Here is a 111,561-nt window from a genome sequence, read left to right as displayed (position 1 = left end):
GAACCCGTGCAGGATCTCCACCGGCAAAGAGGCGCCGCCCGAGACGCACATACGCAGGCTGGAGACGTCGGCCTCGGCGGCGCCCGGGTGCTGGAGCAGCGCCGCGTACATGGTCGGGACGCCCTCGAAGACGGTCGCCCGGTCACGGGCGATGGCGTCGAGCACGGTCTGCGGCTCGAAGCGGGGGACGAGGGTGAGGGACGCACCGCTGCGGACGGCGACGTTCATGGTGCAGGTCTGCCCGAAGATGTGGAACAGCGGCAGACAGCCGACGATCACGTCGTCGGAGGTCAGCCGCTGCACCTCGGTGACGTTGACCTCGGTGTTGTGGCGCAGCCCGGCGTGGGTGAGCGCGGCGCCCTTGGGGCGGCCGGTGGTGCCCGAGGTGTAGAGCAGCACGGCGATGTCGTCGCCGGCGGCGGCCGTCACCTCGTACTCCGGCTCCAGGCGCGCCAGTTCGGCGGCGAAGGCGGCCGGTTCGACCGTCAGGTGCCGTACGCCGGCGGCGGCCGCGCCCGCGGCGCCCTCGCCGGGCGCCTGGTGCCACTCGAAGAGCAGCACGGCGCCGGAGTCCCGCAGGTGGTATTCGGTCTCGCGCTCCTTGAGCAGTGGGTTCATCGGCACCACGATGCCGCCGGCGCGCAGCACGGCGTAGTACAGGACGACGAACTCGGGCACGTTGGGCAGCATCAGCGCGACCCGGTCGCCGGTGCGCAGGCCCTCGGTGCGCAGCAGCGCGGCGGCCCGGGCGCTCAGCCGGTCGAGCTCGGCGTAGGTGGTGGTCGCCGTTCCGAGCCGCAGCGCCGGACGCTCCGGCAGCCGCCGTGCCGTCCGAACCAGGAATTCCGCCAGATTGGCCATGATGCCTCCTCGCACGCATGCTCCCGCCGCGCCCACGGGTCCCGCCGCCGGCGCTCCCGGCATGGTCGCGTGCACGGTCGGGGCCGTCCATGGTGACGCCCACAGTTCACCTGCGCCGAGGTTGTTCCCAGGGCCAAAACAACCGCCGTACGCTGCGGGTATGGGTCTGTCGAATGTGGGTGCGGCGCTGCGTGGGCGCCTTCCGGAGCTGGGCGAGCGGATGGCCGAGCGCATCCGTGGGGAGGTCGAGTCGTACGCGGACGACGCGCTGATCCCCTTCACGTCGCTCAGGGAGTCCTGCGAGGGCAACGCCGATCAACTCCTCGGACGCTTCGCCTACGGCGCCCGACCGGACGTCGGAGCCGCTCAGCAGACCGGGCGGATCCGCGCCGAGCAGGGCGTGCCGCTCGCGGACACGCTGCACGCGTATCGGGTCGGTTTCGAGCTGCTGTGGTCGGAGATGGTCGACGAGGCGCGCCGGCATCCGGAGGTCACGGACGCGGAGCTGGTGGCCGGCTCCTCGGAGATCTGGGCGCTGTTCGGCCGGTACGCGGAGGCCGTGGCGGCCGCCTACCGCGAGGCGAGCGCGGAGCTGGCGCTGCAGCGCGAGGCGCGCCGATCGGCCCTGGCCGAGGCCTTGTTCACGGGCGCCCTCGCGGACCGTACGACGCCCTGGGAGGCGGCCGGGCAGCTCGGTCTGCCGGAGCGCGGACCGTACGCGGTGGTGGCCGCGTCGGTGCCGGATCCCGGCCAGGAGCCACTGCCCGGGATCGAGGCGGCACTGCGCCGCTCCGGCGTGCCGTCGGTGTGGCGGCTGCTGCCGGATCAGCAGATCGGGCTGGTCTCGCTCGGACACCGGGACGCGGAGACGGTGAGCCTGCGGGCGCTGCGCCGCCGGCGCGCCCGGGTCGGCGTCAGCCCCCGGTTCGACTCGCTGCGGGACACCCCGCAGGCGCTGCGGTTCGCCCGGCTCGCCCTCGCCGGACTGCCCGGCGAGGGCCCGGGGGTCACCCGGTTCGACGACAGCCCGCTGGCGATGCTGGTGGCCGCCGCCCCGGAGGAGGCGAGCCGGCTGGTCGAGGTCGCCCTGGGACCGCTCCTCGAACTGCCGGAGGCGGAGCGGGCGCGGCTGCTGCAGACCCTCGGTCACTGGTTCGGCTCGGGCGGGGCGGCCGCCGGGGCCGCGGAACGGCTCTTCGTCCACCCCAACACCGTGCGCTACCGGCTGCGCCGCATCGAGGAGCTGACCGGGCGCCCCCTCACCGACCCGCTGGCCCTCGCCGACCTGGGCGCCGCGTTGTACGCCTTGCGGTTGCTGCCTTCCTGACGGGGATCCGAGCGCCGGGCGGAGTCATCGGCACCAGCACGTCGGACGTCACGCGGTGGCACACCGATTCATCGGTGCCCGGAACCTGCTTCCGCACGAGGAAGGAGACCTCCGGGCCGGCGACGGGCTGCGGGGCGAGAAGAAATCGCCCCCTGCCGCACCGTCCGGTGCCGCACACACCACGTTTCCTCGCCGGCTCTTCGTTTCCCCGCTAGCCCTTCGCAGGAAGCCGGTACACCGAGACATGGGAACGCGACTCGGCGGTGAACTCGGTGCCGGTCCAGTCGGCGTGCCGGGACTCCGGCTCGAAGCCGGCCAGTTGGGCCATGAGGTCGAGTTCGGCCGGCCAGATGTAGCGGTGCGGGCTGCGGTACAGCCGCGCCTCCTCGGTCTCGTCGAAGCGGAAGTGGTGCGATACGACACGCTGGTTGAGGACGTCGTAGGTGTCCAGCCCGACGTAACCGGCGTCCGCACGCCACACGGTGGCCTCCTTGCCCGGGGGCAGCGTGCGCAGCTCCGGCACCCACAACTCGATCACGAACCGGCCGCCGGGCGTGAGATGGCGGGCGGCGTTGCGGAAGCACTCGACCTGCTCGGCCTGGGTGAGCAGGTTGGAGATCGTGTTGTAGACGAGGTAGACGAGGCCGTACGTCCCCGGGGCGCGGGTCGTCGCCATGTCACCCATGACCACGGGGATCGTGGTCTCGTCGGCCTTGGCCCGCAGTTGCTCCACCATCGGCCCGGACAGTTCGATGCCGGTGACGGGAACTCCTCGCGCCGCCAGCGGGACGGCGACCCGACCGGTCCCGATCGCGAACTCCAGTGCCGCTCCGCCGTCCGCCAGCTCGGCGAGGCGTTCCACCGTGGGGGTCAGAACCTCGGGCGCGAACATGCCGGTACCAGGCGTGTCGTAGCGCTGGGCGACGTCCGCGCTCCAGATCTTCTCCTGCTCCATTGCATCAACGCTGACCCCCGGCATAGGAGTTGTCCAGCGAATTACCGCCGCGCGCTCCGGCCTCCCCCGTGGCCTCCGGCAGCGTGGCCTCCGTACCCCGGCCACGGCCGGGGGCGGCCCCGTTGATCCATGCCGTCGGCTGGTCGCAGATCTCCGTCCCTCCGACCGTCCGGTCCAGCAGGTTCTTGAACGAGCCCGGCAGCGTACCCGCGTACTCGGGGGTGCAGATCAGGATCGCGTCCGCCGGTCCAGGGCCGCCCGCGGAGCGGCGACCGGGACCGGCAACGGGTCGGTGTCGTCATCGGTGCCGAGAAACCGACCCAGCGGTTTGGTATGGGTTGCCATCGACTGGCACCGCCAGGGGCCGGCACAGGACGAGATCAGCTGTTGGCGCCGGCCAGAGTCGCCGCCGGCTTCTGCCGGACCTCCGCGATCACCCTGGCACCGCGGTCGGGTGCGGTGTCGAGGCGGACCAGGACGGCCGGAGCGGCGATCGCGGGGAGCAGGTGGTTGAACAGGGCCGACATACGATGGTCGAGGTCGGACCAGTCCGCCACGGCCTGGGAGACGAACTGCACGCCGATCCACCCGCCGAGGAAGACCTGGGCGGTCTCCTCGGGCACCACGTGCGGGAGCACCTCACCGCGTTCCTTGGCCTCCGCCAGGAGGGAGCCGGTCAGCTCGGCGCAGGCCGGCCAGGCGCTGCCGAACACGTCGCGGCCCTGCAGGTCGGCCGAGAGCCGGACCCCCGCGAGCAGCATCGGCTCCCTGGGCAGCCGTTCGGCCAGGGTCATGCCCGCGTCCACCCACTCCTGCAACCTCAGTTCCCGGGGCACGTGGTACTCGGTGGTCATCTGCTCCTGCAGCACACCCCGGGCGAGCGCCGCCTTGGAGTCGAAGTGGAAGTACAGGGCACCCTTGGTCACGCCGGCCCTGTCGAGGATCTCGGCGATGGTGGCCGCCGCGTAGCCGCGTTCGGCGAACACCGTGGCGGCGGCTTCCAGAACAGCACGTCGGGTCCGGACAGCTCGCTCCTGCTGAGGCATGGACCCTCCTCAAGCTGAAAATTAAACCAAACCGCTCGTACCTTACCGCAGCACATGTCAACGGAAAGGCGCTCTGCGGTGGTTGCCGGGCGCCCGGATCCGCGTTCGGCCCCTGTTTTGAACGCGTTCAAATGTGCCGCTACGCTGTCAGCGACGAACCGAGGGGGCTCGATGAAGGTTGTTCTGCCTGGGGGCACCGGACAGATCGGCACGATTCTCGATCGTGCGCTGACGGCAGCCGGTCATGAGGTCACGGTGGTGACCCGGCGTCCGGCGCACGAACGGCAGGTCGGCTGGGACGGGGCCACGCTCGGTCGCTGGGCCGAGGCGGTCGACGGCAGCGATGTCGTCGTCAACCTGGCCGGACGCAGCGTCTCCTGTCGCTACACCGCGGAGAACCTGCGGGCCATGATGGATTCACGGGTGGACTCGGCGCGCGTGGTGGGGCAGGCGATCGCCGCCGCCGCGCAACCGCCGCGCGTGTGGCTGCAGATGAGTACGGCGACGATCTACGCCCATCGCTTCGACGCGCCGAACGGCGAGGCGACCGGCGTGATCGGCGGCTCGGAGAAGGGAGTTCCGGACTACTGGGCCTACAGCGTCGACATCGCCGAGAACTGGGAGCGCGCCCAGAGCGAGGCACCGACACCGGCGACGCGGAAGGTGGCGCTGCGCTCGGCGATGGTGATGAGCCCGGACCGGGGCGGGGTCTTCGACGTCCTGCTGGGACTGGTCCGGCTGGGGCTGGGCGGGCCGGTCGCCGGTGGTGCGCAGTACGTCTCCTGGATCCACGACGAGGACTTCGTGCGCGCGGTGGAGTTCCTGATCGACCGGGACGACATCGACGGCCCGGTCAACCTCGCCTCCCCCGGCCCGCTTCCGCACCGCGACTTCATGCGGATACTGCGCGCGGCCCGGGGCGTTCCCGTGGGGCTGCCGGCGACCCGGTGGATGGCGGAACTGGGGGCCTTCGCGCTGCGCTCGGACACGGAGTTGCTGCTCAAGAGCCGCCGGGTGGTCCCGGGCCGGCTGTCGGCGGCCGGGTTCGACTTCGCGTACCCCGAGTGGCAGCAGGCCGCCGAGGATCTTGTGCGCCGGGCCAGGTCGGCACGGTCCGGGGCAGGCCGGCTTCGTCGGTTTACTTGAAACTACAAGCAGCCGTGTATCGTGCGCCATGCCTGCATGGTTCAAAATTGAAGCACGATCTTCTCGGGAGGACGCCATGCGCGTCGTGATCACCGGATCCACCGGACTCATCGGCTCGGCCCTCACCCGCTCCCTCCTCGCGGACGGACACCAGGTGGTCCGCCTGGTCCGCGAGCGGTCCGCCACCGCCCCGCACGACGGCAGCGAGTCCGCGCACTGGGATCCGGTCGCGGGCCGGGTCGAGCCCGGTGCGCTGGACGGCGCCGACGCCGTCGTCCACCTGGCCGGCGCGGGAGTCGGCGACAAGCGGTGGACCGCCGCGTACAAGCGGGAGATCCGCGACAGCCGGGTGCGCGGCACCGACACCGTCGCCCGCGCCTGCGCCGCGTCCGCCGAGCCGCCGCGCGTCCTGGTGTCCGCGTCCGCGACCGGCTACTACGGCGACACCGGCGAACGGACCGTCGACGAGAGCGAGTCGGCCGGGAACGACTTCCTGGCCTCCGTCTGCGTCGACTGGGAGGCGGCCGCCGATCCGGCCCGGCAGGCCGGCGTCCGCGTGGTGCACCCGCGCACCGGCCTGGTCGTCTCCGCCGAGGGCGGCGCGTTCGGCCGGCTCTTCCCGCTCTTCCGCTTCGGCCTGGGCGGCCGGCTCGGCTCCGGCGACCAGTACTGGCCGTTCATCTCCCTGACGGACCACATCGCGGCGCTCCGCTTCGCCCTCGGCACCGAGGCACTCTCCGGCCCCGTCAACTTCACGGCTCCCGAACCGCTCACCAACCGCGAGGTGACCCGGGCACTGGGCCGCGCCCTGCACCGTCCGGCGCTCGCCGCCGTCCCGGCCTTCGCCCTGCGCGCGGCGCTCGGCGAGTTCACCGCGAGCATCACGTGCAGCGCTCGCGCCGTGCCGGCCGCCCTGGTCAAGGCGGGTTTCGCCTTCGCCCGTCCGACGATCGACGGGGCGCTCGACTCGGCCCTGCGCGCGGCCGCTTGACAAAGACGTCGACGGGACCGAGGCATGCCGAGGGTGGGCCGGATCCCGTCCGCGGCGAGCGTGCGCGAACGTGCGGCGCGCGGGACCATGGTCGTCCGGGCGGGGCGCCGGACGACGGGGCTCGGCGGAAGACGGGTTTCGAGGAGGGTGTCGTGTGCCGACTGTTCGGGCTGGTGAGCTCCCCGCTGCGCACGCACGCCACGTTCTGGCTGCTGGACGCCCCCGACAGTCTCAGTGTGCAGAGCCGCCGCGAGCCCGACGGCACCGGGCTCGGGTACTTCGACGCGGACGGCACGCCGGAGGTCCACAAGGCGGCGATCGCCGCGTACGAGGACCGCGCCTTCGCCCGGGAGGCCCGGGAGGTCGAGTCGGCCACCTTCCTCGCGCACATCCGCTACGCCTCGACCGGAGGGCTGGACGTCCGCAACACCCATCCCTTCGAGCAGGCCGGGCGGCTGTTCGCGCACAACGGTGTGATCGAGGACCTGGACCGGCTCGACCGCCATCTCGGCGAGGACCGTTCGCTGGTACACGGTGACACCGACTCCGAGCGTTTCTTCGCCCTGGTCACGCGGGAGACCGCGGCGCACGGCGGGGACGTGTCCGCGGGCATCGTGTCCGCTGCCCGATGGGTCGCCGGTAACCTGCCGCTGTACGCCCTCAACATCATCCTCGTCACCGCCCGCGAGCTCTGGGCCCTGCGCTATCCCGCCACCCACGAGTTGTACGTCCTGCGGCGCCCGGCAGGCGGTCACCACGGATCCCGGCATCTCGACCACGCGGGCAGCCACGGTCATCTGCGGGTGCGTTCCGCGCATCTGGGTGAGCGCTCGTCCGTCGTCGTGGCCAGCGAGCCCATGGACGAGAGCCCGCACTGGCAGCTCATGGCGCCCGGCGAGTTGCTCCACGTGGGCCCCGATCTTCGGGTGACCTCCCACATCGCCGTGTCCGATCCACCGGCCCACCCGCTGACCCTGTCCGACCTGCGCCCCGAAGCCGCCGCCTCCCAACGGCCCGCGTAGACCGCGGAAGCGGGGCGACCACGTCCGTGACCCGGCTCACGGGCTCGAAACTTGCGCAACCCTTAAACTTTCCGGCGTGGAGACTACCGAAGTGACGGGTTGGGAGACCGCCGTGCTCGAGGGCGGGCCGGCGGACGGGCTGCGGATGAAGGTCTCCGACCGGCCGCGCGTGATCCAGGTGACATACCCCTGCCAGGTCGAGGCCGCACCCCCCGGCGGCGTGCGCGCCGAGGCGGTGTATCTGTACCGCCGCGACTACACCGTCACGACCGAGCCCCTGCGGTACGGCTTCGACATCGCCAGCCCCTGACCCGCGCGGTGACGCGGGTCAGTCGGCCGGCCCGCTCTCGACCGTGGGAGCGGTGGACGGCCGGGCGGCGTCGTCCTCCTTCATGGCCTTGGCCTCGCTCTTGAGGATGCGCATGGACTTGCCCAGTCCACGGGCGGCCTCGGGCAGCTTCTTCGAGCCGAACAGCATGATCACGACGATCGCCACGACCAGCAGGTGCCAGGGTTCCAGTCCGTTGCGGAGCATCGCGCCCACCCCTCTCTGACGTGCAGTATTGCGCAACTGTACAACCGGGCCGCCGGCTCGGTCGCCGCCGGTCAGGCGTCGGAGTCGGGCTTGCCGCGGGCCGCCGCGTACGCCTGGGCCGGTGTCATGGGGACGCCGTTCAGGCTGACCGTCTTGTAGGGGCTGACCTTGGCGCAGGTCTTGGCCTGGTCGGCGGTGGAGGCGTGGGCGCCCCCGACGGCGGCCTTGGTGTCGGCCGGCGCGGGCAAGGAGCTGCCGCCCGGGTAGCTGGTGCCGCTGGGCCAGTCGCTGCCGATGACCAGGGTCAGGCCGCTGCCGGTGCCCTGCTTCAGATGCGAGGAGGACAGACCGAGCGACTTGGCGACCGTCTGTGCCTCCGCCTTCTGATCGCTGCCGTAGGTCAGCGTGGTGGTGGTCGCCGGACTCGGCGCGTTGGCCGTGGTCGTGGCGGGGCTGAAGCCCTGGTCGGTCAGGGTGGTCGCGATGTCCGAGGCGCGGCCGGTGACCGTGGTGCCGTTCTCGACGGTGACGGCGATCTGCGACGCGGGCACGGCGGGAGCGGTGGCCTTCGCGGTCGCCGAGGCCGCCGCGGACTTCTTGCCGGAGCCGGTGGTCAGCGACTGGTCGTTGGCGATGGTGGCGAACAGGGCCTTGGCGCCCGAGCCCACGACCACCCGGTCCTTGTTGTTCGGGTCGGCGCCCGTCTGCATCGTCGTGAACGTCATCCGCTTCGTCGGCACCTTGTTCACGTCCGACGCGAGCGAGATCAGCTTCTTCACACTGTTCAGCCCGTCGTCCACGGTCAGCGCCTTGGTCGCGGCGTCGGCCAGGCCGTAGACCGCGGTGGGGTCGGTGAGCGTGCCCGCACTCTTGAACTTGCGGATCATCGAGCTGAGGAAGATGTGCTGGGTCGTCGTACGGCCGAGGTCGCTGCCGTCGCCGAAGCCGTGCCGCGAGCGGACGAACTCCAGGGCCGCGTCACCCTTGAGGGTGTGGGTGCCCTTGGACAGCTTCAGGTGGGAGTAGGTGTCGTACACGTTGTCGTTGACACAGACGGACACACCGCCGATGGCGTCGGACATCTTCACGACGCCGGAGAAGTCGAGCTTGACGAAGTGGTCGATCGGGATGCCGGTGAGCTGGTGGACGGTGGCCACCTGGCAGGCGGGGCCGTACTGCAGGGCGCTGTTGATCTGGCCGTAGTACCCGGACGTGGACTGGCCCGTCTCACTGTCCTTGCAGGCCGGGACCCGGGTCATGGTGTCGCGCGGGATGCTCATCACGGTCGCGTTGGAGCGGTCGGCGGATATGTGCACCACCATCTGCACGTCCGCGTTGCTGCCGCTCTGCACCCCGGTCTTCGAGCAGCCGCCGCCGAGCTTGCAGTCGGCCTGGCTGGTCCGGCCGTCCGAGCCCATGACCAGGATGTTGATCGGGGTGCGGCCGAACGCGTCGGCCTTCTCGGACCCGCCCTTGCCGTCGAGCGCCACGCTGTGGATGTTGCCGTTCAGGTGCTGGTAGAACCACCAGCCCGCACCGGCCGTGACCACGATGACCACCGACAGGCCTACCCCGAGGATCTTCAGCACCCTCCTGCCGCGGCCCACCTGACGCGCCCTGCGCCCCCGCCTGCCGTGGCCGCGGGCAGCCGCACGGGCCGCGGCCCGTCCGCCCGGCCGGGGCGACCCGTCGGGTTCGGCCGTTCGCTGTCCGGGCACCCGCGCGCTACGGCTGCGCGTGGCCTGCCCGGTGGGCCCGTCCCACGGGTCGCTCATCTCCCACTCCCATGAACGGTCGGGCCCTCAGGACGGGCCGTGGGGTGTACGGCCCGGCCCGCGGCGATGTACGGGCGGGCGGAGCGCGTCGCTCCGCCCTTGCTTGCGTGGTTGCGCAATCTAACAAACCCGTGGCCCGAACTGCACAGATACACACATGATTCACAGGTGAGGCATCTCATGGACCGCCGTACGGGCCCGGGACGGCACGGGAGCGGGAGTCTACGCGCCTTATATAAGAGCGACATATAGACCTGGGGCAAGAGCCTGTTTCTCCTGGGACAAGAGCCTGCTCTCAGCCGCCGATCCTGCGCAGCCCCTGGACGGCAGCGGCGGTGTGCGTCGAGCGCGCGGTCAGTTGCCCCACCATCACCCGGACCAGGGTCACGACGTCGGGGTCGTCGATGTAGTAGACCTGCCGTCGGCCCTCACGGCGCGCGCGGACGAGTCCGGCGAGCTTGAGCTTCGCCAGGTGCTGGCTGACCGCGGGGAGTGCTCCGCCCACCCGGTCGGCGAGATGCGTGACGTCGCTCTCCCCCTGCGACAGGGCCCACATCAGATGCAGCCGGGCGGCGGAGGCGAGCAGGCCGAACGCCGCGGCGGCCTCGGCCAGCACCTCGGCGGGCGGGTCCTCGAAGCCGGCGGCGCTCTCCGTCACAGTCCTCTCCCGTCCCCACCCTCGTCACAGCCGACGCACATGTGCCCACCCAGTGTAGGCGTCCGGCTCCGGCGGTCGGACGCCGTCGGGACGGCCCGGGGGCCGGCATCTCCGGGGCCGGGCGCGGGTTCGCGGGGCGGCAGGGTAGGTCCGGCCCGTTCCGGAGGACCCAGTCCTCGTGGATGTTGTTGACGACGACGCAGTCCGAGGCCTGCCCGCTCAGCGACACACTGCTCTGAGTTCCTCTATTGCGCAATGTCTTCATCATGTAGCGGAACCTCGACGGGTCATCACCAGAGGCCCGCCGGCGGCCAACAGCCCTTGTCCGGCCCCCTCGACCGGCCCCTAGGCTTGCGCGAGCAGGCAGACCACGGTCGGTCTCCGGCGCACAGGGCGCGGATCCCGACCCGACGGGAGGAACAACACCATGGGCATCATCGGCTGGATCATCCTCGGGCTGTTCGCCGGGGCGATCGCCAAGATCCTGCTGCCCGGCCGCGACCCGGGCGGCCTGATCGGCACCACCCTCATCGGCGTCGCGGGCGCCTTCGTCGGCGGCTGGCTCTCCGCCCACTTCCTGGACCGGCCGGTGGAGAAGCACTTCTTCGACCTCTACACCTGGGGCGCGGCGATCGCCGGCTCCCTGGTCCTGCTCATCGGTTACCGCATCCTGTTCGGCAACTCCCGCGACTGACCCGGCCCCTGGCACCACGACCGGTGCGGATCCGTGTCCGTCCCCGGCGCGATCCCCCGCCGGACGGCAACTCACACCCTGCGCCGATCCGTTCCTCCGGCCGCTGCGGACAGCGGACTGCGGGTGCGCGGGGGCTGCGGGAAGACAGGGGCGGGTGCCGGAGCGCGCCGTCGGCCGCGGGTTCCTCCGCCACACCGCCGGCGCCGTCGTTCGACTGGTCTCCGCGGCCGCCCCTGTACCGTCAACGGTCCGCCGGGTGCGGGCCGTTCGTCCTCAGGGCAGTGTCACGAACGGTGCCAGGAAGGCCCGGGCCCCGGGCGTGTCGAGGCGGTAGGTGACATTGGTGGCGTAGCAGGGGGTGTCGCCGGTGATGGTCGTGGCGGCGAGGACGTTCCTGCCGCCGATGACCGCGAAGTCGGGTCCGCCCGAGTCGCCGTAGCAGGCACCGCCGTTGCCCTGCGGGGCCGTCATGGCGAGACGGACCCAGGCCTTGTTGAGCGCGTCGAAGGTCACGGGTGCCTTCATGCGGACGCCTCCGCCGGGATGCGTCTGGCCGCCCGGACCGTTGGCGGCCTCCTGGGTGCCGTATCCGGCCACGAACCAGTCGGTGGAGTTCAGGCCTTGAGGGGCGAGCGCGCCGAGTTGGTTCTCGGTCGGCAGCGTGGCCGGGGTGAAGGACCAGCGGGAGGCGACCTCGGCGGCGGGCAGTACGATCACCGCGATGTCGTGCGGGTCGGAGGCGGGGCCCGGATAGTCGGGGTGGGTGTGTGCGACGCCCTCGACGGCGACGGCGTTCGCCTGGGCGGCCGGGTCGCCCGGGTACTTCCGCGCGGCGGCGTCGAGTCCCGACTGGACGTCCTGGTCGAGCGAGACGTGGAACCGGACGCCGGCCGGCCAGTCGCTGGTGCAGTGCGCAGCGGTCAGGAAGGTGTCGGCGTCGATCATCGTGCCGGAGCACACCCAGTCGACGCGGTCCGGGGTCGCCGGGTCGTTGTCGTCGTCCCAGGTCGCCACGAGCGCCCCGACCTCGGTGCGTTCGGGCGCGGGCGTGGCGTTGTACGAGTTGATCGCGCAGGAGGGCAGCGCGACGGCGAGCACGGTGGCGCAGGCCGCCGCGGTGACGGCGGTGACGCGTAGGGCGGTCAAGAAGAACCCCTTCACTGGGTGTGTGGGACAGGTGTTCTCCTGTGGGAGGTAGGTGCATTGAAGTGGGTGGGGCGGTCCGGGACAAGACCACAAAGGGCTGGTGCGCTCGTGGAGGTCCCGGTGTCGTCATCCGCCGTAGGTCGCCGTACGAGGAGCCGAGGAGCGCAGGCGCAGCGGGACCGCGCAGCCGAGGCCGTTGGCGGACGGCTCCGACGCCGCGCACGACACGGGGGCCTGAACGGCACGCTCGTGCACCCTTCGGACGGCCCGTGGGGACAGCCGGGCCACTTTTCATCCCAACGGGTGAATCGACGGACGGATGTCCGGACTCCTCCAGCTCTGTGCGGTGTGCTGGGCCGCGCAGCCCTGGCGCCGTCACAGGGCCCGGCCGTAGACAGGACAGGGGGAGCGGGACCTATGGGAGTCTTGGTTCTGTGCGCGTGGCTGCTGACCGCCGGGCTCGGCGGATATCTCGCCACGGTGTGGGTCCGGCACGGTGGACTGCGGCAGCGTACGCCCAGCGTGACGCGACTGCCGCTGTGGCTCGTGCTCGGACATGTCGCCCTCGCCGTGACCGGACTCGTCGCCTGGACCGCCTAAGTGGTGGGAGGCGTGCGGAGTTCGGCCTGGGCCGCGTGCGCCGTCGTGCTGATCGTGGCCGCGTTCGGCTTCATGATGCTGCTGCGCTGGCTGCCCAGTTCCGGACGCCACTCCCACGGGGACGCCACGGCGGAGCGGCACTTCCCGCTCACGGCCGTGGTCGCCCACGGCACGACCGCCGGCGCCACCGTGCTGCTGGTGCTCCTCGTCGTCCTGCACAAGGCCTGAACGGCCGTACGGCACGGCAGCGGGCGGGCGCCCGGCTCACTGCGCCCGTCGTGCCGGAATCGCCGGTGACGGGTCCAGCCGGGAGAACGACGGCGCAGGGCCCCTGGGCCTGGTGGGACGGCGGTTTCCGTGGTGTTCTGGTAGTGGCGGGAAGGACCGAGAACAGACGCGGGGAAGCGGCCCCGAGCCGTGCACCGCGCAATCCGGATCCGCGAGAAGCGGATGGCCCTTCCCGCCCTGTCGTGTCGTCCCCCGACCCCTGAAGTGCCCTCCCCGCCCGGTCGTGTCGTCCCCTCCGCACCCCGCCATTCCGCCCCGTCGCCTCATCCCCTCTCACCGGCACCACCGACCGCATCTCACCGGCCGCACCGCGCATCCACCACCCCGGCGCACATGCGTCCTGGCGTTCGGTCAGGATCCGGCGCCCTCCGTCCTCCGGAGGCGCGCGGGAACCCCGGAGCGCGGCCGGCGGCGCACGCGGACCGGTGTCGCGTGTTCAGCCTCGGCCGCCGCTCAGGTTCCCCCACCGGGGGCCGATCTGCTTCCACTCCTCGTCCCACTCGGCCATGCGCCGCTTGATCAGCCGGCTGCGCACCACCCAGCCCGCGCACCAGACCGCCGCGCCGGCCGACGGGGCGACGAGGGCACCCGTGAGAGCCGCCTGCAGATCGGCTGCGGCACCGGTGACGGGCGCGGAGACCACGTGGCCCGCGCGGTTGGTCCACACGGTCACCTGGGATCCGGTGGGCGCGCCCGGGACCACCTTCGTCCGGTCGGTGTGCACGGTGCCGTGGGCGTCCGTCCAGCGCACGGTGGCCCACACCCGCCCGTCGTCGTAGCCGGTCCCGGAGGCCGGGGTCCGCGCCGTGCCGTCGGTGACCACGGCGGACACTGCGTGCACCTGGGCCTGGCGGGCGGAGAACGCCGCGCCGGCGGTCTGGGCCGCCACGAGACCTGCGACAGCTCCGCCGAGGACGGCGAGCACCCAGGTCAGGAGGACGATCCAGGCCTCGACGACATCGCTGTGCCGCCTGAGCGGATTGCGCCGCCAGCGCCACAGGCGTGCGTGGGTGACCGTCGTGGGAGGTGTTCGGTTCATCGTCACCGCCTCCTCTCGCACACCGGCGGCTTCTCCGCACCCACTCCACGTACCCCTCGCCGGGCGGGATCGCGCCGGGCGGGCGGCGAGCGGGCTCGGGTCGGTCTCCCGGACCCGGCCGTCGAGTGTCACCCCACCATCGTGCACCTCAATCCGGATGTGGGGCGGGCCGAGCGCGGAAGAGGCCGGCGACGACGTCCGGCCGACCCCTTGCGACCGGCGGAATCGGGACGTCCGGCCCAGCCGCCGTGGGCCGAAGGACACTGGGCGGACGGCGTGGCACAGGGCGACAGTGGGGCTCAGGAGCGGCACCGATTCCCCCGCGGTGTCGCTCCGCCTCCGGGATCGCCGCCGCGCGCGCCGGGGGCCGGCGACAGTCGGGGAGAGCCACACACCCGCGAAGAAGCCACCCATGATCCGTAACCGCCGGCCGGCGCACCGGCGCATCGACCTCGACCCCGTGGAGGCGCTGCGGCTTCTGGACAGTGTGTCCCTGGGGCGGATCGTCTTCACCCGGCAGGCACTGCCCACCGTGCGCCCGGTCAATCACGTCCTCGACGGTGGCGACATCGTGATCCGCACCCACGACGGCGCGGCACTGACCGCGCACACGGAGCAGGGCGGAGGCGAGGGCGTGGTGGTCGCCTATGAGGCCGACGCGATCGACCCGGACACCCATCTCGGCTGGAGCGTGGTGGTCACGGGCTACGCCCGGCTCGTCACGGACCCCGCGGACCTGGCCCGGCTCCGGACGCTGCTCACCCCCTGGGCGCCGGAGGAGGGCATGGACCACGCCGTGCGCATCCGGCCCTCCCTGGTCACGGGCGTGCTGCTCACCGACACGCCGGGCCGGGTCCGCGAAGGGCCCGGCCGGGCCGGTGCCTCGGACACCGGGTCGTTCCGGTGCGACGGCTGAGAGGCATGCCTAGGACGGCGTGAGCGGCAGGTCGTCGGTGAAGGCGTTCACCGGCTGGGCGATGGGCCGGGTGTCCTTGACGTCGAGGGCCGCCCGCGCGGTCCTGGTGCCGAGAGTGCCCTGGGGGTGCCAGGTGCCGGTCACCGCGAGCCAGGTGTTCGCGGGTGGGGCCTCGGTGCCGTACACGCGGATCTTGACGGTCTGCGAGTCCGCCGCGCAGCACGTGAAGATGATGCGGGTCAGGTACCAGCCGTCGCCGTCCTCGGCCGGGGTGACGAAGCCAGTGAGCCGGACGAGCCGGGTCCTGATCGAGCGGCTGGGGTCCTGTTGGACCCGCTTGGTGAAGTCGGTGAGGGTCAGCGGCAGCGGTGAGGTCGCGGGCAGCGGAGCGAATCCTTTCTGCACGGCGACGGGCCTGGCGTTGGAGCGTGCCGCGGTGTAGGCGCCGAGGGCGGGCGGCGCGTAGCAGAACAGGCTGATCGCCGGGAGGAACAGCAGCCAGGCGACGCGCGGGGCGCCGGAGTGGTCGTGGCCGAGCCCGTGGTCGTCGTGGCCGGCGTGCTCCTGTCCGCCCCGTGCGGCCGCCGCGGCGAGGCCGAGCAGCAGCAGGACCACGCCGGAGGTGATCAGCAACGGCCGCAGACCGGGCTTGACGTAGCGCAGATACGTGTCGGTGAAGAGGGCCGTGTGCAGCAGGCCGATGCCGGTCAGGGCCAGGAGCAGGGTCTGGACCGGGCGTCTCACAGCAGCACGCCTCCGATCAGGACGCTCGCGGCTACCGCCACGAGGGTGGTGGCCGTGGAGAACCGCCAGGCGAAGGCCCGCCCGAAGGTGCCCGCCTGAAGGGCGATCAGCTTCAGGTCGACCATGGGGCCGACCACCATGAACGCGAGCCGGGCGACCGGGGAGAACCCGGTGAGCGAGGCGGCGACGAAGGCGTCGGCCTCCGAGCAGACCGCCAGCAGTACGGCGAGACCGGCCAGGAAGAGCACCGAGAGCCAGGGCGAGCCGGAGAAGGCGTCGAGGACGGAGCGCGGCACCGCGACGTTGAAGGTGGCGGCGGCCATGGCGCCGAGGACGAGGAAGCCACCGGCGTGCAGGAAGTCGTGCTGGAAGCCGAGCCGGAACTCGTGCAGGCGGCTGCGGCCGTGCCGGTGCCCGGTGTGCCGCTGCCGCTGGAACGGCCGCAGCCACTTCTCCCTGCCCAGCCAGAGCCAGAGCCAGCCCATCACGGCCGCCGTGGCCAGGGAGGCGAGCAGCCGCGCGGCGACCATCGCGGGGTTGCCCGGGAAGGCGACGGCGGTGGCGGTCAGCACGACGGGGTTGATGGCGGGCGCGGAGAGCAGGAAGGCGAAGGCGGCGGCCGGGGTGACACCGCGCCGGATCAGGCTGTGGGCGACCGGGACGGAGGCGCACTCGCATCCGGGCAGCACCGCGCCCGCGGCACCGGCGACGGGCACGGCGAGGGCGGGACGCTTCGGCAGCACCCTGGTGAACAGGTCGGCCGGCACGAAGGCGTTGATCGCACCGGACAGGGCGGTGCCGAGGAGCAGGAAGGGGAGTGCCTGGACGGTGATGGCGAGGCACACGGTGCGCCAGGCCTGGACGGCGGGCTGCTGCACCCATCGGGTGCCGGTGAGGAGGAGCACGGTTGCGGTACCGAGCGCGATCACGACGGCGGCACCGAGCGGCCACGGCCGGACGCGGCGTACGGACGGCGCACCGACGGGGACGACCGTCACACTCTCGGCCACGCCAACCAGTTCATCCGCTTTTTCCATGATCACTCCGGATGTCGGTGTCTGGCCGACGATAGGCGAGGCATGCGCTCCGGACACGGGTACACGCCGCCGCACGACCGAGCCGGATGTCGCGATGCGCCCCATTGGCGGCGTTGGTGGCTCTTCTCACACTTCGCCGCGAACAGGCCCGAAGGTGACCGCTGCCACGTCGCACGGCGCACGTTTTGCCTACGTTCGACGCCATGCCGTCTCACCACTCCCCCACCACCGCACGCACCCGGACCGGCGCCCTTCTGGCCTCGGTCGCGGCGCTCGTCTCCGTCGGCGCACTGCACCCGGCACCGGCCGCGGCAGCCTCCGCTCCGGTCTCCCCGCACGCCACGGCCGCCGTGCTCGACCTGGACGGGGCCGGCCGCACCCCGGTGGTGCGCGGGCAGGACAGCGCGTACGACACCGCCAGCATCGTCAAGGTCGACATCCTCGCGGCGCTGCTGCTCCAGGCACAGGACGCGGGACGCGGGCTCACCGCCGCGGAGCGCGGCCACGCCGAGCCGATGATCGAGCGCAGCGACAACACGGCGGCCGACGCGCTCTGGCGCACGATCGGCCACGCCTCCGGGCTGACGGCGGCCAACAAGCGACTGGGACTGACCTCGACCACGGCCGGGCCGGGCGCGAAGTGGGGCCTGACCCGGACCACCGCGAGCGACCAGATAGGGCTGCTGCGAGCGGTGTTCGACGGCGACGGCGCGGGGAAGCCCGGCTCCACCGCGAAGTCCGCCCTGAACGCGGAGTCCCGGACCTACATCCGCACCCTCATGGGCAAGGTCGTCCCCGAGCAGGCCTGGGGCGTCTCGGCCGTCGGAGGTTCCGGCACCCCGCGGGCGCTGAAGAACGGCTGGCTGCAGCGCAACACCTCCGGCCTCTGGGACGTCAACAGCGTCGGCCAGGTCACCGTGAAGGGACACCGGTACCTCGTGGCGGTGCTGTCGAACGGCAGCGCCTCCATGAGCGAGGGCGTCTCCCTGGTGGAGCGGACGGCGCGCGAGGCCGTCGCGTAGGACCTCAGCGGTCCGCCGGGCGCCGGGGCCGGACGACGGCGGTGACCGTCAGCGCTGCGAGCGTGGCCAGGCAGAGCCAGGCGAACGTGTCCCCGATGCGGTCGTAGACCGTCGTGACGCCGTGCACGGGGACGTAGGCCACCATGGTCTGCCGGCCGGTGGTGAAGTAGTCCGAGGTGGCGAGGACATGCCCCTCGGCGTCGTAGGCGGCCGAGACCCCTTCGGCGTCCTGGCGGATCAGGGCGTAGCCGTTCTCGACGGCGCGCAGGCCCGCCTTGTCGGTGTGCGCGGCGCCGTACTCCTTCCAGTCGTGCGAGGGGACGAGCATGATGTCGGCCCGGCTGCGCATCAGGGCCGGGAAGTCGGCGTCGTAGCAGACGACGTTGGCGAGACGGCCGTAGGGGGTGCGGACGACGGGGACATGGCCGTCGCCGGGCGTGAAGCGCTCGGAACCGGGAATGGGACGGGCCTTCTGGTAGGTCCAGAGCACCGTGCCGCGGGGGTCGATGAGCAGCGCCTCGTCCCGTCCGTAGGCGGGCGGGGTGGTGCTGTAGACGCGGACTCCGATCTCCAGGTAGACGCCCGAGCTGCGGGCCTGCCGCCGTGCGGCGGCGATGGCGGCGGCCTCGTCCGGCTCCCGGGTCCGGACGGCCTCCTCGGGCCAGACCACGATCTTCGCGCCGGCGGCGGCCTCGCGGCGGGTGGCCGCGAGCAGGTCGTTCTCGACCGCGGTCATCGCGGGCCGCACCGCGGCGGCGGGGGCGGCGGCGACGCCTCCCGGCCCGTCGTCGAACCGGGCGAGCGTGGCCCTGAGCGAACCCGTGACGCCGCGGGCGGGGCTGACGCCCGCGATCCGTACGGTCGTGCCCTGCGGTGGGAAGAAGGCCGTCCGGGCGCCGCCGGCGAGCAGCACACCGAGCAGGACGGCCGTGCAGAGGAGACCGCTGCGCCAACGAGCGCCCGCCCAGAGGCGGTTGACGGTGCTCGCGACGTAGGCGATCAGGAAGCCGATGCCCCACGGGCCGGTCACCGAGACGACCTGGAGGAGCGGGAGGTCTCCGTGCTGGGTGACGGCGAGGGAGCCGTACGCCGTGCCGAACGGGGACACCAGGGTGATCAGGAACTCGATGCCGGCGACACCGGCGGGGAAGACCAGGGAGGCGGCCATCGGGTGCAGACGGGCCACCAGCAGCCGGTCGGCGACGAACGGCAGTGTCTGCAGGGCGGCCAGGGCGAGGGCCCCGGCGAGCACCACGGGGTCGAAGCCGATCGCCGACTCCTGGACCCAGAAGACGGCCGCCGCGAGGTGCGCGGCCCAGGTCCACAGGGCTCCCGGCCAGACGCGGCTCAGGCGGGTGAACCGCAGCAGCAGGACGGGGAAGAGCCAGGCTGCGGCCGGGACGTCCCAGCGGCCGCCGACCGCGAAGAGCAGCGCGGCGGTGCCGAGCAGGAGCAGGGGCCAGGCGGGCGTACGGGAAGGTGTCCGCCGCCGGGGCCGGTCCGTCGTCGGCTGGGGCGGGGGCTGTACGGCTGTGTTCGACATGTCCGCGACGCTAGGGCGGGCCGGTCCGGCGGCGCCTCGGGCCCGATGCCGATCCTGGGGGGTGCCGGCGCACCTTTCGATGCGCGCCCTGCGGAGGATCCGGCGCGCTCGCGTGTCGTCTAGCCTGACGGACCGAGATGAGCGCCCAGCTGAACGCCCTGCCCCGAGCCGCGCAACGCCGGCTCGCCGACCGACCGCTGCTGACCGAGGCCGTGTGGGTCGGCGCGCTCACGCTGCTCGACATGGCCACGGTGCTGCACCGCACGCCCGAGCCGCCCGCCTGGGGCGTGGCGCTGTGGGGCGCGCAGACCGTGCCGCTGCTGTGGCGGCGGACGGCACCGCGTGCCGTGCTCCTCGCGATGACCGCGCTGTACGTCCTGTTCCAGGCCCTCGGCCCGGTCCCGGCGAAGGTGCCCGGACCGTTCCTGCTGATGCTCGGCGTCTACGCCGTGGCCCGGTACACGCCCGCCGCGGCGAGTGTGCCGCTCACCCTGTTCAGCCTCGCCTCGGCCGCCGTCACGGATGCGCTGACCGGGCACTGGGAGCCGCCGCGGCTCGGTTCGCTGGAGCCCATCAGCCTCACGACGTTCGGGTTCTTCTTCGTCCTGGCCTGGCTGCTGGGGTACGGGCGGCGCCGGATCGACGCCGACGCGGCCCGGCTGCGCGAGCTGAACCGGCGGCTCGCGGCCGAGCGGGAACTCAACGCGCACCAGGCCGTGTTGACCGAGCGCGCCCGCATCGCCCGCGACCTGCACGACGTGGTCGCCCATCACGTCAGCGCCATCGCCCTGCAGGCACGGGCCGCCGAGGACGTGCTGACCTCCGGTCCGCTCCAGCCGGAGGAGGCGGCGCAGGGGGTCGGGGTCATCGCGCGGACCGCGGACACGGCGCTCGCCGAGATGCGGCGGCTGCTCGGGCTGCTGTCCTTCGACGAACGGGATCTCGCCCCCGAGCCGTCCCTCGGCCGTCTCGACCAACTCGTGCGGGTCGCGACCTCCGCGGGATGCCGGGTCGGGTGTGCCGTCGAGGTGGACGGGCGGACCGCGCCGCCCGCCGGGATGCAGGTCTCGGCCTACCGGATCGTCCAGGAGGCGCTGACGAACGTGGTCAAGCACGCCGGTCCGGTCGCCGTACGGATCACCGTGCGCGGTGACGACGCACGACTGACGGTCGAGGTCGAGAACGACCCGCCGGACCCGGGCCACCGGGCGGTGCCGGGCACGGGGCGGGGGCTCCTCGGGATGCGGGAGCGCGTGGCGGCCTTCGACGGTGAGCTGGACGCCGGTCCGCGCCCGGACGGCGGCTGGCGGCTGCGCGCCGTGCTGTCCGCGCGGGCGGCCGACGCGGCACAGCCCCATGCGGAACAGGGCGACCGATGACCGTACGCGTGCTGGTGGTCGACGACCAGGAGATCGTGCGGACCGCGCTGCGGCTCGTCATCGACCGGCGCGAGGGTCTGTCGGTCGTCGGTGAGGCGGGCGACGGTGCGGACGGGGTCGCCCTGGCCGTGGCGCTCCGCCCGGACGTGGTGCTGATGGACGTACGCATGCCGGGCATGACCGGTGTGGAGGCGACCCGGCGGATCGTGCGGGAGTGGCCGGGCCCGGCGCCGGTGCCGCGCGTGCTGGTGCTGACCACGTTCGACGTGGACGAGTACGTGCACGCGGCCCTGCGTGCCGGGGCCGCCGGCTTCCTGCTGAAGAACAGCCGGCCCGAGCAACTCGCCGAGGCCCTCCACGCTGCGGCCGACGGCGAGCCCGTCCTCGCCCCGACCGTCACCCGGCGCCTCATCGACACCGTCACCGCGCTGCCACCCGCCCTGCTGTCGACTGCTCCCGTGCCCGCGTCGGCGGACGTCGCGCTGACCGACCGCGAGATCCAGGTCCTGGTGCTGGTCGCGCGTGGCCTGTCCAACGCCAGGATCGCCGCGGAGCTGGGCCTGAGCGAGGCGACCGTGAAGAGCCGGGTCAACCGCATCCTGACCCGGCTGGGCCTGGAGAACCGGGTCCAGGCCGCCTTGTACGCCCACCAGGCCGGTCTCGCGTGAGGGGCTCGCCCCCTTTCGGCGCCCCTGTGACACGCCTGTGACGGTCGGCGGACACCGTCATGACGTCCCGCGAGCAATCTGGAGCAACAAGGACAAAACACGCCAACCGGACAGACCTCTTGCCGGAGGACAGCACTATGAGCGCCACTCTCGCCACTCCGCACACCGAAGCCCCCGCCCCCACACTGGCTCCGCGCGAGCGCGAGACCCTCCGGCACATCGCCGCCGGCCGCACCTATCTCCAGACCGCCCGCCACATGGGACTGTCCACCCACACCGTGGACGCCTACCTGCGCCGTATCCGGGCCAAGCTCAACATCACCAACACCGCAGAGCTGACCCGGACGGCCATCGCCCTGGGCCTGTGATCCGCGGGAGCCACGCAGGCGGAAGGAGCAGCAGCCCACGGTGAGATCCGTGGGCTGCTCCGCCGGGCGACGAGGACGCGCGCGTGTGGGCCTGGACGCGCGGGCGCGTCCCCGTCGTGGCCGGTCAGCCGACGGTCACGGAGAACGGTCCGGCCAGGACCGAGTAGCCGTCGTCGGCGAGGTAGTACACGTCGTACGTGCCCGCTCCGTTCAGCTTGCCGGTCGAGAAGGTCAGGGCGCCGCTGGCGTTCGGGGCGTAGGACCAGGTGAGCGAGGACTGCTTGCCCGGGGTGACGCCCGCCGGATAGACGCCGATCCAGTTCTTGGCGTTCACCTGGGCCGCCGACGGCACCGAGTAGCGGAAGGTGACGTTGCCGCCGTCGGAGACCGCGTTCAGGTCGCCGGTGAGCGTCGGCGTGCTCGCGGTGGACGGGGCGAACGCGGCGTTGAGCGGCGTCGCGTAGGTGTCGTTGGCCGTGAGGCCGGGCAGGCCGAGGGCGGCTTCGACGGTGCGGCCGATGCCGTAGTGGTCGTAGTGCAGTGGGCTGCTGGTGCCGGCGGGGACGGTGCCCTGGGAGCCGACGACCGTGGTGACCACGTGGTTGTAGGCCTCGCTCTCGCTCTCGTCCCAGGTGAGGATCAGCAGCGAGCGCTGCTGGGTCCAGGCGGGAGAGGCCAGGACCGGGGCAAGGGTCTGCTTCAGCCAGCCGTCCTGGGTCTTCAGGCTGGTGGTGTTGCCGTTGCCGGAGGCCTCGCCGTCGTAGTAGTCGTCGGCGGCGATCCAGGAGAAGTTCGGTGTGGTGGCCGCGGACTTCAGGTCGGTGGTGAGCTGCGTGGTGTCGACCAGGTGGGCCGCGCAGCGCTGGGCGTCACCGCTGATGTCGGTGTAGTTGATGAAGGGCGCGTCGTCGGGCTCGTAGTAACTGTCGTTGTTGTTCTTGGTGTTGCAGGGGGTGCCCATGCCCTGCTCGTAGGCTTTCCAGGTCTTGCCGGCCGCCTCCAGGGTGTCACCGAGGTTGCGTTCGGGGGAGTTGATGTTCGGGAAGTAGGTGGCGCCCTTGGCGTAGGTGTCGCCGCCGGCTATGGCGAGGTAGTTCTCGTCGCTCGGGTGGTAGACGCCGTGGTGGTCGGTGAGTGTGGCGCCCTGGGTCATGAGGCTGTGCATGTACGGCGTGTCCGCCGGGTCGTTCATGACCTCGGAGTAGTCCGTGTTCTCCATCATGACCATGAAGACATGGTCGTAGCCGGGGACCTTGGAGACGGGCGGGGCGAGCGGGGCGGGCGCGGTGACCGGGGTGTCCAGGGTCAGGGAGAGGTTGTCGAGGTAGCCGGTCTCGTTGCTCGTCGACAGGAACTGCACCTCGACCTGGATGGAGCGGGTGCCGGCCGGGACCGCTCCCGTGGTGCTGCGCGAGAGGAACTTGGTGGCCAGGCCCCGGTCGCTCGCGGACACCGTGGGCAGCTTGGCGGCGGCGCCGACGGGGCGGCCGCTGCCGTCGTGGAAGTGCAGGCTGACCGCGACGTGGCCGCTGTAGGTGGTCCAGCCGCCGAGCCAGCCGGACAGGTCGTAGTGGACTCCCCCGCCGTCGATGGCCGAGGCGGCCGAGGAGACGTCGACGGTCTGCGTCATCGCTCCGTCGCCGAAGTTGCCGGGCCCGAAGAACGCCTTGCCCGGTGTCCGGCCGTCGCCGGGCAGCCCGAAGGAGGCGACGCTGTGGCACATGACGTCCGGGCCGCCGGCCTCGGTGGTCCAGCCGGGGACGGTGGTGGCGGCCGCCCAGTCGGAGGTGCAGGAGCCGCCGCTCTCCGCGTCGCCGTTGACGATGAGGTTGCCGCTGCTCCCTGCGGCCCCGGCGGGGGCGGGAGCGGCGACGATCAGTGCGCCCTGGAGGGCGAGAAGCCCGCCGAGGGATCTCCAGCGCAGTCGCATACGTGGTACCTCGTCCCGGTGGTGAGGATGCCGTGAAGGTTGGCGCCCGCACGGCCTGACTGTGCACAACGAACGGGATATGAGTAGTGGTCGTCGCTGTCCAACGGAAGAACCGCGACCAAACTTGACCAGACAAGTTCGCGGCAGATGCGGCCGGGGATCGCCGCGTGGGCCGTGGCGGGCTCCCCGGGAGCCGCCGATCGGGCTTTTCGGTCGCCGCCGATGGGGCACGCGGTCGGGGTACGACTTCCCAGCGGAGGGCGGTGCCACCATGACCGAGTACGAATGGTCCCGCACGATGCCCGCACAGCCCGAGCAGGTCTTCGACCAGGCGGCCAATATCGGCCGGCTCGACGCATGGCTCCCGGTCGCCCTGCACGTGGAGCCCGAGGACCCGCCCGCCGTCACGGTGCACGAGGACCGCTCCGGCCACGACATGGCCGCCCTGCTGCGGGCCCGGCCCGAGCAGATGCGCCTGGAATGGGGCACGCGGGAGCAGGACAGCTACACGGGCTGGCTGCAGGTGTCCGGCATCGGCAGCGGGGCCAGCGAGGTGACCGTGCACCTGTCGTTCTTCGACCCCGGTCACGACCCCGGCGAGGAAGCGGTGTTCGACGCGCTGGACGGCAGTCTGCGGCGCCTGGAGAAGCAGGTGCGCATGCGCGTCGACCACCCGGGCGGCTGAGGTGCCGGACCCGGTGCCGGAGCCCTGATCGCCTTCGCGTGCACGCCCAGGCGTACGCGCGGGGCCTCCCCGGACACACCGGGGAGGCCCCGTGCCGTACGGGCGCCCGTGGTGCAGCACCGCGGGCCGGTGACAGGCGGGAAGTGTCCGGGGCCTTCACGAGCCTCGCGACCTCGGGTGCGCGGAACCGGCGGCGACCGGAGATCGTGCTGGGCCTCGGCTTCGGGCTGGCGTGCAGCCTGCTGCTGTTCCCCGCCGTGCGCGTGCGGTCCGCCGAGCTGGCGCTGGAGGAGCTGCGCCTGCGGGTCGCCCGGCACCTCGACGGACTGGCCGACGCGGTCGTACGGCAGGAGTGGCCACGAACCGTGCTCGGCCCGGCCTGGGAGGACGACCTCGGCACGGCGCTTTCCCGCGCCCGCGCCGCCGTGGCCGAAGCGCACGAGAGCCTGCGCTGGAACGTCCGGCCGACGGCCCGGCGCCGCCCCTGGCACCTGGACGACCGGGTACTGCGCACGCTCACGGACGTGGCCGGGCACGTGACCGCGACGGGCCGGCTCCTCGACGCCCGCCCCGACGCGGCCGAGGGCTCCCGCGCCGGCTCCGCTTTCGCGCAGCCGTACGCCCGCCTGCTGCGCACGACCGCCCTGTGCGCCTACGACTGCCGGGGCGGCCGGCCGCACCCCGCCCTGCCCGCCGCACGACAGGCCCTCGCCCGGCTCGGCGCCCCCGGCTGCGATCCCCCCGACCGGGCGGGTACGGACCAGCACCTCCTGCGTCCCCTGGAGTCGGCCCTGACGTGCCTGTCGGCCCCCACACCCGCCCCGTCCGCCCGATCCCCCCGGCTCCTCGAACCGCTACGGCCCTCACCTGGACGATGACCTCTCACACCACCGACGTTCAGAACACCACCACCGGCCACACCGCGGGAACCGCGGGCCCGCAGCCCACGCCACGGCTGCCGGCGCTCCTCGGCCCCAGCACCGGCTCCCGCGCTCTCCTGGCCGCGACCCCCGTGCTGCTCATGGTGGTCGTCGCCCTCACCGATCTGCTCACCCCGGACTGGCTGCACGTCTCACCGGTGAGGGCCGCCGTCCCGGTGCTGGCCGCCGTGCTGCTCCCATACCGGGCGACGGCGGCGCTCGGCGGTGCCGCGCTCGTGATCACGGCGCTGCTCCAGTGGGACGCCGGCAGCTGTGGACACCCGGACGCGGACGTCACGCTCGGCAGCCTGTTCGTGGTCGGACTGACCTCGCTGGCCGCGTGCTCCCTGCGGCAGCGCCGGGAACGGCAGCTCCGCCAGGTCCGCTCCGTCGCCGAGACCGCGCAGCGCGCCCTGATGCACCCCCTCCCGCCGCGCATCGGCTCGCTCGCCCTGAGCGGTGTGTATCGCCGGAGTCGGAGGCGCGCATCGGCGGCGACTTCTACGAGGCGCTGCCCACGCCGTACGGCACCCGGATCGTGATCGGCGACGTACGGGGCAAGGGCCTGGAAGCCGTCGGCGCCTCAGCCACCCTGCTCGGCGCCTTCCGTGAACTGGCCTGCAAAGAGCCGTCGTCGACGAAGGTGGCGGAGCAGCTGGACGAACGGGCGCGCCGGCACATCGCCGCGCTGGACGGCACACCGGAGGGCGGTGAGCCCGGCGGCACCGGTACGTGCGCCCTGTTCACGGAGCGGTTCGCGACGGCGCTCCTGGTGGAGTTCCCGCCCGGCGAGGCGGTGGCCCGCATCGTGCACTGCGGCCACCCCGAGCCGTACGTCGTCCACGCCGGCGAGGTACGGCCGTACGAGCCCGACCGGCCCGGCGCACCGCTCGGCCTCGGCGATCTGCTGGCCGTGCCGCCCGTGGCCCAGACCGTGCCGTTCGTACCGGGCGACCGTCTCGTGCTGTACACCGACGGGTTCATCGAGGCCCGCGACCGCCGTGGCCGCTTCCACGACCTGGCCGCCCCTGTGCAGTCGCATGCCGGCCGGTCGCTGGAGGCGATGGTGGCGGCCCTGCGCCGCGACCTCCTGCACCACGGCCACGGCGACCTCGGGGACGACGCGGCCCTGGTCGTCCTGGAGCGGCTGCCGTGAGGTCACCGGACGGCCGCCAGGGACAGCGCGCCCGCCGCCAGGGCGAGGAACAGGCTCGGGAAGGCGATGTTGTGGAGCACCCGCGCCCGCACATGGGCGATCACGGCCCCGACGTAGAACAGCACCAGTCCGGTGCCGGCCGCGAGGCCCAGGGGGCGTGCGCCGAGCAGTCCGAGGAGCAGCCCGGCCGCGCCCGCCGCCTTGAGCACGGCGAGGGTGGGGATCCAGGCGGAGGGCACGCCGACCTCGGCCGAGTTGGCGAGCACGAATCGCGCCTTCGCGAGGTCGGCCGCCGCGATGCCCGCGTTGGCCAGGACGGCCGCACAGGTGACGGTCACATAGGCGATGTCCATGGCACTTTCCATGGCTCCACCCTCCCCGGCAGGCCACCGTGACGTCCAATACCAGCATCTATAACGTGGAGGAATGGATGTCGACACGCGTCTGCTGCGCTCCTTCCTCGCGGTCGCCGAGGACGGCAGCCTCACCCGGGCCGCCGAGCGCGTGTTCGTGTCCCAGCCGGCCCTGACCAAGCAGATCCGGCAGTTGGAGACCCAGCTCGGCGTACGGCTCTTCGACCGCTCCCGTGCCGGCATGGCACTGACCGACGCGGGCCGTGAACTCGCGCGCAGGGCGCCGGAGGTGCTGGCCTCCTGGGACGACGCGCTGCGCGCCACGAAGGCCGCGGACCGGCAGGCCGCGCGGGTCCTGCGCGTGGGGTTCATGGCGAGCGGGGCCAACGAGGCGACACAGGAGATCGTCGCCGAGTTCGCCCGGCGCCGGCCCGGTTGGCGCGTCGAACTCCGGCAGGCCGCCTGGTCGAACCCGAGTGCCGGGCTGGTCGACGGCGAGGTGGACGCGGCGCTGCTGCGGCTGCCCTTCCCGGGCCAGGCCGACGTTCGGGTGGAGGTGCTGTTCAGCGAGGCGCGCTGGGTGGCGCTGCCGAGCGGGCATCCGCTCGCCGGGCGCGCCGGACTCGCCTTCCGGGAGCTGTGGGACGAGCCGTTCGTCGCCGCGCCGGAGGAGACCGGCGCCTGGCGTGACCACTGGCTGGCCGCCGACGAGCGCGAGGGCCGGCCGGTCCGCGTCGGCGCGGTCACCGAACAGCCCGACGACTGGCTGAGCGCCATCGCCAACGGGTACGGCATCGCCCTCGCCCCCGAGTCCGCCGCGCGGTTCTACTCCCGCCCCGGCGTGGTGTACCGGCCGGTCACGGGAGTGAGCCCGACGCGGGTGGGCGTGGCCTGGGCGCGGGCCGACGACCGCAATCCGGTCGTCCAGGACTTCGTCCACTGCTGCCTGGACCTCGCGCGACAGGCGTGAGGGGACGCGGCGGCGACGCGGTGCGCTCCAGCTGCCAGTACCACGTCACCACCTGGGCCGGCGCAGAACAGGTGCGCGACCCCGCCGGGTATCGCTCGGCGCCCCTGTCCCCTGGGCGGCGCAATGGCGGTGCGTCGGACGAGCGAGGAGCCGTGACCGGTGTGACGGTAGTGAAAGGAATGGTCGAGTGCACCGGTGACGAGGAGGCGGCATGTCGGACCGGGCCGGCGTGGACGGCGGGGGGCACGCTGCCGTGCTGGACGAGGGCGTCGGCACGTCCTGCGGTGTCTTCGAGCGGGTCGGTGCGGTCGCGGACGCCGTGCTCTACGAGGGGTACCTGCTCTACCCGTACCGCCGGTCCTCGCCGAAGAACCGGGTGCGCTGGCAGTTCGGCGTGCTGCTGCCCCGCGACTGGGTCGAGCGGGACGGGCCGGTCACGCCGGGGATCTCCGGGTCCGCGGACTCCTGGTACCAGCAGACCGAGTGCCTGCTGCGCGTACCGCGCGCCGACACGGTCGTACGGGTGCGGGTGCGCTGGCTCCAGATGCAGCACAAGCAGGTCGAGACGGCCGGCCCGGACGGACGGTACCGCCCGGTCGAGTGGTTGCGGGCGGCCGACGGTGCCACACATCTGTCGTTCGAGGAGGCGGTGCCGCGCGAGACCGAACTGGTGCTGCCGCTGCGGGAGTTGCTGCTCGGCGGTCGCACCGCCGTGGTGGGTGCGGCCGCCGGCACGGATGCCGAGGCACTGCCGGACGGGGCCGGTCGGACGGTACGGCGGCGCCGGGAGGTGCGGGCCGTCACGACGGTCGAGGCCGAACCGCTCGCGCCGGAGCTGTACCGGTTGCGGGTGCGCACCGAGAACACCGGCGAGGTGACGGACCCGCGGGCCCCGCGCACCGAGGCACTGCGGCAGGCGCTGCTCGCCACGCACACCCTCGTCGGCGGGGACGGCCTGGAGTTCGCCTCCCTGATCGATCCGCCGCGCGATCTGGCGCAGCACGCGCGGGGCTGCCGGAACGCGTTCACGTTCCCCGTGCTCGCCGGCCCGCCGCAGCAGGGTACGACGGGCGCCGTCATGCTCTCCGCCCCCATCATCCTCCCGGACTGGCCCCAGGTGGCGCCGGAGAGTCCGGGCGATCTGCACGACGCGGCGGAGATCGACGAGATCCTCACCCTGCGCACGATGCTGCTGACCGACGAGGAGAAGGCCGAGGCCCGGGCCACCGATCCACGGGCGGCGGAGATCCTCGACCGGGTCGACAGCATGACCCGGGAGGTCTTCTCCCGGCTGCACGGCACCATCCGGTCCCTGGCTCCGGCGCAGACCCGGTCCGCCGCCGAGCGGCCCGCCTGGTGGCAGGAGCCTGGCGACGACGGCCCGTCCCCGGCGACCGACACGGTGCTCGTGGACGGCGTGCCCCTCGGCGGTGGCAGCCGGGTGCTGCTGCGTCCGCGCGTCCGGGGCGCCGACGCCCAGGACATGTTCCTGGACGGACGCACGGCCCGGGTCTCCGCCGTCCTGCACGACGTGGACGGCAGCGTGCACCTGGCCGTCACCGTGGAGGACGATCCCGCGGCCGAACTGCACGGCTGGTACGGCCGTTTCCACTACTTCCGGCCCGACGAGGTCCAGCCGCTCGGTGACTCCGACGCGCCGGGTCCGGTCACCGCACCCCGGCCGCAGTCCCCGCGGCCCCCCGAGCGTCCGGCCGACCGGCCGGAGGAGGGACGGTTCGATGGTTGCCCCTGAGGCGCCGCGGCAGGACCGCCCGACGGCCGGGCGGTTCCTTTGCGACCGCGCCGCCGCCCTCGGCCGCCCCACGGCCCGGACCCTCGTGGCCCCGGCCGCCCCCTACGACCGACTCCGAGACCGGCAGCGACGGAGGCCGCAGCGATGACCACACAGAGCGGTACCACCGATGTCCACGGCGAGCCCAGCGCGGCCGAGGCGCGGAAGGGATTCGACGAGATCACCATCCTCTGGATCTCGGAGGGCATGAGCTGCGACGGCGACACCGTGTCGCTGACCGCCGCCGGCCAGCCCTCCATCGAGGACGTCGTGCTGGGCCTCATCCCGGGCCTGCCGAAGGTGAACCTCGTCAACAAGGTGCTCTCGCCGAGCCTGGGCGGCGAGGACTTCCTCGCCCCGTACCGGGCCGCGGCACGGGGCGAGCTGGAGCCGTTCATCCTCGTCATCGAGGGTTCGGTCCCGAACCAGAACATCATCCGGGGCGACGGCTACTGGACGTCCTTCGGCAACGACCCCGACACCGGTGAGCCGCAGACGCTGAACTGGTGGATCGACCAGCTCGCGCCGAAGGCCTGGGCGGTGGTGGCCGCGGGGACGTGTGCCACGTTCGGCGGTATCCACGCCATGGCCGGCAACCCGACCGGCTGCATGGGTCTCGCGGACTACCTGGGCTGGGACTTCAAGGCGCGGTCGGGGCTTCCGGTGGTCAACGTGCCCGGCTGTCCCATCCAGCCGGAGAACTTCATGGAGACCCTGGTCTGGGTGCTCCAGCACGCGGCCGGCGCCGCTCCCCCGCCGCCGCTGGACCACATGCTGCGCCCGCAGTGGCTGTTCGGGAAGACCGTGCACGAGGGCTGCGACCGGGCCGCGTACTACGAGCAGGCCGACTTCGCGAGGGACTACAACTCCCCCAAGTGCCAGGTGAAGGTCGGCTGCTGGGGCCCGGTGGTCAACTGCAACGTGCCCAAGCGCGGCTGGATGGCCGGCATCGGCGGCTGCCCGAACGTCGGCGGCATCTGCATCGGCTGCACGATGCCCAGCTTCCCGGACGCCTTCATGCCGTTCATGGACGAGCCCCCGGGCGGCACGCTGTCGACCATGCTCGTCAAGCCGTACGGAGCCGTCGTCCGCCGGCTGCGCGGGCTGACCAACGACGTGGTGAACCACGAGCCCAAGTGGCGCCACAACAAGCGCAAGCTGACCAGCGGCTACGACCCGCACTGGCGTGCCTGACGCCGTCCGTCCCCGTCCCGCCACAAGTCCGCCCGACCCGAACAGCGAGGGGCAGTACCGCAGATGACCACCACCGAGTCCCGGCCCACGGAACGTAAACCCGCCCAGATCGTCGACATGTCCTGGGATCCGATCACCCGGATCATCGGCAACCTGGGCATCTACACGAAGATCGACTTCGCCAACCAGGAAGTCGTCGAGTGCCACAGCACCTCGTCGCTCTTCCGTGGCTACTCGGTCTTCATGAAGGGCAAGGACCCGCGTGACGCCGGGTTCATCACCTCGCGGATCTGCGGCATCTGCGGCGACAACCACACCACCTGCTCCAACTACGCCCAGCAGATGGCCTACGGCGTCAAGCCGCCCAAGCTGGCCGAGCACATCACCAACCTCGGCGAGGCGGCGGAGTACATCTTCGACCACACGATCTTCCAGGACAACCTGGTCTTCGTGGACTTCTGCGAGGCGATGGTCAAGGCCACCAACCCCGGTGTCCTGGCCCGCGCCGAGCGCACGGACGCGCCCCGCGGGGACGTCCACGGCTACCGCACGATCGCCGACATCATGAAGGCCTTCAACCCCTTCGAGGGCGAGGTCTACAAGGAGGCGCTGAAGGTCAGCCGGATCACCCGGGAGATGTTCTGCCTGATGGAGGGCCGGCATGTGCACCCCTCCACGATGTACCCGGGCGGTGTCGGCACGATGCCGCAGCCGAACACCTTCACCGACTACCTCAGCCGCCTGATGCGCGTCATCGACTTCGTCAAGAAGGCGGTGGCGATGAACGACGACGTCTTCGACTTCTTCTACGAGGCCCTGCCCGGCTACGAGGAGGTCGGCAAGCGCCGCATCCTGCTGGGCTGCTGGGGTGCCTTCCAGAACCCGGACGTCGTCGACTACCGCTACGCGACGATGAACGAGTGGGGCCGGGCGATGTACGTCACCCCCGGCGTCGTCGTGGACGGCAAGCTGGTCACCAACAACCTGATCGACATCAACCTCGGGCTGCGCATCATGCTGGGCAGCTCCTTCTACGAGGACTGGGTGAACGAGGACCCGTTCGTCACCCACGACCCGCTCGGCAACCCCGTCGACATGCGCCACCCGTGGAACCAGACGACCGTCCCGGTGCCGCAGAAGCGGGACTTCGACGGCAACTACAGCTGGGTGATGAGCCCACGCTGGTACCACCCCGAGACCGGTGAGCATCTCGCGCTCGACACCGGAGGCGGTCCGCTGGCCCGGCTGTGGTCCACCGCGCTCAGCGGACTGGTCGACACGCCGTACGTCAAGGCGACCGGTGGCGGCATCCGCATCACCCTGCCCAAGGGCGAGAAGCTGCCGGAGACGACTCTGGAGTGGAAGATCCCGAAGTGGAGCAACACCCTCGAACGGGACCGCGCCCGGCCGTACTTCATCGCCTACGCCGCCGCCATGGCCCTGCAGTTCCTGGAGGAGGCCATGGGGATGCTCAGGAGCGGCGACACGAAGGTGTTCGAGAACTTCGAGGTGCCGGACGAGTCGATCGGCTGCGGCTTCCACGAGGCGGTGCGCGGGGTCCTCTCCCACCACCTGGTGATCCGGGACCGGAAGATCGCCAACTACCATCCGTACCCGCCGACCCCGTGGAACGCCAGTCCGCGTGACAGCTACGGGACCCCCGGCCCGTACGAGGACGCCGTCCAGGGTCAGCCGATCTTCGAGGAGAACGGGCCCGACGACTTCAAGGGCGTCGACATCATGCGCACCGTGCGCAGCTTCGACCCGTGTCTGCCGTGCGGCGTGCACATGTACATGGGCAAGGGGAAGACCCTGACCACCGTGCACTCGCCCACGTACGGGGCCAACCATGGCTGACACCGCCGTACGGCTGCCGGACCCGGCGGTGGAGGCGCGGCTCGCCCGGCTCGACGAGCTGCTGGCCGGGCTGGAGTCCGCTCCGGGCCCGGCCCTGGAGGCGGTGCGGCTGCTGACGGAGGTCTACGGCGAGGCCCTCGCCCGGGTGCTGGACCACGCGGACGAGCGGCTGCGGGAACGGCTCGCCGACGACGAGCTGCTCGGCCATCTCCTGGTCCTGCACGCCGTCCACCCGGAGCCGGCGGAGCTCAGGGCCGCCCGCGCGGTGGAGAAGCTGCGGCCGGCGGTGCGCGAGCGCGGCGGCGACCTGGAGTGGGCCGGGGTCGACGGTCAGGTGGCCCGGGTGCGGCTGTCCTCGGGCGGCGGGTGCGGTTCCGGGTGCGGCGGCGGCTCGTCGGACGTCGTCGAGGCGGTCCGGGCGGCGGTGCTGGCCGTCGCTCCCGAGCTGACCTCCGTGGAGACGGTGCCGGGGGGCGCCGAGCGGAAGCCGGCGCCCGCGTTCGTACCGCTGAGCACGATCAGGCGCCGGGCCGTGCCCGAGGAGGCGGGGTGAGGATGGACGGAGCGCTCGCCCGGGTCATCCGCTCCGCCGCGGACCGCGCGGCGACGGCCGAGGCCGAGGTCTGCGAGATGTGCGCCGCCCGCCTGGCCGTGGAACACCCCCACCTGTACGACACGGGTGACGCCGAGGTGCGGTGCGTGTGCGGCCCCTGCTCGGTGCTGTTCGCCGACAACGGGGCGGGCGAGGGCCGCTACCGGCTCGTGCCCCGGCGCCGGCTGCGGCTGCCGCCGGTCGACACGGGGGTGCTGGGCGTCCCGGTGGGTCTGGTGTTCTTCGTGCCGCGCTCCGACGGCACGGTCACCGCGCAGGGGCCGAGCCCGGCCGGGGCCATGCGCTGGGAGGTGGACGCACAGGCGTGGCAGCGGCTGGCCGCCGCGGTTCCCGAGCTCGCCGCCGTGGCACCCGACGTGGAGGCGCTGCTGGTGAACACCGTGCGCGGCCTCGACGAGCACTGGATCGTGCCGGTCGACGACTGCTACCGGATGATCGCCCTGGTCCGCCGCGAGTGGCGGGGCCTCTCCGGTGGCGGGCGGGTCTGGCCGGCCGTAGAACAGTTCTTCAGGGAGCTGACCGAACGGTCGTGAGGACCTGGAAGGAGAACCGACATGGGCAGCATCCGAGTGGGCCGCCCCCAGGCGAAGCCCGACACCCCGAGCCACGTGCCCGGACTGCACCAGGGCAACAAGGGCCCGTACCAGCACCAGCCCGGACACCACAAGGACGGCAGCTCCGACGCGCGCCGCTCCACCGGTATCCACTCGAAACGGCATGACGCCCTGGTGCAGGACATGCCGAACATCTCGCCGGGATGAGACAGCAGGAACGGACCGCCATGGAGGTCGGCATGAAACGAAGGACCGCACGGACCGGGATGTCCGGGCGACAGCTGCTCGTCGTACAGGCGGCCATGATCGGCGGCCTGGCCATGACCCTGTTCGTCCGCGAACTCCCGGGGATCGTCCGCGAGTTGCGCATCTACCGGATGACCGGTGGGCTGCGGGCCAACCGCCGGTATCCCTGAGCCTGCCGTGCACGAGCTGTCGATCGCGACCGCGATCGTGGAACAGGCCGGCGAACTCGCCCGCGCGGACGGCGCGGACGCCGTCTCGGCGGTGACCGTCCGCGTGGGCGAGCTGGCCGGCGTCGTGCCCGACGCGCTGCACTTCGCCTTCGAGGTGGCCCGTGAGGGCAGTACGGCGCTGGCGGCGGCCGAGCTGGTCGTCGAGCAGGTCACGGCGCACGCCTACTGCGCGCCGTGCGCGGAGGAGTTCGCGGTGGGCGTGCCGCCGTTCTTCTGGTGCCCGCGCTGCGACCGGCCCTCGCAGGAGCTGCGCAGCGGGCGGGAGCTGGAGATCACGGGAGTCGAACCGGTCCCGGCCCCGCGCTGACGGCGGGGCCGGGGGTCCGCTCAGCAGATGCGGGGCAGCTGCTCGCCCAGCGGCAGGTCCACCACCCGGGTGCCGCCCAGAGCGGTGGCGACGACGACCATGCCCGGGTGCTCCGCCACGCACTCACCGATGCGGGCGGCGCCGGCGCCCTGCGGGTGCGCCCGCATCGCCGCCAGGACGGCCTCCGCGTGTTCCGGGGGCACGAAGGCGACCAGCCGGCCCTCGTTGGCGACGTACAGCGGGTCCAGGCCCAGGAAGCCACAGGCGTTCGCGACCTCGTCCGGGATCGGGACGGCCCGGTCCTGCAGCCGCACTCCGGTGCCGGAGGCGCGGGCGATCTCGTTCAGGGACGCGCCGAGGCCGCCCCGGGTCGGGTCGCGCAGGACGTGGATGTCCCGCGTGACCGCCAGCATGGCCGCCACGAGGTCCGCCAGGGGCGCGGTGTCGGAGGCGATCTCGACGCCGAACTCCAGCCCCTCCCGCACGCTCATGATCGCCACGCCGTGCAGGCCGATCGGGCCGCTGACGATCACGGCGTCGCCGGGCCGGGCGCGCTGCGGGCGGATGTCGACGCCGTCGGGGACGAGGCCGACGCCGGCGGTGGTGACGTAGACGCCGTCGCCGTGTCCGGACTCCACGACCTTGGTGTCGCCGGTGGCGACGGTGACGCCCGCCGCCTCGGCCGCCGCTCCGATGGCCCGCGCGACCCGGCCGACGACGTCCAGCTCCACGCCCTCCTCCAGCACGAAGGCCGTGGACAGGTAGGCGGGCCGGGCGCCGCTCATCGCCAGGTCGTTGACCGTGCCGTTGACGGCGAGGTCGCCGAGGCTGCCGCCGGGGAAGAACAGCGGCCGTACGACGTAGGAGTCGGTGGAGAAGGCCAGCCGGACGCCGCCCAGGTCGAGGACGGCCGAGTCGGTGAGGGCGGCCAGGGTGGGGTTGCCGTAGGCGGGGGCGAAGACCTGCTCGATCAGCTCGGCGGACAGGGCGCCGCCTCCACCGTGCCCCATGACGACGACCGGCTGGTCGCGCAGGGGGGCGGGGCAGGTCCAGTCGGCGGGGTCGACGACCGCCGTTTCGGGGGTGGCGAGGTCAGCCAACGGGGTTCATCTCCTCCTGCGAGCCCTGCGGGATGCGGGATCCCTGTGCTGCCGGGGTGTTCATCCGGCGGTACAGGTAGTAGGCCGCGCAGGCGCCCTCGGTGGAGACCATGGTGGCGCCGAGCGGGGTGCGCGGGGTGCAGGCCTTGCCGAACGCCTCGCACTCGGTGGGCTTGATCAGCCCCTGCAGCACCTCGCCGGCGCGGCACACGGCGGGCTCCTCGGTGCGGATGCCGGTGACGTCGAAGCGGTGTTCGGCGTCGAAGTCGCGGTATGCGTCGGACAGCCGCCAGCCGCTGTCGGGGATGCGGCCGATACCGCGCCAGTTGCGGTCGGTGATCTCGAAGACCTCCTCCAGCATGCGCAGGGCGGCCGGGTTGCCCTGCTCGCGCACGGCACGCTGGTAGGCGTTCTCCACCCGGTGCTCGCCGCGCTCCAGTTGGTGGACGGCGCGGCGGATGCCCTCGAGGATGTCCAGCGGCTCGAAGCCGGTCACGACGATCGGCACCCGGTGCTTCTCGGCCAGTTCGGGGTACTCGGCGGTGCCCATGACGCTGCACACGTGCCCGGCGGCGAGGAAGCCCCGCACCCGGCATTCCGGTGCCGTCATGATGGCCCCGATGGCGGGTGGGACCCGGACGTGGGAGACCAGCAGGCTGAAGTTGTCGATGCCCAGGCGGCGGGCCTGGTGGACGGCCATGGCGTTGGCCGGGGCGGTCGTCTCGAAGCCGATGGCGAAGAACACGACCTGGCGGCCCGGGTTCCTGCGGGCGAGGTCGAGCGCGTCCAGCGGTGAGTACACCACGCGGACGTCACCTCCCTCGCCCTTGACCCGGAACAGGTCCCGGTCGGTGCCGGGCACGCGCAGCATGTCCCCGAAGGAACAGAAGATCACCTCGGGCCGGGCGGCGATCTCCAGGGCCTTGTCGATGACGTCGAGCGGCGTGACGCACACCGGACAGCCGGGACCGTGGATCAACTCGACGTTCTCCGGCAGGAGTTGGTCGATGCCATGGCGGATGATGGAGTGGGTCTGCCCACCGCAGACCTCCATCAGCGCCCAGGGCCGGGTGACCGTGGTGCGGATCTCGTCCAGCAGCCGGCGCGCCAGCTCGGGGTCGTTGAACTCGTCGATGTACTTCACCGGACCTCACTCCCGCTCTCCTGCCGGGCCGCCTGCTCCCAGGCGTCCCCGAACTCCTCTTCCAGCAGCCCCAGTTGATGGAACAGCTCCAGGGACGCCCGGGCCGACTCCTCGTCCAGGCGCTGCAGGGCGAAGCCGACGTGGACGATGACGTACTCCCCCACCCGGACATCGGGCAGGTACTCCAGACACGCCTGTTTGCGCACTCCGCCGAAGTCGACCAGCCCGGTCAGGGGGTCGGCGCTCCGGTCGATGGACACGACCTTGCCGGGCACTGCCAGACACATGGGTCACTCCGTCTCGTGGTTGGTTGCTGTCCCCGCGACCATGAGCTGACCGAGCGCCAGCCCTCCGTCGTTCGGGGGTACTTCGCCGTGCCGGAGCACCGTGAAGCCGTCCCTGCCCAGCAGCGCGGCGCACTCCTCCTCCAGCAGGCCGTTGGCGAAGACGCCTCCGGTGAGGGCGACCGTGGTCAGGCCGGATGCGGCGCGGGCGCGGTGGCAGATCTCGGCGACGGCGAGCGCGACCCCCCGGTGGAAGCGGCCCGCCAGGACCGGTGCGGGGGTGCCGCGCCGCTGGTCCGCGAGCAGGGTCCTGAGCATCGGCGCGGGGTCGCAGGCGAGGACGCCCGCGCCGGTGATGTCGAAGGGGTACGCCACCGCGTCCGCGTCCCCGGCCTCCAGCGCCGCCGCCTCCAGCTCCATCGCGGCCTGCGCCTCGTATCCCGCGCGATGGCAGACACCGACCAGCGATGACACCGCGTCGAAGAGCCGCCCCATGCTGGACGTCGGCACGCAGGCCACCTGGCGGTCCAACTGCCGTCTCAGTGTGGCGAGTTCCAGGTCCGGGCAGGCGGTGACGCTCGGCAGGTCCGGTGCCCAGGGCAGTCCGGCCGCCCACAGCCGGGCCAGCGCCAGCCGGCAGGGGTTGGCCACCCCGGCGTCTCCGCCGGGCAGCGGGGCGGGGGTGAGGTGGGCGAAGCGCCGGTAGCCGGTGTAGTCGGCGAGCAGGATCTCGCCGCCCCACACGGTGCCGTCGTCGCCGTATCCGGTGCCGTCGAAGGCGACTCCGATCACCGGCGTGGTGCCGTCCAGGCCGTGTTCGGCCATCGCCGAGGCGATGTGGGCGTGGTGGTGCTGGACCAGCCGCAGGGAGCCGTCTCCCGTCCGGGAGGCGCGGTGGCGGGCCCGGCGCGTCGAGTGGTAGCCGGGGTGCCGGTCGGCCGCGACCAGGGCCGGGGTGACGCCGGTCAGCCGGGTCAGGTGCCGCTCGGCGCGCTCGGCGGCCTCCTGCGTGGCCAGCACGCCCATGTCGCCGATGTGCGGCCCGAACCACGCGTGCTCGCCCTCGGCCAGGCACAGGACGTTCTTCAGGTCGCCGCCGACCGCGAGCACGGGCGGTACGGGCACCGGGAGCCGCAGCGCGCGGGGGACATGGCCGCGGGAGCGTCTGAGGACCTGTTCGGTGCCGTCCGGGCGGACCCGCAGCAGGGAGTCGTCGCACGGCGAGGCGATGGGCCGGTCGTGGGCGAGCCAGGCGTCGGCGAGACCGGCGAGCCGGGTCAGGGCGTCTGCGTCGTCGGTGACGATGGGTTCGCCGGAGCGGTTGCCGCTGGTCATCACCAGCATCCGGGGGCCGGGCGGATCGCCGGGCAGGCCGAACAGCAGGGTGTGCACGGGGGTGTAGGGCAGCATCACGCCCACGTGCGGGCTGCCCGGGCAGACCTGGCCGGCGAGGCGGAGGCCGTCCGGTTCGGTGCGCCTCGGCAGCAGGACGATGGGGCGCCGGGGGCTGGTCAGCGCGGCCCGTTCGGCTGCGGAGAGGACCGCGATCCGCTCGGCGGTGGCGAGGTCGGCACACATCACCGCGAAGGCCTTGCCGCCGCGTTCCTTGCGGTCGCGCAGGGCGGCCACGGCTCGCTCGTCGGTGGCATCGCAGGCCAGGTGGTAGCCGCCGACGCCCTTGACGGCGACGATCCGCCCGGCGGCCAGCAGCGCCCGTGCCGTGGCGAGGGCGTTCGCGTCCCGGGCCGGGCGGAGGCCGCCGAGGGCCGGGATCAGGGTGAGCCGCGGCCCGCAGTCGGCGCAGGCGACCGGCTGGGCGTGGAAGCGCCGGTCGGCGGGGTCGCCGTACTCGTGGGCGCAGGACGGGCACATCGGGAAGGCGGCCATGGTCGTGGCCGCACGGTCGTAGGGCATCCCGGTGGCGATGGTGAAGCGCGGGCCGCAGTGGGTGCACGTGACGAACGGATGCCGGTACCGGCGGTCGGCCGTATCGGCCAGTTCGCGCAGGCAGTCGGCGCAGGTCGCGGTGTCGGGCGGCAGCTGGGTGCGGCCGCCGGCCCGCTCGGTGGAGCGGATGGTGAAGGGGCTCGTGTCGCCGGTGGCGGGCAGGTCCTCGCCGGCGATGCCGCTCACGGTGGCCAGGGGCGGCGGCTGCTGGGCCAGCAGGGCGCAGAAGCGGTCGACCTGGTCCGCCGGGCCCTCGATCTCGACGATCACGCCGTCGCCGGTGTTGCCGACGAATCCGGCGAGGCCCAGGCCGTCGGCCAGCCGGTGCACGTACGGCCGGAAGCCGACCCCCTGCACGGTGCCGCGCACCGTGAGCCGGCGGCGGACCAGGCCGGTCGCGGGGGCCGTCATACGGCGGGGGCGGGCGCGGTGTGGTGGTGGCCGTGCGGATGCGGCGCGAGGGGTGGGCGGTGGAGCGCGCCGTCCCGGGCGGCGAGGGCGCGGTCCAGGAGGGCGCCGACACCGACGCCGGTGCGGGCGCAGGACCGTACGATCTCCACGCCCGGATTGACCCGGTGCACGTTCGCCCGGAAGCCGCTCTCGTCGAAGCCGGCCGGCTCGGCGAGGTCCGTCTTGGTGATCACGACGAGATGGGCGGAGCCGAACGCGGTCGGGTACTTCAGCGGCTTGTCCTCGCCCTCGGTGACCGCCATCAGCACCACCCGCAGGGTCTCGCCGAGGTCGTACGCGGCCGGGCAGACGAGGTTGCCGACGTTCTCCACGAAGAGCACGGAGGTGTCCGCGGGCAGCCAGCCCGCCAGCCGGGCCCGCACCTGACGGGCCTCCAGGTGGCACAGCCCGTCGGTGAGCACCTGCTGCACGGGCGCACCGGACCGGGCGAGCCGTACCGCGTCGTTCTCGGTGGCCAGGTCCGCGGTCAGCGCGGCCACCGGCACGCCCCGCTGCACCGCGCGGGCCAGGACCCGGGCGAGGAGTTCGGTCTTGCCGCTGCCGGGGCTGGAGAGCAGATTGACGACGGTCACACCCTGCCGGGCGAGGTCGCCGCGCAGCTCCGCGGCCAGGTCGTCGTTCTTCGCCAGGACGGCTTGCTTGACGTCGGACCGGCACATGGGCGCTGCTCCTCGGATACGGCGATGGGGCTCGGCCGCGTCCCTGCGGCGCGGGCTCCACCGATCTTCCGCTCAGCCTCCCGCCGTGCCGGGCAGCGCAGCCGGGCGGCCGGGCCCGGATTCCACCGGGCGGCCCAACGGCGGCGCGGGCGCGCCGGGGTCGGCGAGCAGGGCCGGGATCAGCGTGTGGAGCGCGTCCACGGCCCGGTCGACGGCTTCCCGGACCGGCGTGGTGAGCCCCGGCAGGAGGTCCTCGTCGCCGGTCGGCAGCAGCGCGGGCTCGCAGGCCAGGACGAGCACCCGGGGCAGGGGCTCGTCGCCGAGGTGCGTGGCGAGGGCGAGCACCTTCGCGGGGTCCATGCCGTGCGCCTCGGGCACGACGCCGCCGTCGGGCGGTTCGGCCTCGATCAGGGAGAGGGTGCCCGGGTGGTGGCCGCGCCGCGCGGTGTCCACCAGGACGGCGGTGTCGTACCCGTCGAGCAGGTCGTAGGCGAGGTCCATGCCGCGGATGCCGTAGTCGTGGACCCGCACCTCGGGCGGCAGTGGACGCGGTTCGAGGGCGCGGATCACCTCGGGGCCGAAGGCGTCGTCGGCGAGGAAGATGTTGCCGACGCCGGCCACCAGCAGTCTCGGCGTCACCGGAGGACTCCGGCGGGCGCGGTCAGGGGCCGGGGTGAGCCGGACGGTGTCTTGCGGACGAAGGCGGAGCGCAGGGCGTGGTAGGGGGCCTCGGGGTCGTGGAAGATGGTGTGCATGCGGGCCAGTTCCTCCTCGCGGTAGGCGGCCGGCGGGCGTTCGTGTTCCTTCGCGGCGCGGGCGGACTTGGCGGCGATTCGCGCGTCCAGGAAGGGTGAGGAGGCGAGTTCGGCCGCCAACTGCCGGACCGCCGCGGGGAAGTCGCCGGGCGCGGCCGGTACGAGTCGGTCCACGAGCCGCAGCCGCTCGGCGGACGCGGCGCTGACGGGCAGGGCCTCGGTGGTCAGCCGGTGGGCGACCTCCGCGCCGACGCGGCGCGGCAGGGTGTACGTCCAGAACTCCGAGCCGTACAGACCCATGCGCCGGTAGTGCGGGTTGAGGACGACGCCGGTACGGCACCACACCTCGTCGGCGGCGAGGGCGAGCATGGCGCCGCCGGCCGCCGCGTTGCCGGCGAGGGCGGCCACGACCAGCCGGTCCGTGGTGCGCAGCACGGCCTCGACCAGGTCGTCCATGGCGTTGAGGTTGATCCAGGACTCCTGGGCCGGGTCGGGGGCCGCCTCGATGACGTTCAGATGGATCCCGTTGGAGAAGAAGTCGCGGTCCCCGCCGAGCACGAGGACGCGGGTGGGCCGGGAGAGCGCGTGCTCGTAGGCGGCGAGCAGCCGGCGGCACTGGTCGGTGCTCATCGCGCCGCCCGGGAAGGAGAAGCCGAGGAAGCCGATGTCGCCGAGCTGCCGGTAACGGATGTCGGTCCAGGTCCGCCGGTCGTGCGGCAGCTCCAACGGGACGGGGGATTCCGGGAGTTCGAGGGCGGGTTCCCAGGCGGCGAGCACGGAGGCGGCGGGGCGCCGGAAGGGCGCCGGGTCGCCGGAGTTCCTGCGGGGGCGGAGTTCCGGGATCCAGACCGCGCCGTCGCGGGTGGCCCGGCAGACGCCGCCCGCGCGCTGCGCGAGGAGTTCGCCGGGGCGGCCGCGCAGCCGGTCCTCGGGGTGCCCGCCGTGCAGGAACACCTCCCGGCCGAGGAGTTCGTCCAGGACGCCCGGCTGCGAGTCGGCGCCGCGGAGTTTACACAGAATCGTTTCGGTGTCGTCCCGCTCCCAGTCGATGCGCCGGCGCCCCCGGCGGAAGGCGTCGCGCCAGACCACCCTGACCGAGTCGTCGGTCTGCGGACGCGGTTTGTAGGCGCCTTCGGCGTAGCGCCGTACGGCGGTGAGGACAGCGGTGACGGCGGCGTCGGAGGCCTCGTTGCGGTACAGATCGCTCTTGCCGACGGGCGGTACCGGGAACGGCTCCGCCGCCCAGATCGGGCCCGCGTCCATCGCCGCCTCGGCCTGCAGGACCGTCACGCCCCACTCCGGCGCCCGCTCCGCGATGGCCCAGTCCAGCGAGGACGGGCCACGGTCACCGGGCGGACCCGGATGCACGATCAGACAGGTGTGTGCGCGCCACACGTCCTCGGGCAGCGCCGTCCTGAGCATGGGCGCGATGACCAGTTCCGGCCGCAGTTCCCGTACGGCGTCCCGCACGGGGTCGGTGCCCTGTGCGGCGAGGACGACATCCACGCGGTGCCCGTGGTCCGTCAGTTCCGCGTACATGCGCTGGGTGAGGCTGTTGAACGCGCTGGCGACGAGCAAAATGTCCATGACACGGAATGGTCGTCCCTCGCGGGGGTGGCGTGAAGTACCGCCGCGCCGTTTTGTCCGCCTCCGTCAGGTCTCTTCCTCCATCCGGATCTCTCGGCGTTCTTCAGCACAGCGAGGAGCAGCAGGGTGCCCGCGGTCATGGACTCGCCCGCCGGCAGGAGCAGTTCGGGCCTCAGGTGCGCGACGCGCGCGGCGACGAAGAAGCCGATGAGGAGCAGGGAGAAGAGGAAGAACACCGGCGAGCTGGTGAAGTGGGGGCGTACTCCGCGAACTGCTCGAACCCGGCCGCGGCCTTTCCCGCCGCGATGCACGGGGTTCTTGAAGGCCATGGCCGGGCCTCACCTCGCGGCGGTCGGGACCGGCCCGCGGGGCGCCGGGCCGCCCTCCGGCGACCTCGGCCACGGCCCGGATCCGGCACGGACCGCCATGCCGTCCCCTCGCACGCGCATCGCCCTCTCCTGCCTGCCGTCGCCCGGAGCCGGCGGACCGCCGGCAGACCCCGGATCAGCTCCGCAGCACCCCCGCGAGGGAACACGGCACCGGGCCGGTCCGGCGGATCGCGGGCTCAGGCGGCGAGGGTGCGGCCCGGTCCGAGGCGGTCCAGGAGCTGGTCGAGGTGGAGCTCGGACACGGGGGCGAGGAGGTCGGGGTGCCGCAGCAGGGCGGCGGCGCGCCGGTCGCCGTCGTCCGGAGCGAGCAGGCGCCGGAACTCGGCCGGGGAGCCGGGGCCGTGCTCGCCCTCGGCGAGCGCGGCGACGGCCAGGCCGGCCAGCTCGGGATCGGTGAGCAGACCGGCCGCCCAGCTGGCCACGACCTCGTCCACCCAGGTCCGCCAGGCCCAGTCGCCGTCCGCGCCCTCCTCGACGGTGCGCTCGGCGCCCGTGATCCAGTCCAGACGGGCGGTGCCGCCGGGGCCGGCCATCGTGACCAGCGCCGCGTCGATATCGGTCGGATAGCGCAGCCGTGCGGCGACGGTCGCCGCCTGCCGGGCCTGCGCCTCGCACAGCGCGGAGGCCAGGGCTCCGCCGCTCGGCGGATAGGCGACCGTCAGCCAGCGCGCCGTCGCTGCGATGAGGGGGGACAGATCAGTGAGCACAGCCGGGCCGTCCGGGATGCGAGGGGGAACAGGGGTTCGACGCCACGGTAGCCCGGCACCGGGCAGGACCGGGAGAGCGTGCGAACCAGGTCATATGTGGCATCGCCCACGCCGGCCCGGCGCCGGGGTGTCCGCCTGCCTCGGGAGGTTCCGCCGTGGAAGCCTGCTGTCCTGTCCGTTCTGCACCTCCGCCCGGACCGCCCGCACCCTGGTGTGCTCCTACGCGGCCGCACCCGGCTCACCCGTCGGGTACCGGCGGCGACGACCGGGGTACTCGGCCGGGGCCGCGGGAGGCCCGGCCGGCACCGGTGACGGCGCCGCCGGCCGGCGGGACTGCCGCCCGGCCCGCGGCGAGGAAGGCATCGCACCGTCAGGACTTCGTGAGGAAGGAACCGTCCTCATGCACCACGACGAGATGATCGGAAAGGTGCAGGCGCTGGCCCAGCTGCCGGACCGGGGTTCGGCCGAGCGGGCCGCGCACGCCGTCGTGAGCACGCTGTCGGAGCGGCTGCCGTCCGGGCTGGCCCGGCATGTGGCCGCACAGCTGCCACCGGACATGGCGGCGGCCATGCGGGAGGCGGCCGACGCCTCGGCCGGGGCCGACTCCGGCGTGTCGGGCGAGCGGTTCGGGCTGACCGTCTTCGCCGGACGCATCGCCGACCGGGCGGGCACCGACGAGGACACGGCCCTGCGGGAGGCCGCCGCCGTGATGGAAGTGCTCGACGCCGCGCTGGCCCCGGAGCTGACCGAGCGGATGGCCGGCGCCCTGCCCGCGGACATCCGTGACCTGCTGCCGGTGGGCCGGGCGGCCGAGACCGGCCGCATCGGGCGGGAGGCGTGAGAACGCGCCGTCCGTACCGCGCCGGCGCACCCGAGCGGTCCCGAAGTGGCGGGGCCGACGCACGGATGTTCCCGCCCAGCGGCACGGCCCGTGCGGCAGGGCGGTGCCGCGCGCTGCTGGTTCAATTGGTGTGCAAGCGCCCATCGAGGGCAGGCGTGGCAGTGACGCCTCCCACCCGGCAAAGGTGCTCCATGACCTTCTTCGCCCTCTCCCGGCAGCATCCGCTGGTCCTGCTCTCCTCGACCGAACTCGCCGCGGAGTACGACCGGCTGGTGACCGAGAACGAGCAGTTGCGGCAGGCCGTGTCCTCGCACGCGGTGATCGACCAGGCCATCGGAGCCGTACTCGTCCTCGGGCGGATCGCCCCGGAAGAGGCCTGGCGGGCTCTGCGGGACGTCTCCCAGCGCACCAACACCAAACTGCGGACGGTCGCCGAGCACATCCTGGACTACGCCCAGGGCGGCACCCTCCCCGAACCGGAGCGGATCGAGCTCGGCAAGGCGATCCTCCGCTACCGTCGGTGCGCTGGCCTGGACGAGCACACGACAAGGGGCCAGTGAGCGCCTGCCCGCAAGGGATCACCTGCCCGCAAGGATCGCCTCCCGCAGGGATCGTCCGCCCGCCACGGATCAGTGGCGGCCCACCCTCAGCCGGCGGTGCCGGTGCGGCCTGGTGTGCCGGGCCGTCGGGGGGTGCAGGATCCATCGGTCCTCCACCTGGTCCAGGCCGAAGAGCAGGACGGTGAGGACGGGGAGCACCAGCAGGGCGATGGTGATCACTGGAGACTCCCTCTGCCGACGACGACTCTCCGGGTGCCCCGCACCGCCCTGAATACCCGCAGCGGCTGTGAAGGTCCCGTGAGCACTTTCTGCCGGCGCCGGCCGCCGACGAGGATCTGATGCGCAGGCGCGCAGGTGGGGCCGCCGAGTCCAGCGGGCGTCCGGAGGGGGGACATGTGGAGGCCGGGGTCGGCCGGGAGGTGGCGGGCGGGCGTGGCGCACCGCCGGCCGGAGTCCTGTCGTACCGGCTCGTGACCCGTACCTTCGCCGACGGCCCTTCGCCCCCTTCCGGTCACATCCGCCGGCCGGCCTGCGTCAATGCTGTCGACGGCGGAGTCGGCCCGGAGGGCATGCAAGGTGGACGTGTACGAGGCGGTGGCGAGCCGGCGCGCGGTGCGGGCCTTCAGGGACGAGCCGGTCCCGCGTGCGGCGCTGGAGCGGGTCCTGACCGCAGCCGCACGCGCACCCTCGGGCGGCAATCTCCAGCCGTGGCGCATCTACGTGCTCACCGGTGCCCCGCTGGCCGAGCTGAAGAAGCGCACCGGAGAACGTGCGGCGGCCGGTGACCCCGGGGACGAGCGGCAGTACCGGATGTATCCGCCGGAGCCAAAGTCCCCGTACCGGGAGCGGCGGTCCGCGGCGGCCGCCCAGCGTTTCGGGGCACTGGGGATCCGGCGCGGGGACGCGGAGGCCCGCCGGACGGCCGTCGCGGCGAACTGGCGCTGTTTCGGAGCCCCGTGTCTTCTGCTGTGCTACATCGACCGGGACATGGGCGCGGCGCAGTGGGCCGACCTCGGGATGTATCTGCAGACGGTGATGGTGCTGCTGCGCGCCGAGGGGCTGCACAGCTGTGCGCAGATGGCGTGGTCGGTGTATCACCGGACGGTCGCTGAGGTGGTGTCGCCTCCGGAGGAGCTGATCCTGTTCGCGGGTGTGTCGATCGGCTTCGAGGATCCGTCGGCGCCGTTCGCCCGCATCGACCGGGTGCCGCTCGGGGATACCGTCACGTTCCTCGGCGACGCGTAGGGCGAGGACGATCCGGCCGTGAAACGCCCCCGTCCGGGGGAAGCCGCGCGCGGGTGCGTTGCGCGCGCCCCTCTCGCGACGTGCGCTTACGGTTCTGTACATATGACCCGACCGTCATCAGAGGTGACGGAGAGGAGCCGGAGCGGTGGTGGGCGATGCGCGTCGGCGAGCGGCCGGGCCGGACGGCCGGCGCCGCAGCGGACGGGTGCTGGGCAGCCGGCCGGCGTACACCGTTCGGCTCCCGGCGGTCCCGCGCAGCGAGCCGGTGCCGGCCGCCGAGCGGACGGTGCCGTGGCTGCGGGTCGGGGCGGCCTACGCCTGGCGGCTCATCCTCGTCGGGGTCGTCGTCTACGGCGTCTTCAGCATCCTCGGCAGCTTCCAGCTCGTCGCCGTGGCCCTCTTCCTCGCGCTCGTCGTCACCTCCGTGCTGCGCCCGCTGACGGACCTGCTCAACCGGTTCCTGCCCCGGCCCCTGTGCGTCGCCGTGGCGCTGCTCGGCAGCATCCTGCTCCTGATGGCCCTGCTCGCCCTGGTGGGCAACGCCGTGGCGGGCGAGTCGGGCCGGCTGGCGGGTGAGTTCCGGGGCGGGGTGCACCGCATCGAACAGTGGTTGCAGCGGCCGCCGTTCCGGCTGAGTCCCGGCCGGCTGTCCGAGCTGGAGAACCAGGTGACGCACTATGTGACCGCGCACCGGTCCAGCCTGCTCAGCCGTGCCGTCAGCGGGCTGAGCCGGGTGGTCGAGCTGGTCACCGGGGGCGCGCTCGCGCTGTTCGCCTCGGTGTTCTTCATCCACTCCGGCGAACGCCTGTGGCGCTGGATGCGCGACCAGCTGCTGCCGATCGGCGCTCGTCCGGCGTGGGACCGTGCGGGGTGGGCCGCCTGGCGGGCCTTCGCCGGATACACGCGCGGCATCATCATCGTGGCCGCGACCAACGCCGTGCTCGTCGGTATCGCGCTGCTCGTGCTGCGGGTGCCGCTCGCGCTGCCGCTGACGCTGCTGGAGTTCTTCGCCGCGTTCGTGCCGCTGGTGGGCTCCCCGGTCGCGCTCGGTGTCGCCACGATCGTCGCGCTGGCCGGGCGGGGCCCGCTGACGGCGGTGGCGGTGCTGGCGCTGATCGTCGTGATCGGCCAGCTGGAGGGGCATGTGCTGCATCCGCTGGTGATGAGCTGGGCCGTACGACTGCATCCGCTCGTCGTCGCGATCTCGGTGATCGCCGGCAGCATCATCGCCGGGGTGATCGGCGCCGTGGTGGCCGTGCCGCTGGTATCGGTGGTGTGGGCGGTGCTGCGCGCCCTGCGTGCGGTGCCGCCGTGACCCGGGCCCACATCGACTGCCGTGCTCCTCATCGGACATGACACCGATCCGCACAGGGTCGTGCCGCCGGCGCCGCCGTCGTCGTACCGCCCAGCGCAGGGCTGCCGCCGGGAGTCCGCGGATCGCGTCCTCCGACACGCTCCCGCCGTTCACCAGTTCTCGCGCGGCACCAGGATCTCGCGCAGTTCGGGATGGCGCGCGCTCTCGACGGCGCACGCGTAGCCCGCCGGGGAGCGCCGGCGCCCGTCCCCGGCGAGCCTCGCCGCGTGGACCCGGCGAGTCCGGCCACCACTTCGCCGGTGGGGAGGGCTGGCAGGGCGATCACACCGTCTTGACCAGGCCGCCGTCGATGGTGAACTCGGCTCCCGTGATGTTCCCCGCCAGTGGGGAGGCAAGGAAGAGAGCGAGATCGGCGACTTCGTGCGCTTCGGTGATCCGCCCGGTGGAGATGCCCATGCTCTGCGGCACGACGACGTCGATCGCTTCCTGCGCGGTGGTGCCCGCCTGGGCCGCCGTGGCGTCGGCGAAGCCACCGGGCGCGGTCCAGAACGGAGTGCGGACCGGTCCCGGGGCGATCGCGTTGACCCGGACGCCCCGCGATGCGAACTCCTCGGACAGGGACTTGCTCAGGCTGGTCAGCCCGGCCTTCGCCGCGGAGTAGTCCACGACCGCGGGGAAGGGCAGGCGCGCGTTGACGGAGCTGATGTTGATGATGGAACCCCCGCCCGCAGCCAGCAGGTGAGGGAGCACCGCGCGGCTGGTCCGGACGGCACTGAACAGGGTCAGGTCGAAGATGCGCAGCCATTCGGCGTCGTCGACGTCCAGGAAGCTCTGCCGGGGCGTCGCGGCACCCAGGTTGTTGACCAGGATGTCGACCCTGCCGTACTGCTCGACCGCGAGCCGGACGAGTGTGCGTGGTCCGTCCGCGGTGGCGAGGTCGACCGGGACCGCGGTGACGCCGTACTTCTCACGCAGCCCTTCGAGTTCCGGGGTGACGCTTCGACTGCCGGCGACGACGTGTACGCCCTCACGCGCGAAGGCGTCGGCGATGGCGAGACCGATGCCCTTGCTCGCTCCCGTGACGACGGCGACCTTGTCCTTGAGCTGGAGGTCCATGGCGGTCCTTGTCCGGTTCGGCCCCCTGTTCTCACGGTAGGCGGATCCGGCATCGCCGGCTCGGCAGGCCACAGGCGCCAGGCACGCCCTCCCGACGGACGACGCGGGTCGAGGACAGGACCTACGCCGGGCCCGGTTCCCGCACCCCGAACAGGGCCGGGCCAACGGTGAGGGTGCCGTCGGTCAGCGGCCTGCAGCGCACTCCCCCGCCGCCGCGCAGCGCGCGCTGCGCACCGGGGCCGAGGGTGGTGTCCATCCAGGCACAGGGCCGGGCCGCGCTGCGCACCGCGAGCTCGACGGGGCCGGTGCCGCAGTCGAGGAAGACGGTCGCGCCGATGTAGGCGTCGATGTCGACGCCGCGCAGCAGGACGTTGCGCCGGGCGCCCAGCAGGTCCGCCGGGCGCGTGCCCGGCTGCGGCAGGCGTTCGACGGCCATGAGGGTGAGCGAGGCGTTGCGGTGGGCGGGCCGGTTGAAGTACCGGTCACCGACGAGCCCCAGCCCGGCGCGCACCTCTGCGGTGGTCACGAGCTCACCGGGCGGCAGCTCGGGCGGGCCGTCTCCCGGCCGGCCCGCGAGCCGGTGCACCGGGGAGACCAGCAGCTGAAGGATGTCGACCTGGGGCACGTGGTGAGCCTACGACGGCGACGACGCGCACCCGCGTTCAGCCGGCGCTCCGCATCGCCTCACCCGGCCCGGCGTCACCACCGGCACCGTTCGCCCCTCGTTCCCCTGAGCAGCAGCGTTCCTCCTGAGCAGCAGCCGTCCGCTCGCCCTGATCGCCATGGTGGCCGGGCTGCCGGCGGCCCAGAAGCCCAGTCGTACGAGCAGTCCGGCGCCGATGCCCAGCCAGGAGGAGCCGAGCACGGCGAGCGGTGGCTTGGCCCAGCCCGGCCGGGGCGCGGTGCGCGGGGCGGGCGGGCCGGACCGGGTGAAGGCCTGACGTGCCGAAGCGCCCCGGCCGACCGGCTCCCACGCCGCAAAGGGGACGGACGTCAGCAGGGAGCGGATCTCCCCTGGCAGCACCGACCATGGTGAAATGCCCAGGCTCGGCGGCTACACCCCGCTGTTCCTGTTCGCGGCGCGCTGTCGCTGCTCGGCGCGCTCGCCATCCTGCCCATTCGCGGCGTGCGCTGAGCCACCGCGTGAGGGCGGACGGCACGGGCACCGCGCGGTACCTGCAAGGTCACCGTCGGCGTGGCAGACGCTCCCCGCCGCCCGGGCGGCGACGTCACCTCGACGCCGGCCGCATCGCGGTCTGCCCTGAACCTCCGTTTGGCCCACCGGCGTTGGACGCCATCGACAGCCCTCGGCAGTGCAACCGCGCCGACACCGATGCCGGAGCCGGAGCCGGGTGCGGTCCGGTGCTCCTCGAACCGACAGCACTGGTGGTCGCCTTCGGGCTCTGGTTCGTCTCCGGCTGATCGCCGCCACAGGGGTCGCCGCCTTCGCGTTCGTGGCGTGGTCTCGGCCGGCCCCCTGCCCCAGGCCCAAGCTCACGACGACAGGCCGACCGAGAGCAGCACACCCTGCGACACCGCGTCGGCCACCGCGAGCTGCGCCTGAAGCGAGCGGTTGCGGCCGGCCCCTCGGGTCGTCACGTGCGGATGGCGCCGCCGAAAAGAAGTTGTCCGGGCAGCCGCACTGCCGTCACGATCAGGCCATGACCTCGCTGACCGCCTTCCTGCCGACGACCACCGCCGACCGATCGGTGCGTGGCCGACAGCAGTGCGGCCCACGGCGGAGGCCTACACCCGTACACGCATGACCGCGGCGCTGGTCGCGGGGCTTCTCGCGGGCTACGGCATCGCCGTGCCCGTGGGGGCCGTCGGGACGTATCTGGTGGCCCTGACCGCTCGGACCTCGTTGCGGATCGGCGCGTGCGCCGCGCTGGGGGTGGCGACGGCGGACGGCCTCTACGCGCTGATCGCCGTGCTCGGAGGCTCCGCGCTGACGCACGCCGTGGAGCCGATCGTGCACCCCCTGCGCTGGGTCGCCGGCGCGGTACTCGTCGTCCTGGCGGTCCGCGGCGCGGCCACGGCGATCACCCACTACCGCACGCCCCGGGCGACCTCCCGGACCGACGAGACGCCCCTGCGCCCTGCCCGGGCCTTCCTGGGTCTGTGGGGCGTCACGATGATGAACCCCCTCACCGTGATCTACTTCGCGGCCCTGGTGCTGGGCAGCCAGACCTCGGCCGTGCCGGACCACCTCGAACGGGCCGTGTTCGTCCTGGCCGCCTTCACGGCATCGGCCAGTTGGCAACTCCTCCTGGCCGGCGGCGGCGCCTTGCTCGGCCGACTCCTGACCGGCAGCCGGGGGCGCCTCCTCACGGCCCTCGCGTCCAGCACCGTGATGACGGCACTGGCCCTCCGCATGCTCTTCGCGCCCGGCCACTAGAGCGAAGCGCGCCGTCGGGTCCGGGCCGAAGGGGATTGCCACAGCGGCCGTTTACCCATCCCGGTGCGACGCGTGTGCAGGGGTGGGCATCACATCGGTGGCGTCTGCCGGAACGCGAGGTGACGTCCCAGCACTTGCGGGAACGGATCCGCACGGCCTCCGGACTGCAGTTGCCGGCGCGGATGCTGGGACGGGCCACCGGGATCGTCTCGCGCCGGGCGGTGCCGGAGGGCGAGTACGCCTCGACGCTCGCGGTGCGGGCGGCCCGGACCACTCCGGCCCGGGCCGGGCCCGAACGACGTGGACCTGCTGGTGTTCGCCTCCGCCACGCGGGACATGGCCGACTCCGAGCACCGGCCCGTCGGCGAGGTGTCCGAGAAGGTCGGCACGTCGGTGCTGGACCGGGGTCACCGGTGTGCCACGGGACCGGCTCGTCGTGGCGGTTCCCGAGCTCGGCAACATGGCCGGCGCCACGCTCGGCGTACAGCTCGACCGTGTCCACGAGCGGCTGCTCCCCGGCGACCGGGCGCTGTTCGTGGGCCTGGGCGGTGGCGTGAGCATCATGACGACGGTGTGGGAGATGGCAGGAGTGCCCTGTGGGTGGTGGTGCCCGCACACCAGGAGGCCGGCCCGCTCCTGCTGCCCGGACCGAGTGTCCGGCTCAGCCTGCCGGACGTGGAGAACCTCACCGAGGCGTGCCTCGCCGCCGACTGGCCGGCCGGCGCCTACAACATCGCCGACCCGGCGCCCTACGACCGGGACCGGGCGATACGGGCCGTCCTCCGGGGCCATGGCGTACGGGCGCGGATCCGTTGCCTTCCTGCGGCGGTCGCCCCCACCACGTCGAGCACCGCCCAGCTGCCGGCCCGGCTGCGCCCGGCCACCGAGCCGGACCACACCCCTACGCGGTCGACCAGCCGGCCGGCTCGGTCGTCCTGGACGTTTCCAGGGCCCGGTCCCAGGGGTGGACAGCACGTCGCACCCTCACCGACTACGCGGAGGGCCTGCCGGCGAGGTGAACGGCCGTGGCACGGCGGCGGGCCCGCCCGGGCGGCAGGGACCGGACGCGTGCCGGCGCGGCGGCCCGGCGCGTGGTCAGCCGGTCGCGAAGACCTTCAGCCGGTCCAGGGCGCCGTTGAAGCGGTCGTGGTCCCCGACGGTCTTGCCGGAGGAGGTGTACTGCCACATCGTGTGGTACGACCAGCCGCCCGGGAGCGTCCCCGGGTCCGAGGCATAGCGGGCGATCCACAGCGGGTTGCTCGCCGCGAAGCCGGCGTAGTTGCCGGTGCACTGGGTCCACCAGCTGGTCGCCGTGTAGATGACGGCGTCCCTGCCGGTGCGCGACCTGTAGCGGTTCAGGAAGTCGCGGATCCAGCCCACCATGTCGCTCTTGGACTTGCCGTAGCAGGCGTCGCCGTACGGGTTCCACTCGATGTCGAGCGCACCGGGCAGGGTCTTGCCGTCCTTGGACCAGCCGCCGCCGTGCGACAGGAAGTAGTTGGCCTGAGTGGCGCCACCCGCCGTGTCCGGGGTGGCGAAGTGGTACGCGCCGCGGATCATGCCCGCGTTGTACGCGCCGTTGTACTGCTGGGTGAAGTAGGGGTTGGTGTAGTACGTCCCCTCGGTGGCCTTCGTGTACGCCCAGTGTGTGCCGGCCTTCCACAGGGTCGGCCAGTCGACGCCGAGCTGGTGGCTTGCGACGTCGACGCCCTCGGGCTGCGAGGCGCGGCCCGTGGGCGGCCGGGCGCCGGTGTCTCCGTCGTGGGCGAGGACGCCGATGCCCATGTAGGCACCGCCGCGCACGGGTGCGTCCCTGGCGGGTTCGGCCGTGGCCGGGGTGCTGGGCAGGAACAGGACAAGGGCGGTCAGGGCGCCGGTGAGGCACCGGTGGGACCGGCCGCGGAAAGGGACTGTATGACTTGGCACGGAATCCATCTGACCGGTGGTCGGGTCGTATCGCACTCCGGACTCCGCCTCAGGAAGCCATCCGCGGCCGGATATTCAGCCGTGTGGGTGTGTTCCGGTCAGCCGTCGATGCGGTGTTGGGTCCAGAAGGAGGTGAGGTCGGTGCTCGTGGCGGCCTGGGCGGCGGCCTTGAACTCGGCCGTCGTCGACACGCCGTACCAGTGGGCGGTCGCGTAGTCCTTCAGCAGCTCGGTCATGGCGGTGTCACCGAGGACACGGCGCAGGTCGTGCAGGGCGCATTTGCCGTAGCCGTAGACGACGGCGGAGTAGCGGGAGGAGTGCGCGTCCCAGTAGGCCATGGAGTTGGTGATCTTCTCGGTACTGGAGGCCCAGGAGACGCTGTTCCAGCAGCCTGTGCCGGTCCTGCCGAGGGCGAGGTCGGTGGCGTAGTCGGTGAACGCCTCGTCCAGCCAGGGGTTGTTGTACTCGTCGTCGCCGACGATGCCGTACCACCACTGGTGGCCGATCTCATGGGTGAGGGCGGTGGAGCTGACCACGTCCAGGACGAACCCCGGGTACTCCATGCCGCCGAACCAGTAGTTGTCGTCGAGCACGGTGTCCAGCTCGCCGTAGGGATAGGCGCCGAAGCGGGCCGCGTGGGCGTCCACGGCGCTCTTGGCGGTGCTGAGCATGGACTGGGCGCTGGAGGAGCTGATGCCGGAGACGGAGTAGACGTTCACCGCGACGCCGGCCGGCGAGGTGCCGGAGATCCTGGTGAAGGGCCCGGCGGCCCAGGCGAAGTCACGGACCTTCGACGCCGTCGCGGTCGTCACCGTACGGCCGCTGGAGCCGGGCGTGTCGGTGGAGGTGCCGGTGGCCGGGACCAGCAGGCTGCTGGGGTGGTCGAGGGTCACCTTGAAGTCGGCGGCCAGGGAGTAGAACGACTCGCCGTTGTCGGTGTACGGGTCGAGGTGCCAGCCGGCGCCGTCGCGGACCGCGAGGACGGGCAGGGCGTTGCCGATGAAGCTGTAGGCGCCGTCGTGGCCGAACCGGTCGGCGCCGCTGGGCACGGTGATGCCCAGGTCGAAGCCGATGGTGGCGCTGTGGCCCTGGGCGAGCGGGGCCGGCAGATCGATCTTGAGCGCGGTGCAGGCCACGGTGGGCGTCTCGGCCGTACCACCGGTGACGCCGGTGACCCGGATCGGCATCGCGTCGCAGGTGCCGTGGTAGTTGTCCCACAGCCGCAGGTAGACCTCGTTCAGGGCGGTGGCGGAGGCGTTGGTGAAGGTCACGCTCTCGTGCCCGGTCCAGACGGTGCCGCTCGTGTCGCTGCCGAGGTTCACGGTGTACGTGGGCGAGGCCGGGGTGCGCGTGGAGTCGCCCGGCGGTGGCGCGGTGCCGCCGGAGGTGTCGAGCGCGATGTCGTCGAGGACGAAGCTGGTCCGGAGGCTGGAGTCCTCCGTCCCGGTGAAGGAGAGAGTGACGGTCTGCCCGGCGTACGCCGACACGTCGATCGACTTCTGGACGTACCCGGTGTGCGCGTCGAGGTTCGAGTAGGTGGCCAGCGTCGTGCTGCCGATCCTGGCCGTGAGCTTGTCGTACGCGACGGAGGAGGTCGTCTCGTCGGTGTCCGTGTGCAGCCAGAAGGTGAGGGTGGCCGCGTCGCAGCCTGCCGGGACGGAGACGCTCTGGCTGAGGGTGTCGGTATGGGTGCTGCCGACTCCGTCCAGCCAGGCGTAGGAGCTTCCGCCGTGGGCGGTCTCACCCGGGCGGCTGGTGATGACGGTGGAGGAGGACGCCGACCAGGGCGATGTCCCGCTCTCGAAGCCGCCGTTGGCGACGGCCTGTGCCGGAGTACAGGCGGCGGGTGCTGCGGCCGGCCGGGCCGCGGCGGGCGTACCGGGGAGCACCAGGGCGGCCACCACGGCGACGGTGAGCGCACCGGCGCCGAGGACCATGTGGGGGGTCGGTCTCACACGCTACTCCTTTTGCGGCGGCCGGGATTCCCGGCCTGCTCGATGGCCACCGGCACGGCTGGGGTACGCCGGGGCGGCCGCTGACGGGGCTTGCGCGATCGCTGCACCCAGAGGTGCGCCGCGCCCTCATGGGGTCGGAGCGCTGGATGCCGGACTTTCGAGAGAGTGCCAGATTTGACCGGGCCATGCCAGAAGCCGGCCGCTGCTTCGACGCGACGCCTTGTGCGCCAGGCGCCGGTCAGTCGGTGCGTACCGTCACGAAGACCGCCGCCCGCGCGGTGCCCTGTGGGTCCCGCCAGCCGCGCGCCACATGGCCGACCGCCCCCTCGGGGCACGGCGGGTTCGCCGGGACGGGGTCCAGGACCCGGTGGACATGGAGGATCGTGCCGTGCGGCACGGGGATACGGGTCCCCTCCCGGTGGTCGGCCGGCTCGGGGGCGAAGCCGTCCAGGGTGAAGGGGGCGGCGGTGCAGGAGCGGATCACCTCGGGGTCGGGGGCGCCGTCGATGCTCTGGGCCTGTGCCTGGGCCCGCCCCTCGATCAGCGACAGCAACTCGGTGACCAGCACCGGGTCGTGGCAGCCGTCGTACACCCAGCGCTTGCCCAGCACTCCGTGCTCCAACGTGCCCACCAGCCCGCACTCCGCCCCCTCCAGCGGCGCGCCGCGATAGGTCAACGGGACGAGATAGGCGGTCGGATCGGGGGTGGAGGTGTCGGTGGCCACCATGAACTCGATGCCGACCTCGCCCTCCGGGTCGTCCAGCCGGAAGCCGCCGGACTTGGTCAGCACCGGGGCGTCCGGGCCACCGCGGTACCAGGGGCGCGAGGGCAGCCAGTCGGTGAGCAGCTCGATCTTCGTGGGCTTGAGCGTGGTGTGGTGGATGATGGCCATGCCGCGGTGCTCCTCCGTTGCGCGGATGTGCTGACCATCGCAGCCTCTCACACCGTTCACGCAGGTCATCGACCCTCCCCGGCCGACCCTGGGAGCCAACCACCGCCAAGTACCGGACGGTTGGGCGGTCATCCTTCCGCGCAGCGGTACCGGGCCCGCTCGCCGGGGGCGCCGGGGGTTGAGGCCGGCGCGCGTGGCCGCAGGTGGCCCCCGCGATCAGCCGATGTCAGGCGCCGGGGTTCTCGATGGGCTGCGCCTCCCGCAACTGCTACGACGACCGCGCGGAGTGTGCGACGCCTCGTACGCCGACGAGGTCGTGGGTGCCCATGACTTCCTGAACGGCTCGGCGGCATGGGGCACTTGGAGGAACTCGGGGTGTGATCACTGAGGGCTCTGCCCCTGTGGACACGCGACCGCGGCGACGAAGCTCCGCCACGCGCACCGCTGGGCCGCCCACTGCGGGCGGCCCAGCGGTCCCATGCGAGTTGTCCCGATTTCCCTCAGCTGACCTTCGTCACCTGCTCAATCCTCGTGCGAGTCGGGCTCGTGGTCCGACCCCTTGTGCGCGTGATGCGGCTCCGCCGGCTTCGACGGGTGCTCCGGGTAGGTCGGCTTCGCCGGGTGCTCCGGGAAGGCGGGCCTCACCGGGTGCTCCGGGTAGGTCGGCTTCACCGGGTGCTCCGGGAAGGCGGGCCTCACCGGGTGCTCCGGGTAGGTCGGCTTCACCGGGTGCTCCGGGAAGGCGGGCCTCACCGGGTGCACGGGGTAGCCGGGTTTCACCGGGTGCTCCGGGTAGGCGGGCCTCGCCGGCTTCACCGGGTACTCCGGCTTCACCGGGTGCACGGGCTTCTCGGGATACACAGGCTTCACCGGCCGCTGCGGATACTCAGGCCGCACCGGCTTCACCGGATAGACCGGCTTCTCCGGATACACCGGCTTGACCGGCTTCACCGGGTACGCAGGCTTCACCGGATACACAGGCTTCTCCGGATACACCGGCTTCACCGGCCGCTGCGGATACTCAGGCCGCACCGGCTTCACCGGATACACAGGCTTCTCCGGATACACCGGCTTGACCGGCTTTACCGGGTACGCAGGCTTCACCGGCTTCTCCGGATACACCGGCTTCACCGGCCGCTGCGGATACTCAGGCCGCACCGGCTTCACCGGATAGACCGGCTTCTCCGGATACACCGGTCGCACAGGCTTCTCGGGATAGACCGGCTTCACCGGGTACACCGGTCGCACAGGCTTCTCGGGATAGACCGGCTTCACCGGGTGGGCCGGCTGCACGGGCTTCTCCGGATAGACCGGCTTCACCGGCCGCACAGGCCTCTCCGGATACACCGGCTTCACCGGCCGTTCCGGATACTCAGGCCGCACCGGCTTCACCGGATAGACCGGCTTCTCCGGATAGACCGGCTTCTCCGGATACACAGGCTTCACCGGCCGCACAGGCCTCTCCGGATACACCGGCTTCACCGGCCGTTCCGGATACTCAGGCCGCACCGGCTTCACTGGATAGACCGGCTTCTCCGGGTGGGCCGGCCGCACGGGCTTCTCCGGAAAAGCGGGCGTCACCGGATGCGCCGGCTTCTCGGGATGCATCGGGTAGGCCGACTTCACCGGAGACGCCGGTCTCTCGGGATGAAGCGGGTAGGCGGGTCCCTTCGGGTACGGCGGTTGCGGGGTGCTGTGCTCCTGCGCATAGGCGGCGCCCGGGATCGCCAGCGCACCCGCGGTGAGCGCGGCGATGGTGGCAGCTGACGCAAGAACGGATCGCCGTAGCGGCGATGTCGTCATTCTCTCCACTCTCCTCGACTTGGGTCAGAGTTTGATGACGTCGGGTCAGTTCTGATGGCTCGTTAGTGGAATGATCAGGAAATCCCGGCCGCGAATTACGGTGACGCGGCCCAGAAGTCACCGGATGGTGTAGCGCCCGGCACTCGGCAGTCGGCACCCTTGGGCCTCCCGGCGAACGCGCAGGTTGCGCACGCACCCACCCGGCCGCCCCGGCGTCACGGCGGGCTTGACCCGCCATCAGCTGGGGACGATGGCCGCGGTGCCGAAGAAGGCCAGCTGACGTATCATCAGGCCTTCGCAACCGGCCCACTGCTCGAACCCGGCCCACGACCTGCGCATCCGCTGTGACGTTCCACTACGCCACTCGGCGGGGTGCCATCGCCTGCAGCCACCCGATGGAGTCTCGGGCGGCCGGCACACCTGCCGGGCCACGCGCCTGAACTCATTGCTTCCCGCTTCTGGTCCGCGAGACCTACCGGACGGTATACAGACCCAGTCCAACGCGCGAGGACCGCTCTCCGAGCCGGCACCGTGCGATGAAACGGCCTCAGGGGGAGGACCCATGACGAACGACACAGGTGCGGCGAGCGGAGCGAGAGGCCGGCGGGGAGCCGCCGTACTGGGGGCGGCGCTGGGCGGTTGCGTCCTGGTCGCGGCCGCCACGGCACCGGCTTCCGCGCACTCCGCGGAACACGGCCACGGCATCGACTACGTCGCCCTCGGCGACTCCTACACCTCGGGCCCCGGCATCCCGCAGCAGGTGGACGCCAACTGCGCCCGCTCCGACCAGAATTACCCCTCCCTGGTGGCCGACCGGCGGCAGGTGAACACCTTCGAGGACGTCAGCTGTGCCGGAGCGACGACCGCCGAGATGTGGCAGGCGCAGGGCACCAACGCACCCCAGCTCGACGCCGTGCGACGGGACACGGACCTGGTGACGGTACAGATCGGCGGCAACGACGTCGGGTTCGGGCCGATCATCAACACCTGCGCCCACCTGGCCGCCCAGGACCCGACCGGCAACCCCTGCGAACGTTCGTACCAGGCCTCCGGCTACGACCAGCTCGCCCTGGCGATCGCACAGACCGCTCCGAAGGTCGACCGGGTGCTGCGGGCGGTGCACGCGAGGGCACCGCACGCGCGCGTGGTCGTCGTCGGCTATCCGGACCTGCTGCCGGACGACGGCAGCGGCTGCTTCCCGCAGGTGCCGTTCGCGCAGAAGGACTTCCCCTATCTCCGGGACACCGAGAAGCGGCTGAACCTGATGCTGCGCCTGGTGGCCGGAGTCAACCGGGCCGAGTACGTGGACACCTACGGCCCAACGGTCGGCCACGACATGTGCAAGGCGCCCGCGGACCGCTGGATCGAGCCCCTCCAGCCGGCCGCGCCGGCCGCTCCGGCGCACCCCAACGCCAAGGGGGAGGAAGCCATGGCGCAGGCGGTGCTGGACAGGCTGGAGTCGGGACGCGGCCGCGACTGATCCGGCCGGCCCGGACTCCGCGGCCGGAGCGGCACCCCGGCCAGGTGATGACACCCCTGGCCGGGCCGGCCTTTCTGGCAAGGGGACCCCGAGGCCCGACCTACGGCCGGCCCGGACCCCGTCGCCGGGGGCGCACACCCTGGCCGGCCGCGGCGAACCCCCGACCGGCACAGCCCCCAGACGCACCGGCTCCCAGTGACGCCCGGACCCTGCGGCCCGAGCCGGCGCCCACGTCAAGGCCGGACCGGGCCGCAGCGACCGTGGGCCGCCGCATACCGCCACGTCAGCACCCCGCGCCCCGCTCTCCTCACCACGCGCCGCCGTCCTCAGCGCTCGTCCCTCACCACCTGCCGTCGGTCCCGCAGGCGCACCGGGTCGGCCCGGCCCCACCATGGAGGCCGCCCGCGGCTCCCTCAGCCGCCGAGCGCGCCCAGCACCACGGCCTGGGCCTCCTCCTGCACCCGGGCGAGGTGGTCGGGGCCGAGGAAGGACTCGGCATAGACCTTGTAGACGTCCTCTGTTCCCGAAGGGCGGGCCGCGAACCAGGCGTTCTCCGTGGTGACCTTGATGCCGCCGATCGCGGCGCCGTTGCCGGGCGCCTCGGTCAGGACGCCCGTGACGGCCTCTCCGGCGAGGGCGTCGGCGGTGACCTGGGCGGGGGACAACTTGCCGAGCAGCGCCTTCTGTTCGCGGGTCGCGGGCGCGTCGATGCGGGCGTAGGCGGGTTCCCCGAAGCGGGCCGTCAGGTCGGCGTAGTGCTCCGACGGGGTCCGGTCCGTGACGGCCGTGATCTCGGAGGCGAGCAGGGCCAGGATGATGCCGTCCTTGTCGGTGGTCCACACGGAGCCGTCGCGACGCAGGAAGGAGGCGCCGGCCGACTCCTCGCCGCCGAACCCGATGGCGCCGCCGACCAGTCCGTCCACGAACCACTTGAACCCGACCGGCACCTCGACCAGTTGGCGGCCGAGGTCGGCGGCGACCCGGTCGATCATCGTGGAGGAGACCAGTGTCTTTCCGATGCCGGCACGGGCGGGCCACCGGTCGCGGTGGCGGTAGAGGTAGGAGATGGCGACCGCGAGGTAGTGGTTGGGGTTCATCAGGCCCGCGTCCGGGGTGACGATGCCGTGCCGGTCGGCGTCGGCGTCGTTGCCGGTGGCGATGCGGAACCGGTCGCGCTGCTCGATGAGGGAGGCCATCGCGTACGGCGAGGAGCAGTCCATGCGGATCTGGCCGTCCCAGTCCAGCGTCATGAACCGCCAGGTGGGATCGGTGTGCGGGTTGACCACGGTGAGGTCGATGCCGTGCTGTTCGGCGATGCGTCCCCAGTAGGCGACGGAGGCCCCGCCCAGCGGGTCGGCGCCGATGCGCACACCGGCCGCGCGGATCGCGTCGAGGTCCAGCACGCTCGGCAGATCGCCGACATAGGCGCCGAGGAAGTCGTACCGCCGGGTCGTCTCCGCGGCGAGCGCCCGCGCGTACGGCACCCGGCGTACGTCCTTCAGGCCGCCGGTGATGATCTCGTTGGCCCGGTCCTGGATCCAGGAGGTGGCGTCGGAGGCCGCCGGGCCGCCGCTCGGCGGGTTGTACTTGAAGCCGCCGTCGGCGGGCGGGTTGTGGGACGGGGTGACGACCACGCCGTCGGCGAGTCCGGAGGTGCGGCCCCGGTTGTGGGTGAGGATCGCGTGCGAGACGGCGGGGGTGGGCGTGTAGCCGTCGGCGCTGTCGATGAGCACGGTGACGCCGTTGGCCGCGAACACCTCCAGCGCCGTGGCCCTGGCGGGCTCGGACAGGGCGTGGGTGTCGGCGCCCAGGAACAGGGGGCCGTCGGTGCCCTGGGCCGAGCGGTACTCGCAGATGGCCTGGCTGGTGGCGGCGATGTGGTCCTCGTTGAAGGCGCTCGCCAGGGACGAACCCCGGTGCCCGGAGGTGCCGAACGCCACCCGCTGCGCCGGGTCGGCCGGGTCCGGGTGCAGTGCGTAGTACGCCGTGACCAGCCGGGCCACATCGACAAGGTCCTCGGGACCGGCCGGCCGGCCGGCTCGCTCGTGCGGCATGAGTCCGTTCCTCCGCGTCGTCGGATCGATCGCTCACCGCCCATCTTTCCTCGTCAGGGCCCTGACACGCGAGTGCGCCCCACCTTATGATCCGGTGCGCCGATCTTCGCGCCGTGCTGCCGCCCGGGCAGGACGCCTTTCACAGACAGGTCTTCCACCGTGACCGATTCCGCCGCCAAGGCGCCGTGGTTCCTCGCGCGTTGCGCTCAGTTCGCCGTGGCAGCGGCGGCCGGCGGCGAACTGGTCCGAGCGCTGACGGGCCGTGCTCATCTGCTGCATCCGGCGACGACCACGGCCTCCGATTTCGGGCGGGTGTCGATGATCTTTGTAAACGTGATGACGGCGACGATCGTGCTGTTCCTCCTCTGGTTCGCCCGCTGCCGGCGCAACGCCGAACTGATCTCCCCCGGCAAAGTTCCCGGCTCCACCGCCTGGGCGGTGCTCGCCTGGCTGATCCCGGTGTTCAACCTCTGGGTGCCGCGCGGCCTCGTGCAGGACGTACACCGCGCGAGCGCGCTCGCCGACGCGGACGCGGGCCGCAGCGACCTTCTCGTGAACGTGTGGTGGGCGGCCTGGGTCGGGCACGGGGCGCTGTCCCTGCTGGGCGCGCACCTGGGCGGGGGCACCTCGCTCCCGCTGCTGGTGGCGTCGGAAGTCCTCAGCCTGCTGGCCGGTGTCCTGGTGATCGCCGTGATCCAGCGCATCACGGTGCGGCAGGCCGCCGGGCTCGGCGCGGGGCCTCGGGTGCCCACGCCCGCCGGCCTGCCGCACGCCTTGTGACACCCCCGCGTCAGCCGATGTGGTAACTGTCCCCGTACACCTTCCAGTCGAGCGGGGTGTTCAGGTCGAGGTTGCCCTTGCGTAGGAAGACGCGCTGCTCGGTGTCGACGCGGGTGGTGTCGCTGTGCGCCTCCTCCTGCTTCATGGCCCACACCCGGGCGTCGAGGAATGCGTTGAGGTACGTCGTCTCGTCGCCGCCCTGCGCCGGAGGCTTGGCACTGCGCAGGGCACGCTTGCGGATATTCCGGAAGCTGGTCGGGTCGTCGCCGTCGCCGTGCATGACGATGGCGTCGTAGTAGCAGAACTGGCCGAGGGTGCGCAGGCCGTCTGCCTTGCCCTGGGCGACCGCGGGGTTGAAGTAGACGCGGTCGCGCTCGTCGTTCTGGCACTGCTGGAACACGGTGTCCTGGGCGGCCTTGCGCCAGTCCTTGGGATAGTTGGGGTCGAGGCCGTCGTGGGAGTCGGTGCCGTTGACCTTGCGCAGGGCGGGCAGGTACTTGGCGAGGACGTTGCCGGGCTTGCGGTCGGCGTAGAGCTGGACGAGGTCGAGCATGTCGCCGGTGCCGGAACAGAAGCCGATGATGCCGGCGGTGTAGCCGCGGCCGTCGCCGATGTCCTCGATGTACTTGTACTGGGCCTTCCAGTCGAGCGAGGAGTTCTCCGCGCTCGACACCAGTTCCATGGCGATCTCCTTCTTCGCCGGGTCGTCGAGGCCCCTTGCGGCCGCCGGGGCGGCGGTCGCGCGCTGGGACACGAGCAGGGCTCCGGAGGCGACGCCGGCGCCGAGCAGGGCGACGAGGGTCCGGCGGGATATGTGGGCGGGCGTTGCGGTCTCGCGGTGTGCGTTCACCACAGGCTCCAAGTGGGAGTGGGGGGTGGGAAGTCGGTTCGTGCCATCCGTGGGCCAACATTGGTAGGAAAGTTTCCTATCAAACACGGGCCAGCTCGGTAACCAGGCTCGCGAGAAGTTCGTACGATCGAACGAGGAGTGGACCGAGGGCACGCCTCAGGTGCGCCGCGCCCCGCCCCGCCGTTGCACGAAGCCGTACAACTCCCGTGACACGGTGATCAGTTCGCGCTGCTCCTCCCGCGAACCGACCATCGGCCGCGAACCCTTGAGCGGCACCTGGGCGGTCTCGGGCAGGAACTTCACCGTCAGCAGGCCGATGACCCCGGCCAGCATCAGGTAGTAGGCCGGCATCAGGTCGTCGCCGGTGGCCGTGACCAGCGCGGCGGTCACCAGCGGGGTGGTGCCGCCGAACGCGGAGACGGCGAAGTTGAAGCCGATGCCCATCGCCGCGTACCGGACGGCGGTCGGGAACAGGGCGGGCAGCGTGGCCGCGCTCGGTGCGGCGAAGCAGGCCAGCAGAGTGGCCAGCAGCAGGACACCGAGGACCGGTGGCCAGGTGCCGTGCGCCTTGATCAGGAGGAAGGCGGGCACGGCCAGCACGATCATCGCGGCGGCGGCCACGGCGTAGACCGGCCGTCGGCCGACGTGGTCGCTGAGCCGGCCGATGAAGGTGATCAGCACGACGATCCACAGCATGCCGACGAGCACCAGGACGTCCGCGGAGCCGCTGGAGCGGTTGAGGACCTCGGTCTGATAGGTCGGCAGATACCCGGTGACCATGTAGTTGGTGACGTTGTACAGCAGCACCAGACCGACGCAGACGAGCAGTTCCCCCCAGTGGGCGCGGATGATGTCCTTGAACTCGCTGCGCGCCGATTCCTGTGCCAGGGCCTTCTCGTGTTCGTCCAGCTGCTGCTGGAAGGCCGGGGACTCCTCCAGCTTGAGCCGCATGTAGAGGCCGATCACGCCGAGCGGTCCGGCGATCAGGAACGGGACGCGCCAGCCCCAGGACAGCATCTGGCCGTCCGTCAGGGCCAGGTTGAGCACGGTGACCAGGGCCGAGCCGAGGGCGTAGCCGACGAAGGTGCCGAAGTCGAGCCAGCTGGCGAGGAAACCGCGCCTGCGGTCCGGCGAGTACTCGGCGACGAAGGTGGTCGCGCCGCCGTACTCCCCGCCGGTGGAGAAGCCCTGGACCATACGGGCCAGCAGGAGCAGCACGGGTGCGGCGATGCCGATCGTGCGGTAGCCGGGGATGACACCGATGGCGAAGGTGCCGATCGCCATCATGATCATCGTGGTGGCGAGCACCTTCTGCCGGCCGACGCGGTCGCCGAGCGGTCCGAAGAACAGGCCGCCGAGCGGCCGTACGACGAAGGCGGCGGCGAAGGTCGCGAAGGAGGAGATGACCTGCGCGGCCGGGGAGGCGCCGGGGAAGAACACCTTGCCGATGGTGGCGGCGAGGTAGCTGTAGACACCGAAGTCGAACCACTCCATGCAGTTCCCGAGCGCGGAGGCACCCACGGCGCGCCGGAGCAGCGGCCGCTCGACGACCTGCACATCGTCCTTGTCGAAGGCCCGTCGGTTGCGGCGGAGCCTGCGGGTCAGCTCCTCGCGGACCTGGCGGGGCAGCCGTGCCACGGCCTGTGGCGTCCGCTCGCCGCCCCTGCCCTCCCGCTTCCCCTCGGCACCGGCACCGCTCACGAGCGCCTCCTTCGGTCACCCCACCGGTCACCGCCTGCCCCCATGGCCGATTCAGAAACGGAACCGCTCAATCCCATCCGGTACGCCGGTTGGACGTGAGCGGCGTCCGGGCGGCAGGGTGGACGGGCCCGTCCGCACACGGAGGGGCGACCCTACGGCACCACCCGGAGAAGACCCGATGACCCACGTCGCGGACCCCACACGCTACGACGGCACCATGCGCTACCGGCGCACCGGCCGCTCCGGGCTGGACCTGCCCGTCCTGTCCCTGGGCTACTGGCACAACTTCGGCGACGACCGGCCCTTCGAGACCCAGCGCGAGATCGCCCTGCGCGCCTTCGACCTCGGCATCACGCACCACGACCTGGCCAACAACTACGGCCCGCCGTACGGCGCGGCCGAGCTGAACTTCGGCCGGCTGCTGAAGCGGGACCTCGCGCCGTACCGGGACGAGCTGGTGATCTCCACCAAGGCCGGCTGGGACATGTGGCCCGGCCCCTACGGGCAGGGCGGCGGCTCCCGGAAGTACGTGCTGGCCTCGCTGGACCAGTCGCTGCGCCGGATGGGCGTGGACTACGTGGACATCTTCTACTCCCACCGGCTGGACGCGAGCACGCCGCTGGAGGAGACGATGGGGGCGCTCGACACCGCCGTACGCCAGGGCAAGGCGCTGTACGTCGGCATCTCCTCCTACGACGCCGAGCGCACCCGGCAGGCGGCGGCGATCCTGCGGGAGCTGGGCACCCCGCTGCTGATCCACCAGCCGTCGTACAACATGCTCAACCGCTGGATCGAGACCGACGGCCTGCTGGACGTGGCCGAGGAGGAGGGCTTCGGGGTCATCGGCTTCACGGCCCTCGCCCAGGGCCTGCTGACCGGCCGCTACCTGGAGGGCGTGCCGCAGGACTCGCGGGCGGCGCGCGGCACGTCCTTCGACGCCTCGTGGCTGACGGACGACATGCTGCGGCGACTGCGCGCGCTGAACGACATCGCGGCGCGACGCGGCCAGACTCTGGCGCAGATGTCGCTGGCCTGGGCGCTGCGCGACGAGCGCGTGACCTCGCTCGTCATCGGGGCCTCCCGCACCGAGCAGCTGGAGCAGAACGTCGCCGCGCTGGAGAACCTCCGGTTCGACGCGGAGGAGCTGGCCGAGATCGACAAGTACGCGACGGACGGCGGCGTGGACCTGTGGCGTGAGGCGCGGCTGGGGCAGCTGGGGTGACTGGGGCCGGGCGGCCCGCCGGAGATGCTCTTTGTGAAACGCGTCACAGACATATGGAATAAAGCGGACATAATGAATGTCTAGTGACAGCGTTGTCAGCGCGGACGACAGCGCCTCGTCCTCTCCCGTGACGTTCCAAGGAGCCCCTACCCCCATGGCACACGGAGCCCACCGCAGCACCCTCCTGCCTCCCCGCCCCGATACGAGCCTCGCCCGCGACTGCGAGGTGTGCCTCGGCTGGGGCACCGTCGTCACCCGCGACGGGGACCACGAACTGTGCCATATGTGCCAGGGCGTGCCTGACGACGAGGGCTCCGTCCGCTCCCCCTCATAGTTCGCGCCCCCTGCCCCGTACCGTGGAGGCATGGCCGCCCCTCCACTTCCGGGTCCGCTGGCGCATCTGGCGCCGCTGCTCGGTCACTACGGCTACTGGGCCGTGGGGGCCGTGGTCCTGGTGGAGGACTTCGGAGTGCCCGCGCCCGGCGAGACGATCCTGCTGGCCGCGGGGGTGTACGCCGGCGCGGGGCGGCTGAACGTCGTGGCCGTGGCGATGATCGCGTTCGTCGCGGCCGTCGTCGGGGACAACATCGGCTACGCGATCGGCCGGTTCGGCGGGCGGGCCTTCGTACACCGGTGGGGGCGGTACGTCTTCCTGACGCCCAAGCGGTTCGAGGCGGCCGAGGAGTTCTTCGGCCGGCACGGCGGCAAGATCGTGACGGTGGCCCGGTTCATCGAGGGCCTGCGCCAGGCCAACGGCATCATCGCCGGCACCGCGGGCATGCACTGGCGCCGCTTCCTGGCCTTCAACGCGCTCGGCGCGGCCCTGTGGGTCGGCCTGTGGACGACCGTGGCCTACCTCGTGGGCAGCCACATCACAACGGTCTACGACGAGGTCTCGCGGTACCAGGTTTACGTCCTCGTCACCGCCGCCGTACTGATCGCCGCCTTCGTCGTACGGCACTTCGTACGGCGGCGCCGCGAGGCCTGACCCGACCCGCGCCGGCCGCTCAGCCGCCCCCGGAGGCCTGGGCGTGCAGGTGTTCCAGTGCGTCCTGCAGCACGGTGCGCCGATAGCAGGACCGCCATGCGGCCAGGTCGTGGGCCAGGCTGACCGGATCGGCCTCCTGACCGGGGTGCAGCCATGCGCCGGGCTCGACGCGGTGCAGGGAGATCACTCCCGTTGCAGTCGCCGCCGTCCGTCATCATCGGCACGCCGTGCAGCGCACGGCGGCCCACCGTGAGCGCCGCCGGCCCACCGGGTGGGCGGCCGGACCGGGGTCCGCGGCCACGTCCGCCACGGTCACCGGCCGGCCCACGGCCCGCGCCCGCGCGCACACCGCGGGCGGTCCGAACGCCGGCGCGAGGCAGTCGCGGTAGGAGGCGTCCAGTCCGTGGTGGGCCTCCGGCACAAGCACCTCCTCCTGCACCTTGTCAGGTGGTGACGCTGGGCGATACCGATGCGGCCGAGATCCACCTGACCGGGTCGGACCGCGGCAGTCCGAGGGCGGGCGGCGGGGTGCGCCGGTGACCGGGGAACCACAGCTGTGCTCTCAGCGGCGGCGGCGCGGTCGCCACCGCGAAGGCCACCACCCGCAGCGGCACATTGTTGCGCTGGGAGGCCGCGCGCAGCAGGGCGAAGGCGTCGGCCGGACCGGGCGATCAGCATGCCCTGGGCGATGGCAAGCAGCCCATCCGGTGCGTTGAGGCTGCGCCGTGGCCGGGGCGTGTGACGGTGGTCCGCACCGGTGCCGGCGGCGCACACTGGAGGGGAAGACCGCGGCCCGAGGCCGATGGTCCGCTCCCTCGGTTCGGCAGAGTGCTGGGGGAGCTTCGACGTGTCCGGCCCCCATTTCCACCTGCTACGACGTCTAGGGCGAGGTCCGCGCGGGCCGGGCCTTCGCCGTGTGGTCCGCCCCCGTGTGCCGGGTGTCGTCGTCGGGGCGCTCGTGGCCGCCGCGCAGGGCGGAGGCCAGCGCGGAGACCAGGGCCATGCCCGCGGCCACGCCGAAGACGATGGTCAGACCGTGGTGGAAGGGCCCGGAGACCAGTTCCGGGAAGAAGGTGTGGCCGGTCAGGGTGGTCCTTTGGGCGGTGGTGAGATGGTCCAGGGTGCCGCCGTCGCCGAGCAGATGCCCGATCGGGTTGTTGCCGAGGAAGGTCGCGAACAGGGTGCTGACGGGCGGCAGCGAGGCCACCTCGTGCGCGGTCGAGGCGGGCACGCCGTGCGCCTGGAGTCCGCCGGCGAGTGTCTTCGGCAGGGTGCTCGCGAGACCGGAGACCATCAGCGAGAAGAAGACGCCGATGGACAGGGCCGTGCCGGAGTTCTGGAACGTGGAGCGCATCCCGGAGGCCACACCCCGGTGGCGGGCCGGCACGCTGCCCATGATGGAGGAGGTGTTGGGCGAGGAGAACATGCCCTGGCCGATGCCGTTGAGCAGCAGCAACGCCGCGAAGACGCCGTAGTCGAAATTCACCGGCAGGGCCAGCAGGCCGAGGAAGGACCCGGCGACGACGACCAGTCCGGCGGTGGAGAAGAGGCGGGCGCCGAAACGGTCGGACAGATAGCCGGAGAGCGGCCCGGCGACCAGGAAGCCGAGGGTGAGCGGCAGCATGAAGATGCCCGCCCACAGCGGGGTGTCCTCGAAGTCGTAGCCGTGCAGCGGCAGCCAGATGCCCTGCAGCCAGATGATCAGCATGAACTGCAGTCCACCGCGGGCGATCGCGGTGAGCAGGGCGGCCAGGTTGCCGGCGGCGAACGCCCGCACCCGGAACAGCGACAGCCGGAACATGGGCTCCGCGACGCGCGTCTCCACGAGGCAGAACACCAGCAGCAGGCACACGCCGCCGGTCAGACCCGAGAGCACCCAGGGGTTGGTCCAGCCGGTGGGGTGGCCGCCGTAGGGCTGGATGCCGTAGGTGATGCCGGCGAGGAGGATGCCCGCGCCGGAGGCGAAGGTGAGGTTGCCGAGCCAGTCGATCCGGCCGCGGCCGCCGGCCGAGGTCTCGCGCAGGCTCAGGTACGACCACACGGTGCCGGTGATGCTGACCGGGACGCTCACCCAGAACACCGCCCGCCAGTCGACGGCGGCGAGCAGACCCCCGGCGAGCAGGCCGAGGAACTGCCCGGCGAGCGCGGTGATCTGGTTGATGCCGAGGGCCATGCCGCGCTGCCGGGACGGGAAGGCGTCGGTGAGGATGGCGGCCGAGTTGGCGGTGAGCATGGAGCCGCCGAAGGCCTGCACGATCCGCCACAGGATCAGCCACAGCGCGCCCGCGCCGGCCCGGAACGGGTCGAGGGACAGGGCGACGGAGGCGCAGGCGAAGACCAGGAAGCCCAGGTTGTAGATGCGGACCCGGCCGAACATGTCACCGAGCCGGCCGAGCACGACCACCAGGACGGCCGAGACGAGCAGATAGCCGAGGATCATCCACAGCAGGTAGCCGATGTTGCCGGCCGCGAGTGGGTCGAGGCCGATGCCGCGGAAGATGGCCGGCAGCGAGATGATCACGATGGAGGCGTCCATCGTGGCGATCAGGACACCGAGGGTGGTGTTGGAGAGAGCCACCCACTTGTAGCCGGGGCCCGGGGGCGTGTCCCTGAGGCGGGCCGAACGGGCGAGGAGGCGGCCGCGTATGCCCGCGGCGGGCGCAGGGCCGGTCACAGTCGTTCCGCCAGCCGGTCGAGCAGGGGCAGCACGTCGTACAGGGCCTGCCGTTGCTGCGGGGTGAACTCGTCCAGGGCGTGGGCGAGGCGGCTCACGGATTCGGAGCGGCGCTGCTCCAGCATGGTCCGTCCCTCCTCGGTGATCGAGACGATGGACCGGCGTCCGTCGGCCGTGTCGGGGGTACGGCTCACCAGTCCGCGTTGTTCGAGTCCCGCGAGGGTGCTGGCCATCGCCTGCGGCCGGACGCGTTCGAGTTCGGCGAGCGAGCCGGGCGAGTCCGGACCGGTACGGGCCAGCCAGGCCAGCACCGAGACCCCGGACAGCGTCACGTCGCCGACCGCGTGCGCCTGGCGCAGTCGGCGGACGATCCGGCCCATGGCCAGCCGCAGGGAGGCGGCGAGTGCAACCGTGTCCATGATTACTAACGATAGGTTTATCAGTCTGGACTGTTCAACCAAGAGTGAGTAATCAGGGCTCCCGGCGGGGGGATGCCCGCAATTCCGGGGGCCGCGTTCAGGTACGAGGCCGCGCGGATCACCGCCGGCTTCCGCGACGGTGACCAGGGCCTCGTGGGCAACCGGAGGATTCACGGCGTACGTCCCCTTGACCGGCGGTTCAGGGGGTATCCGTCGCAGGGACGGGACCTTCCCGTCTGCACAGGAAGGGCACCTGGCGCCGCACGAAAAGGGCAACGACGCATGGACATCCCGCTCGGGACACACACGAGGACGCAGGCCCGGCCCACGTCCCTGCGCCACAGTCGCACCTGGGACGACGCCGTGGCCGGCATCGGCGATGCCAGGGACGCCGTCGGCGCCCTGCTCGCGCGAGTGAGACCCGCGCCCCCGCGGCGCTCGGTGCAGGACGCCCGGCTCGTCGTCAGCGAACTCATCACCAACGTGGCCAAACACGCCCCCGGCCCGTGCAGCCTGAGCCTGGAAGTGCTGCCCGACGCCCGTGCCCTGCGGATCACCGTGTCGGACACCTCCACCGACCCGCCCCTGCGGCGCCCTCCCGATCCACGCCGGGTCGGCGGGCACGGGCTGCACCTCGTCGCGATGCTCTCCCGCGCCCTCGAGGTGACTTGGCTGCCCCACGGCAAACGGGTCACCGCCACCGTGCCGCTGACCGCCGAGGAGGCGTGAGCGTCCTGGTGCGCCATGCCACGGCCGGGGAGCACGCCGACCACGAGGGAACCGGCCGCGGCTTCGAGCGTGACGTCACCGGCGCCCGACGGCCCCACGGTCGGCCGAGCGCGTGCGCCCGAACCTCGCCGGATGGCACACCTCACCTCCGCCGCCGCGTCGTAGAGCCCGCCCAGCAGCCGTGGCGCGCCCGCGTCGGGCCGGCGTGGCGACCTCCGGTCCGGGCAACGCCGTAGACGCGCTCCACGGCCCAGGCCCGCCTCTTCGCTCCCGCCCACAGTCCGCGGCACCGCGTGGCCCCGCGCCGGTCCGGCGAACGAACCCGGCCGCCGTTTCGCCCGCGCGGTGCAGGGGCACCCGTGCCACGCTCGAGGGAGAGCACTGAGAGTGAGGGACCCAGCACGGGCGGAAGGCGAGCACGCGGTGGCGGTGTCCGAGGAGCGGCGGTCGGCCCGGGGCAAGACGTTCCCGGAGGGTCAACTGGACGGTCGGTGCCCGTCGTGGGCAGCTCCCGGGTCCCTTCCGCACGGCTCTGTTCGTGCTGCCGTCCCGCGAGGAGGCCTGGCGCGGGTTCCACCGGCACCGGCACCGCAACGCCCTGAGCCGCTGGTACTTCGGCAACAGCGTGGGACGTCATGAGCGAGGAGGTACGGCGATGAGGGACGGCGACGAGGTCCGCGGACATCTGTGGTACGGCCCGCAGCCGGACGTGGCCGGCGACTCCGGATACCCGGACGCCCCGCCGAGGATGGGCTTCTTCACCGACACCTCGGTGTGCATCGGCTGCAAGGCCTGCGAGGTGGCGTGCAAGGAGTGGAACGCCGTTCCCGAGGACGGTCTGGTCCTGACCGGCATGTCGTACGACAACACCCAGAGCCTGGGCGCCGACACCTGGCGGCACGTGGCCTTCATCGAGCAGCGGGGGCCGTTCGGCCGGCAGGAGCCCGGGGTCGCGCACGAGGACGTCGACGTGTTCGCCGCCGCGGCCCGCCTCGGCACCGATGCCTCCTCCCCCGGCCCGGGAGCCACCGCACCCCCGCCGGGGCGGGCACCCGAGGGCGCGCCGACCGGGCGGATCTCCCCCCTCTCCCCCGACGGCCGCACCGAGCTGCGCTGGCTGATGTCCTCCGACGTGTGCAAGCACTGCACGCACGCCGCTTGTCTGGACGTGTGCCCCACCGGCGCGTTGTTCCGCACCGAGTTCGGCACGGTGGTCGTCCAGGAGGACATCTGCAACGGCTGCGGGTACTGCGTGCCCGCCTGCCCCTACGGGGTCATCGACCAGCGCAAGGACGACGGCCGGGTGTGGAAGTGCACGCTCTGCTACGACCGGCTCGGCGCGGGCATGGAGCCCGCCTGCGCCAAGTCCTGCCCCACGGACTCCATCCAGTTCGGCCCGCTGGAGGAGCTGCGGGAGCGGGCCCGGGACCGGGTGGCGCAGCTGCACGCGGCCGGCGTGACCGACGCACGGCTGTACGGCGAGAGCCCGGACGACGGGGTCGGCGGCGACGGCGCGTTCTTCCTCCTGCTGGACGAGCCGGAGGTCTACGGCCTCCCGCCCGACCCGGTGGTCACCACCCGGGACCTGCCCGCCATGTGGCGGCACGCGGCGCTGGCCGCCGGCTCGCTGGTGGCCCTGGCCGTGGGCAGCTTCGCGAGGAGACCGCGATGAGCGAATCGGACGTCACCCGGGACGGCGGACAGGGCGCGCGGCCCGACAGGGAGGCGACCACGGGAGCCGGCGGGGGACGCCGCCGGCGGCGGCGCGGGCGGGGCGAGCAGCCGGTGGTCCCGGAGGCGGCGTTCTCGTCGTACTACGGCAAACCCGTGCTGAAGAAGCCGACGTGGAAGCCCCTCGACATCGCCGGTTACCTGTATCTCGGCGGTCTGGCCGGGGCGTCCTCGCTGCTCGCGGCCGGGGGCCAGGCCACCGGACGGCCGGGGCTCGCGGCTCCCGCGAAGCTCGGGGCCGCCGGGGCCATCTCCCTGTCGCTGGCCGCGCTCGTCCATGACCTGGGCAGGCCGGCCCGGTTCCTGAACATGCTGCGCGTCCTGAAGCCCACGTCGCCCATGAGCGTGGGCTCGTGGCTGCTGGCCGGGTACGCCCCGCTGACGCTGACCGCCGCGGCGACCCAGGTGGCGGGCCGGTACCGGCTGCTGGGCTCGGCCGCCACCGCGGCGTCCGCCGTCCTCGGCCCGGCCGTGGCCACGTACACGGCGGTGCTGCTTTCGGACACGGCGGTGCCGTCCTGGCACGAGGGCTACCGCGAGCTGCCGTTCGTCTTCGCGGGCTCCGCCGCCACCGCGGCCTCCGGCCTGGCCCTGGCCGCCGCACCGACCGCCCAGGCGGGGCCCGCCCGTCGGCTGGCCGTGCTCGGGGCCGCCCTCGAACTGGGCGCGTTCCGGGCGATGAAGCGGCGCATGGGCCTGACCGCGGAGCCCTTCGAAGAGGGCAGGCCGCAGCTGCTGCTGCGCGCGGCGGAGGTTCTGACGGCGGGCGGTGCGGCCCTCGCCGTGGTGTGCGGGCGGGACCGGCGCCTGGCCCTGACGGCCGGAGCCGCGCTGCTCACCGGCTCGGCGGCCCTGCGCTTCGGCGTGTTCCACGCCGGGGTGGCCTCCGCCGAGGACCCGAAATACACCGTCGTACCCCAGCGGGAGCGGCTGGAGAGGCGTGCGCGCTGACACGGTGATGTCGCTGCGGCGCGGCTTCGGGTGACGTCGTCTCCCGACCGCGCGGAACAGCACCCGGTGCCGCCTCACCGCCGCGGGGTCCACCCACTCGTCGTGGCCGGTCGCCGCCAAGGGTGTTCCTTCCGCCGTACGTCTCACCAGACACACCGCCCGCGCAGATCTCGCGGCCTCGGACAGAAGCAGTCGAGGGGCTACGCAGGGTCACGGTCGACCCTTTTCGGGGAGTTTACGGGGGCGGCAGGCGACAGGCTCACCGACGGCACGGACTCGGTGTGTGTGCCGGTGCCCCGGGCGGGGAACTTCGTCCATCCGGGTGGGCACCCGGTGAGAGGAGCCCAAGTGACAGCGTCGGCGTCGCCGGCGGGCGACCGGCAACCGGGCGCTCAGGAGGCCGGATACGAGCCGGATCCGCAGCGGTGGCGGGCCCTGTGGGCCACCCTGGTGGCCGGCTTCATGAGCCTGCTCGACGTGACGATCGTGGCGGTCGCCCTGCCCACGATCCAGCGCGATCTGCACGCCTCCCCCGCGCAGGTGCAGTGGGTGGTGTCCGGCTACGCGCTCACCTTCGCCCTCGCCCTCGTCACCGCCGGCCGCCTCGGCGACGCCCTGGACCGGCGCCGCATCTTCCTGCTGGCCCTCAGCGGTTTCGTGGTCTTCAGCGCGGCCTGCGGTGCGGCCCCCGACATCACGCTGCTGGTGGTGGCCCGGCTCGCCCAGGGACTGGCGGCGGGTTTCATGGCCCCGCAGAACTCCGCGCTCATCCAGCAGATGTTCCGCGGTGCCGAACGCGGCCGGGCCTTCGGCTTCTTCGGCGCCACCGTCGGCGTATCGGCCGCGACCGGACCCGTCGCCGGCGGCGTCATCCTCGCCCTGGCCTCCGGCGCCCAGGGCTGGCGGTGGATCTTCTACGTCAACGTCCCCATCGGCATCCTGGCCGTCCTGCTCGGCCGCCGCCTGCTGCCCCGCACCCGCCCCTCCGGACGGGGACGCGTGGACCTGCCCGGCGTGCTGCTGCTCGGCCTCGGCGTCCTCGCGCTGATGTACCCGCTGGTCCAGGCGGACTCCGGTGGCATCGGACGTGTGTGGTGGCTGTTCGTCGTCGGCGTCGCGATCCTCGCCGTCTTCGCCGGGTGGCAGCGCCGCCTCGTCACACGGGGTGCCCAGCCGCTGCTCGACCCGCGCCTGTTCAGCACCGTGCGCGGGTACGCCGTCGGCGCCGGAGTCGGCACCTTGTACTTCATCGGGTTCAGCGGTGTGTGGCTGGTCTTCGCGCTCTTCTACCAGCACGGTCTGGGCTTTTCCCCGCTGCGGTCCGGCCTCGCCGTGACTCCCTTCGCCCTGGGCTCGGCCGGCGCGGCCGTGGTCGCCGGCCGGCTGGTGGACCGCTTCGGCCGCCTGCTCACCGTGTGCGGCCTGACGGGCGTGATCGTCGGCCTGGGCGGCACCGCGCTGCTGCTCCGCTTCGTGCCCGTCGGCATGGCGCCCTGGGTCGCCGCCCCGGTGCTGTTCCTCGGGGGTGTCGGCAGCGGCTGCGTGGTCTCCCCCAACATCACCATGACGCTGCGGGACGTGCCCGTGCGCATGGCGGGTGCGGCGGGCGGTGCCCTGCAGACCGGTCAGCGACTGGGGGCCGCGGTCGGCACCGCCGCCCTGCCCGGCTTCTTCTACCTGGTGCTCGGCAGGAGTCACGACTACCGCGGCGCCGTCGTCACCGCCCTGGGCGCCGCCCTCGTCGGCATGGTGGCGTCACTCGCGCTCGCGACGTCCGACTGGCGACGCGACCGGCATATGCGCCGACCGCACCGGAAGTGCTCGGACGAGGTCGCCAACAACCCCATGCACGCTCGGCAGACTTGACGGGGGCGACCCCGCCGGACTGGCCGGGACCGGCAGGACGGCAAGGACCGGCAGGACGGCAAGGACGGCAAGGACGGCAAGGACGGCAAGGACGGCAAGGACAGGGGTAGGACGGGCCAGTACAGCCGGGGCAGCCAGGGCCGGGGCAGGACGGGTCAAGACAGCCGGGACAGCCAGAAACGCCTAGCCCGCCGGAACCGCCGGGACCCTGGACACCGGAGATGGGCCACGCGGCCTTCCTTGCCAGGTCGCGGCCGACACATTGGGCCCCTGTCACCGTGGCCCTCACCGAGCCCGCAACGCCCCACAGGCGTGGCAGCGCGCAGTCGTGGGCGGCCGGCTCGTCAGCCGGCGCGGTGACCGCAGGGGCTGCCCGGTCCGGCCTCCTCCCGGCGGTGCTCCCCGCCGGGTCCGTTTGGCCCCGACCCGCCGGGGTACTCCGCCGCGCACCGGCACGAGAGATGCCGGGTCCACGCACATGCGGGAAGATCGAGGGAGCGACGGGGGACCGAGCGGGAGGAGTGGCCGTGGGCGTACGCACCTGGATCGACTCCTGGCCGGTCTACCGCCAGCTGACGGGCACCGATCCACTGGGCCGGGGCGCCGCGGCGAAGAGCGGGCACAGCGAGCGGCTTCAGCCCCGGGTGGCCACGGCCGACCGGGTGGTGAAGTCCGTCTGCCCGTACTGCGCGGTGGGCTGCGGCCAGAACGTGTACGTCCAGGACGGGAAGGTCACCCAGATCGAGGGCGACCCCGACTCCCCGATCTCGCGCGGCCGGCTGTGCCCCAAGGGCGCGGCGAGCCTGCAGCTGACCACCGGGGACGCCCGCGAGCACCAGGTCCTCCACCGGCGCCCGCACGGCACCGAGTGGGAGCGCCTCGACCTCGGCACCGCGATGGACATGATCGCCGACCGGGTGATCGAGGCGCGCCGGGCGGGCTGGCAGTGGGAGGTCGACGAGACCCGCACCCGGCGCACCCTCGGCATCGCGAGCCTCGGCGGGGCCACGCTGGACAACGAAGAGAACTACCTGATCAAGAAGTTGTTCACGGCGCTCGGAGCGATCCAGATCGAGAACCAGGCGCGCGTTTGACACTCCTCCACCGTTCCCGGTCTGGGAACCTCGTTCGGACGCGGCGGCGCGACCACCTTCCAGCAGGACCTGCAGAACGCGGACTGCATCGTCATCGAGGGCTCGAACATGGCCGAGTGCCATCCGGTCGGGTTCCAGTGGGTGATGGAGGCCAAGGCACGGGGCGCGAAGGTGATCCACGTCGATCCGCGGTTCACCCGCACCAGCGCGCTGGCCGACGTGCACGTGCCGCTGCGCGCGGGCACGGACATCGCCTTCCTCGGCGGGATCGTCAACTACGTGCTGCAGCACGAGAAGTACTTCCGCGACTACATCGTGGCCTACAGCAACGCCCCGGTGATCGTCCGGGAGGACTTCGGTGACACCGAGGACCTGGCGGGTGTGTTCTCCGGCCTGGACGCCAGGAACCGCTCCTACGACAACGGCAGTTGGCAGTACGAGGGCACCGAGGTCCAGGCGGCCTCCGGGGAGCGTGACCAGGAGTACGAGGAGCGCACCCGGGGCGGGAGTTCGGTGACCGAGGCCGCTCGCGGCGAGGCGCACGGGTCCGGCGGCGCGGTGATCGGCGAGGGCGAGCCCGAGCGTGACGAGACGCTGACCCATCCGCGCTGTGTCTTCCAGGTGCTCAAGCGGCACTATGCCCGCTACACGCCAGAGATGGTCGAGGAGGTCTGCGGGGTGCCGCAGGATCTTTTCCGGCGGGTGTGCGAGCTGGTCACGGAGAACTCCGGCCGCGACCGGACGACGGCGTTCGCGTACGCGGTCGGCTGGACGCAGCACACGGTCGGCGTGCAGTACATCCGGGCGGCCTGTGTCCTGCAGACCCTGCTCGGCAACATCGGCCGGCCGGGCGGCGGCATCCTGGCCCTGCGCGGACACGCCTCCATCCAGGGCTCGACGGACATCCCGACCCTGTTCAACCTGCTGCCGGGCTACATCCCGATGCCGCACGCCCACCAGGACCAGGACCTGGACGCCTTCGTGCAGGCCGAGGCGGCCCACAAGGGCTACTGGGGCAACATGCGCTCGTACCTGGTGAGTCTGCTCAAGGCCTACTGGGGTGACGCGGCCAGGGCCGACAACGACTTCTGCTTCGACTACCTGCCCCGGCTGACCGGCAGCCACTCGGCGTACGAGACGACGATGGCCCAGCTGGAGGGCACCTGCAGGGGCTACTTCCTGTACGGCGAGAACCCGGCGGTGGGCAACGCCAACTCCAAGCTGATGCGGCTCGGCATGGCCAACCTGGACTGGCTGGTCGTCCGCGACTTCTCGCTCATCGAGTCGGCGACCTGGTGGCAGAACGGGCCCGAGATCGAGACCGGTGAGCTGCGCACCGAGGACATCCGCACCGAGGTGTTCTTCCTGCCGGCCGCCGCGCACACCGAGAAGGACGGCAGCTTCACCAACACCCAGCGGCTGCTGCAGTGGCACCACCAGGCGGTCGAGCCGCCCGGCGAGTCGCGCAGCGACCTGTGGTTCACCTACCACCTGGGGCGGATCATCCGGGAGAAGCTCGCCGGGTCCACCGAGGACATGGACCGGCCCGTGCTCGACCTGGCCTGGGACTATCCGACGAGGGGCCGACACGCCGAACCGGACGCGGAGGCCGTCCTCGCCGAGATCAACGGCCACGACGCCGAGGGCAACCCGCTGTCCTCCTACGAGGAGCTGAAGCCGGACGGCTCGACGTCCTGCGGCTGCTGGATCTACTGCGGTGTCCGCGCCGACGGCGTCAACCAGGCCGCGCGCCGCAGGCCCGGCCGGGAGCAGGACTGGGTGGCCGCCGAGTGGGCGTGGGCCTGGCCCGCCAACCGGCGGATCCTCTACAACCGCGCCTCCGCCGACCCGCGGGGCAGGCCCTGGAGCGAGCGCAAGGCGCTGGTGTGGTGGGACCCGGAGAAGGGCGAGTGGTCCGGGCACGACGTGCCCGACTTCAAGAAGGACAAGTCGCCCGATCACGAGCCGCCGAAGGACGCGACCGGCCCGGAGGCGCTGTCCGGCACGGACCCGTTCATCATGCAGGCCGACGGCAAGGCCTGGCTGTACGTGCCGTCCGGACTCACCGACGGCCCGCTGCCGGCCCACTACGAGCCGCAGGACTCGCCGTTCCCGAACCTCCTGTACGACCAGCAGCGCAACCCTGTACGGCAGTTGATGCCGTCGCTGTCCGACAACCGCTACCAGCCGAGCGGTGACGAGCCCGGCTCCGAGGTGTTTCCGTACGTGGCCACCACCTACCGGCTCACCGAGCACCACACGGCGGGCGGCATGTCCCGCTGGCAGCCGTATCTGGCCGAGCTGCAGCCGGAGTTCTTCTGCGAGGTCTCCCCGGAACTGGCGGCCGAGCGGGGCCTGACACACACGGGGTGGGCGACGATCGTCAGCGCCCGCGCGGTGATCGAGGCGCGGGTGCTGGTGACGGACCGGATGGAGCCGCTGACGGTGCACGGCCGCAGGCTGCACCAAGTGGGGCTGCCGTACCACTGGGGTCCCAACGGCTACAGCACCGGGGACGCGGCCAACGAACTGCTGCATCTGTCGCTGGACCCGAACGTCCACATCCAGGAGTCGAAGGCGTTCGCCGTGGACATCCGCCCGGGCCGGCGGCCCCGGGGTCCGGCGTCGGTGGAATTCGTGCGGGCCTACCGGGCCCGGGCGGGCATCGACGAGCACACCGGAACGGAGCCGTAGCCGCCCTACCGGAGGACGATCGAGTGGCCTCCGAGGGGCACCAGCTCCCCCACCACCGGCGCCCCGGGCACCTCACCGGCGACCAGCAGACCGCCGGAGGTCTGTGCGTCGGCCAGCAGCAGCCGGGTGTCGGCGTCGGTGTCCCCGAAGTCGGTGTGCGGGGCGACCCATTCGAGGTTGCGCCGGGTGCCGCCGCTGACATACCCGTCCCGTACGGCCTCCCGGGCCCCGTCCAGGTACGCGACGGCGGCGGTGTCGACCACGGCGGTCACGCCGGAGGCCCGTGCCAGCTTGTGCAGATGGCCGAGGAAGCCGAACCCGGTGACGTCGGTGGCACATCCGGCCCCGGCGGCGAGGGCGGCCTCGGCGGCGTCCCGGTTGAGCGCCGTCATGGTGGCGACGGCCTGCTCGAACCGCTCACCGGTGACCTTGTGCCGGTTGTTCAGCACGCCCACGCCGAGCGGCTTGGTCAGGCAGAGCGGCTGCCCGGGCCGGCCGGCGTCGTTGCGCAGCAGCCGCTCGGGGTCCGCGAGGCCGGTGACGGCCATGCCGTACTTGGGTTCCGGGTCGTCGACGCTGTGCCCGCCGCCGACATGGCAGCCGGCCTCGGTGGCGATGTCCAGGCCACCGCGCAGCACCTCGCGGGCCAGGTCGAAGGGGAGCCGGTCGCGCGGCCAGGCCAGCAGGTTCACGGCCAGCACCGGCCGGCCGCCCATGGCGTACACGTCGGACAGCGCGTTGGCGGCGGCGATGCGTCCCCAGTCGTACGGGTCGTCCACGACCGGGGTGAAGAAGTCGGCGGTACAGACGACCGCGGTTCCCCGGTGGGTGATCACGGCGGCGTCGTCGCCGGTGGAGAGCCCGACGAGCAGCGGCGTGTCACCCCCGGCGAGCCGGGGCACGGTGAGCCCGGCGACCACCTCCTCCAGCTCTCCGGGCGGGATCTTGCAGGCGCAGCCGCCGCCGTGCGCGTACTGGGTGAGCCGGACGGGCGCCGGATGGATCCGGGGGGATGTCGATGTCATGGCGGCGGTCTCCCGGGCAGTAGCCTGACGAGCGGTGGAGGCGTGTGGGTGCCTGGTGGCCCTCCCGGTCTTCAAAACCGAGGGGCTCGAGGATCTCGGGCCGGCGGGTTCGATTCCCGTCCGTCTCCGTTCACCGCGTCCGTGCGGCAGCGCCGGCGCTGGTCGTCGACGCGCTCGGTGTGTCCCCGGGCGTCCAGGAACTCCAGCAGCGGTACGGCGACCCGCCGGGTGGTGTCCAGCGCGCGCCGGGCCTCCTGAACCGTGAACGGCTGGGGCAGAGTGCGCAGCACAGCGACGGCCTCGGTGTCCGCGCCGGGCAGCAGCACGATTCCGTCGGCGATCCGCAGCAGCGCACCGGCGGTGACGGCGGCGGCCAACGCCCTGCGGTCCAGGCCGAGTTCGGCGAGCCGGCCGGCCTCGGGCGCGCGGAACGGTCTACGGGCGAGGTCCTCGCGTACGGCGTCCACGGCGGCGCGGACGGGCGGGGGCAGGGCGGGGCGGTGGTCGCCGGCGGAGTACAACCGCCCTTGTCCGCTTCGGAGTCGGGGCGTGGCCTCGGCCAGGGCGTCGACGAGGGCCCGGTCGGGCAGGCCGAGCAGCCGACGCGCCGCCTCTGCGGGCAGGCCCGGCTCCAGCGGGTGTTCCCTCGCATACCGCTCGACCTCGCCGGCCAGCCGGTCCTTGAGGGCGGTCCAGTACGGGTCGTCCACCAGCCAGTCCCCCACCACCGGTTCGGCGGGGGCCGGGACGCCCATCGCCAGCAGGTCGGTGCGCCGGATCAGTCCGCGGCGGCGCAGTTCGGCGGCGCCGTCGGGGCGGCCGGTCAGGGCGGCGAGTTCGGCAGCGCGGGCCCGGCCCGCGCCGCGCCGGGTCAGCCGGGGCGGTCGTACGTCGAGGACGGTGAGCCCGCAGGGCGTGCGGCTGCCGCCGGGCTCGCGCAGCACAGCGCGGTCGCCGACCCGCAGCGGCAGGCCCCGGGCGAGGGTGAGCCGGGCGGTGTCCTCGCCGAGCGGGCGGACGGTGACGGGCACGGCGGCCGTGCCGATGTGCAGGGTGACCGAGCGGGGCAGGTCACTGGTCGGCTCACCGGTGACCCGTACGTCGAGTACCTCGCTGCTCAGCCAGCGGTCCGGGGTCAGCAGCACCTGTCCCCGGCGCAGTCCGTCGGCGCCCCGGCCGTGCAGGTTGACCGCCACGCGGGCCACCCCGCTCACCGCCGTCCGCTCCTCGTGCAGGGTCTGCAGCCCGCGCACCCTGAGCACGGCCGAACCGTCCCCGGTCACCAGCCGGTCGCCGACGCGCAGGGTGCCCGCGCCGAGGGTGCCGGTCACCACGGTGCCGTGTCCGCGCACGGTGAAGGCACGGTCGAGCCACAGCCGAACGTCGGCGTCGGGATCCGGGTCAATCAACTCACCTGCCAGTCGGGCGAGTTCGCCACGCAGCTCGTCCAGTCCGGCGCCGGTGACCGCGCTCACGGCGACCGCGGAAACCTTGCCCAGTGACGTCCGGGCCAGTCGTTCGACGGCGTCGATGCGCACCGCTTCGGGGTCGGCGAGGTCGCTGCGGGTCACCGCGAGGACGGCGTGCCGGACGCCGAGCGCGTCGAGGACGGCCAGGTGCTCCTCGGACTGGGGCTGCCAGCCCTGGTCGGCGGCGACCACGAACAGCACGGCGGGCACCGGCCCGACACCGGCCAGCATGGTCGGCACGAAGCGTTCGTGTCCGGGCACGTCGACGAAGGCGAGGTGGTCCCCGTCCGCAGCGAGGCGCGTCCACACGAAGCCGAGGTCCAGGGTCAGTCCCCGGCGGCGCTCCTCCTCGTAGCGGTCGGGCTCCATGCCGGTGAGGGCCCGGACCAGGGCGGACTTGCCGTGGTCGACATGGCCGGCGGTGGCGAGGACCCGCATCACGTCCGCCGCTGTCCGGCCGGCCGGGCGGAGCGCACCACATCGGCCAGTCGTGCGTCGTCCTGCTCGGGCACCGCGCGCAGATCCAGCAGGCAGCGGCCCGCCTCCAGCCGTCCGACGACGGGGACGGGGCCGGTGCGCAGCGCGGCGGCGTACGGCTCGGGCAGGGAGAGTGCCGCGCTGGGCAGGGTGACTCCGGGGGCGCCTCCGCCGCCGACGGTGGCGGCGGAGTCGACGGCCCGTACGTCGATGCCGTCGGCGGCGAGTTCGCCCGCGAGCCGGTCGGCGCGGGCGCGCAGGCCGGCCGGGCCGGCGGTGAGGGCGAGGGCGGTCGGGGTGGGCGGGCCGTTGAGGGTGGCCTCCAGGGCGGCCAGGGTCAGCTTGTCGACGCGCAGCGCACGGGCCAGCGGGTGCCGGGCGAGGGCCCGGACCAGGTCCTTCGCGCCCAGCAGCAGCCCGCACTGGGGGCCGCCGAGGAGTTTGTCGCCGCTCGCGGTGACGAGGGCGGCGCCCGCGCGGAGTTCGGTGTCGGCGTCGGGTTCCCCGGGCAGCGCCGGATGCGGGGCGAGCAGTCCGGAGCCGATGTCGACGACGACCGGGACGCCGAGACCGGTGAGTTCCGCGGTCTCCGCGGACCGGGTGAAGCCGGTGATACGGAAGTTGGACGGATGCACCTTGAGCACGAACCCGGCGTCCGGGCCGATCGCGGCGGTGTAGTCGGCTGCGGTCGTGCGGTTGGTCGTGCCGACCTCGCGGAGCCGGGCGCCGGTCGAGACGAGCAGGTCGGGCAGCCGGAAGCCGTCGCCGATCTCCACCATCTCGCCCCGGCTGACGACGATCTCCTTGCCGGCCGCGAGGGCGGTGGCGGCGAGCACGAGAGCGGCGGCGCCGTTGTTGACGACGTGCGCGGCCCCCGCGGACGGCACGCGCGCGTGCAGGGCGGCGAGAGCGGAGCGGCCGCGGCGGGCCCGTACCCCGGTCGCCAGGTCCAGCTCGACGTCCGTGGGCCCGGCGGCCTCCTGGACGGCCTGTCGGGCGGCGGCCGACAGCGGGGCCCGTCCGAGATTGGTGTGCAGCAGTACTCCGGTGGCGTTGATCACGGGGCGCAGCCCGCTCGCGGTTCCGGGCAGCAGGGCCACGGCCTCGTCCGGCACCTGCTCGGGCGGGATGGCGCCCTCCCGGGCCCGTTCCTGCGCCGCGCGTACTGCGGCCTTCACCGCACCGGCACCGAGCCGGTCCACCGCCGCCGACAACCGGGGGTCGCGCAGCAGGCGGTCGGTGCGCGGGATGCGGCGTCGGGCGTCGGTGCCCTCGGGGGACCGTACGGTGTGGTCCGGTGGCCGTACGGCCGTGTCGTCGCGCCGTTCCGAGCTGGTGGAACGGGGCCTGGACGGTCCGCCGCGCCGGTCCGCCGCGCTCGCCGTCCGCTGTTCCATGCCGCGCCTGTCCCTCCGGTCCGGCCCGGCCCCTCCGGGCTCCGCCCATCGTCCCCCAGTGCCCCGGACCGGCTGTTCGACACGCCGGGGATGTTGGCGTCGGCCATCGCCCGGGTACTCGGCGCCGCATGAAGGACAAGGACCGCATGCAGGACAACGGCCGTTCGCACGGTGAGGACCCCGGCCGACAGGGTGAGGCGACGGCCGCCGAGCGGGCCGCACGCCGGCAGCGCGAGGCGGAGCGCGAGCGTGCCTCCGCCCAGCCGTTCGAGTACCCGTACCCGGAACGCCGGGCCGGGGTCAGGGCGCGGCGCCGTGTGAGCGAGGCCGAGGCCGCCGCCGACATGCCGCCGGGCATCCCGGGCGGCTACGGCACGACCGGCGGCGGTCAGCCCGGCGCCACCGGCGCCCACCCACCCACTCCCACTCCCACTCCCCGGGACGTCCGGTCACGCAAGGGCTCCGCGGAACCCGGCAGCGACGACGAGGGACCGGTGAACCGCTCCGGCCGGTGACTCGGGACCGGGGCTGGACTCGGGACCGGGGCTGGACTCGGGACCGGGGTGTCACGGGGGCGCGGTCGGCCAAGGCGGTTCGTCAGCGCCGTCGGCACCCCCGGTGTCCGGCTGTGCCCGGGGCCGTGGGGTCTCGCCGGCGGTGAGGTGTTCCAGGACCTCGACCAGTTCCTGACAGGCCTTCTCCACCGAGCTCCGGGTGTTGCGCTGCTCGGTGATCAGGGCGGACAGCAGGAGCGCGGTCAGCGCCATGGTGCCGTTGAAGGCCTGGAGCTTCGCCATCACCTCGATCCGGCTCAGCCCCGCGAAGCCCCCGGCACCGTCCGTTGCCGCGACCGTGGCCAGTACGGACATCAGCAGGGCGCACAGCACGCCGCCCACGAGCTGGAACCGCAGGGCGGCCCAGATGAGGAGCGGGTAGACGAGGAAGAGCATGCTGACCGAGCTGTAGACGGCCACGGGCACGACGGCGCAGGTGACGACGGCCAGCGCGGTCGCCTCCTGCCAGCGGCCCAGGGGCGGCGGCCAGCGCGCGCGATGCAGCAACAGCAGCAGCGGGGTGATCAGCAGCACGCCCATGGCGTCGCCCACCCACCAGGCCAGCCAGACGGGCCAGAAGCTGTGCGCGTCCAGCCTGTCCATGAGGACGAGGAGGCCGACGCCGACGGTCGTGCTGATCAGCGTGGCGGTCAGCGCGCCCAGGAACACCAGGGCGATGCCGTCCCGCAGCCGGCCGAGGTCAGTGTGGAAGCGGGCCCGGCGCAGCAGGAGTACCGCGCAGACCGGTGCGAGGGTCTGGCCGGCGAGGGTGCCGAGCACGTCGAGGCGGAAGGTGGTCAGGGACAGCACGGCGAAGAAGGCACCGATCGTGATGCCGGGCCAGCAGCCGAGGCCGAGGATCAGCAGCGCGGCGACGGCGACGCCGGTCGGCGGCCAGATGGGGGTGACGACGGCGCCCTCGACGGAGAGTTCGCGCAGGAGGCCGAGCCGGGCCGCGGCGTAGTAGCAGGCCGCGACGGCCAGCACCTGAGCGGCGTAGCCGCCCGGCCGGCGTAGATCGTCGATACCCACCACAGCAGCCATCTCACACCGATGGCCCCGGGTCGGCGAGGCGAGAGCCGGTGCGGTCAGGCCCTATGGCTGAATCTCGGGACGCCGGCGTGACCGGCGGCGCCGGCCGGCGCCGGCTCCAGGCACCCCGAACCCCCACCGCGCTCGGCCGCACTGGTCACGAGTGGTCACCGGGGCCGTCCCACGGGTGCTTCGACCCGTCTCACGGCTGGGTCCGGGGACGTCCCACGGGTGGATCCGGGGCCGTCCCACGGGTGGATCCGGAGCCGTCCCATGGGTGGATCCGGGCCGTCTCACGGACGGGTGGGGTCCGGGCCGTCTCACGGACGGCTGGGGTCCGGGCCGTCTCACGGACGGGTGGAGTCCGGGGCCGTCCCACGGACGGGTGGAGTCCGGGGCCGTCCCATGAGTGTTCCGGGCCGTCTGACGGGTGGGTCCGAACCGTCCCATGGGTGGGTCCGGGCCGTCCCATGGGTGGGTCCGGGCCGTCCCATGGGTGGGTCCGGGCCGTCTCACGGAGTCGTACCGGGCCCGTCTCACGCGTGGTTTCCGAGGTCGTCCAGGCCCACGACGAGGACGGCCGCGTCGTCCTCGTGGCCGACGCTCTCGGCGCCCTTGATCACGGCGGCGGCCAGGGCGTGCACCGCCAGACCGGCGACGGCGGCGATGCCGGCGAGGCGGACCACCTGATCCAGGCCGTCCTCGATGTTCAGCGAGGGGCCCTCCACCACCCCGTCGGTGAGCAGCACGAACACACCGCCCGTGGTGAGCCGGTGCCTGCTCACCGGGTAGTCCATGCCCTTCTCGATGCCGAGCGGCGGCCCGCCCTCGTCGCCGGCGACACCGGACTTGCCGTCCGCCGTGGCCCACACGAACGGGATGTGGCCGGCGCGTGCGCTCTCCAGCACTCCGCTGGCCGGGTCGAGGCGCATGAAGGTGCAGGTGGCGAAGAGGTCGCCGCCCAGCGACAGCAGCAGGTCGTTGGTACGGGCGAGGAGTTCGCCCGGCTCGCCGGTCACGGAGGCGAGGGCGCGGAGCCCGGCCCGCACCTGGCCCATGAACGCGGCGGCCTCGATGTTGTGCCCCTGGACGTCGCCGATGGCCAGCCCGATCCGGCCGTCGGGGAGGACGAACGCGTCGTACCAGTCGCCGCCGACGTTCAGACCGAGGTTGGCCGGCGTGTAGCGGACGGCGAGGTGCAGGCCCGGTGCGGCGGGCAGGTCACGGGGCAGCATGCCGCGCTGCAGGGCGATGGCCAGCTCGACCTGGGTGCGCTGCAGCTCCGCGCGCTCCCGTGCCTGGGCGGTGAGCGAGCCGAGTCGGGCCAGCAGCTCATCGCCGTCGTCCGTGGAGCTCTTGCGGGGCATCGATCACTTCCGGCGGGGCGGTGGCCGGCGACGACCAGCCGCCTGAACTTTCAGCAAACGCCTAGATTTTACCTATATCGGATGATCTGGCCCCACGAGCGGCCGCGGTACTACTCCTGGTCAGCGCACCTCGGAGTCGATCCCGGTGATCACGGCCGGCCCCAGCGCGGCGCTCCGCTCGTCAAGACCCGCGTCCCGGAGGGCGGACCTTGCCAGCCGGCGGGCCTCCTGCTCGGCGTGCGGGCCGGTGTCCGCCTCGACGGACAGACGGAGGGTGAAGGTGTTGTCCTCGTTGACACGGAGTACGTCCAGGCCCTCGGCGCTGCCCATCCGGGTGCCGTGCGGATCGGCGGGCCCGAGCGCCCTGGCCAGGCGGGTCCGGGTGTCCGTCCCGATGTCCGCGGTGAAGGTGCCGGGGACGCTGATCACGTAGGTCGTCATGACGATCCTTTCCTCGGGCGTCTCCCCGCCTACCCCGATTCCCGGCCTTCGCACCGGGCGCGCGGCGCGACGCTGCCCCGCGCCGCCCTCGCGAACGGCGCCGTCTCCCGCGCCTCTGCCCTTTTTACCCACCTCTCACCACTGGTCACGGGCGCGCCCGAGCCCGGTGCCCGACAGGTTCCGGCCGCGCCGCCCCGGGCGTCGTAGGTCAGCCGGGGCGGCCGCCGGCAGGACGAGCCGGTGGTGGCTCACAGCGGGGAATGGGCCACCACCGTCACGAAGGCACCGAACAGCAGGGACACCACCGCGAGACCGCCGTAGACGACCACGGCATGGGCCGGCCGGACTCGCCAGGTCCGGGCCAGCGCCCGGGCCATGGGGATGAGCAGCGGGAAGGCGGGCAGCAGGAACCGCGGCTTGGAGGAGAAGGAGCCGGAGCCGCCGACCACGAGCAGGATCAGGACCCCGGCGAAGACCACCAGGGCCAGCGGGGCGCGTTCCAGGCACAGCAGCGCGAACAGCAGCACACCGGCCGCGACGATCACCAGGGCCGCCGGATAGACGGCGCCACCCCCGTGCAGCAGCAGGGCTTTGAGGAAGCGTGCCGAGCCGACACCGAAGTCGAAGCGCGAGTCCCAGGCGCTCTGCACCTTGAAGTAGCCGCCGAGCAGGTCGCCCGTCTCGGTGCCCACCCACAGCACATAGGCGAGCCAGCCCAGCGGGGCGATCACGGCACCGGCCCACAGGCTCGCCGGGACCCGGCCGCGCCGCCGCAGCACCTCGTACGCGGCGGCGAGGGAGACGGCCACCGCCACCGCGAAACCGCTCGGCCGGGACAGCCCGGCCAGCGCGGCCAGCGCTCCGGCCCACAGCCAGCGGCCCTTGAGCACGCAGTACAGGGACCAGACGGCGAGGGCCGCGAACAGCGACTCGGTGTAGGCGATGGTCAGTTCGACGGAGTGCGGCATGGCGGCCCACAGGGCGACCAGGGCGGTGGCGACCCCGCGCCCGTAGAGGTGGTGCCCGATGGCGTACACGCCGTACGCCGCCACGCCCGCGGCGGTCCAGGCGATGAGCAGCGCGGCCTGGCCGGGCGTGAACGGCAGGACCGTGGTCAGCGCCCTGATGAGCCCCGGATACAGGGGGAAGAACGCCCAGTCGGACTGGACGGCGCCCTGCGGGGTGATCCAGATCTTGTGGCCGTAGCCCTGGGCGGCGATGTGCAGGTACCAGCGGGAGTCCCAGGAGTGGGCGAGGCTCCTGACCAGCGGGTGCCCCCTGACGGCGTTGGTGAGGATCACCAGGAGGATCCCGGCGAGCCGGACGGCCGCGAACAGGGCGAGCGCCGGGAGCGCCCCCTCGGGGAATCCACGCCGGGCGATCCGGGGCAGGGTCGGGGGACGCAGGGGCCGGGACGGGGACGGGGCGGCCGATTCGGGCCGCGGTACGGAGGAGGTGCTCACTCTCTTGACCTTGGGCACGCCAGGTAAGACGGGCAATCCGCGACCCGGGTTTCTTACGGACTTCCACCCTGATTCAGGAATCAGTCAAGGAATGGGTGCAAATCCCTTACTCCGCCACCCCCGGAAGGAGCAGTTGAGAGGTGTGGTTACCATATGAGCGCTGCCTAGCTCGAAAGATGGATCCGTGACTGTCAACGACGACTCGTTCACCAACTGGAAGATCCGCGAGGAGATCGCGGAGTCGATGATCCCGCTCATCGGGAAGCTGCACCGCGAGCGGGACGTCACCGTCCTGCTGCACAGCCGCTCCCTGGTGAACAAGTCGGTGGTCAGCATCCTCAAGACGCACCGCTTCGCCCGGCAGATCGACGGCGCGGAGCTGTCGGTCACCGAGACCATGCCGTTCCTCGAGGCGCTCACCGCTCTCGACCTCGGGCCCTCGCAGATCGACCTCGGCATGCTGGCCACCATGTACAAGGCCGACGAGCGCGGCCTGAGCGTCGCGGAGTTCACCGCCGAGGCCGTCGCCGGCGCCACCGGTGCCAACAAGATCGAGCGCCGTGAGCCGCGCGACGTCGTCCTGTACGGCTTCGGCCGGATCGGCCGGCTGGTCGCCCGCCTGCTGATCGAGAAGTCCGGCTCGGGCAACGGTCTGCGCCTGCGCGCCATCGTGGTGCGCGGCGGCGGCGGCCGTGCCGCCGAGGATCTCGTCAAGCGCGCCTCGCTGCTGCGCCGCGACTCCATCCACGGCCAGTTCCAGGGCACGATCACCGTGGACGAGGACAGCAGCACGATCGTCGCCAACGGCAACGAGATCAAGGTGATCTACGCCGACGACCCGTCGCACGTGGACTACACCGCGTACGGCATCCGGGACGCCATCCTCATCGACAACACGGGCAAGTGGCGCGACCGCGAGGGCCTGTCCAAGCACCTGCGCCCCGGCATCGAGAAGGTCGTGCTGACCGCGCCGGGCAAGGGCGACGTGCCGAACATCGTGCACGGCGTCAACCACGACACCGTCAAGCCGGACGAGCAGATCCTGTCCTGCGCCTCCTGCACCACCAACGCCATCGTCCCGCCGCTGAAGGCGATGGACGACGAGTACGGCGTGCTGCGCGGCCACGTGGAGACCGTCCACTCGTTCACCAACGACCAGAACCTGCTGGACAACTACCACAAGTCCGAGCGCCGTGGCCGCTCCGCGCCGCTCAACATGGTGATCACCGAGACCGGCGCCGCCTCCGCCGTCGCCAAGGCGCTGCCGGACCTCAAGGCGAAGATCAGCGGCAGCTCCATCCGCGTCCCGGTGCCGGACGTCTCGATCGCGATCCTCAACCTGCAGCTGGCGCGTGAGACCACACGCGAGGAGGTCCACGACTACCTGCGCGAGGTCTCGCTGACCTCGCCGCTCAAGCGCCAGATCGACTTCATCACGGCGCCCGACGCGGTCTCCAGCGACTTCATCGGCTCGCGTCACGCCTCGATCGTGGACGCCGGTGCCCTCAAGGTCGACGGCGACAACGCGATCCTCTACCTCTGGTACGACAACGAGTTCGGCTACTCCTGCCAGGTGGTCCGGGTCGTCCAGCACGTGTCGGGCGTGGAGTACCCGACGTACCCGGCGACGGCGGTCTGATCCCTCTCGTCGATACGTGTACGGCCGCCGACCGGGGTTTCCGGTCGGCGGCCGTTCTGCTGGGGCGCGTGCTGTCAGGCCTTGGCGGGCTTGGCGCAGGCGCCCGCGGCACACGCACTCAGCCACTGGTCGAAGTCGGCGTCGTAGCGGGTGCCGATGCCGTCGTGATAGACGGCGTATCCGCCGGCGTAGTCACCGACGCGGTAGCGGGCCAGCATGCGCTGGACGTCGTCGGAGTGGCGCTCGGTCATGTAGCGCACGGCGAGGTAGCCCCACGGGTAGGTGCGGATCACGTCGCTGTTGTCGTAGGTGCTCTGGAACAGGGTGCTCAGCTTGTACGTGTGCCTGCCGGCCTCCTGGATCGCCTGGTCGTCGGCGAGACCGCGGTAGCTGTAGGACACGTACTCCGCCAGGCCCTCGATCCACCAGATGTCCGGCACCGAGATCTGCTGGTCGAAGGCGCCCTTCATGTCGTCGCGGCCGTCGAGGAAGTGCGTGTACTCGTGGTTCAGGTTCCAGATCCGGGCCGTGAAACCGTCGTCGTAGTCCTTCTGGTACATGATCGACGTGACGTGGTTGGCCGGGTCGGACGGGTCGCCGTCCAGCGTCATGCCGCCGTTGTCGGTGCTGATGCCGTAGATCGGGCCGGCGTAGGTCTGGTAGTCGGCGCGGCTTGCGAAGACCACGAGCCGGATGGTGGACACGTACTGGCCGGGTATCGCCGCATCGGCCTTGACCAGACCGCGGAAGTACGCGCTCTGGTTCAGCACGCTCGCGCAGGCGGCGTCGAGGTCGGCGGCGGTGAGCGACTGGGCGAGGATGCTGACGTTCGCGTCGCACTGGCGGCCGACCGGCAGGACGGCCCTGGTCAGCTTGCCGGGCAGGTCGCAAACGTCGTAATAGGCGCAGTTGGCGCTGTCGTACGCGTTCGCCTGCGTGGCCACGGCGACCCAGAGCCCGGCCGTGGGGCCGGTCATCGCGGTTCCGTCGAGCAGGTCCTTCGTCAACGGGCGGATGGTGTCCCGCAGTTCGGGGTGCTCGACGTAACGGGCCAGGTTCATCCCCGCGTTGGAGTCCAGGAACGCCCGGTCGGTGCCGAGCAGGTCGGTGTTGGCGAGCGCGAAGTCGTCCAGGGTGTCGATGATGCGCGGGTCGGCCTCGACCGCCTGGACGTAGTCGGGGTTCCAGTTGCCACGCCACAGCGGTGTGTAGACGTCGTTGACGGCGCTGACCATGCTGTCCACGGAGTCGTAGGAGCTGTCGTAGTCGTTCAGCAGCCGCCGGTAGACGGAGAGATAGCGGCCCTGCTGGTCGGCGCTGTCGGTGAGGATGACGGTCTCGCCGAGGATGTCGCCGTTGACCGCCGTGACGTCACGCGCGTGCGACCGGGCGAAGAAGGCGTCCAGGCCGGCCGTGACCGCCGTGGTGAGGCGGGTGGTGTAGGGGCCGACGTCCCCCGGGTGGTTGAACTGCACGTAGTAACCGGCCCGCAGGAAGAGGACCAGCTGTTCCAGGCCGCCGGAGTCGTCGCCGCGGTACTGCTTGGCGGTGCGGGTGTACGCGGCCGCCACGCTGAGCATCTGGGCCTGCTGGAAGACGTCGTGCGCGTCCTTGCCGGTCACCGGGAAGAGGGTGTTGACGCAGTCCGTGGACGCGGCTTTCACGAAGGACACGAGGGCGGAGCCGGTACGGCTGCCGAAGTCGGCCGGAGTGCAGGAGGCCGCCTCGGCCGCCCTCCGGGCCGGGTGGGCCGAGAGGGGCTGCAGGGGCGGGAGTCGGTCCGGGCTGAGCCGCCGGGCCTGGCCGGCTGGACGCTCGGTGACGGGGGTGGTCGCACCGGTCGGCGACGGCGTGGACGCGTGCTGCCGGGGCGCGGTGGCAGCGCGGCTGTGCGGCTGCTGTGGTGCCGCCACCGCCGGGGCGGACAGCATTCCTGCCACGGTGACACAGACGACCGCGGCGCCGGCCATGCGTGCGGCCGTACGCGGGCGGTTGCGGCCGGGCGTGCGTCTGGGCAGCGCGAAGCGATAGCGCATCTGGATTCCTCCACGAAAGGACGCGCCTCGGTGGGGGGTTGAGGCGTGTGAGGCACTGTCTCAGCGGGCCACCCGCCCCAACAATGCCGTGTGACATAGCACATGACACTGTCCGCGCATAACATCGCGGCGCTGCCTTTGACGTGACTACGCCCCGGTGCCGCTCCAGGTGCGCGAGGCCCACGCCCGCAGATGGGGTGCCTGCGCGACGAGGTCGCGGTAGGCGGCGGTCGCGGACTGGGACAGGGCCTCCACGGCCTCCTCGGTGACGGTGTCGGGCCGCCAGGCCAGCACATAGCGGCACCACAGCGGGGACCCGGCCAACGGCTTGACCACGACGTGCGGGATCGGCCGCAGTGTCGGTTGTACGAGGGACACGCCCAGGCCGTCGGCGATCATGCTCTGCAGCTGGGTCTGGTCGCCGAGGAACTCGTGCACGGTGACCGGTGCGAACCCGGCCGCCGCGCAGGCGTCGTAGAACACCCCGGGCCAGCCGGCGCCGTCGTCCGGGGTCACGAACCACGCGTCCTCGGCCAGGTCGGCGAGCTGGACCTGGGCGCACTGCCGCAGCCGGTGCCGGGACGGCAGGGCCACGAACGTCGGCTCGGTGACGATCCCGCGGTGCCGCACCGCGCCCGAGTGGCACAGCTCCCTGCCCGGATAGTCGGCGGCGATGGCCGCGTCCACCGCCCCCTCCTCCAGCAACTCCACGATCCGCGAGGAGGCGTAGACACTGCTGACGGCGAGGGACACCTCCGGCAGCCGGGTGCGGACGCGGGAGACGGTGCCGGACAGCATGGGCGAGTTGGTGGCCGCCACGCGCAGGGTACGGCGGGCCCGCGCGGTTGCCGGGCGGTGGCCGATGGCGTCGGCGCGGGTCAGCACGTCGCGGGCCTGGGCGACGACCTCGGCGCCGTAGCGGGTGGGCCGCACCCCGCTCGTGCCGCGCTCGAAGAGCGGCTCACCGAGGTGGCGCTCGATGCGCCGCAGCTGGGTGCTCACGGCGGGCTGCGAGTACCCGAGCTGTGCCGCGGCGCGCCCCACACTGCCGGCGTCGGCGATCGCGCACAGCACCCGCAGGTGCCGCAGCTCCAGCTCCATCGCTCCACTCCCCGTATCCGTCCCCGGCCGGTCCCGGGAGATCCGTCCGCCCCTCCCGCTGAAACCGGTGCTCACAGCCACCGCCGACCGTGGTCACGACCAGCGGACCGAAGCGTCGCACCGCGCTGCCCCCGACACAAGTCGCAGGTCCGCCGACCTGCGGGCCAGGCCGAGCCAGGGCGCGCCCCGCCGGATCCGTGAACATCGTCAGCCGCTTCACCGACCACCCGGACCTACGCAGGCCGTGCACCAGCGCCCCGGTCACCACCGTCGGTCCGGGGCGGTCCGGGCCCGCCGTGAGGTGGGCGTCGGCCGCGCTCTGCCGCACGCCGCCGACGATGTTCAGGTCGACCCACCCGAGGCCTCTGTGGCGCTGGTACGGCTGTTCCCGGACGCAACGGCCAGGGGCTCAGGTTTCCCGGAGGTGGATACGACCGCATCCGAAAGGCTCGACCGCACCCCTCAGCCGCCGTCCGGACGCGCTCGGGCCGCATGCGCCGATTCCGGGCGGCGTCAGTGAGCCGGCCGCATGAGGAGGAACATCCCCGCCGGCTCGCCTTGTTGACGACCGGCCCCAGGCGCTCGGGCAGTGCCGGATGCGCGGCCGTTCATGGACCGACATCGTCGCGGCGCTCGGTGCTGTCCCGGCAGGCGGTCCAGCAGTTCCTCCAGGCGCCCCACAAGCGCTACCGCCGCGAGTCGATGACCGAGGAGCCGGCGTGGCGTCGGCCCACGCGCCCGGCGGCGGAAGCACCCCGCTCCCGTCAGTAGGCCCGCGCCACCACCGCCACGTTCCCCGGCTGGTCGTCGCTCGCCGGGACCGACCCGTCCGCCGCGACCAGGCACCGCACCGACACGCCCCGCTCGGCGAGCCCGGCCTCGCCCTCCGGGCCCAGCGTGGTCCACGGGATGCGGGCCCAGCCGGTGGCGGCGGCCTCGACGGCCTCCTCGACGGTGGTCACCTCGACCGTGCGCTCCTCGCGGCGCCGGCGGGACTGCTCCAGCAGCAGCGCCTGGTCCTCCTCCAGCGCCCTGGGCAGGAGCGCGGAGAGCGCCTCGGCCGCGACCGACTCCTTGGTGCCCGGGACACGGCGGACCAGCACGGCGGTGCCGTGCTCCAGATCGCGGGGTCCCACCTCGATCCGTACGGGCACGCCCTTCAGCTCCCAGTCGACGGCGCGCCGGCCGAACGGCACGTCCGTGCGGTCGTCGACGTGGACGCGTACCCCCGCCTCCCGCAGCCGCTCGCCGATCGCTCGGACACCGGCCAGTACCGCGTCATCGCCCCTGACGGCAAGGACCACCGCCTGGACCGGGGCCAGTCGGGGCGGGACGCGCAGCCCGTCGTCGTCGCCGTGCGTCATCACCAGCGCGCCGATCATGCGGGTGGTGGAGCCCCAGGAGGTCTGCCAGACGTACTCCTGCCGGCCGTCCTGCGTCACGAACTGCGTGCGGAAGGCCTGGGAGAAGTTCTGGCCCAGCTCGTGGCTCGTGACCATCTGGAGGGCCTTGCCGTCGCCCATCATGCTCTCGAGGGTGAGGGTGTTGATCGCTCCGGCGAACCGTTCCCGGGCCGTCTTGCGTCCGGAGACGAAGTCCATGGCGAGGACGTCGCGGAGGAAGGCGCCGTAGACCTCGCTCTGGACGCGCGCCGCGAAGGCGCGCGCCTCCTCGTACGTGGCGTGCGCGGTGTGGCCCTCCTGCCACAGGAACTCGGTCGTGCGCAGGAACAGACGCGGGCGCAGCTCCCAGCGCACCACGTTCGCCCACTGGTTGATCAGCAGGGGGAGATCGCGGTAGCTCTGCACCCACTTGGAGAAGTACTCGTTGACGATCGTCTCGGAGGTGGGGCGGACCACGACGGGCTCCTCCAGCTCCTTGCCGCCCGCATGGGTGACGACCGCGAGCTCCGGCGCGAAGCCCTCGACGTGCTCGGCCTCCCTCGTCAGATACGACTCCGGGATGAGCAGCGGGAAGTACGCGTTCTGGGTGCCGGTCGCCTTGATCCGGGCGTCCATGTCCTGCTGCATCCGCTCCCACAGGCCGTACCCGTACGGTCGGATGACCATGGTGCCGCGCACCGGGCCGTTGTCGGCCAGCTCCGCCTTGGTGATCAGGTCCTGGTACCAGCGCGGGAAGTCGTCCGCCCGGGGTGTGAGAACGGGTGCCTTTGCCATGCCGGGCAGGCTAGGCCGCAGGGTGCCGGCACGCGAACCAATTACCGCCCCCTTGACCCGCCCGTGCGGTGCTGCCATTTTTTATCGATACAAAAGATCTCGGACAGGAGTACGCCCGTGCCCACCGCCACCGCGATCATCAACCTCGACATCGAGGGCCCGGCGATCAGCCGTCACCTGTACGGGCACTTCGCCGAGCATCTGGGCCGCTGCGTCTACGGCGGGTTCTGGGTCGGAGAGGACTCCCCGATCCCGAACGAGGGCGGCATCCGCCTGGACGTCGTCGAGGCGCTGCGCGCCCTGCACATCCCCAACCTGCGCTGGCCGGGCGGCTGCTTCGCCGACGAGTACCACTGGAAGGACGGCATCGGACCGCGCGAGCAGCGCCCCCGGATGGTCAACACCCACTGGGGCGACGTGGAGGAGAACAACCACTTCGGCACCCATGAGTTCATGGCGCTGTGCGAACTGCTCGGCGCGGAGCCGTACATCAGCGGCAACGTGGGCAGCGGCACCGTCCGGGAGATGAGCGAGTGGGTCGAGTACCTCACCCGGGACGGCGACAGCCCGATGGTGCGGCTACGCGGGGAGAACGGGCGCGAGGCACCGTGGCGGGTGCGGTTCTGGGGCATCGGCAACGAGACCTGGGGCTGCGGCGGCAACATGCGGGCCGAGTACTTCGCGGACCTCGCCCGCCAGTACGCGACGTACTGCCGCGACCACGGCGAGAACAAGCTGTACCGGATCGCCTCGGGCGCCTCCGACGACGACTACAAGTGGACCGAGACGCTGATGCGGCAGATCAACTGCTTCGGCTGCGAGGCCACTCCGCGCACCTACTACCAGGCCCTGTCCGTCCACTACTACACGCTGGCAGGGCCCTGGGAGGCCAAGGGCAGCGCCACGGTGTTCGACACCGAGGACTACTACCGCACGATGGTCTCGGCACGGCGCGTCGATCGCGTCCTCACCGGTCACTCCACCGTCATGGACTGCTACGACCCGAAGCGCACCGTCGGTCTGGTGCTGGACGAGTGGGGCACCTGGTGGGACGTCGAGCCGGGCACCAACCCCGGCTTCCTGTTCCAGCAGAACACGCTGCGTGACGCGCTGGTGGCGAGCACCCACTTCGACATCTTCCACCGGCACGCCGCCCGCCTGGTCATGGCGAACATCGCGCAGACCGTCAACGTCCTGCAGGCCATGCTGCTCACCGACGGGGACGCGCTGGTGCTGACCCCGACGTACCACGTCTTCGAGATGAACAAGGGTCACCAGGACGCCACATCGCTCCCCGTCCATCTGCTTGCGGACGACGCCCGGCGCCGGGTCGGAGAGGCCGAGCTGGAGACCGTTTCCGTGTCGGCCAGCGTCAAGGACGGCACGCTCCTGGTCTCGCTGAGCAACCTGGACGCGGAGGAGCCCGCCGAGGTGACCCTGGACCTGCGCGGCGGGCGGATCGGCACGGCACGGGCGCGGATCCTCACCGCGGACAAGCCGCAGGCGCACAACACCCCGCAGACTCCGGAGGCGGTGGCCCCGCGCACCTTCGACGGCGACGGCGTCCGGGGCACGGACCGCGGACTGGCGCTCACCCTGCCGCCGCACTCCTTCGTGACCGTCCAGGCGCCCATGACCGTGTCGAGCTGAGAGGCGGCGACCGTGGACCGACCCCTTCCCGAGCGGCGCCTGCGCCCCCCGATGGGCTGGAACAGCTGGGACTGCTACGGCACGACCGTCACCGAGGAGGAGGTCCTCGCCAACGCGGAGTTCCTGCGGGACCACCTGCTTGCGCACGGCTGGGACACGGTGGTGGTGGACATCCAGTGGTACGAGCCCACGGCCCGCGCCCACGGCTACAACCCGGACGCGCCGCTGGTCCTGGACGCGTACGGCCGCCAGCTCCCGGCGCCGAACCGGTTCCCCTCCGCCGCCGGCGGGGCGGGCTTCGCACCGCTCGCCCGGCGGGTGCACGACCTCGGGCTGCGCTTCGGGCTGCACATCATGCGGGGCGTACCGCGCCGTGCCGTCGCCGCCCGACTGCCCGTCGCCGGCACGGACTTCACCGCCGACGAGATCGCCGACACCGGCTCGGTGTGCCCCTGGAACTCCGACAACCACGGCCTGAACCACGACCACCCGGGCGCCCAGGCGTACTACGACTCCCAGGTCGCCCAGTTCGCCGCGTGGGGCGTGGACTTCGTCAAGGCCGACGACATGCTCTTCCCCTACCACGAGCGGGAGATCGCCGCGTACGCACGGGCGATCGAGCGCAGCGGCCGGCCGATCGAGCTGAGCCTGTCCCCGGGCACCGACATGTCGCTCGCCCGGCTGGACCACCTGCGCGGGCACGCCACGATGTGGCGGATCTGCGACGACCTGTGGGACCGCTGGGAGGACGTCGAGGCCCAGTTCGCCCGGATGGCGCGATGGGCGCCCTGGCAGGGCGAGGGCGGCTGGGCGGACGCCGACATGCTGCCGCTCGGCCGCATCGGCGTCCGTGCCGAACGCGGCGAGGATCGGCTGTCCCGGCTCACCCGGCCCGAGCAGATCAGCCTGCTCACCCTGTGGCTGATCTCCCGTTCCCCAATGATGATGGGCGGTGACCTGCCGACCAGCCCGCCCGAGACCATCGAACTCCTCACCAACGACGAGGCGTTGGCCGTCCTGTGGCACAGCACCGACAACCGCGAGGTGCTGCGCGAGGGCGACCTGGTGCTGTGGACCGCCCGCGACACCGACGGCCGTACCCGCTACGCCGCCGTGTTCTCCCTCGCCGACGAGCCCCGCCGGTACGAGGTGCCGCTGGGCTCGATCGGTGCCCGCCCGGCCGATCGCGTCCGGGAGCTGTGGACCGGTACCGGCGTGCCGCACGACGGCCGGCACCTGGGCGTCGGCCTGCCCGCCCATGGCGCCGCGCTCTATCGTCTCGCGGAGGACGGCGTGCGTCCTTCCTCGGAGGACACCGGGCAGGAGTGAGCGTGGCGACGATCCAGGACGTGGCGAAGGCGGCCGGCGTGTCCGCGATGACCGTCTCCAACGTCATCAACCACCGCCCCCACGTCCGTCCCGCCACCCGCGAGCGCGTCCTCGCGGCGATGGCCCGGCTCGACTACCGGGTCAACGTGGCGGCCCGCAACCTCCGCAAGGGCCGCACCGGCACCATCGGCCTCGCGGTGCCCGAGGTGAACCGCCCGTACTACGGCCGGCTCGCCGAGGCCATCATCGCCGCGGCGGGCCGGCACGGGCTGCGGGTGAGCATCGAGCAGACCGGTGCCCGCCGCGAGAACGAGCTGGCGGCGCTGTCCCAGTCCCGCAACCGGCTCTACGACGGGCTGATCCTCAGCACCGTCGGCATGGGCCCGGCCGATGTGGCGGCGCTCGAGGTGGACCATCCCGTGGTACTCCTCGGCGAGCGGATCTTCGGCGGGCCCGTGGACCACGTGGCCATGCCCAATGTCGAGGCGTCGGCGGCCGCCACCCGGCATCTGGTCGAGCGGGGCTGCCGGCGCGTGGCCGTCGTGTGCGGGGAACTGTGCGAGGAGGTCGACGTGTCGAGCCTGCGGCACGGCGGCTACCGGCAGGCGCTGGCCGCCGCCGGCCTGCCCGAGGACCCGGAGCTGGTGCGGAGCGTGCCCGCGCTCACCATGGCGGCCGGGGCCCGGCAGGCGCGGGCGATGGTGGCGGGCGGGCTGGACTTCGACGGAGTGTTCTGCGTGACGGACACCGTCGCGATGGGCGTGCTGCGTGGTCTGGCGGACACCGGGGTGCGGGTGCCGGAGCAGGTCAAGGTGATCGGGTTCGACAACGTCGACGAGAGCGCGTTCCTCGTCCCGTCGCTGTCCACGGTGGATCCGGATCACGACCTGATGGCGGAGCGGGCCGTCGACCTGCTCGTCGCACGGCTGGGCAGCGCCGGCCCGCCGGCGGACCGGGAGGAGTTCTTCGGCCCCTTCTCCCTGGTCATCCGCGAGTCCACGGCTCTCTGACCGACGTCGACCGACCCTCCTGGCTCCAGCGCGTGCGCCCATTTGCCTAAAGTCTTTAGGAAGCTCCATAATCACTTAAGGCAGAAGGGAGAGTACTTATGGTTAGGGCCGGTCTGACCACCGAGCGCCTCGTCCGTGCGGGCGCGGAACTGGCCGACGAGGTCGGCTTCGACCAGGTGACCCTGTCGGCACTGGCCCGGCGGTTCGACGTCAAGGCAGCGAGTCTGTACTCGCATCTGAAGAACTCCCAGGATCTGAAGACGCGGATCGCGCTTCTCGCCCTGGAGGAGCTGGCCGACCGCGCCGCCGACGCGCTCGCCGGCCGGTCCGGCAAGGACGCCCTCGCCGCCTTCGCCGACGTGTACCGCGACTACGCCCGTCGGCACCCCGGCCGCTACACGGCGGCCCGGCACCCGCTGGACCACGAGACGGCCGCCACGAGCGCCGGCCCCCGGCACGCGCAGTTGACCCGGGCCGTCCTGCGCGGCTACGACCTGCCCGAGCCCGACCAGACCCACGCGGTCCGGCTCCTCGGCAGCGTCTTCCACGGCTACGTCAGCCTGGAGGCGGCCGGCGGCTTCAGCCACAGCGCCCCCGACTCACAGGAGTCCTGGACGCGGATCGTGGACGCCCTCGACTCCCTGCTGCGCAACTGGCCCACCCCCTGACCCCGGAGACGCAGGCCGACACCATGCACACCACCCCGCTCACCCCCGACCTCCTGCGCGGCGCCCTCGATCTGGAACACACCGCCCAGGGACTGCTGCCGCACCGGCTGCCGGCCCGCGCCCGTGCGCAGTGCTCCGACCCACAGCTGGCCATGGCGGAGTCCCAGCCCTCCGGTGTACGGCTGGTGTTCCGCACCCGCGCGACCACCGTCGAGCTGGACACCCTGCCGACCAAACGGGTCTACGTCGGCGCACCGCCACGCCCGGACGGCGTGTACGACCTGCTCGTCGACGGACGCCCGGCCGGCAGCGGCCGGGTCACCGGCGGAAACACGCTCACCATCGACATGACCGCCGGAACGGCCGAGCACCGGCCGGGCCCGGCCGGCACCGTGCGCTTCTCCGGGCTGCCCGGCACCGCCAAGGTCGTGGAGATCTGGCTGCCGCACAACGAGACGACCGAGCTCGTCGCCCTGCGCACCGACGCGCCCGTGGAAGCCGTACCGCACCAGGGCCGCAAGGTGTGGCTGCACCACGGCAGTTCCATCAGCCACGGCTCGGACGCCGCGAGCCCGACCAGCACCTGGCCGGCGCTCGCCGCGTCCCTCGGCGGGGTGGAACTGATCAATCTCGGGCTGGGCGGCAGCGCCCTGCTCGACCCGTTCACCGCTCGCGCGCTGCGCGACACCCCGGCCGACCTGATCAGCGTCAAGCTGGGCATCAACGTGGTCAACGCGGACCTGATGCGGCTTCGCGCGTTCGGTCCCGCCGTGCACGGCTTCCTCGACACCGTCCGCGAAGGGCACCCCGACACGCCGCTGCTCGTCGTCTCGCCGATCCTGTGCCCCATCCATGAGGACACCCCGGGCCCCAGTCTCCCGGACCTGTCCGCCCTCGGCGAGGGACGGCTGCGGTTCCGGGCCGCCGGGGACCCGGCGGAGAAGGCGAGCGGAAAACTCACCCTGGGCGTCATCCGGGAGGAACTCGCCCGGATCGTGCACGAACGGTCGGCCGAGGACCCGCGGCTGCACCACCTCGACGGCCGTGAACTGTACGGCGAGTCGGACTTCGGCGAACTGCCGCTGCCCGACGGCCTCCACCCGGACGCCGCCGCGCACCGCCGCATGGGCGAACGGTTCGCGGCGCTGGCGTTCGCACCGGGAGGCCCTTTCGCGGACGGCACCGCCTGACCCGTACGGGCGGGCTCACACCAGGTGGGCGAAGACCACGAGGTTGTCCTTGTAGTCCTTCTTGTTGTGGTCGTACTCCCCCGCACAGGTGATCAGTCGTGCCTCGGGGCGCTTGGCGTCGGCGTAGACCCGCTTGCTGGGGAAGTCGTCCTTGGCGAAGGTCTCCTTGTCGTCCACGACGAACTTGGCGTCGCGTCCGTCGGCGCGTTCCACCGTGAAGTGGTCGCCGGGCTTCAGCGCGCTCAGGTTGGCGAAGACGGCCGCGGAGGTCTTCGTGTCGACGTGTCCGGCGATGATCGCGGTGCCCGTCTCACCGGGCGCGGCGCCCTTGGCGTACCAGCCGACGAGGTTGGTGTCGCCTGCCGGTGGCGGGTTGAGGTGCCCCGCGGCGTCGATGGTCAGGGTGGTGAAGGGCGCGTCCAGGGAGATCTTCGGGATGCGCAGACGGGTCGGCGTGGACCTGGGCAGCTCCGTGACGGCCTGCCGCGGCTCGGACCGCTGCGGCTCGGCCTGCTGCGGCCCGGCCTGCTGGGGGTCGGCCCGCTGCGGCTCGTCCTGCAGGGGTTCGACCTGCTGCGGCTCGGCCGGGGCGCCGGCACTCGCGCCCGCGGTACCGGACGCCTGCGGCGAGTCGTCCGAGACCTGGTGACCGCCGAACAGGCTGACGGCGAGGAGGACGATCGCCACACCCAACAGCGTCAGGCGTCCGCCACGGCCGGAACTCCGCCCGTTCGCCTGCGGTCCCGCGGAGGTCGGGGAGGAGGGTTCTGCTGCCATCGGACACCACCTCACTCGGGCACGGCAGCACAGGGATCTGGACAAGGGCGCCGGAACGATTCCCGGCGCGCGGGGAAGGACGTACAGGGACGTCCGCACAAGCGGATGGTGTGTGCGCCCGGACGGAGCGGAAGGCCGACGGGTGCGGGCCGCCGACGCGATGCGCGCGCCGGCGGTGGCCGAAACCTCGGGGAGGAGTCGTTCGGTCAGGCCGCCGGCCGGCCGGCCTTCCTGCGGCGCAGCAGGTACATCCCACCCGCGCCCGCGGCCAGTACGGCCAGGCCTCCAGCGGTGACACCCGGAGTCGCGAGCGCGCCGCCGCCGGTGTGGATGCCACCGTGCGGGCTCTCGTGACCGCCCCGCTCGCCACCGTCACGACCGCCGTACCCGCCGTCGTCCCCACCGCCGTCGCGACCGCCGTCCCCGCCACCGTCGCGACCGCCGTCGCCGCGACCGCCGTCCCCGCCACCGTCACGACCGCCGTCACGACCGCCGTATCCGCCGTCGTCGCCGCCCGAGCCCCAGTCGTCACTGTGCAGCGCGGCGAGTGCACCGCCACCGGTGTGGACACCGCCACGCGGCTCGTCGTGGCCACGGCCCCTGTCGTGGTCGCCCCCGCCGTGGTCGTCGCCCTCGCCGTGGTCGTCACCGCGACCGTGGTCGTCGTCCCGGCCGTGGTCGTCGTCGTTGCCCCGGTCGTCGCCCCGGTCGTCACCTCGCACGGCGGCCAGCGCTCCGCCACCCGTGTGGATTCCGCCGCGGGGCCCGTCGTGTCCGCGGCCCCCGTCGTGGTTGTCGCCGTGATCATTGTCGTGGTCGCGGCCGGAGTCGTGGTCGCGGCCGGAGTCGTGGTCGCGCCCGTGGTCCTCGTCGGAACCCCGGCTGTAGGAGGAGTCGTCGCGGCCTCCGTCGTCACCCGCGGGAACGGCGAAGGCGGCACTGGGCGCGCCGAAGGTCAGTGCGGCGGTAGCTGCCGCCGTGGCCAGAAGCATGCGGGCAGAACGCATAGCGATGTCCTTTCGTCGTGGCCGGGCAGCGGATCCGTCATCAGCTGGATGGACCCGGCCTCGACATGAACCACCGTCAGCGAGCCCGCAAGCTCCCACCATCCGGGCCACCCAGCCGGGGCATCGCGCCACCCGTCTGTCCCAGTGATCGCGCCCCGGCGGCCCCCGTCCGGGCGAATCACCCGGCGCGCCGCGCCACCAGCCGCCGGTCGTCGAACACCCCTCGCCCGGCCGAGGACCCGACGAGCCTGCGCTGCCCGACGCCGGCGCCCCCCGACGACATCGTCGCCCGACCCGGCGGCATTCGGCTGACCGCGCACGCCTTTGACCCGGTCGACCCGGTCACCACCCTCCCGATGCCGGGCAACGCCATCGGCCATGTCCGGCCCCTGCCCGGGTGAGTTCCGGCCGGACCGGGCTCGGCTGGACCCGCCCCTCTTGTTATGACGTCCGTCATAACGCAGTCTGGTGCCGACAGCACGACAGGCCGAAGCGGTGGGAGGAAGCGGTGGCGGACGCGATGGCGCGGGCCCTGTGGGAGCGGTACGAACCGGTGCACGATCTCGTGTACTTCGCACCGGAGGTGCACCGGGCGGCGGACTCGCTGGGGATGCGCGGGTTCTGGATGGGGTACTTCGCACTGCGCGCCGCACCGCTCGGCGCGGTCTCCCCGTCCGTCGTGACCAGCTGTTTCTACGTCTTCCACCCCGCCCGGGCGGCCCGGGCCCTGCCGGCCGCCTGGACGTACGCGACTCCCGCCGATGTGCTGGCCGCCCGTCAGGACGCCCTGGACGCGGCGATGACCGGCCTGTTCGGACCGGACACGGTCGGCTCGGCCGAGTTCGCCGAGGCCGCCGACCTCGCCTGGGAGGCGGCCGCGGCGGCGGACACCGCGGGGCGGGTGCTGGCCGCCGCCAACCAGGCGCTGGAGCGGCCGGACCGTCCCACCGCACGGCTGTGGCAGGGCCTGACGACGCTGCGCGAGCACCGGGGCGACGCGCATGTCGCGGTGCTGGTGAGTCAGGGACTCGGCCCGGTCGAGGCGATGGTGCTCAAGGCGGCCGCCGGCGAGTCCGACGGGGCGTTCCTGCGGGAGACGCGCAAGTGGGGGCAGGCGGACTGGGATGCGGCCGGGGCACGCCTGCAGGAGCAGAGCCTGCTGGAAGCCGACGGGTCGCTCACTGCGGCCGGCGCGGCCGTGCGCGCGGAGGTGGAGGCGCTGACGGACGCGGCGGCCGAACACCCCTGGACCGCCCTCGGCACCGACCGCGCCACGCGCCTTGCCGAACTCCTGGAACCACTGGCCCACATGGTCGAGTCCTCGGGCCTCCTGCCGCCGGGCAACCTGGTGGGCCTGACGCGGGGCACGTACTCGACCGGCCGCTGAACGAGTCCCGGCCCGCCGGTCGGGAATTCGCCCCGAGTGTTCACACCCGACCGTCCGCCGCCTCTCCCGTTCCAGTTTGTCGCCCCACGGTCCGCAGCCCGTACCCCGGCCGGCCGAGCCGTCGGCGCCCCCGACCGGGATGCAGGGTCGGGGGCGCCGTACGGACAGCCCGGTGGCCGGGGCCATCAGGTGGCCGGGGTCACCAGGTGACCGGGAGCCGTTCGGGGATGCGCTTCATGAAGCCCGTGCGCCACACCAGTTGGCCGGGGGGTACGGCGAGCGCGAGGTCGGGCAGGCGGTCGAGGAGGACCTCCAGGGCGATCCGGGCGTGTGCGCGGCCGAGCGCGGTCGCGGGACAGTAGTGGGCGCCACCGCCGAAGGAGAGGTGGTCGGCGGTGTTGTCGCGGTGGACGTCGAAGCGGTGCGGGTCGGGGAACTTCCCGGGGTCGAGGTTGGCGCCCTCCACCAGCACCAGGACGAGTTCGCCCCGGCGTATGTCGACATCGCCGAGCCGGACGTCCTCCAGGGCGAGGCGGGGCAGGGCGTCGCCGATGGAGAGGTTGACCCGCAGCAGCTCCTCCACGCCGGGACCGATCAGGTCCGGGCGGTCGCGCAGGAGGTCGCGGGCGATGGGGTGGGTGAGCAGGTAGACCAGGGCCATCGACAGGAAACCGGAGGTGGAGATGACGCCTGCGCCGAACATGGTGACGCCGACGGTGGCCAGCATCTCGTCGCTGAGGTGGGCGTAGTCCGGGTCGTCGCGCAGCGCGGCGAGCTCGCCCATCAGGCCGTGCGTCGCCGGTTCGTCGAGCAGGGCCGTCATCCGGGCGATGTCCCGGTCCCAGTTGATCTGCGCCCCGCTGATCGGGCACGGCGAGTTCATGAAGGCGATGTCGAGGCTGCGCAGGAAGGCCGCGGCCTCGCTCTGCGGAATGCCGAGGATGCGGCAGTGCATGCCCGCCGAGTACGGCTCGCAGAACGCCCCCCGCAGGTCGGCCGTCGGGCCGTCGGCCAGCAGCCGGTCCACCAGGTGGTGGGCCTCTGTGCGCAGCCACTCCAGCAGGCCCGGCGACTTCGGGTTGAGCGCCTTCAGCACCGCCCGGCGCAGCCCGGCCCCGGTGATGTTGCCCATGTTGTTGACGACCTCGGGCGGGATCGTGAGCGCGTACTGCCGGGGGACTCCGGGGGCGGAGGTGTCCTTCAGGGAGAAGCGGTCGTCCTTCAGGACCTGTGCGCACAGGTCGTACGACGACACCAGCCAGGCCTCGTCGCCGGCGATGGTCCGCACGCGCCGTACGGGGGTGTCGGCGCGCAGTTTCTCCACCTCGGCGGGCACCTTGGTGCCGTCCCAGGAGAACGGGAAGTCGAGCAGGGGCGGGTGGCCGGCGCGGACGCCGGGGGCGGTGGTCATGCGGCGGTTCCTTCGAGGGCGACGGGGGTGACGATGGCGTGGCCCTGGTTGCGGGAGGCGCGCAGGCCGGCGCCACGGGAGTACAACAGCTCGGCCATCGGCAGCAGTTGGTGGTAGCAGTTGAGCGAGGAGGGCACCTTGAGGATGGCGGGGGTGTCCAGGAACAGTGGCGCCTCGGCGCACACGTACTCCAGGCACACGGCGCGCTGCCGCTCGGTCGGCGTCTCCCCACGCGCACTGAGGAAACGATCCACCAGAGCATCGCAGACGGCCCGGAAGGCGCCGTCGGAGGCCAGGCGCGCGGTGAGATGCCGGTGGATGTCCTGGTAGGCGGGGTTGGTGCGGAACTCGGACATCGGGTGCCAGTCCATCCGCAGGCCCTCCGGATCGGCCGCCGACACCGCGTCACGGACCTTGGCGCGCACACCGCGCAGGTTCTTCACCGCCTTGCGCCGGGCCTCGTCCGCCGGATAGCCGGACGCCTCGTACATCTCGGCGACGTACAGGTCGGTGTAGACGAAGTCGACCCGGTCGAAGCGGCCCAGTCCCCAGCGGGCGAGGTCGTGCAGGCGGCGGGCGGAGAAATAGCTGTTGCCCGGGGACACACCGATCACGGCGTGCGCGCCCTCACCCAGGATGACTTCGCAGTGGGAGGTGTACGGCTGGACTTCGAAGACGTCGGCCATCAGCACGGATGCTGTGGTCAAAGGGGAAATCCTCCGCCGCGCGCTAGTCCCGGCGGGGCCCAGTGCCCCTGGTGTGGCGACGCGGCGCCCTCACGCTAGCGGTACGGATTCAGTACGGGTAGTGACCGCCTGGGTTTGACTGAAAACAGTCGTAGCAATGGTCGAAGTCGGCCGCCGCAAGCCGCTGTTGCGGGACGTAGGCTGGGGGCGTGGTCAACCGGGACGAGGATCGCGAGGATCCGGGACGGGTGGCGTCCCGGCTCACCGGACGCCCGGCCGCCGGCGCACGGGCGGCCTCCGGATCACCGGCCGGGGTGACGTTGGACGACGGCACATCGGTCATGGTCAAGCGGGGTGACGCTGCCGGGGCCGTGCGCGCGGAGGTGGCGGGGCTGCGCTGGCTGGCCGCGGCGGACGCGGTCCGGGTGCCCGCGGTGCTCGGTCACGACGAACACTGGATGGTGACGGAGCGGGTGCCGACCGGGCCGCCCGACCCCGAGGCGGCGCATCATTTCGGCCAGGCCCTGGCCGCCCTGCACGCCGCAGGCGCTTCGGATTTCGGAGCTCCGCCGCCCGGCGGCCCGGAGAACGCGTTCATCGGCCTCGCCCCCATGCGCAACACGCCGGGCGGCGACTGGCCCGGCTGGTACGCCGAGCACCGCGTGCTGCCGTATGTGCGTGCCGCGGTCGACCGCGGCACGCTCCGCCCGGGCGAGGCAGCCGTGTTCGAGCGGGTCTGCGCGCGCCTGCCGGATCTGGCGGGTCCGGCCGAGCCGCCCGCGCGCCTGCACGGCGACCTGTGGAACGGGAACGTGCTCTGGGGCACCGACGGTGAGGTCCGGCTCATCGACCCGGCCGCGCACGGCGGACACCGGGAGACGGACCTGGCGATGCTCCAGCTCTTCGGCTGCCCTCATCTGGACCGGGTGCTCGCGGGGTACGAGGAGACGGCACCGCTCGCGCCCGGCCGGCGCGACCGCGTGGGCGTGCACCAGCTGTTCCCGCTGCTGGTCCACGCCGTGCTGTTCGGCCGCGGGTACGCGGATCAGGCTTTGACGGTGGCCCGGAGCGCGCTGTCGCTCACGGGGTGACCGCTCCCTTTCCCCGCGGAATCGCAACGTCCCGGTCTTCTCCCGCGTCATCGGCCATGCAGGCACACCCGTTCTGCGGTGCCCGTCGGGCACCCCCTCCGACCTGTGGTTACTCAGCGTGAGGAAACCAATCACCCGTTCGATTCGTATAAGGACGTGAAAGCCGAATCAGGGAGAGACCATGCAACCGTTCACGCTCAACTACGCGCGCCCCGCTGTGCAGTTGGACGTCACCACTCCGTACGCGTACGACTCCGGACTGCAGTTGAACGTCCTCCCGGACGGGCGCATCGCCGCCACCGACCACGCGACCCTGAGAGCACTCGGGACCACGACCTCGACGGCCGGTTCCAAGACGCACTTCGACGACTGAACCCGGGCCTTGGAACATGACCGTGCTCATCCTGACCAGTGACGAGGACGTGACGGCGGACATGGTGGTCCTCCGACTGGGCGAGGCCGGTGTGCCCGTCGTCCGGCTCGACCCCGCCGATCTGACCAACGGGGTGGCGCTGTCGGGCGAGTACGTGCGGGGCGCCTGCCGTGGACATCTGTCCGTCGGCGGGCGCCTGGTGAGCATGAGCGGCCTGCGCTCCGTCTGGGTGCGCAGGCCCGGCGACGCCGCCGCCCGCGCCGCCCAGCCGTCCGCCTGGCTGACGGAGGAGTCGACGCAGGCGCTGTACGGCATGCTGCGCACGACCGCCGCGCGCTGGATGAACCATCCGGACGCGGCCCGCCGCGCCCGCCACAAGCCCTGGCAGCTGCATCTCGCCCAGGACAGCGGCCTCCCCGTGCCGGCCACGCTGATCACCACGTTCCCGCAGGCCGCCCGGGAGTTCGCGGAGCGCTTCCCGGATCTGGTGGTCAAGCCGGTGTCCGGCGCCCATCCGCAGGAGCCGCCGCGCGCGGTGCCGACCAGCCGGGTCGCGCCGGACACCGACTTCTCGGCGGTGGCCTACGGTCCGACGCTGCTGCAGCGGCGGATCGCCAAGCGGGCCGACGTCCGGCTCACCGTCGTCGGCGACACGCTGTTGGCCGCGCGCAAGCCCGCCGACCCGGACGCCCACCCGGACGACGTCGACGTCCGCTTCGCCCCGTCGGTCTCTCCCTGGCTCCCCGCCGACGTACCACCGCGCGTCGCCGAGGGCGTACGACGGTACATGAGGGGCGCAGAACTGGCCTACGGCGCATTCGACTTCGCCGAGGACGCCGACGGGATCTGGTGGTTCCTGGAGTGCAACCAGTCGGGTCAGTTCGGGTTCGTCGAGATGGACACAGGTCAGCCCATCGCCGCCACGATCGCCGCGTGGCTCGCCGCGGACGGGGATCCGGACGGCAGGTGTGCCGAGGGCGAGCGGAGTGCAGGCTCTTGACGGTGCGGGGATCGGCTCGGAGAAAGGAACGCCACATGCGTATCGGACTGCTGGGGACGGGCCCGTGGGCCCAGGCGGCGTACGCCCCCGCCCTCGCCGGGCACCCCGGCGTGGAGTTCACCGGGGTGTGGGGCCGCCGGCCGGAGGCCGCCACGGCGCTGGCCGGGCGGTACGACGTCCCCGCGTACGACGACGTGGACGCGCTGCTGGCCGGGGTGGACGCCGTCGCCGTGGCCCTGCCGCCGTCCGTGCAGGCGGAGTTGGCGGTGCGGGCGGCTCGGGCGGGCCGTCATCTGCTGCTGGACAAGCCGCTCGCGGTGTCGGTGGCCGAGGGGCGGAACGTCGTGGCCGCGGTCGAGGGGGCCGGGGTGGCCTCGGTGGTCTTCTTCACCGCGCGCTTCCAGAAGGAACCGGACGCCTGGATCGAGGAACAGGCGGCCGTGGCAGGCTGGTTCACGGGCCGCGCGCAGTGGCTGGGGGCCGTGTTCACCTCCGACAGCCCGTTCGCGGCCTCGCCGTGGCGGCGGGAGAAGGGCGCGCTGTGGGACGTCGGTCCGCACGCCCTGTCGGTGCTGCTGCCGGTCCTGGGCGACGTACGGCAGGTCGTGGCGGCGGCGCACGGTCCGGCGGACACCGTGCATCTGGTCCTCGACCATGCCACCGGCGCGTCGAGCGCACTCACGCTGAGCCTGACGGCGCCGCCGGCGGCGGCCGGGGCCGAGGTGGAACTGCGGGGCGAGGCGGGCGTGGCGTTGATGCCGGGGAGTTCCGAGGGGGCGGTCCCCGCGCTCTCCCGCGCCATCGACGCCCTGCTCACGGCCGCCCGCACGGGCCGCCCCCACGCCTGCGACGCCGCGTTCGGCCTGCGTGTCACCGAGATCCTGGCGACGGCGCAGGCCCGCCTGACGGAGGGCAGGGACCTGGTCCGGGCCGACTGACACCGCGCGCCCTCTGCCGGCCTGCCTCGGGGTGGGACGAATCAATCCGGCTCACCCCGAGGCCGGAACGCCAGAACCCGGCACCCTCAGTAGCCGATGACGTCCGTGAAGCCGTGCCCCTCGATGTCCTCTCCCGCGAGCGTGCCGGTGACGTGACATGCCCCGGTGTAGGCGCCTTGCGTGGCGAACAGCTCGCGATGGGTGATGTCGAGGGACACGTCGAGGCTCTCAGCGGTCAGCACCCAGTGCCCGTCCCGGTCGGTTCGACGAGCCCTGGTGATCAGGTGTGAGCCGTCCGGCCTCAGCTCGGTGAGCCAGGAGGTGCCGTCTCCCGCCGTGTCCCAGACGCTCAGGTACCGGCCCGCGCCGAGGTCGAGTCCGAGCCAGGTGAACCGCGGTGCCTCGGCGGTCCCGGAAATCCACTGGCGGTCGAACCAGGTGCGTCCTGCGACCCGGCGTGCGACCCCCTCCTCGGTGATGGTTCCCGACGCGGTCAGGCCGGGCAGCGCGTACTGCCCCGTCGTCCCGCCGAAGAAGGGGAAGACTCCGGCGCCGCCGTTGTGGAGCACGGGACCCTCGCGCCGAAGGGTGAGCCGAATCGACGCGGTGTCCGTGGCACCGGCTATCTCCAGCTCGTCCACGTTCCCGCCGACGCTCAGGATCGACGTCTTCACGTCGAGCGAGTCCGCGGACAGGGTCACGCCGTCCCGGGACTCGATCACGTGCTTGTGGCCGGTGCGGCCGTCCGGTTCCTGGAGCAGCGCGACCGTGCTGAGACAGGCTCCGCCCATCTCCATCGCGTGGATCTTCACCCATAAGACCTTCTCGCGGTCGTACAGCTTGCCGCCGAACCACCAGGAGTCCGCGTCGACGGCGGAGTTCGCGGCGAGTCCGGCGGCGGCGTCGCTCAGCGTGGGGCGGGTCGTGTTCATCCAACTCTCCTGTCATCGGGCGGCCGTTGACAGCCGGCCTTGTTGATCAAGAGTAGAACTCCGGCCGGACAGCGCGGCGCGCCTCCGTCCCCCTCCCCTCCCGGCGCCCCGAACGGCTGTCACCAGTGGAACCACGCCCGGTCGCCCGCGATGTGCAGCGAAGAGATCCCGTACGGCGGCGAAGCCCGTTCCGCAGCCGATCACCACTGACGCCCAGCATGTCACCCGGCACTGACAACGGGGTCGGTCCAGAAGTTGATGCGCTCCCGGACGACGGGATAGCCGGCCCTGGTGAAGTGTGCGGCCATGGGGAAGTTGGTCTGGTCGGTGGCGGCGGCGATGAAGTCGGCCCCCTGGGCTGCCAGGAAGTGGGTGCACTCGGTGAGCAGGTCGTAGGCGTAGCCGTGGCCCCGTTGTTCCGGCACGACGCCGATGAAGCCGACGCAGGGTCCGGACGAATTGCGCGCGGGGATGTGGATGCCGACCGGCTCGCCCTCGGGGGTGCGGGCGATCTGCCACCAGGCCCGCGGGGACGGAAACCAGTGGAAGACGTCCAGTTCCCGCTGGGCGGCCAGGTCCGGCCCGCCCTGCTGGAGGGCCCGGCGGGCGTGGGCGTCGAGGGTGACCGAGTGGATGCGGCGGAGCAGGTCGTGGACCACGGCGTCGTCCGGCTCGGCGGCGAAGACGAGGCGGCCGGGTCGCTCGGGCAGGCCCCGGTCCGGGGTCCAGTGGTAGAGGAAGCGCTCCACCAGCGGTGCGTAGCCGGCCGCGCGTGCGGCGGCGGACCGCAGGTCCACGGCGGTCTTCTGCCGGGGGGCGGTGCGCCAGCCGGAGGGCAGGTCGAGTTCCAGCTCGCCGGTCTGCCAGGGCGCCGTCCGCAGGAGTTCGGCTCCGGCCTCCTCCTCGCCCTCGGCCACGTCGAACCAGTTGATCAGAAGCGGCTCGGGGTCCTCGGGCCCGCCCCACCAGGCGGCCCGGGCCACGGTGCGGCCGTCGCGCACGGCGATGCGCTGCCAGTCGGGGCGGTAGCGGGTGTTCCG

105 protein-coding genes, 1 tRNA gene and 3 pseudogenes (2 of these 109 cut by a window edge) are annotated in these 111,561 nt (G+C 72.6%); 55 read left to right on the top strand and 54 right to left on the bottom strand.

Annotated features, from left to right (window positions below; all coding sequences use genetic code 11):
• Window positions 1-861 carry the 5' portion of a long-chain-fatty-acid--CoA ligase gene (locus tag SRB17_RS22465; protein WP_153541572.1) on the bottom strand. It extends 633 nt beyond the left edge of the window, so 861 of the gene's 1,494 nt are visible here — the first part of the coding sequence; its start codon is at window positions 859-861; its stop codon lies off the left edge, out of view.
• A gap of 160 nt (window positions 862-1,021) precedes the next feature.
• Here SRB17_RS22465 and SRB17_RS22460 point away from each other — a divergent pair, with 160 nt between their 5' ends.
• On the top strand, window positions 1,022-2,188 hold the full coding sequence (locus tag SRB17_RS22460; RefSeq protein WP_153541570.1) for a PucR family transcriptional regulator: 1,167 nt from the start codon (window positions 1,022-1,024) through the stop codon (window positions 2,186-2,188).
• A 211-nt stretch (window positions 2,189-2,399) separates the two neighbouring features.
• Here the strand turns inward: SRB17_RS22460 and SRB17_RS22455 are convergent, their stop codons facing one another.
• The 3 genes from SRB17_RS22455 to SRB17_RS22445 all read right to left on the bottom strand — a co-directional run bounded on the left by SRB17_RS22455 (window position 2,400) and on the right by SRB17_RS22445 (window position 4,189).
• Complete coding sequence (locus tag SRB17_RS22455; RefSeq protein WP_153541568.1) at window positions 2,400-3,143, bottom strand: class I SAM-dependent methyltransferase; 744 nt, start codon at window positions 3,141-3,143, stop codon at window positions 2,400-2,402.
• Between the two features lie 4 nt (window positions 3,144-3,147).
• On the bottom strand, window positions 3,148-3,345 hold the full coding sequence (locus tag SRB17_RS22450; RefSeq protein WP_267133450.1) for a hypothetical protein: 198 nt from the start codon (window positions 3,343-3,345) through the stop codon (window positions 3,148-3,150).
• 178 nt (window positions 3,346-3,523) lie between these two features.
• Window positions 3,524-4,189 (bottom strand): ScbR family autoregulator-binding transcription factor, encoded by a 666-nt coding sequence (locus SRB17_RS22445; protein WP_153541566.1) that lies wholly within the window; start codon window positions 4,187-4,189, stop codon window positions 3,524-3,526.
• A 171-nt stretch (window positions 4,190-4,360) separates the two neighbouring features.
• Here SRB17_RS22445 and SRB17_RS22440 point away from each other — a divergent pair, with 171 nt between their 5' ends.
• The 4 genes from SRB17_RS22440 (at window position 4,361) to SRB17_RS22425 (ending at window position 7,658) form a co-directional block, all read left to right on the top strand.
• Complete coding sequence (locus tag SRB17_RS22440; RefSeq protein ID WP_153541563.1) at window positions 4,361-5,335, top strand: TIGR01777 family oxidoreductase; 975 nt, start codon at window positions 4,361-4,363, stop codon at window positions 5,333-5,335.
• A 76-nt stretch (window positions 5,336-5,411) separates the two neighbouring features.
• Entirely contained in the window at window positions 5,412-6,326 is a 915-nt protein-coding gene (locus SRB17_RS22435) for a TIGR01777 family oxidoreductase (RefSeq protein ID WP_153541561.1), read from the top strand.
• Window positions 6,327-6,478: 152 nt separating this feature from the next.
• Window positions 6,479-7,348, top strand: coding sequence for a class II glutamine amidotransferase (locus SRB17_RS22430; protein ID WP_323376099.1), 870 nt, complete (start codon window positions 6,479-6,481; stop codon window positions 7,346-7,348).
• A gap of 76 nt (window positions 7,349-7,424) precedes the next feature.
• Window positions 7,425-7,658 (top strand): hypothetical protein, encoded by a 234-nt coding sequence (locus SRB17_RS22425; protein WP_153541559.1) that lies wholly within the window; start codon window positions 7,425-7,427, stop codon window positions 7,656-7,658.
• 18 nt (window positions 7,659-7,676) lie between these two features.
• Here SRB17_RS22425 and tatA read toward each other — a convergent pair whose 3' ends face one another.
• From tatA to SRB17_RS22410, 3 genes are all read right to left on the bottom strand, one after another.
• Window positions 7,677-7,883: a Sec-independent protein translocase subunit TatA gene (gene tatA / locus SRB17_RS22420; protein ID WP_153541557.1), complete on the bottom strand. Its 207-nt coding sequence runs from the start codon at window positions 7,881-7,883 to the stop codon at window positions 7,677-7,679.
• A gap of 71 nt (window positions 7,884-7,954) precedes the next feature.
• Window positions 7,955-9,658 (bottom strand): LCP family protein, encoded by a 1,704-nt coding sequence (locus SRB17_RS22415; RefSeq protein ID WP_194294100.1) that lies wholly within the window; start codon window positions 9,656-9,658, stop codon window positions 7,955-7,957.
• Window positions 9,659-9,953: 295 nt separating this feature from the next.
• Entirely contained in the window at window positions 9,954-10,316 is a 363-nt protein-coding gene (locus SRB17_RS22410; RefSeq protein ID WP_323376098.1) for a metalloregulator ArsR/SmtB family transcription factor, read from the bottom strand.
• Window positions 10,317-10,743: 427 nt separating this feature from the next.
• Here SRB17_RS22410 and SRB17_RS22405 point away from each other — a divergent pair, with 427 nt between their 5' ends.
• The gene (locus SRB17_RS22405; protein ID WP_153541555.1) at window positions 10,744-11,010 is read left to right on the top strand and encodes a GlsB/YeaQ/YmgE family stress response membrane protein; all 267 of its coding nucleotides are present in this window, start codon (window positions 10,744-10,746) and stop codon (window positions 11,008-11,010) included.
• A 273-nt stretch (window positions 11,011-11,283) separates the two neighbouring features.
• Here the strand turns inward: SRB17_RS22405 and SRB17_RS22400 are convergent, their stop codons facing one another.
• Window positions 11,284-12,156 (bottom strand): trypsin-like serine protease, encoded by an 873-nt coding sequence (locus tag SRB17_RS22400; protein ID WP_153541553.1) that lies wholly within the window; start codon window positions 12,154-12,156, stop codon window positions 11,284-11,286.
• Between the two features lie 417 nt (window positions 12,157-12,573).
• On the opposite strand from SRB17_RS22400, the gene SRB17_RS22395 reads away from it, so the two are divergent.
• Window positions 12,574-12,756: a hypothetical protein gene (locus SRB17_RS22395; RefSeq protein WP_153541551.1), complete on the top strand. Its 183-nt coding sequence runs from the start codon at window positions 12,574-12,576 to the stop codon at window positions 12,754-12,756.
• Between the two features lie 12 nt (window positions 12,757-12,768).
• The gene (locus SRB17_RS22390; protein WP_153541550.1) at window positions 12,769-12,984 is read left to right on the top strand and encodes a hypothetical protein; all 216 of its coding nucleotides are present in this window, start codon (window positions 12,769-12,771) and stop codon (window positions 12,982-12,984) included.
• 496 nt (window positions 12,985-13,480) lie between these two features.
• On the opposite strand, the gene SRB17_RS22385 is transcribed toward SRB17_RS22390, so the two are convergent.
• Complete coding sequence (locus SRB17_RS22385; protein WP_153541549.1) at window positions 13,481-14,083, bottom strand: hypothetical protein; 603 nt, start codon at window positions 14,081-14,083, stop codon at window positions 13,481-13,483.
• 412 nt (window positions 14,084-14,495) lie between these two features.
• Here SRB17_RS22385 and SRB17_RS22380 point away from each other — a divergent pair, with 412 nt between their 5' ends.
• A complete protein-coding gene (locus tag SRB17_RS22380) occupies window positions 14,496-14,999 on the top strand; it encodes a pyridoxamine 5'-phosphate oxidase family protein (protein WP_153541548.1) in 504 nt (167 codons plus the stop codon).
• Window positions 15,000-15,008: 9 nt separating this feature from the next.
• On the opposite strand, the gene SRB17_RS22375 is transcribed toward SRB17_RS22380, so the two are convergent.
• Both SRB17_RS22375 and SRB17_RS22370 read right to left on the bottom strand, forming a co-directional pair.
• Window positions 15,009-15,743, bottom strand: coding sequence for a TIGR03943 family putative permease subunit (locus tag SRB17_RS22375; protein ID WP_323376097.1), 735 nt, complete (start codon window positions 15,741-15,743; stop codon window positions 15,009-15,011).
• On the bottom strand, window positions 15,740-16,780 hold the full coding sequence (locus SRB17_RS22370; RefSeq protein ID WP_153541547.1) for a permease: 1,041 nt from the start codon (window positions 16,778-16,780) through the stop codon (window positions 15,740-15,742). The genes SRB17_RS22375 and SRB17_RS22370 overlap by 4 nt, the downstream gene beginning before the upstream one ends.
• A gap of 203 nt (window positions 16,781-16,983) precedes the next feature.
• Here SRB17_RS22370 and SRB17_RS22365 point away from each other — a divergent pair, with 203 nt between their 5' ends.
• Entirely contained in the window at window positions 16,984-17,802 is an 819-nt protein-coding gene (locus SRB17_RS22365) for a serine hydrolase (RefSeq protein ID WP_153541546.1), read from the top strand.
• A gap of 4 nt (window positions 17,803-17,806) precedes the next feature.
• Here SRB17_RS22365 and SRB17_RS22360 read toward each other — a convergent pair whose 3' ends face one another.
• The gene (locus SRB17_RS22360; protein WP_153541545.1) at window positions 17,807-19,345 is read right to left on the bottom strand and encodes a nitrilase-related carbon-nitrogen hydrolase; all 1,539 of its coding nucleotides are present in this window, start codon (window positions 19,343-19,345) and stop codon (window positions 17,807-17,809) included.
• A gap of 137 nt (window positions 19,346-19,482) precedes the next feature.
• Here SRB17_RS22360 and SRB17_RS22355 point away from each other — a divergent pair, with 137 nt between their 5' ends.
• The 3 genes from SRB17_RS22355 to SRB17_RS22345 all read left to right on the top strand — a co-directional run bounded on the left by SRB17_RS22355 (window position 19,483) and on the right by SRB17_RS22345 (window position 21,760).
• Window positions 19,483-20,724, top strand: a complete 1,242-nt coding sequence (locus SRB17_RS22355) for a sensor histidine kinase (protein WP_153541544.1) — start codon at window positions 19,483-19,485, stop codon at window positions 20,722-20,724.
• Window positions 20,721-21,392, top strand: a complete 672-nt coding sequence (locus tag SRB17_RS22350; protein WP_153541543.1) for a response regulator — start codon at window positions 20,721-20,723, stop codon at window positions 21,390-21,392. Before SRB17_RS22355 ends, SRB17_RS22350 begins: the two co-directional genes overlap by 4 nt.
• Window positions 21,393-21,529: 137 nt before the next feature.
• On the top strand, window positions 21,530-21,760 hold the full coding sequence (locus tag SRB17_RS22345) for a response regulator transcription factor (RefSeq protein WP_153541542.1): 231 nt from the start codon (window positions 21,530-21,532) through the stop codon (window positions 21,758-21,760).
• 124 nt (window positions 21,761-21,884) lie between these two features.
• Here the strand turns inward: SRB17_RS22345 and SRB17_RS22340 are convergent, their stop codons facing one another.
• The gene (locus SRB17_RS22340; protein WP_194294099.1) at window positions 21,885-23,690 is read right to left on the bottom strand and encodes an alkaline phosphatase family protein; all 1,806 of its coding nucleotides are present in this window, start codon (window positions 23,688-23,690) and stop codon (window positions 21,885-21,887) included.
• A gap of 271 nt (window positions 23,691-23,961) precedes the next feature.
• Between SRB17_RS22340 and SRB17_RS22335 the strand changes: the two genes are divergently transcribed.
• The 4 genes from SRB17_RS22335 to SRB17_RS45485 all read left to right on the top strand — a co-directional run bounded on the left by SRB17_RS22335 (window position 23,962) and on the right by SRB17_RS45485 (window position 26,451).
• Window positions 23,962-24,375 (top strand): SRPBCC family protein, encoded by a 414-nt coding sequence (locus tag SRB17_RS22335; protein ID WP_153541538.1) that lies wholly within the window; start codon window positions 23,962-23,964, stop codon window positions 24,373-24,375.
• Window positions 24,376-24,518: 143 nt separating this feature from the next.
• Window positions 24,519-25,253 (top strand): hypothetical protein, encoded by a 735-nt coding sequence (locus SRB17_RS22330; protein WP_153541536.1) that lies wholly within the window; start codon window positions 24,519-24,521, stop codon window positions 25,251-25,253.
• Window positions 25,250-25,837, top strand: a complete 588-nt coding sequence (locus tag SRB17_RS45490; RefSeq protein ID WP_194294098.1) for a hypothetical protein — start codon at window positions 25,250-25,252, stop codon at window positions 25,835-25,837. Before SRB17_RS22330 ends, SRB17_RS45490 begins: the two co-directional genes overlap by 4 nt.
• Window positions 25,834-26,451 carry a PP2C family protein-serine/threonine phosphatase gene (locus SRB17_RS45485; protein ID WP_194294097.1) on the top strand — a complete coding sequence of 206 codons (618 nt, stop codon included), beginning with the start codon at window positions 25,834-25,836 and terminating at the stop codon, window positions 26,449-26,451. The genes SRB17_RS45490 and SRB17_RS45485 overlap by 4 nt, the downstream gene beginning before the upstream one ends.
• Before the next feature lie 2 nt (window positions 26,452-26,453).
• Here the strand turns inward: SRB17_RS45485 and SRB17_RS22320 are convergent, their stop codons facing one another.
• Window positions 26,454-26,804 (bottom strand): DoxX family protein, encoded by a 351-nt coding sequence (locus tag SRB17_RS22320; RefSeq protein WP_153542355.1) that lies wholly within the window; start codon window positions 26,802-26,804, stop codon window positions 26,454-26,456.
• A 73-nt stretch (window positions 26,805-26,877) separates the two neighbouring features.
• Between SRB17_RS22320 and SRB17_RS22315 the strand changes: the two genes are divergently transcribed.
• From SRB17_RS22315 to hypA, 9 genes are all read left to right on the top strand, one after another.
• The gene (locus tag SRB17_RS22315) at window positions 26,878-27,774 is read left to right on the top strand and encodes a LysR family transcriptional regulator (RefSeq protein WP_153541532.1); all 897 of its coding nucleotides are present in this window, start codon (window positions 26,878-26,880) and stop codon (window positions 27,772-27,774) included.
• A 211-nt stretch (window positions 27,775-27,985) separates the two neighbouring features.
• A complete protein-coding gene (locus SRB17_RS22310) occupies window positions 27,986-29,527 on the top strand; it encodes a hypothetical protein (RefSeq protein WP_228396198.1) in 1,542 nt (513 codons plus the stop codon).
• Between the two features lie 144 nt (window positions 29,528-29,671).
• Complete coding sequence (locus SRB17_RS22305; RefSeq protein WP_153541530.1) at window positions 29,672-30,760, top strand: hydrogenase expression protein HypE; 1,089 nt, start codon at window positions 29,672-29,674, stop codon at window positions 30,758-30,760.
• Window positions 30,761-30,823: 63 nt separating this feature from the next.
• A complete protein-coding gene (locus SRB17_RS22300; RefSeq protein ID WP_153541528.1) occupies window positions 30,824-32,617 on the top strand; it encodes a nickel-dependent hydrogenase large subunit in 1,794 nt (597 codons plus the stop codon).
• Window positions 32,610-33,170, top strand: a complete 561-nt coding sequence (locus tag SRB17_RS22295) for a NifU family protein (RefSeq protein ID WP_153541526.1) — start codon at window positions 32,610-32,612, stop codon at window positions 33,168-33,170. The genes SRB17_RS22300 and SRB17_RS22295 overlap by 8 nt, the downstream gene beginning before the upstream one ends.
• Window positions 33,167-33,763, top strand: a complete 597-nt coding sequence (locus tag SRB17_RS22290; RefSeq protein ID WP_323376094.1) for a DUF5947 family protein — start codon at window positions 33,167-33,169, stop codon at window positions 33,761-33,763. The genes SRB17_RS22295 and SRB17_RS22290 overlap by 4 nt, the downstream gene beginning before the upstream one ends.
• A 21-nt stretch (window positions 33,764-33,784) precedes the next feature.
• On the top strand, window positions 33,785-33,991 hold the full coding sequence (locus SRB17_RS22285) for a hypothetical protein (protein ID WP_153541524.1): 207 nt from the start codon (window positions 33,785-33,787) through the stop codon (window positions 33,989-33,991).
• Window positions 33,992-34,023: 32 nt separating this feature from the next.
• Window positions 34,024-34,200 (top strand): hypothetical protein, encoded by a 177-nt coding sequence (locus tag SRB17_RS22280; protein WP_153541523.1) that lies wholly within the window; start codon window positions 34,024-34,026, stop codon window positions 34,198-34,200.
• A 7-nt stretch (window positions 34,201-34,207) separates the two neighbouring features.
• On the top strand, window positions 34,208-34,567 hold the full coding sequence (hypA, locus tag SRB17_RS22275; protein WP_323376093.1) for a hydrogenase maturation nickel metallochaperone HypA: 360 nt from the start codon (window positions 34,208-34,210) through the stop codon (window positions 34,565-34,567).
• Window positions 34,568-34,587: 20 nt separating this feature from the next.
• On the opposite strand, the gene hypE is transcribed toward hypA, so the two are convergent.
• From hypE to SRB17_RS22235, 8 genes are all read right to left on the bottom strand, one after another.
• Window positions 34,588-35,667: a hydrogenase expression/formation protein HypE gene (gene hypE / locus SRB17_RS22270; protein ID WP_153541520.1), complete on the bottom strand. Its 1,080-nt coding sequence runs from the start codon at window positions 35,665-35,667 to the stop codon at window positions 34,588-34,590.
• Window positions 35,660-36,811, bottom strand: coding sequence for a hydrogenase formation protein HypD (gene hypD, locus SRB17_RS22265; RefSeq protein WP_323376092.1), 1,152 nt, complete (start codon window positions 36,809-36,811; stop codon window positions 35,660-35,662). The genes hypE and hypD overlap by 8 nt, the downstream gene beginning before the upstream one ends.
• A complete protein-coding gene (locus SRB17_RS22260; RefSeq protein ID WP_153541518.1) occupies window positions 36,808-37,098 on the bottom strand; it encodes a HypC/HybG/HupF family hydrogenase formation chaperone in 291 nt (96 codons plus the stop codon). The genes hypD and SRB17_RS22260 overlap by 4 nt, the downstream gene beginning before the upstream one ends.
• A gap of 3 nt (window positions 37,099-37,101) precedes the next feature.
• On the bottom strand, window positions 37,102-39,453 hold the full coding sequence (hypF, locus tag SRB17_RS22255) for a carbamoyltransferase HypF (RefSeq protein WP_153541516.1): 2,352 nt from the start codon (window positions 39,451-39,453) through the stop codon (window positions 37,102-37,104).
• A complete protein-coding gene (gene hypB / locus SRB17_RS22250) occupies window positions 39,450-40,172 on the bottom strand; it encodes a hydrogenase nickel incorporation protein HypB (protein WP_153541514.1) in 723 nt (240 codons plus the stop codon). Before hypB ends, hypF begins: the two co-directional genes overlap by 4 nt.
• 72 nt (window positions 40,173-40,244) lie before the next feature.
• Window positions 40,245-40,811 carry a hydrogenase maturation protease gene (locus SRB17_RS22245; RefSeq protein ID WP_323376091.1) on the bottom strand — a complete coding sequence of 189 codons (567 nt, stop codon included), beginning with the start codon at window positions 40,809-40,811 and terminating at the stop codon, window positions 40,245-40,247.
• A complete protein-coding gene (locus tag SRB17_RS22240; RefSeq protein ID WP_153541511.1) occupies window positions 40,808-42,514 on the bottom strand; it encodes a hydrogenase maturation protein in 1,707 nt (568 codons plus the stop codon). Before SRB17_RS22240 ends, SRB17_RS22245 begins: the two co-directional genes overlap by 4 nt.
• Window positions 42,515-43,079: 565 nt before the next feature.
• The gene (locus SRB17_RS22235) at window positions 43,080-43,610 is read right to left on the bottom strand and encodes a hypothetical protein (protein ID WP_323376090.1); all 531 of its coding nucleotides are present in this window, start codon (window positions 43,608-43,610) and stop codon (window positions 43,080-43,082) included.
• A 400-nt stretch (window positions 43,611-44,010) separates the two neighbouring features.
• Between SRB17_RS22235 and SRB17_RS22230 the strand changes: the two genes are divergently transcribed.
• Both SRB17_RS22230 and SRB17_RS22225 read left to right on the top strand, forming a co-directional pair.
• On the top strand, window positions 44,011-44,451 hold the full coding sequence (locus SRB17_RS22230) for a DUF2267 domain-containing protein (RefSeq protein WP_153541509.1): 441 nt from the start codon (window positions 44,011-44,013) through the stop codon (window positions 44,449-44,451).
• Window positions 44,452-44,642: 191 nt separating this feature from the next.
• Window positions 44,643-45,011, top strand: a complete 369-nt coding sequence (locus SRB17_RS22225; protein WP_153541507.1) for an ANTAR domain-containing protein — start codon at window positions 44,643-44,645, stop codon at window positions 45,009-45,011.
• A 69-nt stretch (window positions 45,012-45,080) separates the two neighbouring features.
• Here the strand turns inward: SRB17_RS22225 and SRB17_RS22220 are convergent, their stop codons facing one another.
• Window positions 45,081-45,230: a hypothetical protein gene (locus SRB17_RS22220; RefSeq protein WP_153541505.1), complete on the bottom strand. Its 150-nt coding sequence runs from the start codon at window positions 45,228-45,230 to the stop codon at window positions 45,081-45,083.
• 357 nt (window positions 45,231-45,587) lie between these two features.
• On the opposite strand from SRB17_RS22220, the gene SRB17_RS22215 reads away from it, so the two are divergent.
• A complete protein-coding gene (locus SRB17_RS22215) occupies window positions 45,588-46,256 on the top strand; it encodes a nitroreductase (RefSeq protein WP_323376089.1) in 669 nt (222 codons plus the stop codon).
• 145 nt (window positions 46,257-46,401) lie between these two features.
• A complete protein-coding gene (locus SRB17_RS22210; RefSeq protein ID WP_323376088.1) occupies window positions 46,402-47,571 on the top strand; it encodes an AI-2E family transporter in 1,170 nt (389 codons plus the stop codon).
• A 155-nt stretch (window positions 47,572-47,726) separates the two neighbouring features.
• On the opposite strand, the pseudogene SRB17_RS48515 reads toward SRB17_RS22210, so the two are convergent.
• From SRB17_RS48515 to SRB17_RS22190, 4 genes and pseudogenes are all read right to left on the bottom strand, one after another.
• Window positions 47,727-47,831, bottom strand: a pseudogene (locus SRB17_RS48515) (TetR family transcriptional regulator); the annotation flags it as partial.
• Window positions 47,832-47,892: 61 nt separating this feature from the next.
• Window positions 47,893-48,687: an SDR family NAD(P)-dependent oxidoreductase gene (locus tag SRB17_RS22200; RefSeq protein ID WP_153541501.1), complete on the bottom strand. Its 795-nt coding sequence runs from the start codon at window positions 48,685-48,687 to the stop codon at window positions 47,893-47,895.
• 121 nt (window positions 48,688-48,808) lie between these two features.
• The gene (locus SRB17_RS22195; protein WP_323376087.1) at window positions 48,809-49,312 is read right to left on the bottom strand and encodes a molybdenum cofactor biosysynthesis protein; all 504 of its coding nucleotides are present in this window, start codon (window positions 49,310-49,312) and stop codon (window positions 48,809-48,811) included.
• A 9-nt stretch (window positions 49,313-49,321) separates the two neighbouring features.
• Window positions 49,322-49,711, bottom strand: coding sequence for a hypothetical protein (locus tag SRB17_RS22190; RefSeq protein ID WP_153541499.1), 390 nt, complete (start codon window positions 49,709-49,711; stop codon window positions 49,322-49,324).
• A 738-nt stretch (window positions 49,712-50,449) separates the two neighbouring features.
• Here SRB17_RS22190 and SRB17_RS22185 point away from each other — a divergent pair.
• Window positions 50,450-51,085, top strand: a complete 636-nt coding sequence (locus tag SRB17_RS22185) for a LysE family transporter (RefSeq protein WP_153541496.1) — start codon at window positions 50,450-50,452, stop codon at window positions 51,083-51,085.
• Between the two features lie 460 nt (window positions 51,086-51,545).
• Window positions 51,546-51,605, top strand: a pseudogene (locus SRB17_RS47625) (hypothetical protein); the annotation flags it as partial.
• Between the two features lie 575 nt (window positions 51,606-52,180).
• On the opposite strand, the gene SRB17_RS22175 reads toward SRB17_RS47625, so the two are convergent.
• From SRB17_RS22175 to SRB17_RS46475, 4 genes are all read right to left on the bottom strand, one after another.
• The gene (locus tag SRB17_RS22175) at window positions 52,181-53,020 is read right to left on the bottom strand and encodes a lysozyme (RefSeq protein WP_153542346.1); all 840 of its coding nucleotides are present in this window, start codon (window positions 53,018-53,020) and stop codon (window positions 52,181-52,183) included.
• Window positions 53,021-53,109: 89 nt separating this feature from the next.
• Window positions 53,110-54,966: a M1 family aminopeptidase gene (locus tag SRB17_RS22170; RefSeq protein ID WP_323376086.1), complete on the bottom strand. Its 1,857-nt coding sequence runs from the start codon at window positions 54,964-54,966 to the stop codon at window positions 53,110-53,112.
• A gap of 238 nt (window positions 54,967-55,204) precedes the next feature.
• A complete protein-coding gene (locus SRB17_RS22165) occupies window positions 55,205-55,858 on the bottom strand; it encodes a maltokinase N-terminal cap-like domain-containing protein (RefSeq protein ID WP_153541494.1) in 654 nt (217 codons plus the stop codon).
• A 522-nt stretch (window positions 55,859-56,380) separates the two neighbouring features.
• Window positions 56,381-57,661, bottom strand: coding sequence for a hypothetical protein (locus SRB17_RS46475; RefSeq protein ID WP_228396197.1), 1,281 nt, complete (start codon window positions 57,659-57,661; stop codon window positions 56,381-56,383).
• 562 nt (window positions 57,662-58,223) lie between these two features.
• Here SRB17_RS46475 and SRB17_RS22150 point away from each other — a divergent pair.
• On the top strand, window positions 58,224-59,141 hold the full coding sequence (locus tag SRB17_RS22150) for an SGNH/GDSL hydrolase family protein (protein WP_153541488.1): 918 nt from the start codon (window positions 58,224-58,226) through the stop codon (window positions 59,139-59,141).
• A 413-nt stretch (window positions 59,142-59,554) separates the two neighbouring features.
• On the opposite strand, the gene pgm is transcribed toward SRB17_RS22150, so the two are convergent.
• Window positions 59,555-61,195: a phosphoglucomutase (alpha-D-glucose-1,6-bisphosphate-dependent) gene (pgm, locus tag SRB17_RS22145; protein WP_153541486.1), complete on the bottom strand. Its 1,641-nt coding sequence runs from the start codon at window positions 61,193-61,195 to the stop codon at window positions 59,555-59,557.
• A gap of 159 nt (window positions 61,196-61,354) precedes the next feature.
• Between pgm and SRB17_RS22140 the strand changes: the two genes are divergently transcribed.
• Complete coding sequence (locus SRB17_RS22140; protein WP_153541483.1) at window positions 61,355-61,975, top strand: DUF4328 domain-containing protein; 621 nt, start codon at window positions 61,355-61,357, stop codon at window positions 61,973-61,975.
• Between the two features lie 10 nt (window positions 61,976-61,985).
• On the opposite strand, the gene SRB17_RS22135 is transcribed toward SRB17_RS22140, so the two are convergent.
• On the bottom strand, window positions 61,986-62,828 hold the full coding sequence (locus SRB17_RS22135) for a chitosanase (protein ID WP_323376085.1): 843 nt from the start codon (window positions 62,826-62,828) through the stop codon (window positions 61,986-61,988).
• Window positions 62,829-62,981: 153 nt separating this feature from the next.
• Window positions 62,982-64,526: an MFS transporter gene (locus SRB17_RS22130; protein WP_416237075.1), complete on the bottom strand. Its 1,545-nt coding sequence runs from the start codon at window positions 64,524-64,526 to the stop codon at window positions 62,982-62,984.
• Between the two features lie 178 nt (window positions 64,527-64,704).
• On the opposite strand from SRB17_RS22130, the gene mgrA reads away from it, so the two are divergent.
• The 3 genes from mgrA (at window position 64,705) to SRB17_RS22115 (ending at window position 66,736) form a co-directional block, all read left to right on the top strand.
• Window positions 64,705-65,748: an L-glyceraldehyde 3-phosphate reductase gene (gene mgrA / locus SRB17_RS22125; protein WP_153541479.1), complete on the top strand. Its 1,044-nt coding sequence runs from the start codon at window positions 64,705-64,707 to the stop codon at window positions 65,746-65,748.
• A 154-nt stretch (window positions 65,749-65,902) separates the two neighbouring features.
• A complete protein-coding gene (locus SRB17_RS22120; RefSeq protein WP_153541477.1) occupies window positions 65,903-66,082 on the top strand; it encodes a hypothetical protein in 180 nt (59 codons plus the stop codon).
• A gap of 30 nt (window positions 66,083-66,112) precedes the next feature.
• Window positions 66,113-66,736, top strand: a complete 624-nt coding sequence (locus SRB17_RS22115) for a DedA family protein (protein WP_153541475.1) — start codon at window positions 66,113-66,115, stop codon at window positions 66,734-66,736.
• Window positions 66,737-66,755: 19 nt separating this feature from the next.
• Here the strand turns inward: SRB17_RS22115 and SRB17_RS22110 are convergent, their stop codons facing one another.
• From SRB17_RS22110 to SRB17_RS22095, 4 genes are all read right to left on the bottom strand, one after another.
• Entirely contained in the window at window positions 66,756-66,923 is a 168-nt protein-coding gene (locus SRB17_RS22110) for a hypothetical protein (protein WP_153541473.1), read from the bottom strand.
• Window positions 66,924-66,950: 27 nt separating this feature from the next.
• On the bottom strand, window positions 66,951-67,157 hold the full coding sequence (locus SRB17_RS22105) for a hypothetical protein (protein ID WP_153541471.1): 207 nt from the start codon (window positions 67,155-67,157) through the stop codon (window positions 66,951-66,953).
• 459 nt (window positions 67,158-67,616) lie between these two features.
• Window positions 67,617-69,272: an MFS transporter gene (locus SRB17_RS22100; protein ID WP_153542343.1), complete on the bottom strand. Its 1,656-nt coding sequence runs from the start codon at window positions 69,270-69,272 to the stop codon at window positions 67,617-67,619.
• A 134-nt stretch (window positions 69,273-69,406) separates the two neighbouring features.
• Window positions 69,407-69,829 (bottom strand): MarR family winged helix-turn-helix transcriptional regulator, encoded by a 423-nt coding sequence (locus SRB17_RS22095; protein ID WP_153541469.1) that lies wholly within the window; start codon window positions 69,827-69,829, stop codon window positions 69,407-69,409.
• A 282-nt stretch (window positions 69,830-70,111) separates the two neighbouring features.
• On the opposite strand from SRB17_RS22095, the gene SRB17_RS22090 reads away from it, so the two are divergent.
• The 5 genes from SRB17_RS22090 to fdh all read left to right on the top strand — a co-directional run bounded on the left by SRB17_RS22090 (window position 70,112) and on the right by fdh (window position 78,894).
• Window positions 70,112-70,558: an ATP-binding protein gene (locus SRB17_RS22090; RefSeq protein ID WP_153541467.1), complete on the top strand. Its 447-nt coding sequence runs from the start codon at window positions 70,112-70,114 to the stop codon at window positions 70,556-70,558.
• A gap of 655 nt (window positions 70,559-71,213) precedes the next feature.
• Entirely contained in the window at window positions 71,214-72,230 is a 1,017-nt protein-coding gene (locus SRB17_RS22085) for a 4Fe-4S dicluster domain-containing protein (protein WP_153542342.1), read from the top strand.
• Entirely contained in the window at window positions 72,227-73,240 is a 1,014-nt protein-coding gene (gene nrfD, locus SRB17_RS22080; RefSeq protein ID WP_153541465.1) for an NrfD/PsrC family molybdoenzyme membrane anchor subunit, read from the top strand. Before SRB17_RS22085 ends, nrfD begins: the two co-directional genes overlap by 4 nt.
• A gap of 348 nt (window positions 73,241-73,588) precedes the next feature.
• Window positions 73,589-75,106, top strand: coding sequence for an MFS transporter (locus SRB17_RS22075; protein WP_323376084.1), 1,518 nt, complete (start codon window positions 73,589-73,591; stop codon window positions 75,104-75,106).
• 527 nt (window positions 75,107-75,633) lie between these two features.
• The gene (gene fdh, locus SRB17_RS22065) at window positions 75,634-78,894 is read left to right on the top strand and encodes a formate dehydrogenase (protein ID WP_323376083.1); all 3,261 of its coding nucleotides are present in this window, start codon (window positions 75,634-75,636) and stop codon (window positions 78,892-78,894) included.
• A 5-nt stretch (window positions 78,895-78,899) separates the two neighbouring features.
• Here the strand turns inward: fdh and selD are convergent, their stop codons facing one another.
• Window positions 78,900-79,919, bottom strand: a complete 1,020-nt coding sequence (gene selD / locus SRB17_RS22060; RefSeq protein WP_153541461.1) for a selenide, water dikinase SelD — start codon at window positions 79,917-79,919, stop codon at window positions 78,900-78,902.
• Between the two features lie 36 nt (window positions 79,920-79,955).
• On the opposite strand from selD, the gene SRB17_RS22055 reads away from it, so the two are divergent.
• Window positions 79,956-80,048 (top strand) — tRNA-Sec (locus SRB17_RS22055).
• An 83-nt stretch (window positions 80,049-80,131) separates the two neighbouring features.
• Here the strand turns inward: SRB17_RS22055 and SRB17_RS22050 are convergent.
• A pseudogene (locus SRB17_RS22050) lies at window positions 80,132-81,826 on the bottom strand (GTP-binding protein); the annotation flags it as partial.
• Complete coding sequence (gene selA, locus SRB17_RS22045; protein ID WP_153541459.1) at window positions 81,826-83,262, bottom strand: L-seryl-tRNA(Sec) selenium transferase; 1,437 nt, start codon at window positions 83,260-83,262, stop codon at window positions 81,826-81,828. The gene selA and the pseudogene SRB17_RS22050, both read right to left, overlap by 1 nt.
• Window positions 83,263-83,390: 128 nt before the next feature.
• Here selA and SRB17_RS22040 point away from each other — a divergent pair, with 128 nt between their 5' ends.
• The gene (locus tag SRB17_RS22040; protein ID WP_228396196.1) at window positions 83,391-83,777 is read left to right on the top strand and encodes a hypothetical protein; all 387 of its coding nucleotides are present in this window, start codon (window positions 83,391-83,393) and stop codon (window positions 83,775-83,777) included.
• A 51-nt stretch (window positions 83,778-83,828) separates the two neighbouring features.
• Here the strand turns inward: SRB17_RS22040 and SRB17_RS22035 are convergent, their stop codons facing one another.
• From SRB17_RS22035 to SRB17_RS22020, 4 genes are all read right to left on the bottom strand, one after another.
• Window positions 83,829-84,860, bottom strand: a complete 1,032-nt coding sequence (locus SRB17_RS22035; protein ID WP_153541457.1) for an MASE1 domain-containing protein — start codon at window positions 84,858-84,860, stop codon at window positions 83,829-83,831.
• A 524-nt stretch (window positions 84,861-85,384) separates the two neighbouring features.
• On the bottom strand, window positions 85,385-86,215 hold the full coding sequence (locus SRB17_RS22030; RefSeq protein ID WP_153541455.1) for a PP2C family protein-serine/threonine phosphatase: 831 nt from the start codon (window positions 86,213-86,215) through the stop codon (window positions 85,385-85,387).
• A 120-nt stretch (window positions 86,216-86,335) separates the two neighbouring features.
• Entirely contained in the window at window positions 86,336-86,656 is a 321-nt protein-coding gene (locus tag SRB17_RS22025) for a hypothetical protein (protein ID WP_153541453.1), read from the bottom strand.
• A gap of 248 nt (window positions 86,657-86,904) precedes the next feature.
• Window positions 86,905-88,119, bottom strand: a complete 1,215-nt coding sequence (locus SRB17_RS22020; protein WP_323376081.1) for a hypothetical protein — start codon at window positions 88,117-88,119, stop codon at window positions 86,905-86,907.
• Window positions 88,120-88,303: 184 nt separating this feature from the next.
• On the opposite strand from SRB17_RS22020, the gene SRB17_RS22015 reads away from it, so the two are divergent.
• Entirely contained in the window at window positions 88,304-89,758 is a 1,455-nt protein-coding gene (locus SRB17_RS22015) for a glyceraldehyde-3-phosphate dehydrogenase (protein ID WP_323376079.1), read from the top strand.
• A gap of 74 nt (window positions 89,759-89,832) precedes the next feature.
• Here SRB17_RS22015 and SRB17_RS22010 read toward each other — a convergent pair whose 3' ends face one another.
• The 3 genes from SRB17_RS22010 to proS form a co-directional block, all read right to left on the bottom strand.
• Window positions 89,833-91,794, bottom strand: a complete 1,962-nt coding sequence (locus tag SRB17_RS22010) for a collagenase (RefSeq protein WP_153541447.1) — start codon at window positions 91,792-91,794, stop codon at window positions 89,833-89,835.
• A gap of 147 nt (window positions 91,795-91,941) precedes the next feature.
• Entirely contained in the window at window positions 91,942-92,895 is a 954-nt protein-coding gene (locus tag SRB17_RS22005; protein ID WP_153541445.1) for a LysR family transcriptional regulator, read from the bottom strand.
• 764 nt (window positions 92,896-93,659) lie between these two features.
• Entirely contained in the window at window positions 93,660-95,072 is a 1,413-nt protein-coding gene (proS, locus tag SRB17_RS22000) for a proline--tRNA ligase (protein WP_153541443.1), read from the bottom strand.
• A gap of 117 nt (window positions 95,073-95,189) precedes the next feature.
• Between proS and SRB17_RS21995 the strand changes: the two genes are divergently transcribed.
• The 5 genes from SRB17_RS21995 (at window position 95,190) to SRB17_RS21975 (ending at window position 100,919) form a co-directional block, all read left to right on the top strand.
• Window positions 95,190-96,722 (top strand): alpha-N-arabinofuranosidase, encoded by a 1,533-nt coding sequence (locus SRB17_RS21995; RefSeq protein WP_323376078.1) that lies wholly within the window; start codon window positions 95,190-95,192, stop codon window positions 96,720-96,722.
• A gap of 12 nt (window positions 96,723-96,734) precedes the next feature.
• The gene (locus SRB17_RS21990; RefSeq protein ID WP_323376077.1) at window positions 96,735-98,051 is read left to right on the top strand and encodes a glycoside hydrolase family 27 protein; all 1,317 of its coding nucleotides are present in this window, start codon (window positions 96,735-96,737) and stop codon (window positions 98,049-98,051) included.
• Window positions 98,052-98,053: 2 nt separating this feature from the next.
• Window positions 98,054-99,061: a LacI family DNA-binding transcriptional regulator gene (locus SRB17_RS21985; protein WP_323376076.1), complete on the top strand. Its 1,008-nt coding sequence runs from the start codon at window positions 98,054-98,056 to the stop codon at window positions 99,059-99,061.
• 98 nt (window positions 99,062-99,159) lie between these two features.
• Window positions 99,160-99,729 (top strand): TetR/AcrR family transcriptional regulator, encoded by a 570-nt coding sequence (locus tag SRB17_RS21980; protein ID WP_153541441.1) that lies wholly within the window; start codon window positions 99,160-99,162, stop codon window positions 99,727-99,729.
• A 23-nt stretch (window positions 99,730-99,752) separates the two neighbouring features.
• On the top strand, window positions 99,753-100,919 hold the full coding sequence (locus SRB17_RS21975) for a GDSL-type esterase/lipase family protein (protein ID WP_153541439.1): 1,167 nt from the start codon (window positions 99,753-99,755) through the stop codon (window positions 100,917-100,919).
• A gap of 15 nt (window positions 100,920-100,934) precedes the next feature.
• Here SRB17_RS21975 and SRB17_RS21970 read toward each other — a convergent pair whose 3' ends face one another.
• Window positions 100,935-101,696 (bottom strand): class F sortase, encoded by a 762-nt coding sequence (locus SRB17_RS21970; RefSeq protein ID WP_153541437.1) that lies wholly within the window; start codon window positions 101,694-101,696, stop codon window positions 100,935-100,937.
• A gap of 206 nt (window positions 101,697-101,902) precedes the next feature.
• The gene (locus SRB17_RS21965) at window positions 101,903-102,703 is read right to left on the bottom strand and encodes a hypothetical protein (protein ID WP_153541435.1); all 801 of its coding nucleotides are present in this window, start codon (window positions 102,701-102,703) and stop codon (window positions 101,903-101,905) included.
• Between the two features lie 508 nt (window positions 102,704-103,211).
• On the opposite strand from SRB17_RS21965, the gene SRB17_RS21960 reads away from it, so the two are divergent.
• A complete protein-coding gene (locus SRB17_RS21960; protein WP_323376075.1) occupies window positions 103,212-104,090 on the top strand; it encodes an SCO6745 family protein in 879 nt (292 codons plus the stop codon).
• 199 nt (window positions 104,091-104,289) lie between these two features.
• Here the strand turns inward: SRB17_RS21960 and SRB17_RS21955 are convergent, their stop codons facing one another.
• Together SRB17_RS21955 and SRB17_RS21950 are read right to left on the bottom strand one after the other, a co-directional pair.
• Entirely contained in the window at window positions 104,290-105,501 is a 1,212-nt protein-coding gene (locus tag SRB17_RS21955) for a cytochrome P450 (RefSeq protein WP_153541433.1), read from the bottom strand.
• Entirely contained in the window at window positions 105,498-106,208 is a 711-nt protein-coding gene (locus SRB17_RS21950) for a tRNA-dependent cyclodipeptide synthase (protein WP_228396195.1), read from the bottom strand. Before SRB17_RS21950 ends, SRB17_RS21955 begins: the two co-directional genes overlap by 4 nt.
• 227 nt (window positions 106,209-106,435) lie before the next feature.
• Here SRB17_RS21950 and SRB17_RS21945 point away from each other — a divergent pair, with 227 nt between their 5' ends.
• The 4 genes from SRB17_RS21945 to SRB17_RS21930 all read left to right on the top strand — a co-directional run bounded on the left by SRB17_RS21945 (window position 106,436) and on the right by SRB17_RS21930 (window position 109,589).
• Entirely contained in the window at window positions 106,436-107,278 is an 843-nt protein-coding gene (locus tag SRB17_RS21945) for a fructosamine kinase family protein (protein ID WP_323376203.1), read from the top strand.
• Between the two features lie 181 nt (window positions 107,279-107,459).
• The gene (gene tgmA / locus SRB17_RS21940) at window positions 107,460-107,651 is read left to right on the top strand and encodes a putative ATP-grasp-modified RiPP (protein ID WP_020938095.1); all 192 of its coding nucleotides are present in this window, start codon (window positions 107,460-107,462) and stop codon (window positions 107,649-107,651) included.
• Window positions 107,652-107,667: 16 nt separating this feature from the next.
• A complete protein-coding gene (gene tgmB, locus SRB17_RS21935; protein WP_153541431.1) occupies window positions 107,668-108,651 on the top strand; it encodes an ATP-grasp ribosomal peptide maturase in 984 nt (327 codons plus the stop codon).
• 35 nt (window positions 108,652-108,686) lie between these two features.
• On the top strand, window positions 108,687-109,589 hold the full coding sequence (locus tag SRB17_RS21930; RefSeq protein ID WP_153541429.1) for a Gfo/Idh/MocA family protein: 903 nt from the start codon (window positions 108,687-108,689) through the stop codon (window positions 109,587-109,589).
• 86 nt (window positions 109,590-109,675) lie between these two features.
• Here the strand turns inward: SRB17_RS21930 and SRB17_RS21925 are convergent, their stop codons facing one another.
• Together SRB17_RS21925 and SRB17_RS21920 are read right to left on the bottom strand one after the other, a co-directional pair.
• Window positions 109,676-110,521 (bottom strand): lipocalin-like domain-containing protein, encoded by an 846-nt coding sequence (locus tag SRB17_RS21925; RefSeq protein ID WP_153541427.1) that lies wholly within the window; start codon window positions 110,519-110,521, stop codon window positions 109,676-109,678.
• Between the two features lie 221 nt (window positions 110,522-110,742).
• Window positions 110,743-111,561, bottom strand: the 3' portion of a protein-coding gene (locus SRB17_RS21920; protein ID WP_153541425.1) for a GNAT family N-acetyltransferase. 90 nt of this gene lie beyond the right edge of the window; only the last 819 of its 909 coding nucleotides appear in the window; its start codon lies off the right edge, out of view; the stop codon is at window positions 110,743-110,745.

The organism is Streptomyces sp. RB17 (assembly GCF_009604455.1).
Classification (GTDB): domain Bacteria; phylum Actinomycetota; class Actinomycetes; order Streptomycetales; family Streptomycetaceae; genus Streptomyces.
Note: the sequence above shows the minus strand (reverse complement) of the source record. Positions and strands in the feature narration are given on the sequence as shown.

What these genes read in the sequence shown, in the direction of transcription:
- SRB17_RS22395 (WP_153541551.1), top strand. Translation starts at nt 12,574, where the DNA reads ATGGGAGTCTTGGTTCTGTGCGCGTGGCTGCTGACCGCCGGGCTCGGC.
- SRB17_RS22370 (WP_153541547.1), bottom strand. Translation starts at nt 16,780, where the DNA reads ATGGAAAAAGCGGATGAACTGGTTGGCGTGGCCGAGAGTGTGACGGTC.
- hypF (WP_153541516.1), bottom strand. Translation starts at nt 39,453, where the DNA reads ATGACGGCCCCCGCGACCGGCCTGGTCCGCCGCCGGCTCACGGTGCGC.
- SRB17_RS21980 (WP_153541441.1), top strand. Translation starts at nt 99,160, where the DNA reads ATGGTTAGGGCCGGTCTGACCACCGAGCGCCTCGTCCGTGCGGGCGCG.
- SRB17_RS22335 (WP_153541538.1), top strand. Translation starts at nt 23,962, where the DNA reads ATGACCGAGTACGAATGGTCCCGCACGATGCCCGCACAGCCCGAGCAG.
- SRB17_RS22100 (WP_153542343.1), bottom strand. Translation starts at nt 69,272, where the DNA reads ATGGACGCCTCCATCGTGATCATCTCGCTGCCGGCCATCTTCCGCGGC.
- SRB17_RS22445 (WP_153541566.1), bottom strand. Translation starts at nt 4,189, where the DNA reads ATGCCTCAGCAGGAGCGAGCTGTCCGGACCCGACGTGCTGTTCTGGAA.
- SRB17_RS22025 (WP_153541453.1), bottom strand. Translation starts at nt 86,656, where the DNA reads ATGACGACCTACGTGATCAGCGTCCCCGGCACCTTCACCGCGGACATC.
- SRB17_RS22305 (WP_153541530.1), top strand. Translation starts at nt 29,672, where the DNA reads ATGACCACACAGAGCGGTACCACCGATGTCCACGGCGAGCCCAGCGCG.
- SRB17_RS22355 (WP_153541544.1), top strand. Translation starts at nt 19,483, where the DNA reads ATGAGCGCCCAGCTGAACGCCCTGCCCCGAGCCGCGCAACGCCGGCTC.
- SRB17_RS22230 (WP_153541509.1), top strand. Translation starts at nt 44,011, where the DNA reads ATGCACCACGACGAGATGATCGGAAAGGTGCAGGCGCTGGCCCAGCTG.
- SRB17_RS22010 (WP_153541447.1), bottom strand. Translation starts at nt 91,794, where the DNA reads ATGCGCTATCGCTTCGCGCTGCCCAGACGCACGCCCGGCCGCAACCGC.
- SRB17_RS22280 (WP_153541523.1), top strand. Translation starts at nt 34,024, where the DNA reads ATGAAACGAAGGACCGCACGGACCGGGATGTCCGGGCGACAGCTGCTC.
- SRB17_RS22095 (WP_153541469.1), bottom strand. Translation starts at nt 69,829, where the DNA reads ATGGACACGGTTGCACTCGCCGCCTCCCTGCGGCTGGCCATGGGCCGG.
- tatA (WP_153541557.1), bottom strand. Translation starts at nt 7,883, where the DNA reads ATGCTCCGCAACGGACTGGAACCCTGGCACCTGCTGGTCGTGGCGATC.
- SRB17_RS45490 (WP_194294098.1), top strand. Translation starts at nt 25,250, where the DNA reads ATGACCTCTCACACCACCGACGTTCAGAACACCACCACCGGCCACACC.
- SRB17_RS22120 (WP_153541477.1), top strand. Translation starts at nt 65,903, where the DNA reads ATGGCACACGGAGCCCACCGCAGCACCCTCCTGCCTCCCCGCCCCGAT.
- SRB17_RS22360 (WP_153541545.1), bottom strand. Translation starts at nt 19,345, where the DNA reads ATGTCGAACACAGCCGTACAGCCCCCGCCCCAGCCGACGACGGACCGG.
- SRB17_RS22315 (WP_153541532.1), top strand. Translation starts at nt 26,878, where the DNA reads ATGGATGTCGACACGCGTCTGCTGCGCTCCTTCCTCGCGGTCGCCGAG.
- SRB17_RS22365 (WP_153541546.1), top strand. Translation starts at nt 16,984, where the DNA reads ATGCCGTCTCACCACTCCCCCACCACCGCACGCACCCGGACCGGCGCC.
- SRB17_RS22030 (WP_153541455.1), bottom strand. Translation starts at nt 86,215, where the DNA reads ATGCCCCGCAAGAGCTCCACGGACGACGGCGATGAGCTGCTGGCCCGA.
- SRB17_RS22085 (WP_153542342.1), top strand. Translation starts at nt 71,214, where the DNA reads ATGAGGGACGGCGACGAGGTCCGCGGACATCTGTGGTACGGCCCGCAG.
- SRB17_RS21930 (WP_153541429.1), top strand. Translation starts at nt 108,687, where the DNA reads ATGCGTATCGGACTGCTGGGGACGGGCCCGTGGGCCCAGGCGGCGTAC.
- SRB17_RS22415 (WP_194294100.1), bottom strand. Translation starts at nt 9,658, where the DNA reads ATGAGCGACCCGTGGGACGGGCCCACCGGGCAGGCCACGCGCAGCCGT.
- SRB17_RS22040 (WP_228396196.1), top strand. Translation starts at nt 83,391, where the DNA reads ATGAAGGACAAGGACCGCATGCAGGACAACGGCCGTTCGCACGGTGAG.
- SRB17_RS22165 (WP_153541494.1), bottom strand. Translation starts at nt 55,858, where the DNA reads ATGGCCATCATCCACCACACCACGCTCAAGCCCACGAAGATCGAGCTG.
- SRB17_RS22115 (WP_153541475.1), top strand. Translation starts at nt 66,113, where the DNA reads ATGGCCGCCCCTCCACTTCCGGGTCCGCTGGCGCATCTGGCGCCGCTG.
- SRB17_RS22200 (WP_153541501.1), bottom strand. Translation starts at nt 48,687, where the DNA reads ATGGACCTCCAGCTCAAGGACAAGGTCGCCGTCGTCACGGGAGCGAGC.
- SRB17_RS22460 (WP_153541570.1), top strand. Translation starts at nt 1,022, where the DNA reads ATGGGTCTGTCGAATGTGGGTGCGGCGCTGCGTGGGCGCCTTCCGGAG.
- SRB17_RS22285 (WP_153541524.1), top strand. Translation starts at nt 33,785, where the DNA reads ATGGGCAGCATCCGAGTGGGCCGCCCCCAGGCGAAGCCCGACACCCCG.
- SRB17_RS22295 (WP_153541526.1), top strand. Translation starts at nt 32,610, where the DNA reads ATGGCTGACACCGCCGTACGGCTGCCGGACCCGGCGGTGGAGGCGCGG.
- tgmA (WP_020938095.1), top strand. Translation starts at nt 107,460, where the DNA reads ATGCAACCGTTCACGCTCAACTACGCGCGCCCCGCTGTGCAGTTGGAC.
- mgrA (WP_153541479.1), top strand. Translation starts at nt 64,705, where the DNA reads ATGACCCACGTCGCGGACCCCACACGCTACGACGGCACCATGCGCTAC.
- SRB17_RS21975 (WP_153541439.1), top strand. Translation starts at nt 99,753, where the DNA reads ATGCACACCACCCCGCTCACCCCCGACCTCCTGCGCGGCGCCCTCGAT.
- SRB17_RS22240 (WP_153541511.1), bottom strand. Translation starts at nt 42,514, where the DNA reads ATGGACATTTTGCTCGTCGCCAGCGCGTTCAACAGCCTCACCCAGCGC.
- selD (WP_153541461.1), bottom strand. Translation starts at nt 79,919, where the DNA reads ATGACATCGACATCCCCCCGGATCCATCCGGCGCCCGTCCGGCTCACC.
- SRB17_RS22310 (WP_228396198.1), top strand. Translation starts at nt 27,986, where the DNA reads ATGTCGGACCGGGCCGGCGTGGACGGCGGGGGGCACGCTGCCGTGCTG.
- SRB17_RS22150 (WP_153541488.1), top strand. Translation starts at nt 58,224, where the DNA reads ATGACGAACGACACAGGTGCGGCGAGCGGAGCGAGAGGCCGGCGGGGA.
- pgm (WP_153541486.1), bottom strand. Translation starts at nt 61,195, where the DNA reads ATGCCGCACGAGCGAGCCGGCCGGCCGGCCGGTCCCGAGGACCTTGTC.
- SRB17_RS21970 (WP_153541437.1), bottom strand. Translation starts at nt 101,696, where the DNA reads ATGGCAGCAGAACCCTCCTCCCCGACCTCCGCGGGACCGCAGGCGAAC.
- SRB17_RS22345 (WP_153541542.1), top strand. Translation starts at nt 21,530, where the DNA reads ATGAGCGCCACTCTCGCCACTCCGCACACCGAAGCCCCCGCCCCCACA.
- SRB17_RS21955 (WP_153541433.1), bottom strand. Translation starts at nt 105,501, where the DNA reads ATGACCACCGCCCCCGGCGTCCGCGCCGGCCACCCGCCCCTGCTCGAC.
- SRB17_RS21965 (WP_153541435.1), bottom strand. Translation starts at nt 102,703, where the DNA reads ATGCGTTCTGCCCGCATGCTTCTGGCCACGGCGGCAGCTACCGCCGCA.
- SRB17_RS22350 (WP_153541543.1), top strand. Translation starts at nt 20,721, where the DNA reads ATGACCGTACGCGTGCTGGTGGTCGACGACCAGGAGATCGTGCGGACC.
- SRB17_RS22175 (WP_153542346.1), bottom strand. Translation starts at nt 53,020, where the DNA reads ATGGATTCCGTGCCAAGTCATACAGTCCCTTTCCGCGGCCGGTCCCAC.
- SRB17_RS22300 (WP_153541528.1), top strand. Translation starts at nt 30,824, where the DNA reads ATGACCACCACCGAGTCCCGGCCCACGGAACGTAAACCCGCCCAGATC.
- SRB17_RS22035 (WP_153541457.1), bottom strand. Translation starts at nt 84,860, where the DNA reads ATGGCTGCTGTGGTGGGTATCGACGATCTACGCCGGCCGGGCGGCTAC.
- SRB17_RS22090 (WP_153541467.1), top strand. Translation starts at nt 70,112, where the DNA reads ATGGACATCCCGCTCGGGACACACACGAGGACGCAGGCCCGGCCCACG.
- SRB17_RS22185 (WP_153541496.1), top strand. Translation starts at nt 50,450, where the DNA reads ATGACCGCGGCGCTGGTCGCGGGGCTTCTCGCGGGCTACGGCATCGCC.
- SRB17_RS22380 (WP_153541548.1), top strand. Translation starts at nt 14,496, where the DNA reads ATGATCCGTAACCGCCGGCCGGCGCACCGGCGCATCGACCTCGACCCC.
- SRB17_RS22320 (WP_153542355.1), bottom strand. Translation starts at nt 26,804, where the DNA reads ATGGACATCGCCTATGTGACCGTCACCTGTGCGGCCGTCCTGGCCAAC.
- SRB17_RS21925 (WP_153541427.1), bottom strand. Translation starts at nt 110,521, where the DNA reads ATGAACACGACCCGCCCCACGCTGAGCGACGCCGCCGCCGGACTCGCC.
- SRB17_RS22340 (WP_194294099.1), bottom strand. Translation starts at nt 23,690, where the DNA reads ATGCGACTGCGCTGGAGATCCCTCGGCGGGCTTCTCGCCCTCCAGGGC.
- proS (WP_153541443.1), bottom strand. Translation starts at nt 95,072, where the DNA reads ATGGCAAAGGCACCCGTTCTCACACCCCGGGCGGACGACTTCCCGCGC.
- hypB (WP_153541514.1), bottom strand. Translation starts at nt 40,172, where the DNA reads ATGTGCCGGTCCGACGTCAAGCAAGCCGTCCTGGCGAAGAACGACGAC.
- SRB17_RS22385 (WP_153541549.1), bottom strand. Translation starts at nt 14,083, where the DNA reads ATGAACCGAACACCTCCCACGACGGTCACCCACGCACGCCTGTGGCGC.
- SRB17_RS22005 (WP_153541445.1), bottom strand. Translation starts at nt 92,895, where the DNA reads ATGGAGCTGGAGCTGCGGCACCTGCGGGTGCTGTGCGCGATCGCCGAC.
- SRB17_RS46475 (WP_228396197.1), bottom strand. Translation starts at nt 57,661, where the DNA reads ATGACGACATCGCCGCTACGGCGATCCGTTCTTGCGTCAGCTGCCACC.
- SRB17_RS22435 (WP_153541561.1), top strand. Translation starts at nt 5,412, where the DNA reads ATGCGCGTCGTGATCACCGGATCCACCGGACTCATCGGCTCGGCCCTC.
- tgmB (WP_153541431.1), top strand. Translation starts at nt 107,668, where the DNA reads ATGACCGTGCTCATCCTGACCAGTGACGAGGACGTGACGGCGGACATG.
- selA (WP_153541459.1), bottom strand. Translation starts at nt 83,262, where the DNA reads ATGGAACAGCGGACGGCGAGCGCGGCGGACCGGCGCGGCGGACCGTCC.
- SRB17_RS22455 (WP_153541568.1), bottom strand. Translation starts at nt 3,143, where the DNA reads ATGGAGCAGGAGAAGATCTGGAGCGCGGACGTCGCCCAGCGCTACGAC.
- SRB17_RS22225 (WP_153541507.1), top strand. Translation starts at nt 44,643, where the DNA reads ATGACCTTCTTCGCCCTCTCCCGGCAGCATCCGCTGGTCCTGCTCTCC.
- SRB17_RS22260 (WP_153541518.1), bottom strand. Translation starts at nt 37,098, where the DNA reads ATGTGTCTGGCAGTGCCCGGCAAGGTCGTGTCCATCGACCGGAGCGCC.
- nrfD (WP_153541465.1), top strand. Translation starts at nt 72,227, where the DNA reads ATGAGCGAATCGGACGTCACCCGGGACGGCGGACAGGGCGCGCGGCCC.
- SRB17_RS22440 (WP_153541563.1), top strand. Translation starts at nt 4,361, where the DNA reads ATGAAGGTTGTTCTGCCTGGGGGCACCGGACAGATCGGCACGATTCTC.
- SRB17_RS22405 (WP_153541555.1), top strand. Translation starts at nt 10,744, where the DNA reads ATGGGCATCATCGGCTGGATCATCCTCGGGCTGTTCGCCGGGGCGATC.